Origin of the sequence: Chryseobacterium sp. StRB126 (genome assembly GCF_000829375.1) — a bacterium.
Taxonomy (GTDB): Bacteria; Bacteroidota; Bacteroidia; order Flavobacteriales; family Weeksellaceae; genus Chryseobacterium.
Genome location: NZ_AP014624.1, coordinates 2,246,463 through 2,361,805, shown reverse-complemented (window position 1 = coordinate 2,361,805; position 115,343 = coordinate 2,246,463). Strand labels below are relative to the sequence as shown.

Genomic DNA, 115,343 nt, shown 5'->3' with positions numbered 1-115,343 from the left:
AAAAACAATATCAGGAAGAAACACAAAATAACCACCCTCAAGATAAGAACGTATGTTCAGACCCTCCGTACGTTCGAAAAACCCATCTCGCAGATACTGATTGCCAAAGTGGCTTTGTCTCGCATAGACAATAGTGATCATGGGGTAACGCTTTAGATCTGTGAAATCCAAAGGGTAATACAAAATACCGGTAAGGTCTACTCCTTCAGAATTTTTATAGCTTATCCTCTCACTACGAATCCTTCCAACCTCCATGTCCTTCCGGTTGCTTTTATAAATGATTTTTGCTTTCAAGCCGTTAAATACTTTAATATAGGCCGGAACATTGTAATCTTCAATACAAGCCTCCAGCAGGATGCCATTCTTATGTTCTATTTTATCAATCCGTTCTCTTGTAGGAGCCTGCAGCATTACCTTTTTCCCGGATTGACAAGAATACGAAAGGATGGCTGTTAGATCATTCTTTTTATCATACATTTTTATAATCAGAGGCTCCTTACTATTATATAGATTCTGGCCTCCATTAGGATAACCACTTATACCCTCTCCCTGAATTGGATTTACAATGGTAGAACGGAACCCATCCAGTAAGGAAATTTTCACCAAATCACCAGTATCTGTTTGATACCGCAACAACCTGCCCTCTGTTTCAAACAGGATATATTGATCATCTTCTGAGAAATAGGGATCTCCCGTATCTGCTATTTTTAACTTTTTTTCAGCCAGTGTATACAAATCATAAAGCACCCAATTATTGCCGGGATTAGACAGTATAAACCTTCCTGTAGATCCGTAATAGAGGATATACCCTCCCTTCCCGATATATTGCTGTTTTCCATTCCCTACTTCATACCGGTACAAATCAAACTCAGGGTACTGGTTTACATAATCCTGATTTTTATAATAATTATAACTGATAACATACATGCTGTCTCCAATATTGATTTTCTCCAGCGCTTTATCATCAGTATCCATTCTCAGACTGCGCAGCTTCGGATCCCAGACTGCTATTTCTTCCGACTCCCCACCATGAAACTTCAGTTCAAGTTTACGATCATCCGCATTCCAGATATCAGGATTACCAGGAAGCTTATCTGGATCATCACCATAGGTGAGCCTGACCAGAAAACGCTCTCCGGTTCCCAGCCGGGAAATTGTGGCCGCTTTAAAGTCCCGGCTCGTATCACTGCTCAGATGAAATGCCTCTTGGGTTTTGCTAATATAAACCAGATCCGTTTTTCCATTTTTTTCTGTAATCCATGCACTGCCCCCCTTGTCCGACCATCTGCAATCCAGTATTTTCTGATCAGTTGAGTAGATTGCTTTTTCTGGCATCCGCAGATCATACAGCAGGTTTTTCCCGGCTTCCTTTTTCACAAAAAACACATCACTCCCTTTTACAAAAAAGCTTGTAACATTTTTATATCTGTCCGCCGGATCTCCCTCCTTCCAGATTTCCAGATCAGTCCCTGAAGATGAAGTTCCCCTTAACACCAACCATGTATTCTGAGACTTTACAAATTCTGAACTGACTATCTGATTCCAACTTTTACTCACTCCTGAATTAAGGTTAATCATTTCAGCACTGCCCTTTCTTATTAAAAGAAGATTTGAACGGCCTGTAAAATAAAATTTGGTTACCCCCGCATACTGTTTCACGTTCTCAGCCTTTTTACGGTCTACCAAAACGATGGTGTCCCTGCTTTCCTCATAGGTCTTCCGGAATGCGGTCCACTTTCCGTCGGGTGATGTTTCCGGAAACATTATTGTATAACGGAGATTGTGATACCTAGGATTAAACCTGTCTTTTTTAACCGTCTGGCTGATCGCGTCTATAGAAAAAAGCAGGATCATGATGTATAATAGTTTAATAGCCTTCATTCTGGGGATTTAAATTAGGGTTGAGTAACAGTTCATTAAGGGGTATGGGCCAAAGCCTGTGGTAAGGCTTCCAGTTAGATTTTAGGGCGGTAAGCTGCTGCAGCTTTCCTATTCTTTTCAGGTCAAAGAACCGCTGTCCTTTCTCCGTAAAGAATTCCCGCCGCTTTTCCTCCAGGAGTTCATTAAAGAACATATCCTGCGCTAGACCTGCTGTAACAGCAGCAAGACCTGCTCTTTGTCTTATACGGTTAAGATAAATAGCTGCTTCTGCGATTTTTCCCTGCCGGGCCACCGCTTCAGCCAGGATACAATATCCCTCTTCCAACCTGAAAAGAACCGAATACTCTGTCGTATTGGGGGCGAGGTTTTTATACTTATAGGCCCTGTACCATGTCTTTCCGTTAAAACTCACAGGAAGTGTCCAGAACTGCTTTCTAAGGTCTGCATCAGAGAAAGAAGCCATAAGATCCGCTGAAAGCGCATAGGAAGAAGGTGCAGCATTGGTAAAATAATACTGTAAAGCCTCAGCGGTGCCATCATTTTCATTCTGAGGCTTCATCTGCCAGAGGATATGTTTTCCTGTGTTTAAAAACACTTTCTTTACATCCTCCTCAAAACTATACATTGGGCTGCTGACCACTTCTCTACCCATCTGTTCTGCTTCCGCCCACTTTTGCCGGGACAGATACACTTCAGCCAAAACCAGCTGTGCCACTTTACGGTTAGGATATAACCTTTCTGTTGATGTATACTCATCAGCCAGCATAGCTGCAGATTTCAGAAGGTCCTTTTCAAGGTGATCCAGCACTTGATTTTCCGGCATCCTCTGAAGGCTTTTATTGATTGTAAAATCGGTTGTTTCCGTGTAAGGTACATCCCCAAATAAACGCTGAAGATTAAAATAGATCATTGAACGCACCAAGAGAGCCGTTCCGGCAATACGCTGCCTGGCATTCACCGGTATGGATGATGCCTTTTCCAGCCCTTCTGCAATGGAGTTCGCCATATAAATTTCTTTATAAGCATTGCGCCATATCAGTTCCACACTGATATTCCCTGAAAGCTGCTGGTTATGATAAATATCCTGGGCTGCATTGGTATTACTGATGAAGTAGGCATCCAGTTCATCGGTATAGCTTGATAAAAAGGCTGCGAGGCCGTTACTTCCTCCCGAAAACATGGAATTATCCCTTATTTCTGCCATTAGATTAGCCAATGCGGCCTCTGCTGTGTGGGTATCTTCAAACACCGCAGCAGTATTGATCTGGTCAGTGGGCGGATCAATTTCCACCATCTTTTCACAACCGGGCAGCAGAAACAACATTAGCATCCCCGCTACCAATATTGTATAGGTATTATATTTCATGATCTGATATTTAAAAGTTTAGTTGTATTCCAAAAGCAAAGGTTTTAAGTGGCGGAAGATATCCGGCCACGCTGAACTCAGGATCAAGCCCGAAGTATTGGGTCCATGTCCAGAGATTTTGTCCCTGCACATAGAGTGTTGCATTTTTAAAGAAAGGGTCCCGGCTGTCTATACGGTAATTAAGCTGTATATTTTTAAGTCTGATGAAAGAAGCATCCCCTATCGCTGCAGTACTGTTTCTCAGATTGGCTGTCAATCCGTTCACGGTGGCATTTCCACCCGCTGAATAAGGCATAATCATTCCTCCAGGATTATCTTTGGACCATACATTCAGAAAATCTACAGGCATATTATTCATAGTGCCCGGTACGGCCATTCCCCTGATATAGTTCCAGTTTCTCTGTTTCACGAAATACAAAAGGAACGAAAGGCTTAGATTTTTATAGGAGATCTGGTTCTGCCATCCTCCATAGTACTTCATCCCTATGTTTTCTGTGGCCTGCGCATCTGCCGGGGCTGTTATCTTCCCATCTCCATTAAAGTCTCTGAACCGGTACTGCCCTGTTACCGGATCAATTCCCTCATATTCAAAAACCCGTACCATTGAGGTAGGATATCCTACCTTATAGGTATTAGCATAGGTAGAACCTTCCAGTCCCGGGAATTTGATAAGCTTGTTTTCCGGGATACTCAGGTTAAATCCGGTTTCCCATCTTACAGGAGTTGACCTAAAAACATTGACATTAAGTGACAGCTCCCAACCCCTGTTTTCCACCGTAGCATCAAGGTTGGCCGTCACATTTGAGAAACCTGTTATAGAAGACAGTGGAATTCCTACCAGCTGATCCGTTGAACGGTTTCTGTAGAAAGCTGTGGTCAGCATGATCCTGTCCTTTAGAAAACCTAATTCCAGAGCCGTTTCCAGCTTCCTTGTCTTTTCCCAGCTATAAGCAGGATTATAAAGCCTTGACGGATAAAGCCCTGTTACCCCATCATAATTCGAGTCCCCTATCGTGTAGGTATTCAAAAACTGGTAATCCCCTATAAAATCACTTCCTGTGACCCCATAGCTTGCCCGTACCTTCCCTGAGCTCAGCCATTTCCATGAGCTAAACATCGGTTCTTTTGTAAATAACCAGGCAAGTCCTGCCGCTCCAAAATCCGCGACCCTATTTGAAGGCCCGAACCTGCTTGATGCATCACGCCGTCCGGTTATATTCAGTATATACCGATCTTTCCATTTATAATTGATTCTTGCATAGAGGGCTGCATATTTATAGGGATTCACTACCTGATTGGAGATGATCTTCGTTGAAGCAGCCCCAATATTTCCGATAAGGGCATTGCTTGCAAAACCTACCCCTGTCATGTAGGACAGTTGAGTAGTAGTCTGCTGAAAAGAAGTTCCTATCAGAATATCCAGCTCATGATGTCCCAGCTTCTTCGCCCATGAAAGCTGAGGTTCTATGATGTAGGAGAACATGGTATTGCTGCTCTTGGAAGCTGAGGAATTTGCAGAAGTCATTCCATAGGCAGGATTGTACATGGTACTGGGCTGTAAGGAAAGTTCCTCCAGGTTCTGGTAATTAACCCCGCCATTGGCTTTCAATACAAAGTCTTTCCAAAACCGGTATGATAGGTTCACATTGGAATTCCACTGCAATACTTTATTCGAATAGCTACTTTCCAACGCTGCTAATGGATTGGTAAAGGTATTGTTCTCCCAATTCAGGCTTCCATCAGCTGTATAAAGCACAGGAGCATTGGGACTCATGTTCAGTGCTTTTAACGTAAGATCTGTATTCATCACATTATTGGAAAGTGATGAAAACATATTGGAAGCCTCTATTCTGAATCTTTTATCCTCCGAGCTGTGGCTGAATGAGGAATTCAATATATTGGTCCTATAGTGAAAATCACCGGGAAATACTGTTGTCTGGTCATTATGGGAAAAGCTTACTAAAAAACTGCTGTTTTCTGTCCCTCCACTAAGGCTTGTCTGGGTCATGCTTCCTGTAGCTGTCTTCCCTATCAGTTCCTTCTGCCAATCGGTATACCTGCCCTGATTCCAAACTCCATTGACATCATATGCATTGGCAGGAAACACCGATATTCCATCATTCTTATAAGCTTCTCTGCGCATAGCAAGATACTGCTCGATATCCATCATTTTCATATGGCTTCCGACACTGCTTATGCTGTATGCAGTACTGATCATCCCGCCCAATCTCCCTTTCTTTCCTTTTTTAGTCGTCACCAGCACCACCCCATTAGCTCCCCTTGATCCATAAATAGCCGTTGCATCTGCATCTTTAAGGATTTCAATGCTTTCTATATCATTCGGACTGATGGCATTCAACGGACTGATATTCTTCAGTGGAATTACTCCCACTGAAAAAGCTGAGTTCAGCTGCCCTCCTACCGGAACTCCGTCAATTACATAGAGGGGCTGGTTACCATCCACTACACTATTGGACAGATTCCTTAAACTGTTTCTTCCCCGGATCTGGATATCGTATCCGCCTCCTGCTACTCCCGAGCTTTGGGTAATGCTTACCCCTGTCATCCTTCCCTGTACTGCTGACAGTACATTGGTGACAGGCTGATTTTCTATATCTTTTGCTGAAACTTTGGCAATACTACCGGTTCTTTCCTTATCTTTTACCTTGTAGTAGCCAGCGTTGAGAATAACTTCTTCGATTCCCTTTACTTTTTGTTCTAGGCTGATATTAACGACCTTCTGATTAGTGAGTGTGAATTTTTCTTCTGCATAATCAGGGTGTCTGAACAATAGGATGGTATTTTCTGCTGAAACCTGTAACGTATAGTTTCCGTTGTTGCCGGTCATGGTTACCTGATCACTGCCCTCTTGGGAGATGATAACTCCTGAAAGGGGTTTACCTGATGAGGTGACGGTACCGGAAATGGTACGTACTTGGGCTTTTGTACCAATGCTTACAGCGGTAAACATGAGCCCAAAGAAAATGCCTCCTATATGGTAATAGGAATTTTTCATAGATTTGTAAAGGTTTTTAATTTTCTAAAGATTAATTACTGAACTACGCTCTTTCCCGTTGGTCTGCAAACTCTGGGGGAAAGGGCTTTTTTTATTAGTTTCTGTTTCTTATTTTATTTTTTTGTTATCATTTTTCTGAATTCCTCTTTCCAAGAGGAGATAAGCTGCATCCAGCATCTTTGAAAGATGGATATAAGGTCTTACCAGATTGCTTTCAGGTCCATGTCTGTAAATCTGTTGTGAGAAATAGACAATTCCCGAAATAAAGTACTCAAACTCTTTAATGCTGTATTCCTTAAAGGCTCTTTTGAAAACCAAGAGTGGGTTTTCATATTCTTTATCAGACAGAGAACCTTTCATCATTGGAGAGCTGATGTATGACGCTGCATTTACCTTCCGTTTCTTTGTCTTTTTACTGATCATATAACCTTCACGGATGAATAGGTTCAATGATTGATGAAATTGTAAAATGACAGAAGGATCTTTCTTTAGCCAGTCTTTCCCGTTTACTGCATATTGCATGATGGAACTGAGCATCTGTTTAGCTGTTACCAGATCGTTGGTCTGAAAGAAAGTTTCAATACACTGTAGTTTTCTGTGGTTCTTTCTAGCTGATCCAACAGCTGTTTTTTTGTTTTTCAATGGTTGTTTTACTGTAAATAATAGTTTTTAAAGACCATGTAGGAGAAATCGTAATGCTCCTCCCTACAAGGTCAAATGTGAATATGAATGAATTTGTGTTCCCGTGAAAGCTTATAAAAGCCGCAATAGGTTGTACCCTCCTATTGTATCGTGTAATCTGATACTATTTTGAAAGCGGGCTTAGATTGTAATGTAGATATAAAGCGAACTGCATTGGAAAAAAAACGGCATGGGACTCTACATTATCCGATTCGGGGCACTGGTATACCTTACATGCAGATAAGAGAGCCCACGCCTAGGTCGTGAGCTTCCTGCTTATCGTCTCGCATGTTAAAAATTACCAGTTTTCGAATCGAGATTCTAAGCAATAGCTTCTAATATTTCGTTGAAGTATCGCAAAGTTACATTTTATGAAACTTATTCTACAAATATAATTAAAAAAAATCAAAACGAACTATAAGTCTTCATGAAAAACATTTTTAATTACAAAATTTACTGAATGTATAAATGGAACAGTGAAGAAATAAAAATTCAAATCGGGATAATTTTTAAATTATACCGATTAAGAAAAGGATTATCACAATTCCAACTTGGAAATGAGATTGACCTTTCCAAAGATTACATTGGTAGAATCGAAAGAGGAAAAACAAATTTATCGATTGAAATTATTATTAATATTTGTAATTTTCTTGAGCTTGATATAGTTCAGTTAGTTTCTAGGATGACTCAGAAACAAATTGAATCCGCTATAAATGAAATCAATCTTTTAGAAGTAAAATTTAAAAATCAAAATAAGAGAAAATCCTAACATAAGTTAGGATTTTTTATTTACTAATTTCTTAATAGTTACGGTCAGAATATTGGTGAAATAAATCTCATATAAAGAAATGTATAACATTTGCAAATTAAATGTTATGAAATACCAATAAGAATTCTGTTTCCACAAGAAAATAGATTATCATCTTTTAATAATTACTAACATATGTTTTAGAACTATTAAATTTATTTGCTAAAAATAATATAATGCCTTGTAAACAAAAATATTAATAAAAAAATATTTTTTATATTAGATTTAACTAATAACATATTTATGAAAATAATTACTATTAATGAAAAAGACGACTTTTTTCATTTTTTAAACTATAATATTGATGTAAATGATTATAAATACAAATATCTGAGTAATGTTTTACATTATGCGTTTGTTATTGGCCAGCTGCCAGTAACAGAAAATACAAGAATTTTGAGATTAGATACATATTGGGCTATTTATATTGAAACAGATGGAAAACTATTTATCTATGGCGACACATTAAAAGAATTTACACTTGAATTGCAAAGTATCATAAATTTTGAATCTTTTCAGGGTTTTGAAATAATGGGTGATTATAACCTAGTTTACAGCATTATACGAGGAAAGAACGTAACAAATTTTACAGTTATAAAAGATCGCATTTTTTACCAACTAAATAATAAAGGTTTATTAATTTTAAATAGTGAAACACCATTACTACCAAAATTAGAAGACCATGCAGAATTAACGGAAATGATGCTAGCCTATTACGTTGAAGAATATGAAGGAAAGAGAAATAAAGAGAAAGCTTTTATAAATGCTATGATTATTGAGCATATAAAAGAAAGCTCCATTTATATACTAAAGGAATCACAAACAATTGTAGCGTTTTGTACAATTTCTGATCCTGATATCGGAATAATTTTTGTGAGACCTGATTTCAGAAATAGAAATTTAGGCAAGTTATTATTGTCTCAATGTAGTAAAATTTTATTTGACAAAAATCAAAAAAGTCTTTTAATGACGGATCTAAATAATTATTCTTCTAATAAGATGTGCTTAGATATCGGATACGAAGAAATTTACAAGCATACAAATTTAGAATTAATTTAACCGCATATTTTGAGAAATTGGTCATTCATTATTACTCTTAATTCATACTCTTGGATTTTTTTTTAAAATTCCATTTTTAAAAGTCATTACTGTATGATATATTTTTATAAAATTAAAGAATTGATCATAATCTTTGATTAAATATTAGTAAGAATAATGAGTTTTAATTTTATTGTTACGGGAAGCCGTAATTAAATGTGTAAAAATATTGATACTTTTGAAAGTACCAGTACTTGTAATGGGTTCAAAATTTATTATAATTAAATGTCCAAAAAGGTAAGGAGTAATTTTGATCCTGATGGAAATGTTCTAAATTAATAATTTCACACACAAATATTTAATGTATATATCTAAAGTTTCACTCATTAACTACAGAAATTTCGCGAATGCTATTTTTCAATTTCACAAAGGTATTAATACCATTATTGGAGAAAATGGCTCTGGAAAAACAAATGTTTTTAGAGCCATAAGATTGCTTTTGGAAGACGCTTCAATGCAATTTGCTTACAAACTAAATGAAGGAGATTTTAATAGGCAGTTGGGTAAAAATAAATGGAAAGGACATTGGATAATCATTAGCATAGAATTTGACGAACTTAATAATGAAGAGGCTATACAATCTCTTTTCATTCACGGTGCCGGAATTGCGGAAGAAGATTATGTAAAAAAAGCTACTTACAATTTATTTTTTCGACCAAAAGCAGACGTTAGACAAAAATTATCTGAACTGAAAGAAGGAGATAAAGCTGGTTTACAAACAATCTTGAATGATATTACCATTCAAGATAATTATGAGACTTTCTTTACAGGAAAAAGTACAGCCGATTTTAACGACCTTGAAGTTTACAAGGAGCTTGTGGGTGATTTCGAAAATGTCATTTTTCCTGCATCGATTGATGCTTCTAAATTTGGCTCAAGAATTCCACATCAATTGTCAGTTGCCAAAGAAATATCCTTTACGTTTATTCAAGCTTTGCGAGATGTTGTAAGTGATTTTCATAATAATAGAACCAACCCTTTACTTACACTATTAAAAAATAAAAGTGGAGAAATTAAAGAAGTTGATTATAAGCCAATAAGTGATTTAGTTAATGATTTAAATGAAAATATTGAAGCACTTCCCGATGTACAAAACATAAGAGCAGATATTAAATTTACCATACAAGACGCGGTTGGATTAACTTACTCACCATCGTCTTTATCCATTAAATCCAGTGTCCCAGATGAAGCAGAAAAGCTTCTACAGTCGTTAAAACTTTTTATCGGCGAACCTGAAGAAGATTATGAAGGGGGAATACACGAATTAAGTTTGGGAGGTGCAAATCTTATATTTCTTACCCTAAAACTTTTAGAATTTAAGTATAGAAAATCTAAAGATACTTTTGCAAATTTCCTGATTATAGAGGAGCCAGAAGCCCATATTCATAATCACATTCAAAAGACACTTTTTGACAAGTTAAATTATGTCGACACGCAAATTATTTATTCGACACATTCAACACAAATTTCAGAAGTCAGTAACGTTGAGAACATAAATATTCTTGCCAAGAAACTCAATTATGCTGAAGTTTATCAACCTTCAACAGGTTTATTACCTGAAAACATTAACCAAATACAACGCTATCTAGATGCGGTTAGGACTAATTTACTTTTTGCCAAAGGTGTAATTTTGGTTGAAGGAGATGCGGAAGAAATTTTGATACCGATTATGGTAAAAAAAGTCCTCGGTGTAGGACTTGATGAATTAGGAATAAGTCTAATAAATATTCGAAGCACCGGTTTTGAAAATGTGGCTCAACTTTTCCATAGTGATAGAATTAAGAGAAAATGCGCGATACTTACTGATTTAGATGACGCTATTTGTGATACAACGGAAGTTGAAGGCGATACAGATGAAATTATAAAATATAAGAAGAAAGTTGCCGGATCGCAAAAAAAAGGTTTGGAAAGAAAAGCGAAACTTGATTTGCTTGAAACAGGTAACATATGGGTTATGGCGTTTTACGCCAAACATACTTTTGAGGTTGATTTTGTAACTGAAGGAAATAACTGGGAAGTTCAAAGAATAATAAAACAAGTGTATGTAGATAAGGCTACTCGCGACCAAGCAAAGCTGGATTTGGAAAATACTAACGTAGCTGTATCTGGTAAACGAGTACTTACAATGGCAAAGCAAGAAGGCAAAGGTTGGTTTGCAATAATGCTTGGCAAACATATTTTCTTTAAAACTATTATTCCTGAGTATATTTTGGATGCAATCTTTTTCGCTAAAGACAGGTATTCTTCACATATAATTGCAGACATTATTGAGTTTAGAATAAACGAAAATTTTAAGGATAAAAATACCTTAGATTTTGCTTCTTGCCGTGCTCAATTATTAAAATATCGTAATGCAGAAATACCTTTAGAAGATTTAGTAATCGACTTGGATTTGGTAATTCCCAATGATCAAATATTAACCATCATTGAAAAATTGAAATAATTATGTTTATTTGGGAAAAAGGTAGCATCAACGATGAACAGCAAAATGCAATTTTAGAAGATAAAAGTGTGCTTCTTATAGCCTGTCCAGGAAGTGGAAAAACCCGTACTTTAACTTTTAAAATTGCATATGAACTTAGCAGATTAAAAACAGACAAAGAGTTTGTAATTGCAATAACCTATACAAACAACGCTGCGGAAGAAATTAAAGACCGTGTAGAGCTGTTAGGAGTTGATACTACTCAATTATGGATTGGTACTATCCACTCATTTTGCATGGAGTGGATTTTAAAGCCTTACCATTTGTACTCTGATAGACTAAAAAATGGTTTTAAGGTTTGTAATTCATTTGATACTGAAAAGCTGTTGACTGAGATATGTAACAAATACAGTAATCCAAAAGTTACTTTTTATGACTTTCAGTATTATGCCACTATAAATGGAACATATAAATTTACCTCAAAAAATAGTAATCAGAATAATCATATTAAGGCTATACTTAAAGAGTATTTTTTAATATTAGAAAAAAACAATCAACTTGATTTTGAGCAAATTCTTTTTTATGCTTATGATTTAATGAAGTCAAAACCGGTAATCAGTTCTATTCTTTGCAAATTATTTCCATTTATATTAATCGACGAATATCAGGATACTAAAGAAATACAATATCACATTATTTCAAAGATATTATGTGCCAATAAGGGCTGTTCAAAAACTCTAATTGTTGGTGACCCAAATCAATCTATTTATAATTCTTTAGGTGGTTATCCAATGGCAAAAAAAGAATTAGAAAAACTGTTAGGATTTGAATTGCAGCAATTGAGCTTAGATAAAAATTACAGATCATCGGAAGCTATAATTAATTATTTTGACTATTATAAAACCTTTACAACACCAATTATATCTTTCGGAAATAATAAAGATTACAATAGTTTAATCACTTATAATTTTTCGGTTTCTGTAGGTAATTTGATTGAAGAAATTGCGAAACTAATTTTGTTTAATGTGCAAGAAGTTGGCATTAGTCCTAATGAAATTTGCATTGTAGCACCACAATGGGTACATATTGCAAGCATAACTAGAAAGTTGATGATTAGGCTTCCTGATTACAATTTCGATGGTCCTGGAATGGCACCCTTTTCTCGTGATATTGAAAATTTTTGGTTCAAAATTGCAAGAATAGTTCTAACAGAGCCATCTCCTTTTATGTATGTTCGAAGGCTCCGATGGAGTAAAGAAGTATTATATGAGTTTGAAGCCGTAGGGATTGACATAACAAAAATCTCAAATAAAGAATTTTTAAAAATTTGTAATTCTATAGAAATTGATGAAAATGATGGTTTGACATATTTACGGTTTTTCTTTAACCAAATTTGTAACAAATTAAAAATTGACATTAGTAATTTTCCATTACTGAAAGAGCACCATACTTCATTTTTTGCTAGTTCTGAAAGTCGTATACAAAGGCTTATTGATGAAGGAAATCCTTTTATTGGAGATATTGAAAATTTCAGAAAAGTATTTAGGCAAAAAGATGGCATAACAGTTTCAACTATTCATGGCGTGAAAGGGGAAGAATATGACACTGTAATTGGTTTCGCATTGCTTGATGATTACATACCTCATTTTAACGACACAAATGGTTACGAAAATTCAAAAAAACTACTTTATGTTTTAGCTTCCAGAGCGAGAAAAAATTTGCACCTGATTTCAGAAACATCAAGAGGTATAAACTATTATAATCCGGACGGAAAAAGTCCTACTCCACATTTATTAGAATATGATTATGAATATTCAATTCTTAACATAAACTGATAAAATCATTAGTAAATTAATATTAATGTATCCAATCATCTTGAATATACACTAAATATTACTTTTAAAGCCGTACAATATGTGGAATAGTTGTTATACACTTCACTCATTACTCAAATAATCTGATGAAAAAAAATAATCCTATTGACATTTTAGTAGAAAATTTAGCAAAGCAATTTTCTCAAATAAATAATTTCTCATTAACACAAGATGACCCTCTTGGTAAAAAGATGTTTAATTTTGTTGTTAAACATATTTCAGAAATAAACTCATTTAAGAACTTATTTATTCAATATTATTTACCAGCTTCACTAAGAGCATCGCAGGACTTCCAAAGGAACTTAAAATCCTCAAAATATAAACATTTAATAACTATAACCAATCAGGAACTTAAAGAAAATTATTATGAAACGATAAGATTAGGATATGTGGGCGCTTACCATAAATATGAAAGTTATCTAAAGGATCTTTTACGAGTTTTAAATGAGTTTTTTAAAGAGATTGATTTTGAAAACAATTTTTTAGACTTAAATTCATATTTAAAAAAATTAATAGATAAAGACCTATTCAAAACAATTAACTCATTTAAAATTTCTGAGAAAATAAATTGGATTTCAAATTGTGTTAAACATTATGATGGCTTTCCCGTAAAGGAACCAATTCCAGGTTATTTGCAAGATTTCGATAATTCAAAGAAAATCGAAATTGAATCTTCTGAGTTTAAAGCAGACCTTGATAATTTGGCAGAACAATGTCAGTTCATTTTAAACATTCTATTTATGGTTGGTTTTCATCAATTTTTTAGTCAAGAATTTGTGTTGATAAAAGATCAATTGAAAGAAGAAAATCAACAACCTGAAAAAATAAAAAAAATTGCGGATGATCTTTTATATGTGATTTCTGGCTTTTTTGGATATAAAAATTGAGATAGGAAAGGAACAATTATCCTTTTTGTAAAATTCCGTAGCTATAAAATTTATTTTTAATTAAATCATAAAAAATAAAAAACTATTGGATCAATTAATAAGACAACTAATTACCGAGATTATTCTTGAGAATTCTAAAGTAATCAGTATCGCTGTAAAAAGTAGAAATAAATTTGAAGGCTGGCTTAAGTTTGAATTAGCAAGCAAATTAGAAGAACAAGGATTCACGGATGTCTTTGTTGAAACTTCATATGAAATGCGGAAAGATAGATATGATTTATCATTTTCCAAAGAAAATGATTTCTACTGTGTAGAACTAAAAACACCAAATACAAGTTGGGATATTGCTGGGGTGAAAAGTTGCAAAAAACCTACAACAAAGAATTTTGACTCTATTATTTTAGATACAAAAAAACTTAATTCGAATTTTGGACTTGTAGCATTTATTTTATTTCCTATCCCTAAAGATTGCGATAAGTGGCATTCTTATTTTTACCGAATAAAACAGAGTTGTGATTTACAAATTGATATTGAAAAAAATTGTAATAGAGTTAATATTAACTTTGACAAAACCGATATTAGTTGTGATTTAATTGTATGTAGTTATTTTTCAAAAATTTATAACAATTTATTTTAAATTAGTAAGAGATTTGTGAGCATAAATTTTTAATTTATCTATTCAACTTTATATCTTTTCCTTAGTTTTTCTCTCATTTTATGTCTCTTCAAAAAAATATCTTCATCTACTGTAGTAGATTTCAATACTAATAAATCTATAGAAAAAGCTAAAAATGTTAAAAGCATTGGAATATTATGATATATATATTCCCACATATCATCAATATTTTCGCGAGTACTAAATATAAAATTTAAGTTTTGCTTTTCTGTTGCTGACACTGGATTTCTATCTGTATATAAGTGAATTGCATTATTCGTTATATTAAATAAGCTATCTCCAAACTCTTTATCAAAAATGTACTGATACAAGTCTTCATTATTAAATAAATCCTTAAGCAAATTGTTTGTCTTTGTTATCAAATCTTTTTTTTCATTAGGTGTAGTTTTTATTGGATCAAAGCCTTCAAGGTTGTTGAATTTATCAATAAAATCTGATTCATTTAAAATTCTCATAACAAGAATTAAAATTTCCAAAAAAGGTTTTCTAAGCAATGTAAAACATACTGTCATTCGCATCTTTAATGAGCATAAAAGACTTTCTTGTATAAAGTAACACGTTTCCATTATTAATGAAAGTATTAAGTGTGTTCTTACTACCTTTGTCAATTCATTATTAAATCCTAATTCTGACAGTCTATCAAAGAGATGTTTATCTGAAACGTCTATTTTGTTAATTACATCTTTGGAAAATTCAAATGTCTGTATTTTTAATTCAATAAATCTTTCATCCAAGATAAGTTCTTCGATTTGATTTATAACAAACTCACAATAGTTATGCTTTTTCCAATACTTTTTGGGTAAATAGTAATAATCAACTCTTTTTGTCATACTCTTATATTTTTATAAATGTAAATAACTCTAAGATAAAATAAGTAACTTAGAGTTATTTGCAATTTACATAACTCTATGAAAAAATTTACTAGCCCTGATGGTGTTTTCGAGATAGATATTCCAATAGAATGGGATTATAGAAATGAAATAATGGGTTTAGAAAATTCTCCACCATTCAGTTTTGAACCATTTAGAAACTCAATTGGGTGTTTTCAACTAAGTCATTATAAAAAGGAAAAAAATAAATATCAAAGGTTCAAAAATAAACATGAATATTTTGAAAATAATCTAAAATTCGAAAAAAGACAAATAGATGAGAATGATGGGTTTATAATTATAATATGGGCTACAACAGTAAAAGATTTTTTTTTCATGGCAAAATATGTCTACCAGAAGATCAAGGTGATTAATAATAAATTAGAAAAAGAAATTGAGAAGGTCGAGAACTCCCTGAAATCATTAATCTGTATAGAACCAAACAGTCGCACATTAGCAACTCATCTTTATCGTTACGAAAAGTTTGTAGCATCATTAGGAGCTACTTTTGATTTAAAAGCTAAAGCGATTGAAAATGAGTCAGCAATAGAGCTACTTATTATAAATGCTAATCAGATAGATGCCTATCTTAGATTATCAATTGTTTTAAAATATCAAATTTTAGATAATACCAAACTGTTCAGAATAAAATATATTTTTCAAGATCAAGACGATAAACCAATAAATGAAAAAAATATTTATCGAGAAGCTCAAGAGATGAAAATAATAGATATCAATCTTTACAATAAATTATTTGATCTTTACAATGAAAGAAATAAAATTGTACATAGATATATTATTACAGATATCAAAACTTTTACATTATATAAAATAGCATTTGAATACGAAAAAATGACGGAAAAAATGAGATTAATACTTAGAAAAATAGAAACAGAACAGTTTACTAAAAAAGTAGGATATCATAGCATCAAAAATCCTCATCGTAATAAAGAAGAAAGTCATGTTAGGTTGCTAAAATCGATGATAAATGAAAAACATTTTTTAGATCAATTTCACAGAGATTTAGAATAGATTGATTCAAGACAATCGAATTTTGAATTAATATTATAATTATCTATATTTGTCATAATAAACAATTTAACAGGACATTTTAAAGATGCTAACTTTAAATATTGTCCATAATGGAAAATTGTTTTTTTTGCTCCGGATGGAGACCTGTTTTTGTAAGAGCTTATACTAGAATACGTTTTGGACGTCTAGAATATGTAATTCAACATTGCAGATCGAGACCTGGACAACACAGATTTAAGCAAGGTTTTTAACCTTGCTTATTTTTTATACTCTCTTTCTTATCTTTTAATTTTGGGAATATATTTTTAATTATTACTTCTTATATTTATAAGTAATTAATAATCTATGCAAAAATCTACTTCAAATAACTTGAGAACAGAAGCAATCTACATAGATAGTAAAGACAGAACTGATGAGATAGAATCTTATTCTTTTGAAGGCAGTATATGTGTAGTAATATATAAAAGAAGCGATAAAACCTATTCTTATTCTCAACACAGGATTAAGATCGTTAAATCTGCCATTCAGAGTGAGAGAGCAGGAAATATTTTTTCTTATCTAAAGGCAATTGCAGAAAGTATTGGTTTAAAGGTAGAGGAAGGCAATAATATTCTTGCTAATAGCTATGGGAGTATCCGTTTTATTCCTGAGACTTCTATTCTTTACAATTATCTTAATGGGAAAGAAACCGAAAAGAATTACCACGCCTCTCCTATTGAAATCTTTCCTTTTGGATTTAATCTGAGCCAAAGAACAGGAGTCGATAATGCATTTTCAAATCCGCTAAGTGTTATAGAAGGTCCTCCCGGAACAGGTAAAACACAGACTATTCTTAATATCATTGCCAATGCAGTGATGAATAATCAGAGTGTGGCTGTTGTTTCAAGCAATAATTCGGCGACAAAAAATGTATTTGAGAAACTGGAAAGCAGTGGGGTTTCTTTTATAGCTGCATTGCTAGGGAGCAGCCAGAATAAAAAAGAATTTATCAATGCTCAGACTGAAATCCCGGATCTAACAGGTTTTAGATTAGAGGAAGAACAGGAACAATCCCTTATTCAGTCTACTCCCCTTCTTTTTGCTGAGCTTGCTGAAAAGTTGGAACTAAAAAATGAACTGGCTTTACTCAAACTGGAAATCGATAAGATCAAAACAGAGCATCAGCATTTTACGGATGATGTCGCTTTGGCAACAGAAATCCGTTTTAAAAAGAATGTCAGTTCAGATCAGCTGCTTTCTTTATGGGTTACCTTGGAAGACTATGAGAAAACAGGCAAGAAATTTTACTGGTGGCGTAAACTGATATTTCCTTTTCTGTATGGGGTAAGAGATAAGATTTTTTATACCTTATCGTATGAAGAAATGATCAGAATTGTTCAGTCAAAATACTATGGGGTAAAAATTTCAGAGCTTGACTTAAGAAAGTACGAGCTGCAAAATACGTTACAGCATTTTTCCTTCCATGATAAAATGAAAGAATATACAGAAGGATCAATGCAGCTGTTTAAAAACAAACTCTACCAAAAATATAAAGGAGAAAAACGTTCAGAATATACCGAATGGGATCTCCGTTTTAAATCAGAAGAATTTATTATAGATTATCCTGTCATTATGAGTACGACGTACTCATTAAGAAGAAGTCTTACTGAAAATGTAGTCTATGATTATGTGATTGTTGATGAATCTTCACAGGTGGATCTTGCAACGGGTGTACTCGCATTATCCTGCGCAAAACAGGCCGTCATTGTAGGAGATTTAAAACAGCTTCCCAATGTCGTGGATTTTGAAACAGCAGAAAATACCGATCAGATCTTTAAGAACTATGATATCCCGGAACCTTATCGCTATTCCAATCATAGCTTACTTTCTTCCATTACGGAAGTATTTCCGAAAGTGCCTAAAACACTTTTAAAAGAACATTATCGCTGCCATCCTAAAATTATTGATTTTTGTAACCGTAAGTTTTATAATGATCAGTTGATTATTATCTCAGAAGGACAGACGGAAAGAGAACCTTTATTAGTCTATAAAACAACTGAAGGCAATCATGCCCGGCAAAGAGAGAATCAGCGGCAGATTGATGTGATTATTAAGGAAATCATTCCACAACAAAAGCTGGAAGGTGTGAATCTGGGAATTGTAACGCCTTACCGCAATCAGACCATTGCACTGCAAAGAACATTTCAGGGAACAGATATCAAAGCCGATACGGTGGATAAATTTCAGGGAAGAGAAAATGATGTGATCATTCTTTCCACGGTAGATAATGAAATCTCTGAATTCACAGATAATGCGAACCGTCTAAATGTAGCCATTTCCAGAGCCAAAGATCAGCTGATTCTATTGGTAAACGGAAATGAAAGTGACAATGACACGAATATCTCAGATCTAATCCGCTATATTGATTACAATAACTTCCAAGTAATAAACAGTGAGGTACATTCTATCTTTGATTATCTGTACAAAGGATATGAAGAAAAAAGAAGGGCTCTTTTATCGGATCACAAAAAGAAATCTGTTTTTGACAGTGAGAATCTCATGTATCAATTAATTACAGAGGTTTTATCAAATGATCAATTTTCAAAATATGGCGTTATTATCCATCATCCATTAAGAAATCTATTGTTAGATTTCTCCAGATTAAGTCTAGAAGAAGAACGTTACGCAAAACATCACGCTACGCATCTTGATTTTCTGATCTATAATAAGCTAGGGAAAAATCCTGTGTTAGCTATTGAAGTTGACGGCTATGAATACCATAAAACAGAAAGCCGACAAGCCGCAAGAGATCGTATGAAGAATGAAATCTTGGAGAAGTATAAAATTCCTTTGGTAAGGTTTTCGACGACGGGAAGTGGGGAGAAAGAGAAGCTGATAAGCGTACTAAAAACATTAATAGGCTAATAGTAAACCCTTACAAAAGTTGCAAACGGTTTCTTATTAAGATAAAATTATATAATGCTTAATAGATAAGTGTTTAATAAAAACCATCTCTGTATAACTGATTATAGACCAGCGATATTACTTCTTGAGACCAATACAGCATTTCTTATACTTTTTTCCAAAGCCGCAAGGACATTGGTCATTTCTACCGATTTTTTTATGACGGCTCAAATTATTGTTAATTGGAAAATCCCTAACAGTTAATGTTTCCCGAACCATTTTTTTAGTTTCTAAGAAATTAATGTTTTTATTTGCATCCGAATAATATAAAATATCGTCTTCGAACCAATCCTTTGCGTTAAGCAGAATGAAATCCTCAGAATTGGTTTGAGTAAATTTAGGAGCGTCAATAGCAATCCCTATTATTTTTTCATATTTAGGAAATTTGTTTTTTGTCACACCACAGGCAATCTCAAGCAGCGCTTGTCTTTTAGGTCTATATTCATTATCGTAATCCTTATTTCTGGGATCGTGTAATTGTAAAAAGACATAAACTGTATTTTTATAAAAGGATGGCATAATAGATAAATTACGCATAAGCGTTGTCCCATCTCCAGGAAATCCCTCTATAGCTCGTATCATAAGATCAGACAAGGTTCTTCTAAAAAATCTAGGTTCTTTGGCCATTTCACAAATAGCGCTTTCACCTTTAAAGATGTTACTATTTCCTTTAAGAGTTTGATCTAAGGCATTTTGTGTAGTATATTGAAGTAAATTATCCCACATTTCAGATGTTTTATTTGCTTCTTTTCTCCTTTTGTACAAAGCTGAATTTTCAAAGGAGTTCCACCCACCTTCGGAAATCATAATGCTGGTTGCTTTTTCATCTATTACTCCAACAAAATGCTTTTGCTTTACCGCATCAAAGTTTTGAAAGTAATTAGCTAATAGATCTTCTTCTCCGCAATAAGTAATACTTTCATAGTGCTTTAAAGCCTTCTCTTTCTCTGAAAGATATTCAGAAAAATCGTATACAGTATCTAATTCTTTAAGAATGATTTCTAAATTAAAGGTATCAAAAATATGAATAGGTTTATTACTATCTAGCTCCACGAGAAAAGGAATATCAAGCCCTAATTTTTCCCTTTTACTGTAAGTTACAGCAAGACTTCCGTTAATATTTTCGGGTGAATGCCGCAAACAAGCTTCCGCTGCTCCATGAGCAATAATAATACTATATATAGTTAAATTTTCATGAGGTATGAGTATCGGAAAAGGTGTTGTTTTTTTACTGTCCAAATATATTTTATCGGGATTTTCAAGTACATATCTTCTTGCTCCTTCCGCTGTTCTTATTTGGTTCTCAATTACATTTTTGTGCCAGCGTTTCCATTGCACATCAATATCACCCTCCAAATTATCAAATTTCCTACTTTCACGATCAAAAAATAAAAAAATCTTATTGTCAAAGACAGCCATTAAATCACACAATTCCTTTGTATCTTCTTTGTAAGGATTTGGATAAGACCATAGTTTTAAGAAAGTAGCATCACATAGTTTTGCTAATATTCTTTCTGTTTCAGTATAACCTGTAGATTTTTCAATTGCCATTAGTTTTAATCTTTAAGAGATAATGTAAGGTAGCAAATATTTAGTGAATTTCCCATAGGTTTATTTTTTTTTATTTGTTAATCGAGGCTTTAAACGTTCCTAACGTAAAATTTTTGAGACTACGGAAAACCGTAATTAGTTCCTTTAAAGTTCATTTAGATTTGCATATATAAAATTAACTACAATGAAAAAATCATTACTTTATCTTGTATTACTTCTCTCCGTTATTTCATGTACCAACTATTACACAGTGCACCAAGAGGAAAATAAAGCTGCCATCAAAACTGTTTTGACGAGCTCTTTGCTCATTTGGGTCTCTTAATGATTGTTTGTCAGAATCTTTTGCCCCAAAAGTATTACCAATATCACTCCATCTATCACCGATTAATATTACTGACATTTAAGTTATTCAGAAGCTCTCAGCTTGTCAATGAAATAGGATGGCGTTACACCATGCTCATTCTTAAAAGCGACTACAAAAACCTTGTAAGTAGCGAATCCGCTTGCTTCAACAAGGTAGCTTATCTTGTATTCTCTGTATATGGGTTCGTTGTAGAGCTTATCAACAATAAAATTGATTCGTAAACCATTGATGTAATTTGAAAAGTTTTTACCCCTTTCAAGCTTAATAATTTCGGAAAGGTATTTAGTATTTGTATTGAGGTGGTTGGCAAGCCACGAAAGGCTCACCTCATTTTTCAGATACTTTTCAGAGGCTTCAAACTTTTCAAGTTTCTCAAGCAGTAATTTTGCGGTATCTTCAGGTATAATTGCAGGGTTTTTATTTCCATCGTACTTTGTAGTTTGTATGGGTTGTACCGGTGAGTTTTCTTTTCCGCTGTTTATTTTATAGATTATCTCTTCATATTTCTTCTGGAGATTCCGTTTTTTTCTTCTCCAGAGCAAAATCATGATGATGATAAAGACGAGTATTAAACTTAGAATAATGGTTAGTAATTTATTTGATTTTTCTTTTTGTACATTAACCCCATCTGTAACCATACTTTTCATTACAACATTTGCATTATTCTTTGTGGCAACATGTAAACTGTCTTTAAGATAGGAGTACTTGTCGAGATAGAATTTGGCCTTCTGACTATCACCAATACCGGCATAGGAATCTGCAAGGAATTCATAAGATTCTACTCTATCGCCTGGGCTATGAACTTGCTTTTCCAATTCAAGTGCACGCTGCGAATAGGCAATGGATGTCTTATAGTCCAGTTTTTCTGAATAAAGCCAGCTTACCTGGTTCAGCATCCTTATTTTACTCTCAGGTGCTATATTGTATTTCTTATTTTCGATTATTTTCAAGCCATCCAAAAGATATTTTTCTGCTTCTTTTATATTCTCCTTGGTATCTTCCTTACCAAGATAAAATACCCCAATTGCCATGTTAGTAAAAGCAATCTGGTCATATTTCAGGTTATCTGGTACGATACTGCCATCTCTCACCTGTTTTGCCGCAGCGAGGCTCTTTTTACGAAAGTATAATATTGAATCGGCAAATTTACTATCAAACTGTTTATTCTCATAATAGACAGTCATATTTTCATAGCATATGGACAGGTAGTATAACCTAGTGTCCCTATTTTCAATTGTTTGTATATATTTAATAGCTGTTCTAAAATCTTTAATACTTTCATCATCTAAGCCAAGCTCCCCCAAAGCGAGTGCACTACGACGATATATACTGGAAATGGTACCATAAGTATCTACTTTACCTTGGGCAACTTTCTTGAGTTGTTTTCCTAATGTAATGATATCTTGATTTCTCCCCTGAAATGCATATAACATCATGATAAGCGAACCACTTTGAAAAGTTCCCCTATCATAGTTGAGGTCTTCCGACACTTTTTTTAATTGCAGCAGGCGCATCTCTTGTTGTTTTGGATCGCCTTTGCGTTCATTAATATTTTGGCTAATTTCATTGAGCTCCCTAGTGATAGTTTTTGTCTGCAACTTGGTATCAAATTGTTTATTCTGAGCAAGAGTGAAGAAGAATGGGAAAAAACTGAGTAAAAAAATAAAATAATTCTTCATTGGATAATGTTTCATTATTATGAGTAAATGGTGTATTAGTGTGTTTAATGCTTAGTTACAAAGTTAGCAGAAAAATCTAACCCAATAGATTATTACAGAGAAAATAACATTAACACCCAATGATATCTTCATATAAAAAGAAAACAGGAGCTGGGCCTGCAGAAGAAAGGCAAAAGGAACACCTATATCTCGCTCCTGACGGAAACAACGTAAAGCACTTTAAAATTCTATTTATATATTCTTGATATCCACATTGACAACGAACATAGCTTGGAAGATGTTGTATATTGAGAAAAGGGTACTATAAAAGCTATGGAGAGTCCATTTCCAGATATCACCGGAAATGGACACTTTACTTCTCATTGACCTATAATCCAGACTATAATTGTATTAGTTAGATGTCCTTTCTAAATCCAAATGAAGTACTGAAATCACCTTTTAAAATTAGATAAGCATCAAACTTTTTACCGTTTTTGCTTTTCATATTCTTGATAAGTGATGTTTTTTTTTGAGTTAATAACAAATTAAGATCTTTAATACTGAGTTGTATTCCACATATAGTTCTGAAGAGAATCCAACCGCATTGTTCATCTGGGCATTTTACGATTTTGTCTTTGATGATAAGATTGTGCTGTTGACATTTGGGACATTTGAGTTGTGGGATTTTTTCTTGAGGAATATTGAGTGATAAAAGTTCGTTAGTGATTTCAGTTGTGTAAGCTTGGATGTCGTTTATGAATTGAGTTTTATTGAGTTCACCTTTTTCAATTCTATCCAGTGCTATTTCCCATTCTGCAGTCATTTGGACATTGGCTATTTTTTTGTCTTTGACAAGGTTGTAAACCTGTAAACCTTTATCGGTGGGATGCAGGGTTTTGCTCTTTCTGATGATATAGTTTCTGCTGAGCAGCGTTTCAATAATGGAAGCTCTGGTAGCTGGGGTTCCGATACCGATATTGGATAGCGCTTTCTGTTCATCTTTGTTCTCCATAGATCTGCCAGCATTTTCCATCGCTGATAAGAGGTCAGCTTCTGTATAAAGTTTAGGAGGTTGCGTTACTTTTTCTAATAATTCTGCTTTTGATATTTTCAGCTCATCTCCGATTTTGAATTCCGGAAGCTCAGTAAGGGCTTCGTTAGCGTTATTTGAATTTTCATTGTCAGAAAGAATCCCTTTGATGGCTCGCCAGCCTTGATTGAGTATTGTTGAGCCCTTGATCTGGAATTCGTAATGATGGACTTTTATCTGGATTTGGGTGACTTGTTTTACACAGGTGTGGGATAGGGATTCTAATAAGCGGTAAGCAATCGTATCATAAATAGCTTTTTCCGTAGCGCTAAGTGCAGAAGGTGTTTTGGTTGTTATGAGTAATCCGTGATGGTCGGTAACTTTTAAATCATTGACTATTCTCTTGTTGAAGTTTCCGAATTTTAAAGTAGATATGGCTGGTTTGAAATGATCGGTTGCATTGAGGATTCTGACCAGCTCAGGAATTACAGGCCATACATCCTCAGGAATATACTTGCTGCCGGTTCTGGGGTAAGTAATGAACTGTTTCTCATAGAGGCTTTGGGCTGTTTGTAAAACCTCATCAGCAGAAAGCCCCAGTTTTCTGTTGGCTTCTTTCTGTAATTCTGTGAGGTCGAAAAGTAATGGAGATTGCTCCTGTACTGTTTTAACAGATACATCATCTATAATAGCTCTTCCCTCCCGCTCTATAATCTTTTGGATTTGTTCTGCCTGCTTTTTTTCTTCCCATTGTAATAGCGAAAAACTGGTGAAGTCTGTATATTCTTTTCTGTGGCTCAGCTGGATTTGAAAGTATTTTTGCTTGGTGAAGTTTTGATGCTGAAAAAACCGTTGACAGATTAAAGCCAGGGTTGGCGTCTGCACTCTGCCTAATGAATAAACATCTTGGTTTCCTGCGATGGTTAATGCCTGAGTGGCATTGATTCCTACCAGCCAGTCCGCTTCACTTCTGGCTTTAGCAGCTTGATACAAACCGTCAAAGGCATCGCCAGGCTGAAGGTTTTTAAAACCGTCCTGTATTGCCTTTTCGGTAAGGGAGCTTATCCAGAGTCTTTCAAGAGGTTTGTTGCATTGTAGGTAGTGATAGATATAGCGGAAAATTAACTCTCCTTCCCTTCCTGCATCAGTAGCCACAATAATACTGCTGCATTGATTGATGACTTGTTGTATGGTGTTGAGCTGTTTTAAAGCGGAAGGATCAGGCTCATAGCCTTTTGCTTTCTTTAGTTTTTTGGGAGTTAGAATAAAAGGGTTGGGAAAGATAGGCAAAGAGGTTTTGTTAAAGCCTCTTATACCATAATCTTCCGGCATTCCTAGCGATATCAAATGTCCCAATGCCCAGGTGACACAATAGCCGTTACCGGATAGATAACCATCTTTTTTTTCATGGGCTCCTAATAACTGGGCTATTTCCCTTGCAACGCTGGGTTTTTCTGCGATGATTGCTTTCATATGATGGATTTAGATGTTTATTATAGTTTTCGTCCTCTTGGTTTTCTAACCTTTTTTTGCTGGTCTTCCTGCTGTGTTGATTCTAAAGGCTCCTTCACATTTTTAGTAGCTTCATTGGTTTTACTATGGGTGTTAACCGCAGTTTGGGTTTTATGATCTTCTGTAGGCTTTGCCTGCTCTTTAAGTTTATTAGGATGGGTAAAGGAGAAGTCAGTTTTGGAAGTCTCTTTGTTGAAGGTAATATAGCCCTGATAGGCTTTACCTTTAGCATCGGTAAGGCCGTCAATGTAAATGGTTTGCCCGGCTTTGAATTTTTCATACTGTGAATCATCCAGTTCTTTTCCTCTGAATACTTTGGGTGCTTCTTTATCCGTAGGTTGAGTTTGTTGTTGGTTATGATGATGTTGTTGACTTTGTTGTGGTGTGTGGTTATTGTTGAATATAAACTCTACATACCGCTTATCTGCATTGAATTGTACGATGGCATCGAAAGGTTCTCCTTTTTTAGAGGTCATGCCTTCAAGATACAATGGTCCACCTTCCAGTAAAGTTTGTTTCTGATGTTCATCAAGCCTAATTCCTTTGATTTCATCAGGGATTTTCATGTACTCCGCTCTATAAGCTACGAGTTCATTGGTGAGTCGGTCACGGCTTATAACCGATGGAATAATTTCATCCGTCTTAGGATTGACCAGATCTACTACCCTGCCCATATTCCCGGTTTCCTTAAGATTTTTTTTATCTTCATCCGTGAACTGGTGACCTAAAAATTTATTATTAAGACTGGGCTCTTTTCGGATTCCGTGCAGATGAACGGCAACCTGTCCTGTATCTCCTGTCTGAAGAGATAATCGAACATCCATTTTGCTTACTGCCGTTCCCAGATTAATGGTGATGGGAATTAGTGTATTGGTTTTAAATCCCCTAAGTAATGCATCCATCGCATTCATTTTTTCAAGCTTTTCCTGGTTAAGTCCGAATTTTTCCATCGTTTTCCAGTCGATTTGTTCAGGCTGAAAACGATATTCCTGATTGTCTGTGTTGTTGTCCATTGTATTTTGATTTTTTGGATTGTTGTTATGTTGAGGTAAGATTTCGTAGTCTTTCAGCTTTTCTTTTTCTTCAGGTGATGCCTGATCAACATACTTCTGAAGATCCTTAGCCGTATTAACAGCATCGTATTCCGAAACTTTAAAAAAGTTGAAATGCGTGGGATTTTTGAGCTGCCGGTAAAAATTGGAAAAGAAGTTGGAGAAAATATCGCCATGTTTATCAACGCTGATCAGCTGCTCATTATCCTTTTTTTCTTGTGGAGGAACTTTTTGAAGATTTCCATCTTGATCAATTCCTTTGACCATTTCAACCTGGTTAGTATGAATGTTCAGTACAAGGAGTGTGTCTGTTGAGGGTTTGAGTTCATCGGACTCCTGAGAGTTTATTATTTCTTCTTCCATTTTGTTTTATTTAATGGAACGAAGGTATAGGTTCAATAAGAGACTCGTAAGAATTGGAATGATGATGAATGATTTGGCTGTTAATGTCTTATCATCGTTAAGAGTTTAAGCACTCTCTGATCAATTGATGAACATCAGAAAGCTTATAGTACAGCTTTCCGCTGATGGTATAATACGGCAGCTTTTTATCCGTCCGGTAGCGCTGTAATGATCGCGAACTTATTTTTAACAGCTGTAAAACATCCTGGTTATCCAGAAGCTGTTCTCCATCTATTTCTATAAATCTGGATTGGTTTTTGAGCATTTGCTCTTTCAGGAGGTCAAATCTTTCCATGATTCTCTCCATCCAGGCTATAAATTCTGTTCTTTCGATATTCATAAGTAGTGATTTTTTAGTGTTAAAATGTTGTGAATAGCTGATCAACTTATATTGGGTAAAGTTGAATAGTTCATTTTATATAAAATCACTACTTATTCGTAGTACCGAAAAGATTTATTTTATTATCTGTAAATATTTTCTCTGAAAAATGATGTCTACAATAAAATATAAAAGTATCATGGCCTTAACAGGACAGCTTTCCGAAACTTTAGGTGCACTAAATCCACTGATCTTTTTTATAAGGTATTCATTTTTAGTGATCCATTTTGACTGAACGAGTTGTGTAGGAATATTTTTATGGTTACAAAAACAATTATAATCAGTATCTTTTTTATTGAAATCATTTGTGACTATTAGATACTTCAAATTTAATATAAATCATATGTGACCAAAATATATGAGTGGAAAAGCAGACAATACCAACAATAAACTTACTTCCAACATAAGTTACAAGTATCTTAACCTGATCAATTCAACATCTTAGCTTTGAACAGCTTTTTCCAGCGTGCCTCTGTATTTACTTAAAATGTAACGCTAGCTGAGAATTATTGATTCCTTCTGTTTTAGGTATTTTAGTATTTTTAAAATTGTATAATTAATTACAAGCTCTGTAATTCTGATTGGGGTCATTAAGGGAGCTTTATGATTTCCAAAAATAAGTTTGTGTATATGAAAAATCTTCCTTATTCAGGATAAGAGATCATATTATAACCTGTCCGGAAACTTTCTGAAAATCACCTCCCTATATATTATGTTATAATCAGACTGGTTTACTTGTACTTGCTTACCATTGTAAAGGGTATTTTTAGGAATTTTAAATTCATCAATAATTTGTTTTTTCCCATAGTTTATTAATTACAGTAAAAAAAGATAATTTTCCGGGTATATAAATTTTTACAGAATTGCGATAAAGCACTTTTTTTGTTTTTACCTCCTGAATATAATTTACCAAAACCGGAGGTGAATACAAAATCTGATTTTGGGAATATACCTGAAAAAATGATATTTCAACAATTTATACCATCTTAATAATACTTCGGTGTCTAAGTTTTCCGATTGATACATTTATAAGACTTCTTCTGTAACATTAAAAAAACTGCATATATCAAATACTTTCACCTCCCTTTCAGAAACAGCTTTTTTCAACAATATATCTATATTAGTTTTCTATAAATTCATTACCTCAATACCTCTTTTTTACTAAATCCAAGCCTTAAAAGCATCATTAAATTATTTTATCTGCTCCACTACTTCCTGAAGGCTCGTCATTATTGCTTCTATTTTCCCCAGTTAATTTTGTCAATCTAAGGCTTCCAAAAACTCCAAACAGTACCATTATAAACAGCCAATTGTTTTTTTATAGTATCATATACTATCATTCCCGCAGAAGGACTGATAATATTCAAATGCGGATTGGCAACTTTAGGCAAAACCATTGCTTTATTATCATCAGCCAGAACCAATATTCCTTGTGTAGTATCTGCACCCCCCAATGTCGGGCTGATACAAATCTTTGCTCCTGGGTGCTCTACTCTATCAGTTGCCTGAATATTCAAATCTGCTGTCCCGGTTGCATCAACACTCAGATCAAACCATGTATTTACATCTTTTAAATATTTTACTTTATTGTCTGAAGTGTCAAAAAGTATAGTCCCACTTTCAGTAATTCCTGTTTTATCTGTGACATAAGGGAGAAGAAGTCCTTTATTTTCGTTATCCCCAAACTGCAATGAAACAGAGCCATTGGTTACGCTCTCTCTACTTATTCCTATTTGTGCCTGTAAACAAGCACCTATTAGAAACCCGGTTGTTACTATTATATTTTTAAACATTTTATTTTTATTTTTAATGAAAACTGAGAACCTGAAAATAAAAACATCACTATTCAGATTCTCAAAAAGTATTATTAATCGGGACATGCTTGTGTGTTGATACAGAACCATTCAAATGTACTGCCTCCATTTTGAGTAGTATACATTTTTAAACATTTGTTAGTTGTATCATAAACAAGCATTCCTTCAACAAAATCGACAGCCGGAATTCCCACAGGATTCCCAGAAAAATTAAACGCCATTCTATTAACTACAAAACCCTTCGTTCTTGCTTCTAAAGCTAACCAGGCGCCTGTTCGAACTGCCGGCCAGTTGTCTGAATTCTGAGTTCCTGTTCTTAATAATGATGTGATTCCTACTTTACTTACCAAAGCAGGATTTCCAGCTGTAGCAATAGCTCCGGGCTTATAACAGGCACCATTATTACATACAATAGGAGTGTAACCGTCACCGGGTATTGTTACTACTGACGTCCTGGTGTCAATATAAGCAGAATATACCCTCAATGTCTGGTCTCCCAATGAGACAACACTTCCAATAGAAATCCTGACTTCATCAAACGATAATGTTGTTTGGAAGCCCGGTGTATATATGTTGGGATTGGTACCAAACCATTGTGTGAAGAAAGAAAAATCTATCAAAGCCCCACCACTCCTCTGCTCTCTGAGTACGCCATTTAAATATGTACTTACCATAACATTGGGTAAAAAACCACCGGAAAAAGGAAAGTTCTGCTTATCTACCGTAAATCCTGCAAATGTGCCCGGTGGCAAAGTTACTTTAGGGATAGCTACAGAGATAGAACCCGTAACACCAGCTGATGCAGGTAAATGGATAGTTGCATAATCCGCCGGATCCGGGCTTACTGCATTCCAAACATGATCAATACCATATCCTGCTGTTGCTAAACCCTCATATCCTGTGTTAGCATATTCTATTACCGCAGGAATCGTAGGAGAAACAGTAGTCGTAGGTCCATTTGTCAGCACGTATGTACCATCACACTGTAAAACTAACGGACATGTTGTGGTAGAAGTGGGACTGAAATCTCTTGCTACTACATTGAAGATTCTAATCTCACCAGCGGAGGCACCAGCAAATCGGGTTATCACATACCGTACTTCATCAAATGGAACATGAGCTACTGTTCCTATTATCAAACGTTGAAAGCCTCCAGAAACCGCAGCAGTACTTAATCCGCCTGCAAGCTGGGTTCCTGTACTGGTCTGTACCAGAGTACCGTCTTTGTATAATTCTATTTTATTTGTTTCAAAAGCACTTGCCTGTGCAATATCTAATGTTGCGATGTCAAATCCTACATATGTATCTTTAGGAAAATCACCAAAACCATTTGCCACACTGAAACCTAATCCTGAGCCCGCACTGGCTCCAAGTTGCATCGTTGCGTAACTGTTTGGATCTAAATCTATTGCATTCTGAGAAAGACTGATAGAACTATTTCCATCCACAAAAGCAGTAACCCCTGTCCTTGCTCCGTTCACATACAACGGATACTTAGGAACACTTATATTTTCTATTCCATCACATTTGATGACAGGAGTAGCACAGAATCTCTGAATTACTGCCGAGTAAATTTCTAAAACACCTGCATTTGCACTTAAGGCTTTGTTTATGGTAAGTTTAACACCGGTAAATGGCTGACCAGAAGCAAACCCCAATATCTGACGATTGCTCGTTCCGTTCAGAACAGAAGTATGTAAACCAAAGAAACTGGAATTCATCACTGCTGAGTCTGCAACACTTCCGTCTGCTTTTAATGTTATAATGGTAATTGTGCTTCCCGCCAATTCTGCTGCCGCAAGTGTTGGAAAGGCTACATCAAAACCGGCAAAAGTACCAGCAGGATACAGTTCATAAGTAGCATCTCCTGGAATACCGATGCCTTTGCTACCATCTTGTACAGCTACCGAAGCATTGGTTACAGCTCCTGCCGCCGTATATAATTTAGCAGGCTGTCCAGTGTTGGAAACGATGTTGTTCAAATCTTCAAAATAAGTATTTCCCGTTGCAAGACCTTCTATGCCAGTATTTGCAGCATCTATGAATACAGGATAAACCGGTCTTTTGAGATCTGTTGATGTATTACAAGCCTGTGCTGTTGATAGACAAAACTTTTCAACCACCGCACGGTAGACTTTTGTACTGGAACCTGCCGATGCTCCTGCCAGTAGTTCTACCGTAATTCTTATCTCATCAAAATCTTTAGTAGTCCTCATCCCTATAATGTATTTCCCGTTATTGGGGGTGAATAAACTTCCCGATGCTACATTAAGAGTATTGTAAGTATCCTGAATGATTCCTTCCTTATAAGTACTGATGATAAAATTTTTAGCTGTACTCGCTGTCGCAAAGCTATCGTCCTGAATTTCAAAACCAGCAAAGGTGCCTTTAGGATAACCATATTTAATATGACCTGGGTCACTGGCATCCAATACCTGTCTCGAAATAACCGAAATGCCATAGTTGGAATACAGCGATGCACCTGTGGCAGCACCTATTTCTGCATAATTGTTTAAATCAGTATCGATCACATTTTGAACGTTGTTGATGCCTGGATTTCCGAGAGAAGCAGTAAGTATACTGGTACCAATAGCTTTTGCATAAACGGGATGGTTTTGTGCCCCTCCCGCGGTGAGCTCTCCTGAAATAAGGCTTACCGGCGCACCACAGGTAATGGTCGCATCACAAAAACGCTGTACAATAGGATAATAGATTTCGAGTATACCTAAAGCTGCAGATAAGTTCAAAGAGACTTCAAATTCAATGGAATCAAAAGGAAACAAGGACACAGCTCCTACAGTCAAAAGACTTCCGCTGGCCGATACACTTAGAAACTCCTGACTGACTACGTCCGGACCTTGTTGGACACCATTTAAATAGAACCTGAGTGTTTTTGTTACATTCAGCCCTCCGGATATGGCATTCAGCTGGTAAACACCGCCACCAAAAGTACCGGCAGGATATACCACACCCTCATCTTTTAATCTACCGGAATACACTGCCAGACCAGCACTAATGAAAGGAATTGTACCATGTGTATTAGGCTTCTCATCTTCCAGAGCAGGAGCCAGTCCCGGCCAGAGAGTTGCAGGAACAACAACAGGAACAGGAGAAGGCGGCACAAATACAACAGCCGCACCTGAACCTGTCACCCCTTTACCTGTGAGTGGTATCTGGGCATTGCAGGTGACAACTTTTTCTCCTGTCGTATCAAAACCACCACCTGTACGTGTGTAACGCTGCAGATACACGTAATTAACACCAAGCGTTGCAGTGGCGGTACCACCTACATTGGTTACCCTTCCATTTTGTATTACATGTACTTCATCAAAAGGTTTATGTACATAAAAACCAGCATCCATAGAAGTGGCTCCCAGTGTCCAATTTTGAGCAGGAGAAGTTTCTTGCACAACACCTCCAAGGTATGTTGTAATAATGACATTGTTGGTACCGGTAAGACCAATTGTTGGGGTAAAGCCTCCAGTAATAGCTCTGTTTACTACTACACCAATTCTATAACCTGTAAATGGAGTTGTTCCATAAGTTTTACCATCGCTTAATTTTACTGTCGAGGTTATGTCTGTACCCAAAGTTGAAGAAACAGAATGTGATGAAAAGCCGGAATTGCTTGTGTTTGAATCAGTAATTTGAGAAAGCGTAGTGCCCCAATTACCAACAACTGCGGCAGCGCTTACTGTTCCAAAAATAATGGTTCCACTGCCACCACCTGTACGCCAGGCAACCTTGGTATCGTCATTACTAGGAGTTACCGCAGCATCCTGAGAAAATACGGTTATACTTCCTGCTAAAGCTATCAGCATCATAAGATGTCTGCAAAAGGTATTTCCTTTTTGTTTTATTTGATTGATATTCACCATATTATTTAGTTTTTAATTTTTATCCTTCAGTCAACATTTAACAGATTAATATTTATAATTATAGACAAGCTACCCTGACCCACTACGTAGTTTTTTCTTTATTTTCTGATTTTCTGATAGACAAATCCATTGTTTGTTTAATAAAATAATTTTCTCATTTTGGTAAAATATATTTTGGAAGCCCGTTAAATATTGTAGAAGTTATAGCTTAAATTTTGTGAAAGAAAGAAGAGCACGTGAGAATTACTGAAAAAGACACAATAATATTATCTAAAAATACCATGCGCAAATTTAAAAAAACAACTGATTTTCAATTAGTAATAAAAAAAAGCCTAAAGGATATTTTAAGTATCATAAGTGATAACTAAAAACTAATATCCACACTGTAATGGTATATTTACAAACAGAAATCCCGGTTTACGCCAGGATTTTATACATATTTGAGATAAAAGGCTGATTTTAAAATTAAATTACCCCTAGATTTATTGATAATACTCTTCAATAAGGCTTTTTCCGTTCCTGCGCTTCCAGAGCAATATAATCGAATTTCTTCCCCTGGCAAAACAATCCCATATTCTTATCTCAATTGATAAAACTGTACCCAATAAAAATCTAAAAAAGGGGAAGCAAAAAAATATTTACTTAAAATAAACAGAGACGATAATTTTTTTAAAAATTATTTCTAATAATAAGGAGTTCCTTCATTAATAAATAATGTTATTGAAACACACGAAAGAAATTACTTCGTAGTAGCATATGGTCCTAGAGGATTATCAAATGATGTCTTTTTTTATTAATCTGAATGTAAGGTTAATGCGTTCTTTCATAGGGATTATAGATTTTGCTATCCGATGTTCCCAATTTTCCTGCAAGTCACCTTTCATAATAAGTAAGGAACCATGAGGAAGTGGAAGGCTGTATTTGCTTTGATGATGATCCTTCTTTCTGAAATCAAAGTTTCTGGTTTGTCCAAGACTGATGGATGCAATGACAGGGCGTTTCCCATATCTGCTTTCTTTATCTCGGTGCCAGGCGACGGAGTCATTTTGGTTACGGTATAGATTTAATAAAACACTATTGAACTGACAGTCAAATTCCTTTCGATTCTATCTTTTAAAGAAAGTAATTCGGGAGTCCATGGATTCGTTGGCTTTTTATCTTCTTCTGAATCGTTATATTTTGAATCTCCATACCAGGCCGTTAATCTTGGAGTAAGCACCATCTTATCGTACATCTTCTGTGTACGCTGTTCTCAGGGAACCGTTTCCAATAATTGGCTTTTAAGCAGATCTGCTTCTTCCCTACTCAGAAAACCCTCTCTGTATTCCAAAAGGTCTTTTGGAAACTCATAGAATTCTTCAGTATCAAATAAGCTCAATTGGGTCATTTAACTTTAAATTAAAATATTTATCTTAGTAATATCCCGTTACTTCGGGATTTTTTTTCATCATTTGTGTTTTTACTTCCCTTCGGGGAAGTTTTTTGATTATGCCATGTACTCAAAATGAATTCAATTCTTATCTCCCATCTTTTCTTTGATCTGTCTGATATCAGTTTTAATCTCTGTGATAAAGTTTTGAATATGATGTTCTGAAAATTCATCAGGTTCATATTCTTTGGTATTAATACTACAGGCAAATTCCCAGATTTCTTTAATTTCAGGTAATGGAATTTTATAAGGTTCATAAAATTGATTGTCAGCTTTTACCCAGATACCATCAGCTTCGTGAAACTGGAACCTTTTATAACTGATGCCATCATTAGTGGTAATAAAAACATAAGTTCTGTCCGTTTTCAGGTCAGAAAGATTTTCGACATATTTCCCTACAATGTAAGTTCCGTTTTTATAAGGAGGCATTGAATCCCCATCAGCTGGAAATGCCCTAAACTTACCACCTTTTAAAAAAGGTAATGATATGGTCTCCAGACTTTCAATGTATTCAGGATCTCCATAGCCATTTAAGTAACCCATTGAAGCTTTTTGGGGAATAATCTCAATCTGATTGTTTCCATCCTGATCAACCCTTATAGGCAGAACGATCCTATTCTCAGGAAGCTCCATGAGTTCATCGATAGAAAATTTTCTGACATCTACAGTCAACAATAGATCGATGCTGATGTTATAGAATTTTGAAATTCTAAGCAATATTTCAATAGGTGGTTCTGTTCTGCCATATTCATAGGCGACATATCTGGATCGGGTAAGAATTAATAGATCTGCCAGCTCCTGCTGGGTCATATTTTTCTTTCCTCTCAAAAACACGATGTTATCAGAGAATTTTGACATTGTTACAATTTTAGACAACAAAAATACATAATTTGTTTCAAAACGTAACTAATTTTGTCACATGAAAAGAGCAATTGTACATATGGATCTGGATACGTTCTTTGTCATGATGCTGATGTTTCCGAATTTGTTTCCTTACAGCAAAATCTCCCTGATTTCGGTAAATATCAAACTTCAGTAGAACAATATATAATGGCTTGGGGGTGATGGTCCAGGGGGTAAATACATATTATCTGACAGAAACTGAGCGTTACCTAATCCAGGGGTCTGGTTTTGCCTGGCCTAAAAAGATTAAGTTAGTAACAGCAAAGGATAAAAACAATTACCACCTGATTATCAACATTTAACACATTATCCAAGACATTTCTTTATTAATTCAAAGTAAATGTAAAAAATTGAGTATAGGCGAATAATTAAGTCCTATCCTTAATTTTTTACTTTTTGTATAATCTGCATTGTAAGTTATTTTCAATTCAATAAAATTATATTTTAGTTAAGCTATCGAATTAGAGATAGGAGTCAATAAGAAATTTATGATTTCAAATAAGCTTTAAAAAAATAATGCAAGCTATAATTATAAACTGTCGATAATGACCTCCAATTAATAACGGCATGGACATTCCTTAAATGAAGGTTAAAAAACGTCTACTCAGTTCTACAATAAAGCTTTTCATTTAAACCAAATTCACTTTTTTTGATAAAAAGATCCAACAATAGTAATTGATCTTGTTTGAATGACTTATTATGAAAGTTTATAAACTTTTATATGCTTATCTTCAAATTTTATTATATGTTATTAGAAAATATAAGAAACTGTTAATTAAAAATATTGCAACATCTTAAACTCTTTTTACTTTCAAAATTTTTGTCACTAAAAACTATAGTTATACCCCACCGTACAGGTCATCTCATTTAAACTTGGGTTTTCGATAGCCTGATCGGTTTTTCTAAACATTTGAATAAAGTTAAGATCAAAACTATGTCTCTTCCATGGAATATAATTAGCTCCAAGCCTGAAATTAGTCACATTAATATTCGCAGTAGCACTTCCGGAGTGGTTATAAGATACTCCCACACTGGTTTTCAGCTTATCTTCTTTAAGGAAAGCTTTGGTAACCGTTATGGCAGGTCCCCAGATACTTGAAGTCTGAGAAGCAGCATAGGTATGTGTATAATTAAATGTAGTTGCAATATTCATTTTCTTTTCAGGGAATCCTAAGCTATAATTTACATTAGCATTATGGAATCTCGATAAACCTCCCCTTCTTACAATCCCGTTTTCTCTGTTTACCATATCATTCAGGGAATAATTGATATTAATATTCTGTACTTTTTCTTTGGTACTGGAAATAACATAATTCACATTGATATTGGTATTCTGCGAAATCTGCTTATAGTCAATAGAATCTTTTGGCTGCTGAATCAACATTGGATTGTTATTGATATTATTAAACTGATTTAGCTGCTTATTCGTAAACATGGTAAAGTTGGAATAACTTGCTGTAATCATAAGTTTATCAGAAGCCCTCAGGTTGGCATTGACGGCTCCTACCCAACGGCTGGTCTGTTTAAACTTCTGCCCATCCAGATTATCACGCTGCCTTCCTATGTTTCCGGCAAGTGATAGCTTGTCTTTCCATAAGGTGAAAGCGGTATTCAAAGTAATATTTTCCAGGTCATTATTGAAATAATAGGCTCCCAGCGTTCTGTATCCGGGATCAATTCTTTCATATCTTACCCCAACCATTCCTTTCTTAAGTTTAAGATTAACTCCTCCGTTATAAGCTGAATAACTCTGCATAGAGGAATTAGAAGAGAGAAATTTGGAAGCCACTCCTTTTTTTATTGCCCCTTGGGAGGTAGCTCTCAGATCTTCCACTAATGCCGTATTAGCATATTCTCCATAGACCTCCAGGTTTTTATCAATCATAAAACTTCCGGTCATGGATAAGACAAGATTTTCCTGTGGAAGAACTCCTTTTCCATCCGGAGCAACAGATAGAGAACCTAAATCGTCTTTGGCATAGAACCCTATCAAACCAAGCCTATACCTTTCTTCCTCCCATCTGATATGGGCACCATATCCCATTCTACGATAAGCAGGAATTGTATTTGGATTTCCGTCATCTTCAACGGCTTTATTCAGTCTACCTGTCATCACGGCAACCTTTAGAGGGATATTGGGAGTAAGCTCCAATCCTGCCCCGGTAAACAGTAATCCGTTAAAGGTATAAGGTGTAAAAGTCATATTGGCATCTCCAATATAAGCCTTTATCCATTTGTATTTGGGAGCAATACTCAATCGGTTAAATTTGAACGGAACCTGATATCCTAGCTGGCTTCCCTGATTGGTAAAGCTGTAAGAAATAGGCATACTCCATCTGTAAAGTCCGAGATTAAGATTTCCATTTAAAAAATAGGTAAATGGAGCTCTGCTACTGTAAACGTTAGAACTGTAGAACACAGAATTCGCTGAAATCCCACCACTGATTTTAAAAGGATTTTTCTTCAGTTCTTCCATCGTTCTTTTTCCTATGTTCTCTAAATCTACTTCCTGAGCTTTATTCAACATAAAAATTGAGGTTAAAAGCAACAAAACAGTGCTTTTTGTATAAATTTTCTTCATATCAAAAGCTTTAAGGTTGTTTTTGTACTTTAATATCCACGACTACATAAGAATTGGGTCCATTGGTTACAAAATTCTTGATTTTGATGGCTCCTTTTCTTCCGTCTGCTGTTTGGAACAGAACAACTCTTGGCACTATAGAATTGTTGAATGGAGCTTTCCCGGCATTGGTTTCTGCAACATTGATGGAAGAGAAATTATTTCCGGAATCCAAGGTATCAAAACCTGATGGAGAGAGTTGTACCCCTACAGATTCCTGTGAATTGATGACTTTAGTATGAGAAGCATTAGGAATGGCTATGAAACCTGTATTCTGAACTTCATCCGGTGCTACAAACTGGTTATACAAAAATGTTGAATTCAGACCAAAGAAGGCAAAATCTATTTTGGAACCATTAATCTGGTTTACTTCTCCCTGTTTAATCACTTTTCCTAACTCAGATGAGAAAAAGCATCCCACAGCAGCATGAGCACTGTTAATTCCCAATTGAATATCACTGAATGACAATAAATTGGCATCTGGCAGTACAGTTACCTGTTTTTGCAATGTTTTGGTTTCTTTATCATTGGTAGATTTCAATATAATGGTATAGGTTCCCGCTGCAGGAAGCGTAACATCCGGACTAACTTGGGTTGAGACCGCCGGAACTCCACCTGCAATGGTCCATTCATAGGATGAAGCATTGGTTGACAGATTATTAAGATGAAGCAACACAGGAGCCTGATAATCATTATCAATAGCATCCACAGACCAATTGAAATCTATTGTCATAGCAGGTTTTACATTGACCGTTTTCTGTATAGAATATGTTTCCAGACCATTGGAAACAGTCAGCTTAATCACATGATCTCCAGGGGTTGTAAATACTACATTCGGATTTTCCTCATTTGAAGTAGCTGGATTTCCACTCTCAAATTCCCAAAGATATTGGGTAGCTCCTAAAGATTTATTCACCATTTTTAAGGTAACCGGAGAAATATCGCTTCCCTGCATCTGCCAATCGAAATCAACGATTACTGCTGCATCTGCCTTCACTTCAATCTCTTTGGTATCAACATTTCCATCTTTGTTGGAAGCTTTTAATTTTATTTTATAAACACCCAGATTGGCATACGTTATAGGCTGCGGACTTTTTTCAGCAGAACTAGTGACTGATGCTCCTTCAAATGACCATTCATAAGTATCTGCACCTGTAGATTTATTAGTGATTTCTACTTTTACAGGAACAGAAAAATCATTATTGACCACTTTTATACTAAAATCAGCCTTTACAGGTATGCTTTCTTCTACGGCGCAGGCATTAAACATCCATGCACAGGCAACCATAAGGAGAAGGCAGACTATGTTTAGTTTTTTGTGAGTTCTCATTTGTTTTTATTTTTTGTCATCATGGTTATTATTGTACAAGCATTCTTTTTACCAGCGCCTCACTTCTTGTTTCTAATATGATAAGATAGGTTCCTGCCGGAAGTGAAGTGCTATATGGGATTGTAAAGTAGGTAGATGAAGGCATATCGACTGCAGGATAGGCTTCATGAGAAACCATATCAACAATTCTTACTTTTATAGGTGCTGCTATATCAAGTCCTACCAATACCTTGAATACTCCTTTATTTGGATTAGGAAGAATGGTAAATTCTCTTACATTGGAAGCTTTTACCGGATTGGTATTGATCCCTGATGTATTTTCTTCCACAACAACTTTTTTATAAAATGTTTTTACACATTCACCTTGAAATCCTTTCAATCCGATTTCATAAGAACCTGTTTTAAAGAATTTCAATTCCAGAAATTCATCTGTTTTATTAAGAACCTGGATATCTGGTGTATCAGGAATAATCCATTGTACTTTTTCAGGTTTGGTTGGTGAAGTATTGACAAGCACTACGGTTGACTCAGTATATGCATGGGTTGTCAACATCAACTGCGGATTTAAAACATCCATGGAATTTTTAATAACAACCGTATCCGTTGCAGTACAACCATTAGAATCCGTAATCAAGACAGTGTAGGTTCCTGCTTTGGATAAGGTAACAGACGCATTTGTAGAAATCACTGTTCCACTCTGGTCTTTCCATTGATAGGTTGCTCCAGCTTCATTGATATCAACATTATAAGTCTGAGTATCTCCCAAACATAAGGTAATATCTGCCCCTAAGTCTACTTTAAGCTGAGCAGGATCTGTAAGGGTATAGTTTCTGAAAATACTACAACCATTGGCATCTGTAACGGTCACATTATAAGCTCCCGCCGCAATACCAGTATTATTTAATCCTACTGTTCCATTTGACCAAACAATATTATAAGGAGCCTTCCCTCCTGTTACATTAATTTTAATCTCACCGTTGGCTGCTCCAAAGCAAATTGGGTTTGTTACTGCAAGATCGTTAATCAACAACTGATCCGGGCCTATAATCTGAGTACTGCCACTAACTTTACAATTTTTAGAATCGTTGACCAACACAAAGTAATTCCCTGCTGATAATCCTGTTACCGTAGGAGTTGTGTCATTGGTATTCCATTGATAAGAATATGCTCCTGTACCGCCGGTAGCATTTACAGATACTTGACCACTGCTTTGGTTATAGCATGTAATTGTACTTGCTGATAAGGTAATGGCTAATTCCGCTGGAAATACGAGTGTAAATTGAGCATCTGTCATATTATTGTTTGCATCTTTTACAAGAACCTTGTATGTTCCGGTTGTAAGATTCCCCAATGTAGACTGTGTAGCTCCTGCAATATTCTGGAAAAGACCACCATTCTGAATCTGCCATTGATAAGTATATGTTCCTACTCCTCCAGCAACTACTGCTTTCAGAGTACCATCCTCGGCTTCATCCGGTGTACCGTTTCCATTAAGGTCTGCCTTATATTGATAATCATTGGCAATATTACAGGATATCTGTTTTTGAACTTCAATATTGGAAACTAATGGTAATGGCTGATCGATGATAAACTCCTGAGAAATAATTCCACAATTTCCAAGCTGGCTTGAGGCACTGGAATAGTTTTTATCTTTTACCGTTACATAATATTTCCCTGCCGAAAGTCCATCAAGTTTAATGGTAAAAGGATTATTTACGGCATCTATTGTGATTCCTGTAGTGATCAAAGCTCCATTGGCTGCATCTTTTCGCCATTCAAAATCATAGGAACCATCGGCTTTAGGAGTTCCGCCAATAATTCTTACGGAAATATATCCATTGCTCAATCCATATCCTGTTGGTTGAGAGATCTCAGTTTCAGATGTTGGAATGGCTATTGCCGCTGCAGGCTGAGTGATGGTTATCGTAACTTCTTTTTCATTACCATTTTCTTTTGCTACACAAAGATTAGAATCTCTTATTTTAATTTTATAAACACCTGCTGCCAGATTTTGTATTTGAGTATTTGTGCCGTTACTAAAATTTGTCCAATCAAGATAAGGCTGATTGTCTTTGGTTATTTTATATTGAAACTGATTTTGTCCGCCTCCGGCTGTTAATGCAATTATCCCATCATTTCCCTGAAAGCAATATACATTCGTTTGGGAAGTCATGGAAAAGGTAACTGGAGTTGGCTTTACAATCTCAAAACTAATGGTATGATTAGCTCCATCTGTATAAGTAGCATTAGATTCATAAGTTCCCAGCATATCCAATTTATATTTTCCCGGAGGAAGCCCCTGGAGAGTATATGATGTACTGTTCTGAAGTTCATTCGTAATATCCTGATTCAAAACAGCAGCTCCTGTATCTGTATTTACCAATGATATTTTCAGGGTCTCACCAGATACTAATGCTCTGTCAAAGTTTAAAACAACACTTCCGTCTGTTGAATCAAAACACTTAACAGGAGACACTGTACTTGAAAGAATATGTGGTGCAGATTTATAATAAGAAAATGCTATAATATTGGATGTTGAAGGTGAATTGGTACAATTCTCCATATTCACACGGATGTAAATTGTTTTACCAAAATCATTGTCTGTAAGAAAATCTTTTCCTTTTAGATGAAGCACCGGAACATTATTAAACTGTGTAGGAAACGGGGTGAAATTATTGCTATTTCCTACCGAAAACTCCCAGTTATAATATTGATTATCTATATTATCCGGTAAAGTAATTGTTAAAAACTCTTCTCCCGAGATGTTCACATTATTTCCGGTAGGGGTATTTAACGTTACAAAGGGAACGGATTTTATGATCACATTTCCTGGGAAATGGCGTTCAATCTGTTCAAATTCCGAAAAGTCATAGTTTCTGTTCATGCATTCAGAAATTGGGGGATTCCCTTCATTCTCATAGGATGAACAACTAAGATTACCTCTTCTGTTGGTTGTATGGATACTCAGTCTTGTTATCTTATTCTGTTTGGTGTAAAAAATATTATCATATTGTATAGGCGCATTATAAAATGTTTCCCCTCGAGTACCATAAGAACCGAATATGTTCTGATTGTTTCCATTCTGATAAAATGCAGTAATCCACTGCAGTCCCCTGAATGTACCACAGCTTTCGGATCCTGCAAGCCCTACCTGTCCATTTAATGAAAGCTTGTACTTTGCATCTCCTGAAATGCTTGTTTGGGCAGAAACTAGGGCGCTTGCCACAATTAGCAGTAAAAATAAAATTCTTCTCATTTGTTTTGTGTTTAGTATTCGACGGTTATTTTTTCAGTCTTTGCTACTTGATTATTTTTCAGCATTGGCTTTAGTAAATAAGTGTAAGCATTTCCTACCTGGATTGACCTGTCTTCCAAAAAGTTCTGTCTGCCTGTCAATGTTCCCCAGAGACTTGGTTTTTCAGTCCCTTTCTGACGATAAACAATGATCTCTCCTACATTATCTCCACTGATCTTCCAGTTCAGTTCAATCTGCGCTTTACTTTTGCTGGCAGAACCGGATAGATTGGTAAGGATAGACTGTGGTTCAAAGCTGTTGCTTCTTAAGGTCATTTCTTGGGATTTATCTGACTTTAGCTGGCTTTTGTCTATTGCAAGCATGTAATAGGTGTACTGCTTGTTAACTTCCACATCTTTATCCGTGTACACATAGTCTGGCTTGATCTCTTTAGTTTCATAGATCATCTTCCAGCTTTTATCTTCTGAATCTTTGGCCTGCCTGTATAACTGGTGGGAAGCAACATCGTCACTATGACTCTTCAACCAATGCAGGGTTATTTTTCCATCATCTTCCAATTTATATTCTGTGAAAACAGGGGCTTGTGGTCTCACCTTATCAGGTTTTTCCAGCTCAAGGATGATGGATGGTTTTGATTGATTTTTACGTCGGTCTGTTGCTGTGATATAATAATACACCTTAGAATTCAGGTTCTCCAATACGACTTTATCTTCAAACTTATTTTTGGTGATGGCTTGTGGAGTAAGTCTTACCAATTCATCTCCTTTTTGAATTCCTCTGAAAACATGATAGCCTTCAATATCCTTTTCCGTATTGGCTTTCCATTCCAGATGAGCAACTCCCAAAGAGTCTATTCTTCCTTTAAAACCTATTGGCGTTTCGGGAGGCGTTATATCGTTAGGTTGTGCCAGTACGGAAAAAGATTCACGTTTGTCTCCACCTTTTCCAACAGCCTGTATTTTATAATAATTGGATGGCGCAAGGCTTTTGGTCACCAAATTTCTTGTTGTAACCGGAATTTTATTTTTGATTGTTTTATAACTGTTCTGGGCATCGGTTTCAGAATGTAATAGCTCAAAGGAAGCAATATCCTTTTCAGCTTCTTTAGAAAACTCCCATTCTAAGGCAATACTTTCATCTTCCCTTATACTAAGTTCTGAAATCCTTGGTGTGGCTTCCATGCTCTTTTTACCGGCACCGGAAACAATATCAGAATAAGGCCCATAGTCCCCAAAAATAGTTTTTCCACGAATTCGGTAACTGAATTTTGCATTGTTCTGCTTCAAAGAGTCTACAAAGACCATTCCCTGAGTCTGTCGGCCATCATTATCATTCATATTCATTACCGGAAGGTCTCCCAGTTCTTTAAAAGCAGTTCCTTCCTGAGCTCTCTCCACATAATAAGCGGTATAAGTCTCACGAAGCTGCAGATACTCCCAGGATAATGTTACGGTCTGGTCTTTAAAAATGGCAATAAAGTCTAATGGTTTAGGCAATTCGTTGGTAACAGCAATAGAAGCCAATGCTTCTCCTTTTACCGGCAGGATATTTATGGATTTACCATCCTGAATTGTGCTTACCATGTACAGATACCTTTCATTAGGTTTTACATCGGTATCGGTATAGCCCCATCCGGCAAGTTTAGCAACCTCGAAATCCAGATCGGCAGCCATAAGGGCATAGGCAAAACGCTGCTCAATCTCAGCAGATTTATTGACTACTCCTTCAAGTTTACCTTGCTTCTCTCCCATTTCCACCTCAAAGCTATCCCCGAAAAGTGACTGAGCCACAATGGCTGCATTATCATTTTTCTCTACTACTTTCTTCCACTCATTTTCTGATGCGGCTCTGAAAATTCCAAGGTCTTTTTCTTCAGGTTTTGTAAGGACTTTTCCATTTCTGGCCAGGACATATCTTTTCAAAGAAAATCCAGTTTTATTAGCCCTCTGCCATGCCAAGGGCTCGTCTACCGCCCATCTCAGCGATATCCGGTCTTTCTTTGCATCTGTTTTAAGACGTATATGAGGGGTAACAGGTTTGTCGGCATCTTTTTGCTGTCCCCTTACAATACTGCATAACAGCATTGTAAAAAGCAATAAATATTTCTTCAATGTATATTGTGTTTTTATGTTCATTATTTTGTTTTGGTTATTAGTTTTTTTTGTTTGATTTAGTTTTAAAAATTCTAATTGTCAATCTATTGATTTTATACTTTCAAAATTTAATTGAGCGATTTCTAATTTACTTTCAAAATAGAGAATATTCACTTTCTTGATAAAATACTCTTCTAATTCACCATTTAAACAATCATAAATTATATATTTTATTCTATCATAAAATAAGTTTTTAATTTCTCTGGGATTTCGAAAGAAATCTATATATTTTTTTTGTAAATATAGATGTGCTATTAATCTCGTAATTTGAATATTAGATTTTTTCGTTTTTTTCAAATTTCGCAGTATTAAGTTTATAGCTTCTACTAAATCCAATATGCTATCTTCATAATTAAAAAGACCTAATCTAAAACCTTCTGTTTTTTTACTTGATTTCGATCTATAAAGCCTCTGCAACTGTTTTTCTTTACTACTCATATTATTCCAACGTTCATCAGTATCTATCCCATTAGAGTAAAATTCATTATTTAACCATACAAATTCTTCTTTTAGATTTTTATATGGACCTAAGTAATTTGAATAATTTTCTTTAATATTCTCCCAATCCATTATCTTTCTTCATTCATTATCCTTTGCATTATATAAACCTTTCTTTCTAAGTATAAAATATTTACTTGTTGAGAAAAATAATCTTCAAGGTTAGAGTTTAAGCAATCATAAATAACATTCTTTAATTCCAATAAAAAAAGTTCTTTTATATCTTTTGGATTTCTATAAGCGTTAATTTTCTTTTTCGTTAATAACAAGTAAAGCTTAAGCCTGCACACCCTTAAATCACTATGAGCCATACTATCAATATTTGCTAAAGATTTTTCTATTGCTTCATATAAATCAATTATACCATCTTCATAATTAGAAAAACCTAATGTATAATCTATAGACCTCGAAATAACCTTTAATCTTACTATCCGCTTTATTTGTTTTTCTTTATCAGACAGTTCAATCCAAGATACATTATTATCAAAATTATCTTCCTTAAATTTTTCTTTTAACCATAATACTTCGGATTCATCAACAGAAATGAAATTTTGATAAACAGTTAATATTTTATTCCACTCATTCATAATTAAAGTTCTTTAATTTTATATATTAATACATTTGGTGTTTTTGGATTACTACTAGGCTTTATTTCAATAATTTTATATTTTGTATGTGGTTTAAATAATATTTCCGATTCAGAATTATTTATTGGTTTTAAATCAATACCTGTTTTCGATTCAATCTCCCAGATAACATCTCCTTTACCGAAATTTCTAAAATTATCTGCAACATATTCTTCTGCTGACGTTGATGTAAACCTGCCTTTAAAATCAAACTCTTCTCCAACATTTATTTTTTTTGCAAAATCAGATTCGGCTTTTCCTGCTCCTCTAAAAACAGTACCGTTATACTTAGGTAATTTAGATTGTGCAGATTCCATGAGTTTTTTAATTTCCTTATACTCTGATGTCATAGGGATTTCACCAGCTAATGCTTTATTAAAATCACTATAATAATTATCTTGTATAAATAATTTTAAAGACGCTTCCTCGGCTATTGTTATTTTATCTCCGAATTTTCTTACATGAGATCCATTTTCTAACGGCTCATATATTTGTTTAAATTTGGGATTTTTTAATAAATTACTAAAATCCTCCAAACTACCTGTTCCTTTCCACTTCTTATACCCACCTGCTTTTTCAATTGCACTCAGGTTTTTAGAAACCAGGTTCAGTTCATCTGCATTTTTTCTTAATGCAGGAGCTTCCTCTGCCAGGATCTGCCATGCCTTGAAGCCATCTTCTTCATTAACAATACTTTTAAAGACTGCATTGCCTTGAGACAGATCGTTTACAAAGTCATCAAAATTGCAGGACTGTGCAGAAAAAAGATTAATAAGCAGCAGTCCTATTACCGTTAACAAGTTTCTATACCACATCATTTATGAAGTTTTTATTTTCCAGGCTGTACTCCAGAGTTTGGGCTTCTCCTGTTAGTTTATCTTTGTATAAAAATTTAACGTTATCCCCTTGTCGCCACATTTTTTCAAATTTCAGTTTCTCGAAGGGATATGTTTTTTGCAGCAGCTTTTGCTCTTTCAGATCCACTACCCAAACACTACGCTGTCTTAGGACAAAAAGTTTATCGCTCCAGAAGTTGTTTTCAATAAAAGTATTATTTGTTCCTATCTCTGCATCATACTTTTTCAAGCTAAGATCATGGGTATTCATGGTGATCAGGCCATAAGGGATAAATACAAATGCTCCATCTCCGGATTCAAGTTTAAATTTTTCTAAATCTGCTTCCAGTCCACATCCTTTTCCTTCATAGTCTAAAAGAGGATTCATCAACAAATTATCATCAACATATAACCTGAATCTCCATAAAGTAAATCCATAAAAGGGTTCATCAAATTCTGTTGCAATCAGTTTGATGTTTTTGAATTTAGATTCAAAAGTGTGAGGTTTATCTAATGCTAAGGACATAAAATGTTATAATGTATTTGTGCTTTCAAACGCATAAGTTTCCGTATTAAAAATTAAAGTATCATTCTTATCAAGCTCTTTATCTTTATATAAAAAATATATTTTGTTTTTTATAATCTACATTTTTTCAAATACTAATTTTTGATAAGAATAAATCTCTTCAATAAATCTATTCTTTACCATGTCAACAATACAAATGACTCTTTGGTTTAAGACGATAAGAAAATCATTTAAAAACAGATTAGAAATAAATTTATTATTATAATTCTCAATTGTTTTATCATATTTTTTGAGCTCCTGATTTTCAGTATTTAATACTAAAAGACCATATGGAATGAATACAAACTTTCCATTTGATGATTCTAAAACAAAATTTTCAAGGTTTTCCGGGAGTCCAAAAAACTTATTCTCATAGTTTAAATACTCATGGTGAAATACTACACCATTTATATATAATCTACATTTCCAAATTTCATATCCGTAATGAGGCTCATCCAGCTCCGTTGTTATAAGCTGAATATCATGAAATTTGGATTTAAAAATATGTAATTGATTTAATTGCATTTTAAATAAATTAACTTAACCAAACACCATGTAAATAAATTGACTCAAATGATTTTGTCCCTCCGAGACTATATATAACAACAAAGCCATTCTCTCTAATTATATAAAATCTTTCGGAAAAATGAGATTTTGTAGAACATCTAAGCCCTCTCTCATTATCAATTAATAACAAATTATATCTTTCAGATATTGCTTCTAACTCTTTCGAGTCAAAATTTTGTCCAACTTTTAATTCTTTAGCAGTATCAAATAGTTTTATTTTGTCATGATTAACTATAATAAAAGCTTTTGAATAATCATCATAATTCAAAGATGTTAACCAATTATCATATGTCTTATCAACAACTATTTCTTTTATACCATCATAAAATATGAAGTTTTCTATGCGTTTTGTATCCATAATTTTAATTTTCTTTCTCAAAAACAAATAAGATCTTATCCTGTGTATGAAGATAAATCTTTTCATTTTCTACCTGAATAGTCCCTATAATACAATGTTCTTTGGACAGTCTTTCATACCATAATATTTTCAAACTCACAGCATCTAATGCTCCAAATATTGCTCCTCTACTTCCAGAGTGCATATCTACTTCTCCTGATTGAGTAAAATAAATGATACCATTCTTTATAAACCATCTGGGAAAAAGCAAACGCTTTATTTCTGTAGATTCAAAAATATCGGTTATAGTATAAGTGGCTACTTCTTGGTTTTCTGTATTAAGAATAGAGATGTGGTCAGGGCTTAAAAAATAAAGATTGTCTCCTTCTAAAATCATCTGACCATATAATCCTCGATATTCTTTTACAACATTACCTGTCGAGATATCAACAATACAATTGTTAAAAATATCATTAGATAACGCATTTATAAATAATTTATCTTTATATAATAATATTTCCTGAGAAAAAAAACTGTCAGCTGAATTAAAAAAATCTAAGTTTCTAAGTTTCCAAATAGTAGTATTATTAAAAAAATCATAGCAATCTATTTGATGTTCAGAATAATTAACAAAGTGGTTATTTTTTATAAAAGTTACACTGCTATTATCAAAATAGTTTTGCTTCCATTGTATTTCTTTCATTTGAATATTATATAATAATAAATCATTTCCGGAAAATAAGGTTAATTTATTATTTGATATACTGCTATAATAATATCCTTCCAATTCTCCAATTATAGTAACAACATTATTTCGAGGATCATAATAAAAGTTTTTCCCAGAGAATATTAAATCCTCTACCAAATATATAACACTAGAAGGAAATTCTATTGAAGTTATTTCATCTTTAGTTAGCTCATAATATAGTCTATCATTTGAAATCCAGTATAGTTTTTTATCACTAATAACAAAACTTCTTACATCATCTATTTTATTTAAAAATTTTATCATAAGTACTTTCCTGTTTAAATTTATTTATCAAAAAATCAACAAAGTTGCCCTCATTAATTTGAATTGCGTGTTGAGGAAATAATTTCTTTACTTTTTCAACTCCAAGCTTTTCAATATTACTTCTATTCTCTGTGAGCCAATCTACCAATTTATCTTTAGTAAGATTAGTATTTTTCATTCTCCATTGTATCTCATCTAAAGAATTGGCTTTAAACAAATCCCTTTCTATAAACTGTTTTTTTATCGTACCACTCGTAATACTCCCCGGACCAGATTTGTATTCTATCATAAGATCTGTACCGGCTCTGCTACATCCTTTGCATACCAAATCTATAAAAGAGAAGGTTTCTCTTGCATTTTCTACTGCTACCTCCATCGTAAGGGTTTTGCTGGCGAAGGCACTTTCTTGTCCTAAGTCTTGTATAATCCAGTGTACACCCTGTCTGTAATTACCATTAGCTCCTATAAGAATACTTATGGTAGCATTAAAATTCTCCAGTTTGGTATTGTTTCTTGTTGCTTGGATACTTCTATTTTATTCAAACACATATAAATTATTAAAATGCTTCCCCCTCAGATACAATTTACCTTCGTGATAGACAGGTGTATCAAAAAACTCGTCTTCTTCCTGTGGAAAATCTTGTAATAATTCTACTTGTTGGGTGCTGATATTAAGATAGCCAAATTTTTTATTTAATCCTCTACCACTCACAAACCAAAGTTTATCATCATAGATTTCATTTACATAAGGTTCTAGTTTATGCTCTGCTATCTCAGGTATTTCCTTTTCTAAAACCAATTCTCCGGTTTTAGGGTTAAATATCTGATAGGTGCTATAAAAACCATAATATAGCTGGTCTTTTTCATTAAATGCTGTTGCTTGTATAAATTGGTGCTCACTGGTTATTTTGTAGTGATTTTGCCATAGCACAGCTCCAGTTTCTATGTCCAAACCTGTTAATAATTGATTTTTTTGAAATTCATTATAGCCTGTAAAAAATAGTACATTATCAATTAAATGGGGCTTTCCATCAATATTGAAACCCTCTGGAAGAGAATATGACCAAAGTATGTCTTCATTTTCTAGTGAGCATATTTTAAATTTAGAGAAGTTAAATCCATCATATACCAATCGTATTTTTTCATTTATTAGAAATCCATAAAAATCTGAATATCGATGTAATTCTTGATTATTTTGGTAAATTGAAACATAATCATTTTCGTTCCCATCCTCCCAACGAATAGAATAAATAGCATCACTGAAAATACTCGCTCCAACAACACCTTCTTTTTCTATAGATATTAATTTCACGAAATTCAAATCATAAATATCAACATAATAGGTGCTAATATCACAAATGCATCTATTCGCTAAAACACTATATGGTTTCCCTTTAAAATTAAATTTTAAATCTCCCAAATAAACTGAATTATCAGATTTTTTAATTACAAGCTTACTAAACTCATTAAAATTAAAACTAACAATACCTTTAATCAATTGTACTAACTTCATATTATTTCAGTGTAAAAATATTATCAAAATTATCTTTTAAATGCTTTTTTAGCATTTTTGAAGTGGGGTTATCTATACCTCTTAGAAATTTAGCTGCTAAATCATCTGTCAAAGGCAAATTATCAATAGCATTTATCATATTTGTTCTAAAATTTGGAGGGTTTTTAGCCCCATTAAATATCCACTTGATTTGATCTAGGCTACTAGCATTGGTAAGATCTTTCATAAATTGTTCTGCAAAATGCCCCGGTGGCACATTAGATACTGATTTGAATTCATAAAAGATTTTTTTTGACTGATTGGATATATCTGTTACATCTACAAATCGTCCTCCAAGATCGTTGCTGATATATTCTTCAAATTTAATGGTCTTGTTGGCAAATTCATCAGCATTGTTTCCTATATAATTTACAATCCGCTCCGTCACATTTTTTTATTCCTTTTCATAAATAAATAATGTATTGTCTTGTGTATGAAGATAGATCCTCTCATTTTCTACCTGAATTGTCCCTATAATACCATGTTCTTTAGGTAAGCTTTCGTACCATAATATTTTCAAATTTTCAGTATCTAATGCTCCAAACACTGCTCCTCTAATTCCAGCATGCATATCTGCTCCCCCCGATTGAGTAAAATAAATGATACCATTCTTTACAACCCATCTGGGAAACAACAGACGCTTGATTTCTGTAGTTTCAAAAACATCGGTTATAGCATATGTGGTTACTTCTTGCTTTTCTGTATTAAGAATAGAGATGTGGTCAGGGCTTAAAAAATAAAGATTGGCTCCTTCTAAAATCATCTGACCGTATAATCCTGGATATTCTTTTATCACATTTCCTGTAGGAATATCCAGACAAATACATTTGGTAACTCCTTCTGAATGAACAATAAAATAAAGGTGACTTTTATACTTCACAAGTTCTCTTTGGCATTCTGTGGCAGGGGCATCTAAAAACTCTGTGAATTCTTTTGTCCATATTTCAGCACCAGAATCTAAAGAATAATTTCTTAGAAATTTTTCATCAGGATGAACTTGTATATAATAATCTTGAGAAAAGATCTTCTCACCATACACATATGGAAATGTTATAAGTTTATCTTTTTTGTTAATTACTATTTTCTCCTCATCTTCAGGAATAAAAACTTCATAATTGAAATTGCATGAAAGATAATAATTACTATCTTCTCCCAATTTCACCCCTTCTTCATCATAAATAGTACTCCTATTTCCATCAAAAACTATAATTTTCTTATCATAAGATTTTATAATATGAGTAGTAGATCTATTAGTATTAAGTTTAAATTTTTCCTCAAGGAAATTATTATAAAAAGTAATATTTTCATCTCCAAACTTTATAAATACGCTATCTTTATCAATCAGTAGTATACCCGAATTTCTATATTTAATTTCTTTCATTATTTAAAAATTTTAGAAAAATTGTTATCAACAAAATTATCTATCTGTACATCTGTTACAACATTTGATCTTTCATTTATTTTAAAATAGCCTTTATATTTATTAGAAAGTGAAATATCATTCCCTTGTATGATATCATTAATTGCATTCTTATTATCTTTTAACCAAGATTTCAAATTATCAGGAGATATATTGGTATTCTTTGTTCTCCACTGTATCTCATCTAAGGAATTGGCTTTAAACAAATCCCTTTCTATAAACTGTTTTTTTATCGTACCACTCGTAATACTCCCCGGACCAGATTTGTATTCTATCATAAGATCTGTACCGGCTCTGCTACATCCTTTGCATACCAAATCTATAAAAGAGAAGGTTTCTCTTGCATTTTCTACTGCTACCTCCATCATAAGGGTTTTGCTGGCAAAGGAACTTTCTTGTCCTAAGTCTTGTATAATCCAGTGTACCCCCTGTCTGTAATTACCATTACCTCCTGTAAGAATACTTATGGTAGCATTAAAATTCTCTAGTTTGGTATTGTTTCTTTGTAAAGTAGAACCTAGTTTATCTAAATCGGTTAGGATTTCATCATAGGCTGCAGGATTATAACCATTCACTCTTGCCAATAGTTCATCTGAAAATCCTAGTTCTCGCAATTTATTATTTTTAATGGCATTGCTATATGCCTGCAAAGCTTGTGTATTTTGTCTTAATCCGGATCTGCCAGCCTTATAAAGCTGTTCATACGCATACATGGCATCAGGAGCTGTATTCATAAAGCTTCTGAATTCTGCCGGGTTCTTATCAAAATCCTTTATCAATTCGCTAAACCAACACTGAGAAAATCCTGTCTGGTAAATAGCTAGGCAAAGAATCCATATCAATTTAAATAATATTCTCATCATGTTGTTAATTACAAATTACACCCGTTTTTATTTTGCTTCTATAATTCTTCCATGCACTGAAAAGTTCAGAGTTCGGTTTGCTAAGTTCTATTATGACAGCTTCATCTACTTTTGCAAAATCCTGTAGGAAAGTCTGTTTCAAGTCTCCTAACTGATCTACAAGATTCTTAAGATTTGGATATTTTGCTAAAAGAGCTTCTATCTGTCTAACATCTATAGCTAAAGACTGTAATGCTTTTTCAACCTGTGCTGTCTCTTTACTTGCCACACGGGTAATTTCCGCACCGGTTTCTGCATTTTTCAGGATGGTGTATGCTCCTTCTTCTGCTAATATTACTCCTTTTGCCGCTAATTGGGTTTCCAGTTTTATAATATTGGTTGTTAATGTCTGCGACACTTTTGCCAGTTCTGCTATTTTCCCAACTTTGGTTACCGCCCATTCGCCTCCTGTTATTACTAAAGGAATCACCATTACTGTAATCTGCCCATAACGGTACCAACAAAGATTTCCTACTGAACCATCTTTTAACTGGGTTTTATCACATTCCGTGAAATAATGTTTTATAAACTGATCACCTATTTCTATTCCCTTTTGTATCCCATCAACCTGAGCATTTAAAGGTGGAATCAGAATTACCTTAAGAGCTTCCACAGGAGTTGCGCTTCCTTTCTGAGCTATACTTTTCAGATTATTGTAATAATTGACAGGTGCCATAATCTGTTGCTCTGCTCCGGATTTCACAAGTGAAACAACTCCATTCACAATCTCTGCAACATCCACCGTAGCGATCACTTCATGCAACGCACCACCAATAAACTGATTAGTCTTAGAGCCATTTACAAATTTCTTCTCATCCGTCATACAGTATAATGTTCCAAATAGTCCTCTATAACCAATCACCCCCATCTCCATTACAATCTGCTCAGAACGTAATGCATTTTTATAAAGAGCTGTATTCTGTAATTTCTCAAGCCCAACATTAACGTACTCGTTGGTACAGTTCTCGTCCGGAGCCTTACCAATATCTGGTAACGCATTACTTAACCATTCCGGCAGAGTAAAGCTGCTCTTTATTTTTACTTTACCTTCTTCATCCATTATAGCAACTACATAGTTCGTTTGTTTAATAGCCTCTTCCAATTTTTGCTGGTAATCAGGGGATTTTTCATCCAAAATAGTAAACTTAACTTCTTTTTCAGGATACTTTTCCCTTAATTTAGAGGCTATTAGTTCATTAACCTTCTGTAAAGTTTCTTCTCTTGTTTCTGTACCAGTTCCATTATCATCACCATTTCCACCCATAGGGATCTGTTGGTTATCTGCACATACATTAATAGGCTTATTGTTAGGGGTAAGTATTGGATTACTTAAATCCTGAACTTTTCGATTCACCAGATAGTATATACATTTATTTTTCGTATCCTGAATGACAAGTCTAAAATAATAATCTCGGTTTTTATCTTCATAACGGTTCCTATAAATTCCTTTCTCAGAATTAAATTCTCCATTAGAATATTTATAAGTGATTCCATTTAATTTGAAACTATAAAGCATTCCATTTGGATATCCTCCATTATTATCACTCGCTACTAAAATTACATCTGAACTGTCTTTACCATCTGCTTTATCAAATTTAAATGGTTTATTATTTGGCATTATATAATTGAATTCAGTTGAAATACTCTCTCCACTACTCTGTCCCTGGAACGCATACAGCTTAAATGCCGGATCATTGACCTGCTTCCATTCCAGATGAGAAAGTTCTTCTCCTGAAGTATAATCCATCAATAGATTCGTTCCTTTTTCAGGAGTTCCATAGGCTTTCCAAGGATGTTCCAGCTTGAATACGCCGTGTCCTAATTCGTGGGCTCCTGTTTTGGCAGGGCTATTTCCATACACATAACCGAATTGGCCATTCAGACGCATATATCCACTTTGTCCGGTTGAAGATTTTTTATCTGTTACAAACAGTACATATCTTGCATCAGTTCCTTTGTACAGGCTATTGATCTGTTGCTGCTGAGGGCTGTAAGTACTCATCAATTCAGAATCTTTACTATCAATAGTATCTCTGCTTACTATAGCACTGATATCCAGAACAGGTTCCTGTTTCACATTGAATTTGACTCCAATTTTATTGTAAATCTGATTCAGTTTTGCGCTTTGTGCCTGCAGATTAGATTGTGAAGCGGCATCCAGCGGAACCAAACTCACGTTGATATCTTCAGGGTTCAGGTGTACAAGACGGAAGCTGCTGATTACTTTTTGCTTGGAATTACTGTCTTTTGGCATCAATACCGCAATCACCTCTTCCTCAGCATAATCAAATGTACCGGGAAGTTTTAACTGATAGTTTCTTTCTGTAGCTGTCTTATTAAGCTCTGTAGCTTCAATAGCTTTTCCTGTTCCTAAGGTTTTAAAGATAATTTTACCATCTTTAAGGGAAGGATCGGAAATACTTACTTTCGCATCAAACAGTTCTGTCTGCTTATTAACAGTAGCCTTATAAGGAACATATATGGTATTGTTCTCTGCATCTTTTACAGAAGGATATTTGGATGTCGGAAGCTTCGTTTTTTCCGGCGTATCATATGCAAACATACCAGCAGCATCTTCTTTCCATTCTATTTTGATTCCTTTGGCTGTATATTGATTGACAGCAGCATTACTTCCGCTTCCGGAGACTCCATCTGTATTGGTTGAATTGGACGCTCCTCCTTCAGCAACCTTGCCTGTTTTGGTAACATTCCCATTTTCATCTACCGTCCAGATATTTCCGTCTTTATCCTTAATTTCATAGTCTTTTCCACCCGGATAATCCTGCTGGCTTGGAGACCCACCATTACCAGAATCACCAAACACCGTGATTTTTCCCGGAGGTGGTGTTGCCGTATATTTAATATCTACAATCGTATAATCTACGGTAACCTCTTTTACTCCGGCATCACCAAAAGTTTCTCCCAGCCCGCCGGAAGCATAATGTACAGCTGTTTCAGTCGGATCGTAAGTGGTTTCAACAGTTCCTTCAATCAGTTTTTTATCTGTATTAAGCTTAATATTTGTAAAGCTTACCTTGATTTTTGTATCAGCTAAATAAGGAACTTCAATAAAGCCTGTTCCTGTATAAATACCATTGCTCCCCTGGGCTGATAATACCGTTACCGGAAAATCTCCGGCTGTAAATACTTCATTATTCCCCAGCATACTCTGCAATGGACTCTTATTGGCAATATCCACTGACGGCATGATACCGCACTGATAATTATTATTTGAAGAGCTGCCATCTGTTGTGAAAAACTGAATTCCACTGTAGCTATATGCATTTCCGGCACTATTTCCTGAAGTCGTTGGATTGGTATCTCCAAAGGTTTGAGTGCTTCCACAGACAGTTCCTACGCGATACTCATATTCTGTTTTATCTTCAAGTCCTGTAAGAATGGCTGTTGCCTGATAACTTTGCTGGGTAGCCCATTCTGCACTGCTCCCTTTTTTTCGGTATTGAACATTGTACAAACCACCCGGCTGTCCTGCAAGACTCCATCGGATCTCTGCTCTTCCTTTACCTATATTCTTAGCCATAAGCAAAGTAGGCACCGCACAATTCTCTACATAGTCGAAATAGAAAATTTCAGACAGTCCGTTATTTTTATAAACTCCGTTATCATCTGTAGAATTAGCACCTACTACAGGATTTCCTGATTTTGCCTGTACTTGCCATGCATATCTTTTACCCGGCATAAGCTGGGTTTTATCTATTCCATAATATAAAGTAGGTGCATAAGTTTCTTCTCTCCAAAGTGGAGGAGCTGAAAGGAAACCTGAAATAGGACTCTGCCCCTGATCCCAAAGCTCTTTTAATGTAAAAATATAGCGGGTGTTTGGAGCGATTTGTCTTGGCATCCATTGAAATACCACCCCTCCACCGCCTCCATAAGGAGCTAATGCCTGTATTTTTTCTGCATTTTGCGGAAGGGTAAGCATCGGTGGATCATATTGTACCATAAAAACGGTGGTACATGTTTTTGAAGAAAGATTATTCTTTGTATAATAATCATAAGCCTGGAAACAAAACTGGTATACTCCATCTGCCAGAGGCTTTGAGTATTGAACAGCATTAATGCCAGCAAGGTTTTGTAATTCAAAAAGAGAACGCAGATCTACATTCGTCAGGGTAATATTGTTTCCCGGATAAAGCGTGAAAGGATTCATCCCCACCACAAAATCATTAGATCTTGCAATAGGAACTGCATTGAGCCCTGCCTCCAGAGAAAATTTAATCCCCGTCTGATGCTGCGGTTCCAAAAGGTCGGTCATTAAAACCTGCAGCTGCAGCTTATTATCTGTACTGGTTGCATAATCTGCAAGCCTAAGACTATAAGGCGGAATAACCACAGGAACCAGCTTGACAGGATATTGCTGCCCCATCACTTTCACTGGCATAAGACCTGAAATCAACAGTAAAAATAATGCAATGACTTTTATAGAGTAATGCTGTCTTTTTAGATATGATTTAAAACAATCTTTAATCATGTTCTGTGTTTTTATATTGAGTTATCGGATAAAGCTTCAACTTTATTTGAATTCATAGTTAATTTGTTTTTCAGTTCCCTGTTTGTCTCCCGGTAAGATATATCTGGCTTTCACATTATACTTTACATAAGGAATCGTTCCGAATGTAGATTCCAGTAAAGCATTAATGAGTGGAGATCTTGAAGTTTCAGGAGAGCCTACATATTTGGATGCTGCTTTAGAAACAAGTTCATACCAGTCCGCTTTATAATAACTGAACAGGTCGTATTTGAAAGGGAAAGTCTGTTTCAAAAATGCATTCCCTTTATCATTACCCAGATACTGCATATATGAAGTAAATACCGGGAATGCATTTGTTGGTGGAATTCCTGTAAAGTCATCATCACTTTCTGCTCTATTTAATTCTAATCCGTCAAATGGATAATTATTGTAGATAAGTCCTTTAAACTTACCTGCAAAGGAATCTTCCATTAACGCAGTAAGGTTAATTAATGGCTTATTATCCGTATACTTTGAACCTGAGATCTCAGTAGCATCAAAGTATTCATCAGCATTCATATTATTCTGTAATGTAACTATATCAGAGCTTAACTTGATCCATAACGGATTGAAATTTAAAGCAGATAACTTGTCTGACAATGTATTGTATTTACTGGTTCTGAATACATAAGAAAGCCTTTCAATCTCCCCGTTTTTAGAAAGACTTTGTGCCTTCTTGATTTCCGTAGTAACAGAAACTGCTGATCCGTCATTGCTTTCTTCCGTTTTCTCGGTATTTTCTACGGTATCATTGTCAGAAACACCATTAGATCCATTCTTATTTTTTGCAATCAGTGCTAGTGTATAATCCTTCTGTTTGGTAAGATCCGGCACCTTGAAATTCACAATATTATCCGCCGTATTATAGGAGAAATTACTTTCTACAGGTGAATCTGCGGCAAACATTGTTGAAGTGCTCCAATTCGGATCATCAAACAGATAATCCTGTCCTCTTTTCAGCTTGATGTAGCCGTTATTGCTTTCGCCCTGATAATAATTTTCCTGTTCTGCTACCGGATAAGCATATTTTATATTTGATAAAGGAATAGCTTCCGGTGCTGATCCAGTGGTAAAAATACGCTCCTCTATTTCTATTGCTTTCTGACCATCAACCATTACTACTTCATACATTCCGTTCTTTTTCTCCATGAAACTTACCTGCGCTAAGGCCTTCATTGTTTTATTCGGAGGTAAAATATCATCGGAAATAAAGTTGGCAAAGTCTTTAGAATTGGCATATTCAATAGTTCCTTTAATCTCTTTACCCTGATCATCGATAATGGTCATTTTCTCCACTACTACTTTATAGGTGTGATCACCATCATCTTCAGGAATCACAATAGGTTCATTGACACGAACTCCAAAAGTAGCCTGTGGAATAGCAAAAACATCAACATTCATTTCATCTTTTTTAGGAGTAAGATCTGTAATGATCTTCATGCCACCAAGAACTGATGAATTTTCAAGGACACATTCTTCACCAAACTCCATCTTAAATCTAAAACGTCCTTTTATCAATCCACCAAGCAGATTGTAATATCCGCCAAGATATCCTCTTACCCAATATGGATTTGGCCCTTTAGCCTGTAAAAGTGCAGCCACACCAGCCTTGATGATTGGAATTTTCTTTTTGATGAACCAAAGCTTGATTTTAATCCCAAGTTCACCCTGTAAGTAAACATAAGCCTGGCCATTGGCATACCATCCATTGATTCCTATCTGGTCTCCGCCACGATTTGAACATTTGGCTTCCCCATAGTTCTTAAGCATAATATCTGTTCCCAATCCTGCCTGAAAGCGGGCATACAGGAACAATGCCGTCATATCCCCGGTATCAAACTTAAGGTGCGTCCCGAAGGCAAAACCTTTTCCATCTCCGAGGGCATTAAGATTACTCATATAATCCAGATCCTGTACCTGAAGCCCCAGAATTTCTGCAACTTCAACCGGCGGCGGCGGACTGCCCGGAATACGGGTTCCCACCATAAAGTAGCTGGAAGACTGTAAATAGAAACTATCAAAACCAACCTTAAGACCAATCATGTCACTAGGTGTACCAATGTGCATATACCATTCATCCGGTGCTATATGTACAACGGCCCATCCGGCACGGCCATTAGGGCCAATTCCTTTGATAATTCCTTTGGCAATATCAATAAATACATCTAAGCTTGCATGGAATACACTATTGTTAAAGTCATAGTTCATAGCCAGCTTAGCATAGATGGCTCCATCAATTTTTTCTGTAACAGGATATTGTTCGTCAACCATTTTGGTATCCAGAAAAGTATTGACTGTTTTATTATTTTTCAGATCCGACAGGAACTTGGAATTTCCGGTCATTTCTTTGAATTTCTTCTGGGTTCCGGCTAAAGCGTCTCCTGGAACCAGCTTAGTAAGATCAGCCATCACAACAGCTTCTCCAATAAATCCTATATTGGCCAACCCACCATTAGGATTCGTGGAAATACTGAACCCTGCCATGATATCAATAGTCTTATCCGTTGGAATGGAACCATAAATACCTGCTCTTAAAGCTAATCCAACAGTATTATCAGGTTTCAGAACCAAAGCTCTATTTTCATACGCAGGATTCATGCTCAGTTCCCGGTCAGGAATCATTCGGTAAAATGCACCTCCTGTAAACCCGGTAATCTTCAATGCAGTAGCTTGAATACTTAATCCTTTTACGGACCCTTCAAATCCCCAATACCTGAAAGTACTGTATCCAAAGGCTGCTGCTACTTCAACAGTAATTTTACTTAATGCTGTTATCTCTGCTTTAAGATTAGCTTTAAATCCATTTCCGTATAATGGATCTTTACGCATGATCTCAAGACTTCCTGAGATTTTACCAACACCAATATCTACATTGTTAAGTGCCAGCTTAGTAAGATTGAAACCATCATACTTCCATCGCTGCCTGTTATTCTCGCTTACGATCAAACCATTAATCATCATACCTCCTGTAGCAGAAAAACGCTCTTCCTGTAGACCAACGGTAACATTAAACCCTAAATTGGCCTGTGAACCGTCTGCTACCACAACAATATTGCTGATACTTGCCGGAAAGCCTGCTAATTTTTGTTCTCCTTTCACCCCAAAATACTGAACCGTCACAAACGGAGCTTTGGTCTGTAAGGTAAGCCCCTGGAATTCGATTCCTTTAAAATCGGCATCTTTTTTACTGTTAGGGTCATTATCATCTGCGGAGGAATTAGCGGCAATGGCCATACTTCCGTTAAGGATGGCTTTGGGAAGAAACTCTTTGTTTTTTACACGCATCTCAATAGAAGAACCTGCTGCAATGGTAGCTTTCGCACTCCATATATCAAAGTTAATATCATTGAGGGTTGTTACAGAAATCAGATACTGTTCTTCTGTGATGGCTCCTCTATAGCCCAAATAGTTAGGAATATTTGTAGAACTGTCATTATTTTTCTGAACCGGAAGTTGTATCTTCCCTTCCAGATTAGCCCCTACAATTTTAGAAGCGGCAAGGTCTATTCCAATTTTATCCAAAGAATATCGCCATGCATTTTCTCTATTGGTTACTCCTCGTTCTATCGGAAAAACATTATTGGCAGCAAAGCTTCCGGATACCCCGTAGGAATCAATCAAAAGATTATTGGCCTCAAAAGAAACGCGTGTATCAATATGATCTTCTGTTTTGAATTCCTGTGGAAGGCCAATATTTAGAGTCTGTACATATAAGCCTCTCCAGGATTCTGATCCTCCAATCAAATAGCCATGAGTATTGTAATATAGGGGGAACTGTACGCTGGGATCTGTCCTCAGGTCACTCAGGTCTAAAATAGCATTATTAACAAAGAAAGAAAAATAACCTTTATCCTGACTTTTAACCTGAGAAGTAATGGCAAAAGGACTGATGCTCACTTTCACCAAAATATCATTCCAATCGCTTGCTTTAAGTGCAAAATCACCACGAACTCTGTTGGTTCCGTTATTCCCAATTTCAGGGAGTACAGCTCCTTTAGCATCTAATGGGACAAGGAGATTTCTGGAAATCTGAACATTTCCTTTTAAAGAAAGCTCTTTGATTCCGTCACAATCCATTGTAACGTAAGTTTTATCATTTACGCTTTCACCATTATCTCTATTAATCCTTCCTCCTTCCAGAGTAAGCATCCACTGGTTTTGGTTAAAAGGCATATTGATATCTCCCAGCAACGAAAGTTTTGCATCACCTATGACTTTTCCGCCATAAGACAATTTTATATCTTCAGCTCCAAAAAACAATGTTTTCTTACCGTTTTCAGCTCCCTGCTGTGGTGTAGTAATTCTTGCATATACATTGATCAGAGCATATTCCGGAGTAAATTTAGCTTTGGTAACAACAATACTGTATTCTACATTAGACTTATTCTCTTTAAGCCCGATGGGTAATTCAGTAAGATCGTTAGGATTAATTGTACTTGTAAAATGTCCGCTTTTTTCAAGTTCTTTGAAAGCCCCCATTGCCTTACCAATCTCTTTGTCGTTTTCAGGATCATTTTCTACAAAGCCTGAGAACTGATCAAAAGGAAATTCGTATAAAGAATTGGTTGCAGGTTTGTTAAGGAATGAAAAGTTTTTGTGTAGTTGAAGGGAATCTTTTTTATTATATTCACTAGCCTTTGTGGGAACAAAAAGAAGGCACATAATAAAAATAAAATATATTTTCGTCATGGTTATTGTGTTTCCTGCAAAATTAGGAATTTAATTCTAACTATGATGATAAAATTATAAAAAAAACTATGTGATAGACAAAACCATACGTCTCTACAACTTGTTATTCAAAGAAATTACCACATTATTGGAATATTGAGTTCTGATATCAAGAGACAAAAGTTAAGCCCCCTATAAAGTGCCTGGGGAAATAGTCGATAAAATTCAGATACATTCTTGTTGATGCAGGCATAGAGAAAGTTTTATAGATAAAGCCCATAGTATTTATTCTTACCTTGTAAAAGTGGTAGGCTGAGATAAAGAAAAACAGACTCTTAATAAATGAGAGATAATTTCACATCAAAGACAATGGAAATAATAACTTTTTCAAATATTATACTTTTCTAACTCTTTTTGAAGTTTATCTATTTCTGCTTTCCGCGAGGCAACATAATCTTGAATATTTTTTATAATAGTATATGGGATATTAAAATTTTCAAGTGTATGATTATCTCTCTTTTTTTGAGAAAAGAAATAATCCAGTTTATCCTCATCTTCTATTTCAGATATTTTTTCATCCAAGTCTGGCTCATAAATGTCATCTAAGTTAATCTTTAAAAACAATGCTATCCTTTCTCATTCATCTTTAAAAATTCTAACATCTCCATTTTCTTTTCGCCTATAATTAGATACATCCGTTGATAAAAACATCTGCAATTTCTTTTTGTATATATCCTTTTTCTTTTCTAATTGAACGTAATTTTTCTTTTTTCATAACTTATTAAAATCATTATGTGTATCAACTATTACATTTATTACACCAACCAGAATTTCTTTTTGAAATTGAAAATTATGCAAATTATTTTTTACTTTGTAAAATAACTGTATCAAAGCTCAATAATCTGCTTATTATTATTTTAACAAGAACATTTAGAATTTCAGTTCATCCCACTTTTCAAGAACAAATTATTTTTTGTGTATTTCTTGTTTTTCAATCTTTTAATTCAATCTTTAAACTATCAATTGTTTTATTTTTAGTAGCCATAACTAATTTTGTCCTTATATTTTTGAGAGCAATTAACAAATAGTATAAAACATATTAACTAGGTATTTCATTTTTATGTTATTTATAATTAGTAGAAATTGAAAAAAGCATTTTTGCATTTACTTTGAAAATTCACATGAGACTCTTCATTTTGGGACAGGCACATATAAGTAATATTTATGTTAAAATATACTTTAATAAAGTCACAAAAGATTGTACCGATTATCTTAAGCGTGATCAAAAGAATAAGTATAGAAGCAATATTGCATTCGGATCAACTATATATGTTGGACAAGGCAATGATGCTGGTTTTGCAGAAAGTATAATCAATGGTTCTATTCTTATAGAATGGTTTTATGGCAATCATAATTATTTTGATAAAACTATTGATTCCAATATACATTCTGACGCTGTGGAAATATTAGATACAGATGATTTTTATTTTAAAGATTTCCACAATGAAGATTTTTTTTATCTAAATTTTGGAAAATATCATTTAAATGAAGAAACTTTCAAAAACAATTATCAATAAGTCTTCAGGAATCTACAGGTTTAGAAATAATTAAACGAAATGTCAGATTGATTCGTTCCTTCATTGATGTATTTGATTTTGCAATCCTGTGTTCCCAGTTTTCCTGAAGATCGCCTTTCATAATCAATAACGATCCATGAGGGAGTGGTAGGCTGTATTTGCTTTGATGATGATCCTTCTTTCTGAAATCAAAGTTTCTGGTTTGTCCAAGACTGATGGATGCAATGACAGGTCGCTTTCCATATCGACTTTCCTTATCCCGATGCCAGGCAACGGAATCATTTTGGTTAAGGTATAGATTTAACAAAACCCCATTGAATTGGCAGCCAAATTCATTTTCAATTCTTTGTTTTAATGAAAACAATTCAGGAGTCCATGGATTGGTTGGCTTTTTATCTGCTTCAGAATCATTATACTTTGAATCACCATACCAGGCCGTTAATCTTGGAGTAAGTACCATCTTATCGTACATTTTTTGAGTACGTTGTTCCCAGGGAGCGGTTTCTAATAATTTATTTTTAAGCAGATCGGCTTCTTCCCCGCTCAGGAAATTCTCTCTGTATTCCAAAAGGTCTTTTGGAAACTCATAAAACTCTTCTGCATCAAATAAACTAAGCTGACTCATTGTAGTTTTTTCTTTAAATTATTTAACTTTGTCTTATTCCGTTTCTTCGGAATAATTTTTTTCATCATTTGTGTTTTTTAGCTTCCCTTCGGGGAAGTTTTTTGATTATGCCATGTACTCAAAATGAATTCAATTCTTATCTCCCATTTTTTCTTTGATCTGTCTGATATCAGTTTTAATTTCTGTGATAAAGTTTTGAATATGATGTTCTGAAAATTCATCAGGTTCATATTCTTTGGTATTAATACTACAGGCAAATTCCCAGATTTCTTTAATTTCAGGTAATGCTATCTTATAAGGCTCATAAAATTGATTGTCAGCTTTTACCCAGATACCATCTGCTTCATGAAACTGAAATCTTTTGTAACTGATACCATCATTGGTGGTAATGAAAACATACGTTCTGTCCGTTTTCAAATCCGAAAGATTTTCTACATATTTTCCCACGATATAGGTTCCGTTCTTATAGGGTGGCATTGAATCTCCGTCAGCCGGAAATGCCCTGAACTTACCTCCTTTTAAAAAAGGTAATGAAATGGTCTCCAGACTTTCAATGTATTCCGGATCTCCATAGCCATTCAAGTAGCCCATAGAAGCTTTTTGGGGAATAATCTCAATCTGATTGTTTCCATCTTGATCAACCCTTATAGGCAGAACAATCCTATTCTCAGGAAGCTCCATGAGTTCATCGATAGAAAATTTTCTGACATCTACAGTCAACAATAGGTCGATACTAATGTTATAGAATTTAGAAATTCTAAGCAATATTTCAATAGGAGGTTCTGTTCTGCCATATTCATAGGCGACATATCTGGATCGGGTAAGAATTAATAGATCTGCCAGTTCTTGCTGAGTCATATTTTTCTTTCCCCTCAAAAACACGATGTTATCAGAGAATTTTGACATTGTTACAATTTTAGACAACAAAAATACAAAATATGTTTCAAAACGTAACTAATTTTGTAACATGGAAAGAGCAATTGTACATATGGATTTAGATACGTTCTTTGTTTCCTGTGAAAGGCTGAAAAACGCTGAGTTGGAGAAAAAGCCTGTGATCATCGGAGGTGGAGACCGTGGTGTTGTGGCGTCCTGCTCTTACGAAACCCGTTTTTTTGGAGTAAGGAGTACAATGCCGATCAAAATGGCTTTGCGGCTATGCCCCGAAGCTAAAGTCATTAAGGGAGATATGGAAATGTATTCCAATATGTCCCATATGGTAACGGAGATTATTCAGGAAAAAGTACCTGTTCTTGAAAAGGCAAGCATCGATGAATTTTATTTGGATCTTTCCGGAATGGATCAGTTTTTCGGATGTTACAAATGGACACATGAAATAGCGGAAAGCGTGCAGAAAAATACAGGTTTACCGATAAGTTTTGCTCTATCCACTAATAAGACCGTATCCAAAATCGGAACCGGAGAATCAAAGCCAATCGGAAGATTGGAAGTGAAACAGTCTGACATACAGCCGTTTTTAAACCCGCTTTCGGTAAAGAAGATTCCTATGGTCGGAGATGTAACCTTTCAACTGCTCTCAAGACTGGGGATCAGAACGATACAAACACTTTCTGAAATGCCTGTTGATGTGCTTGGGCAGCTGATTGGTAAAAACGGATATGAACTTTGGAAAAAAGCACATGGAATTGACGAAGCCCCTGTAGTTCCTTACTCTGAACGAAAATCCATCTCTACCGAAGATACTTTTGCTCAGGACACCATCGATATTCAGGGTATCCAAAGTATACTCTCTGGAATGGTTGAAAAACTCTGTTATCAACTTCGTGCAGAGAAATGGCTGGTATCGGTAGTGGTGGTAAAACTCCGCTATGCCAATTTTGATACGGAAACCAAGCAATACAGAATTCCTTACACCTCAGCTGACCATACCCTGCTTAGGTATGTTTTAGAACTCTTTAAAAAAGTATATACCAGGCGTATGAGAATCAGGTTAGTAGGAGTAAAGTTTACCGGACTGGTTCACGGATGCCATCAGATGGATCTCTTTGAAGATACGGAAGAGTTGATATCTCTGTATCAGACAATGGATAAAATCAAGAACAGGTTTGGGGCAACAAGTGTAGGAAGAGCTTCAGGTTTATTAAAATAAGTACAAGATGTTTCTGAATTGTCATTCTTATCACAGCCTTCGGTATGGAACCATTTCTATTAAAGAACTGGTTGATCAGGCTGTACATTTTAATATTAAAACCCTGGCTCTTACAGACATCAATACCATTACCGGGATCTATGATTTTTATAAGCTTTGTCAGGAGTATAATATCAGACCGATCGTCGGAGTGGAAATACGGGTTCAGAATGAACTGTATTATATCTGCCTGGCCCGAAATCAGAAAAGCATTGCAGAAGTCAACAGGCTTTTAACAGCTTATAATTGTGATGGCATTGAAATTTCTAAAGCCAATCCTGATTTTAAAGATACTTTTGTTATTTACCCTCTGGAGAATATTCCGGAACAATTATCAGATCATGAATTTATAGGTATCAGACAGAACCAGCTCAACCTTTTGATTCAACCGGAATTGAAACCGTTCATCCATAAAATGGTCATCCTGCATCCGGTTACCTTTACCACTCATGAAGAATATGAGCTTCATAAAATACTAAGGGCTATCGATCACAATACATTGATCAGTAAACTTACAGAAGCTCATTACTGTAAAGACAATGAAATGTTTACGGATAAAAAAGAGCTTCTGGCTCAATTTTACCATAAGCCACAAATTATTGAGAACACAAAATATATTGTCAATACCTGCCATTTTGATTTTGATTTTTCAACCCCTAAAAACAAAAAAAATTTTACGGATAGCAGGGAAAATGATTTTGAGCTTTTAAAAAAGTTAGCGTATGAGGGACTTTCAAAAAGATACTCCGAAGATAATCTACAGGCAAAAGCAAGAGTGGACAAAGAATTAATGGTTATTAAGCAGCTTAATTTCTGTGCCTATTTCCTGATCACTTGGGACATTCTCCAATACAGCAACCGGATGGGATTTATGCATGTAGGAAGAGGCAGTGGTGCCAATTCCATTGTCAGTTACTGCATCGGAATTACTGATATATGTCCTCTGGAACTGGACCTATATTTTGAGAGGTTTTTAAACCTCAACCGTAAAACACCTCCTGACTTTGACATTGACTGGAGCTGGCAGACCAGGGATATCATCCTGGAATATATTTTTGATAAATACGGAAAAGATCATGTTGCCTTCTGTGGAACCAATGTTGAATTTAAATACCGTTCTATTTTCCGAGAAGTAGGAAAAGTTTTCGGTCTTCCGAAAGAGGAACTGGATACGCTCGCAACAAAACCGATCCACGAACATGATAACAATTCGGTATCCAGACAGGTTCATTACTACGGAAAATTGTTGGAAAAGTTTCCTAATCAGAGAAGCATGCACTCCTGTGGGATTCTTATATCAGAAGAACCCATAACCAATTATTCTGCACTGGAAATGCCTCCCAAAGGTTTTCCGATTGTACAGTTCGATATGTACACTGCTGAAGAAATTGGTCTTGAAAAGTTTGACATTCTTTCACAGAGGGGTTTAGGTACCATTAACGACACAGTAAAACTGGTGAAGGAAAAAAAAGGTATTGATATCGATATCCGGGATATATCTCTCTCAAAAGATGAAGCCCAATGCAATGAATTCTTAAGTTCCGGAAAAACCATCGGCTGTTTTTATATTGAATCTCCAGCCATGAGGGGGTTGCTCAGAAGGCTTAAATGTGACAATTACAAAGTCCTGGTAGCTGCCTCGTCTATCATACGTCCCGGTGTTGCCCAAAGCGGGATGATGCGGGAATATATTTTCAGGCATAACAATCCCTCAAAATTTGAATACTTCCATGATGTTTTTGAAAAAGAACTGGGAGAAACCTATGGCATTATGGTGTATCAAGAAGATGTTATTAAAATTGCCCTGCACTTCGGAGGATTATCCGCCCCTGATGGTGACGTCCTGAGACGGGCCATGAGCGGTAAAGGCAGGTCTTTATCTGCATTACAGAAAGTAAAAGATAACTTCTTTGAGTCCTGTAAAAGATTAGGACACCCCGAAAAGTTATCTATGGAAGTATACCGTCAGATCGAATCTTTTGCAGGATACTCATTCTGTAAAGCACATTCTGCTTCCTATGCTGTGGAAAGCTATCAGAGCTTATACCTCAAGGTCTATTATCCTATCGAATTCATGGTCTCCGCTATTAATAACGGCGGAGGTTTCTACAGAACGGAAGTCTATATTCATGAGGCTAAGATGTCGGGAGCTACTATCCATAATCCCTGTGTCAATTTAAGTGAATACCAGACAACGGTTTATGGCTTGGATGTGTATTTGGGATTGATGCATTTTGAAAAACTGGAAACAAGGTTAGCACAGCTGATTCCTGAAGAAAGAACCCAAAATGGAGAGTATACTTCCTTGGAAAACTTTGTGAAAAGAATTCCTATTGGCATCGAAACACTACAAATTTTAATCTTTATCGGAGCATTCCGCTTTACCGGAAAACAGAAGCATGAGTTGCTGATTGAATCAAGATTTCTCCTGGGACATAATAAGGTTCCTTTCAGACATTTGACTTTACTGGAAGAACCTCAAAAGGATTATAAGTTACCTAGTATAGAAAGAAATAAGTTTGAAGATGCTTTTGATGAAATAGAAATATTAGGATTTCCTATTTCATTCAGTCCTTTTGATTTATTACAAACCCGCTACAGAGGTTCTGTTTTGGTAAAAGATTTATTGAAGTTTCATAAATGTCAGGTTAAAATGCTGGCATATCTTATTTCAAGAAAGCATGTACCCACCAAAAAAGGATCGATGTATTTCGGTACCTGGATTGATGCTGAAGGAGAATATTTTGATACCGCTCATTTTCCAAATTGTCTTGAAGAGTATCCTTTTCAGGGAGGAGGCTGCTATCTCTTATTAGGAACGGTAGAGGTCGATTTTCACTTCCCCACTGTTACCATCCATAAAATGGCCAAAATGCCTTTTATTCCGGATCCAAGATATTCAATGGATAAAGAAAAATCATTGGAAGCTCAGCGTAATTTGCATGAGGATGTTAGTATGACTTTTAGAAAACCGTATCCCCAGGAACATGAAATTGGATTGCCAAGGCGGAAAACACATAAGCTATTATCAATTACTCATGTTAACAACACATTAATAATAATTATTCCTATTTTTTCGGAATATTTTTTTGCAGTTATTTGATAAAATAAATATCATAGCAGATCAAATTCAAAATTGGTAGACTTCACTGTTTTTGAAAACCTATCCTTTAAAAAATTATAAAACTTGAAATTTGTATAGTTATTTAATTATGATGGAAATTAATAAATAGAAATTAAAATAGTAAAAATAACTATTGCAAATACGTTGTATTTTCTTTTTTTAGTTGCCCTATAAAATAAGAAGGAGTCATTCCCGTTTCTTTTTTAAAAATAACCGCAAAAACTTCTCTGGATGTGAAGCCACATTGTTCTGCTAAATAACTGACCTTATATTCTCTATATATAGGATTTTTATAAAGTTTATTAGTGATATAGCCAATTCTTAAACCATTAATATAATTATTGTAGCTTTTTCCTTTATGTTGTTTTATAATTTCAGATAAATATCTGGGGTTTGTATTCAGTTCACTAGCAAGAAATGTAAGGGTAAAGTCTTTTCTTATAAATTTCTGTGAGTCTTCAATTTTATTCAGCTTCAACAGAATATTATTTATAGTATCATTTTTAATAATAAGACCTGATGTTTTTTCATTGGGATAAGTGGTACCTCCATTATTTTCTATGACCAGAACTTCAGCTGATATCTTATTTTCTTCAGCAGATTCTGATTTTTTTAAGTTTTCAATGATCTTCTCATATTTTAGATGTAAGTTATGGTTTCTTTTTTTCCAATAAAGCCACCCTCCTGACATTGAAAGCACAAGTAAACCAGCACCCGTTATCATCATTCTATTCATCAGGCTTCGGTTATCGTTCTCTTTTTCAGACAAAATATGTTTCACAGGGGTATTGATCGTTTTCTTTTCTGCATTTACAATACTATCATTCAACTTGGTAAATTTCTCCATGTATTCGGAAGATTTTCCTTTATTTCCCTTCTCTACATAGGATTTGAACATAACTTCATATATATCTCTACGGATATATGGGAAACTGAACTGTTTTTCCATGATAGCAGCTTCCTTAGCGTACTGTATGGCATTGTCATAGTTTTTCTGATCAAAATACAGCCATGCAAATTCATTTAAAACCAATACCTCGGTTTGTATATTTATTGAGTAATTCTTATTTCTGCAAATTTCTAAAGCTTTGGTAAAATGATTTTCCGCTTTTTTAAGGTTTCCTTTTGCCACACTGGTCATCCCAAGATTCATATAAGCTCTTGAAATTAAGTAATACTTTCTGTTTAGATTTTTTTTATCGGAGGTCATTTTTAATGCTTCATTTAAACTTTTTTGTTGATAAAAAATTACAGAGTCTATAGGTGTGTTAATATGGGCCATATAGGTTGCCATCCCAGTATAAATAAGAGATCTATAATAAAACCTGGAATCAGAAGATTTAATTTTTTCAGATATTTCTAAAGCTTTATTAAAATTTTTTAAACTTTCGTCATTGAAACCCAATTCAGTATATGCAGAGGCTCTGAGTCTAAATGTATTTGATAAATTTTCCATATCTTCCATGCTTTTTGATAGAAGTTCTGCTTCTTTGCTAATTTCAATTACTTTCTTGAAATTTCCCACATCAAAATACTTTGTCAGTTGAATCATAATACTGCCAAGCATTCCTTTTTTATAATCAATTTTTTTAGCTGAATTATAGCATTCTATTGAAAGCTCAATCGTTTTTTTAGGATTTGTACTATTTAGTTCCTTTAGCGCATTAATTTTTTTATCCAACTCCTTTTCAGATAAAGATTGCGAATTGATAGCTATAAAAAAAAAGCACAGGATGGAGAAGATAAAATTTTTCATAGTTACTAATTTTATAACATACAATATAAACATTAATTTAAAAATATTAGTTTAAATTTTATGTTACATTTTCGTAAGTTATCACACAACAAAATACAATTGACCTTCTCAATTACAAGTAGATAAAATGGCAAAACTCCGTTTTGATTCATTATAATTTCTGAATAGAAATAAACCGAATACCAAGATTATCTTTGCATAAAATAATGTAAATTAAGTATAAAAAAGAACAATAGATGTGGATGATACAATTGCTGCAATAAGATTATTTTTATATTGATTCTAATCTCAAAATCAACACTTTTGGCTCAAGTATCATGACACCGGAAAAAATCATTTCCCATATTAATGAAGGTCTTTGAAATTATAATAATTCCTAATTTCTTTTACGCTATGCCAATCAAAATTTCAATTAAAACTCAATAGAAACTTATTGTGCTTAAGGTTTGTCTTTTTAATTGTTAAATATAGGAAACCTCGCTTATTTTATTATTGGCCAACTGCTCAATCCTAAAACTATAACTTCTAAAACCATATAGAAATTAAACTATATGTGTTGTTTAAAATATTCTATATTTCAGCAAAAGAATATTATTGTTCAACATTTAGTCTATCATTTGTATTCTTCTCTCTATTCATTATACTTATTCAGCCATTTGTAAAGGGTTGTTTTGGGTATCCGGTATTTACTGATGACCTCTCCCCTGGTCATTTCACCTTTATTGATTCTATTGATAATAAATTCTATAATTTCTTTTGTATAAATATTTTTACGAAACTGAAGTTCTTGAATCTCAACCTTTTTTTTGGTTCCTGTCTGGCTATATACATTAGCCGCTGGAGGAGCATATAAAACCAAATGCTGGGAATACAATCTGAAAAAATCATATTGTAATAGCTGAGACCATTTGATTAAAATATCCGTACTTACAGTATCTGAACCATACATTTCCTCAATATTCTTAGCCTCACAATTAAAAAAATTACACAGACGTTCTATTTCTATATGATTTTCTTTTACACTGTTCTCAAGTAATTGCCCAATTTTAATTTGTTTTAAATCCATCATAAGTTCATTTGTTTTATCATTTGTCCATTGATTCTGTTGGCTAAATATTTTATATCTAAAATGTATATCACTGGATCTATTTAAAGTACAACAATATGACTTTAGAGTAATACAGAAAAAAGAACCTGGTAATAAATTCTGAATACATCACGATAAGTGATTAAAGTCTTTCTTTCAGACTCCATCAATTAATCATAATAACATAATATTATTATTTGTCAAAACATTAGAATTAATCTAATGAAAGACCATCCTGCATAAACTTATCATTTAAACTGCTGATAAAGTATGAAGGAGTAATTCCTGTGTCTTTTTTGAAAGTAACAGCAAAAACTTCTCTTGATGAAAACCCACATTCATCAGCCAGATAACTTATTTTATACTCTCTATAAATAGGATCTTCAATAAGTTTCGTTTTAATATAAGCTATTCTTAGGCCGTTAATATAACTACTATAACTCTTTTTTTTATGCTCCTTTATAATAGCTGAGAGATATCGCGTATTGGTATCAAGGTCGCTGGCCAGAGAGCTGAGACTTATGTCTTTTTTTATAAATTTCTGAGATTTTTCGAATTTAGCAAGCTTATCCAAGATCGACCTCGTTGTATAGTCAGGTATATGTATATTTTTTTCATGGGAAACTTTCAAAGGTTCATTTGGCTCTGCCGTACTATTTCCTGCGTCTGCAATATCAGGTTTATATAACTTTTTCCATACAACGATACAGATTATAAGAAGAAGAATAGCAAGAAGAATAGCAAGAATAATCCAGATTACAATATTATCCTGTTTCCTTTCCGTGTTATCCTCTTGTTTTCCGATTATAGATTTTTCCCCATTGATATCCGCTACATTCTTCTCTACATTTACAAGGCTGTCATTGAGCTGAATGTAAAGATTGGTGTATTTTCTTGCGAGTGCTTTCTTTTTTAATGATGAATATGTTTTAAAAGCAATTTCAAAAACGTCTCTGCGGACATAAGGCATACCTACCTTTTTTTCTTCTCTTTCTGCCTGAGCTGCATAGTGTGCAGCTTTATCATAGTTTTTCTGGTCATAATATGTCCATGCTAATTCATTGAGTATACTTACTTCAAGGTCTTTATGAATATGATACTTTTCATACTTACAAATCCCCAGCGCTTTTGACAATTTATTGATAGCTTCTTTAGTATTTCCTAAAGCTATATTCATCATTCCCAAATTCATATAAGCAACAGCCAAAGTTTGGTATTTTTTATCCTGAAAATCTTTATGGTCATCAATACTCATAGCGCTTTCCAGGCATTCATTCTGATAATACATTACTGAATCAATGGATGCATTCACATGAGAGAAATAGGCTACAAAACCCTTATATACAAGAGCTTTCATGTAATTTTTATCATTTTGAGATTCTAGATTATCTGCAGTCTTAAGGGCTTTTTTTAATTCTCGAAAGCTTTCATTATCAGCATTCAGTTCAAGATAAGCAGATGCTTTAAGTCTATGAGAATTAACCAGTATTGTATCATTTTTACCAGCCAATTTTTCAATCTCATTACATATTTCAATTGCTTTTTTAAAGTTTCCAATCTCGCAATATTTATTAATAAGCAAGCTGCTAATTGTAAGTATTCCTTTTTTGTCCCTACTATTCCTCGCGATTCGATATATATCCGTAGAGATAGCAATTATTTTATGGGGATTATTATCAGGAAGGTTTTGAATCTTTTTAATTTCTTCTTCAATTTGGGATTCATTTATTGACTTTAAGCTTGTAAAAGAGAGTATACAAAACAAAAAAATCAATTTTTTTTTTCTATCATTGGTCGTGTTTGTGTTAACAAATTAAATCATAACCTATTGATCTATACAAAAGAACAATGTGAGTTTTTCATAATTCAACTCGTATTTAATCAATGTTAAATATTTAGTATTCAAATAATTAAATACAATATTATTCCTATTGGATTGATTTATTCTTATTAAAAATATTTTCCGAAAAAAATAGGACATATTCATAAATCATCTTGTGTTAAATTTTCTATAGCAGAGATAAACACGTAGGTTTGCAGACCTGTTAATCACAGGCAGGTTAAACACCGAACTAAAAAACAACATAAAATGAACAAAAAATTATTGACTGCTTTTGCTGTCTCATTATGCTTTTCACTTTACGCTCAATCCAATAGTGTAGGTGTCAGCACTTCCACTCCCACCGAAACTTTAGACATAAACGGTACAGAAAGAATAAGAGAGCTTCCGGTAGACGGAACTTCAAATGTTATCTATACTAAACCGGATGGAACAAAATCCGTTAATAAAGACCAGTCTTTCAAAGCTCTTAAAACTCTTGTAGCTGATGCTAATGGTGTACTAGGTTCCGTAAACTGGATGCCTGCACAGCCTTTCAAAGTTATTAGCGGAGCCGATGGTTTGGATGCCGTACCAAATACCAGTACAATATCTGCCGTAAACGGGGAGCTAACTACAACACCAGTTTTAGCAACAAAAACCTTTACTCTGTCTAAAAAATCAATGGTTACATTTTCCTATAACATTTCCGCTTCTGATATACTAAAAGCCAATGGAGGCACTCTTTTGGACGGTACTTCAAAAAAAGTGGGTGCTAAATTGATTTTAAACTCAAAGGACATTATCGATTCCGGAATTCCTTTTACCAATAGCGGTGAGAAATATGCCTTTGGTTTTTTTTACCTGAACGGAAACAGAAGCATTATATTAAACGAAGGCACCTATACTGTTAATCTGGTTGGTAACGTATTTGCCTACATTGGTGATACTGTAGGAATAAGGGCCACCTTTGGAGCTACTTCTACAGATCAGTTTGATATTATTGCAATACCTGTTCAATAATTTATCCTGCCTAATCGAAAATTATATTTCTTTAGAAAACAAAATACAATATAACATTCATTATTAACATTCATTATTAACATTTTAAAAATCATTTACGATGAAAAAAACATTATTCGCAGGATTATTACTTGCAACATTAGGAACCTCAAATATCAGTGCAAAAACACTAAATATTAAAGAGACTGAAACAGCACAATGCTATAGACAAGTATGCACACTAATTACAGTAAAAGAAGGAAATTGTAACGTTACTTATAAAGTGACAAAAACTTATTTCCTTTGCTTTGTTGTTTGTGAAAACAGAACTGAAGTAAAAAGAGACTGTTCAGGAGGTGGAAATGGCAAAGTTACAAAGTAATTTTTAAGTAATCATCAACAAACAAATTTTGTATAAGAAAGGAGACTCAAAAGGTCTCCTTTTTCTGTATAAAACGTTGTTTATTTAACATTTTTTTGATATCCGTCTATATTACCTATTTTTCCATTTGGTTATTGTATTTCTGATCAGCTTAAAGTGATAGGCAAGCTGCACCTTATTCAGGTTATTATTTTTCTGATATTCCAATATTTCGAGGATATCATTGCTGCTGTGGGATCTGTATCTTTGATTAAAGGTTTCTATTAATTTATCTGCCTATCCAAAAAATTTTTAAATTCATTTATTCTCTCTGAATATTTATCAGAAAGGATATCGTGATATATCCTTTTAGAACTAGGCATTAATTGTTGTATTTTTTCACCCATTTGTATAGTGTTGTTTTAGGTATTCCATAATCATTTATAGCTTCACTACAGGTTTTTTCTCCTTTATTGATCTTTTCAAGGATAAAATCTCTCATCTCCTTAGTATAAATGTTCTTACGGAATTGAGGTAATTGAGTGTTTACATTTTTATTTTGTTCTTTTTTAAACGGACAATAAAGTATTAAATGCTGGGAATAAATTCTGAAGAAATCATACTCTAATAACTTACTCCAACGCAATAATGTATTGGTATCCAAGTTTTTCTCATTATACATGCTGATAACCTCTTCTTCAGAACATTTGAGAAAACTACAGATACGAGACATATTTATCCCGCTCTGCGCAACCGTTTCTTTAATTAATACCCCAATATTTATATTTTCTAAATTCAAATCAAGTGTTTTTTAAGTATTGTTATAAATAGCATTTCTACATCTGGAAAATGACCACAGCATTTGATTTTTTCAAAACCGTGGTCATATCAAATCAATATAATTTGCTGAATAAATATTCTTTGCTATTTTCAGCTTTTAGAATACGCTTACAAATCAATTTGTCTTTTGCTTTCCGCAAGGATATTAATTGAATTAATGAGGAATTTAAAGCTATCATTAAGCTCTCCGCTGGCCGCTGCGTTAGTTGTTTGCTGTGCATAAAACGGAAAACGGTAATGGGAAACAATTTTAAATTGAACATCCGTATTGGCTGGTATATCCACCCCGCCGGCCAATGTTATTCTTAAAGGAACCCCTTTAATATATCGATTATTGCATGTGATTCCTGAGTGTGACCACGTAGATCCGCTATCTGTAGAATAAATTACTTCATAGAACACCATAGCCCCCCCCTGGTCATAACCATCCACATCACTTCCGTTTTGATAGAGACGATCTTTTTTTCCGGAATAAGATAATGTACCACCATGATTCTCCCAATCCGCAGTTAATGAACCTGAATTTAGCCATTCTCTGTTATAATTTGAATTCAATGCAGCAGCTGTAGTATATCCGTAATTGGGAGTAGCAACTGATAAAGTTCCATTAAGATAAGTAGGGATAACATGTCCGAAAATAAAAGCATGAATGAATACTTTCTGATTAAAATTAACTCTTAGATTAAAATCTGTGTTGGGAACAGTTGCATACCCGGACATTTTGGTGTTTCCATTGGGTAGATCACTACAATTGGTTACTGCACTACCTGAGGCCACCAAAGGAATTGTTTTGCTACCGCTATGCATACATCCTGTAAGATTGGTTGTAATGGCATTATATGCAGCATTAGGCTTACCTCCGAAAGGCGGTAAAATAGTATAAACTCCAGCCTGCAAATCATTATAATCCGTTACGTTCCACTTTTTAAAAAGTACATCTGATATCGTAGCTTTTGCAATATTAAGCTTCTTTACCTTTCCTTCCGCATCAATTATTAAAGGCCTGCTTCCTGGAGTAGGCTCATTCTTAAAGGGAAAGTTTGTGATCTTTAAAGGAAGAGCTCCAGTTTTAGGGTCAATTTCCAACCCGAAATTTGTTGACGGATTGCTATTCATCCTAATCGGATCGTTTGACATTAACACCTGAGCTCCTAATGTTGAACACACAGCTGATATTAACACAGCCATAGTTATATTGATTTTTTTTAATAGTTTCATTTCAGTGTTTTTTAAAAAATTAATTAAGGTTTTGCCCATCCTGATAAAGACATCAACATTAATCTAGGCGTCCAGGAATGGTTTCCCGAATTAAAATTACTATAAGAATAAGTATTAAGATCTCTGGGAGCATTATTCATCAGTTTATATTTTAGCGTAAGGACATGTTCTCCCGGTGCAGAAACCATAACAGCTCCCGACAGATAAGTTTGCCAGTCCAGGGATTTAAATACCTTATCTGTAACAACAATCCCCGTTGCAATGCCATCCAGAAAAACTTCCGCTGTTACAAACTGAAAATTTCGTATTAAAACAAAATCGCTTGCTGTTAATCTCCCGTCTCTTTCCTGTTCATTGGTATTGGGATCTACTCCTAATGGGATATCCAGAGCAGAAAGAGAATAAACAAAAGGAACATTTTTATTGGGTATAGCAGTTGTAAATACAATCTTACTTACATTATCTATATTTATATCCTGAAGAGTTCCATTGATATTTTCTTTATAGCTAACCGAAGGAAAGTCCTGATAAACTGAAGTGGGAGAACTCAGTAGCTTCGCAGGCCTCTGCACACCAGATGTGCCATAATCTATCCCATTAATACCATTTGAAAACCAAGAAATTGTAGACACCTGTTGGTTAGCAGTTTTAAATCCCTGAGAGGCATAAACATGACCTTCAGGATCTATATAAAGCTGAGCAACAGAGGAACCTGCAGTTCGGGGAACATCGTCCAGCTTCAAAATGTTTGTATCGGGTGTATTTTTTTTTACCTCCAGTATTTCCTGAGGATTTGTAACTCCTATCCCTATCTGAGCAAAAGCAGCCGAACCAAGAGAAAGCAATACTATTGAAATATTTTTTTTCATAATTTATTTTTTCATTGTATTTTTATTCATGATATATTCCTAAGCTATAAGACCATGCATGGGTGTCAGCACGCATCCCATCCCATCCCATCTCTACATTGGGAGCTCCAGTCCCCAACCAATTCTCATCTGAACAATCCATCCTTTCCATTTGAACAATAGTATAATAACCAGGATCTACATTTCTGATAACACCAGATATGAAATAATTCCCAGAATGCACTCTGGGCATAGTAGCGTTATATGTTTTAAGTGAAATATAAGGTTCATTAGATGATGCTGTATTTACAAGAGTACCTGTACTTGAATTATAACTGGGACTGCTGAGCTTTACCAGACCTAATGATTTTGCACGACAAGTCTGTAAACCGGTTCGTGATGCTGCCGGAGATTCTCTGATAGCCTCATCTGAAAGTGTACTGGTTACAAATACATCCACAGGAGAATCACCCTCTATGATGAATATTTCTGACCATTGCCCCTGCCAACTCTGTACAGGAGCTCCCCTACTGTCTGAAAATGAATTTAGATTATTGATGGTTATATTAAAGTTTTCTGAAACACTGGAAATGGTAGCTCCTGAAGTATTCTGATAAGGTAAAATCCATCTCCCGCTATTGGTTTCCAATCCTGTGTTTATTCCCTGCGAACCATAACCACTATAACCTACTCCATCTGCGTACCACCATCCAAAATGCGGGTTAAGTTTATTCGTGCCTGTAACATTTCCATTGGTAATTGAAGTTTTGGGATCATCATACAAATGATTACCATAAGTTCTGTAACCCAGAGAAAGCTTGGTTGCAATAACTTTAGAATCTTGATTCACTCCAAGAACATTATAAGATTCTCCTTCTGCAAAAGAAACTTCTTCAAGATCATTCAGTTTCATAATATAAGATGCATCAGTTTTACCGGGGCCCCTTATTTCTAACATTACTGTAGGATCCGGTGATGCTGTATTAATACCGACTTGGGCATAACTACAAAGGGAAAAAAAAGTTATCCCTAAAGCATAATAGTTTCTTTTCATTGTGTATAAATTTTAATTTGTATACGATTTCTTTAAGAAATGTGTCATAATCCCCCGTGAGAGGGCTGGGAAAATAATATTCCCAGCTATATATTAAGACATTTGTGTTTTGTTTCAGAAAATACAATTATATCTGATTTTCTAGATGAGTGCAATATTAAATTAAAAAGAGCATCCAATGCTAAAAAGGTTCTTTTCATATCTACTTTCAAACCTACCCACTTATACTCAAAATTTATAAAAGACTGAATATCAATAAGTTTCAAAAATAGTTTATGATATACAAATTCAGATCAGCTTCTGAAGGAAGATCAATTTTTTTTCGGATTCTATGTTTTTTGTTTTCCACGGCACGGATAGTTGCATTAGTTGCAATGGCAATTTCCTTTGTAGTCAGGTTCAGTTTTAACAAAGCACATATTTCCAGTTCTGATGAAATGAGATTTGGGCAAACTTTTAAAATCTTTTCAAAAAATTCAGGAAATTCAGATTTAAAATAGGTAATAAAAAGTGAGTTTTTACTCATCGCTAATTCATATAATTCGTTGGAAGAGCTTATCTTGTCCGTTTTCTTTATAAAATCATTAAGCTTTTCCTTCTCTATATAATATTTTATGATCATCTTTTCTTTCCTATGTATGATATACATCCCAACAAAAGTACAAAAGGAAATCTCCATCGCCTTATAGACCCTTATATACCAAAGCTTTACAGGAGATAAATTTTGATGAAGAGGTGAAAATATAGAATAGTCTGTAATGATATTGATTAAAAAAAATATGATATAAGTGGCTACCAATATAAAAATAATATACTTGTCCTTATCATAATCAAAAAAAAACGCAACTGCTATGGTAAGAGAAATATATGACAAATAATTCATAGCTCCGTTTCCGCTTATTATATCGCAATAAAAAATAATCAATCCCAAAAACCAGAAAAGAAGCATCAAAAGATACCGGTTAAACCTTATCTTATCTGGCCACAACAGTGTGCACAACATAAAAAGAGCCATTCCGAAGAATATACCACTATACACTGGCTGATCTAAAAAGAAAAAATTAAGTATAACATTGCAGAAAAGAATAAATACAAGGACAAGAGTATAAATATCAAAATAAAGACTTTTTTCATATTCAATCTCATCAGTGGCCAATTGCCTTTTCTCTTTTATATAATTTAACATAATAATTTATAAAAATCTAAAATAAGATAATTATTCACCAAAATATTGCTCAATTATTTACCTTAATTCAAACTAACAAGGACACAATCACAATACAATAAATACCAACAACTTACACCCTATAACTAGTTGTAATAATTTCCGAAAACAACAGATTTTCTGATCAAAAATCATAATTTTAATTTAGAGTAAAGACTTTTGAACAGCTGTAATAAGATAAAGTATAAAATTTTCCTTAAAAAGTAATTTACTTTTCATGTTATTATTTTAAGCTTCTGTTTCTAGATACTTAAAATTTGTTTCATTCTTCTTTCAATAGTTTTTAATATAAATTTCAATAACATTCTCAGAAATTATACTATGGGAAGATCAAAACCATTATCATCACAGTTGATGCCTATAACTGAACAAACATTATATTTAATCCACCCTACGTTTGATATAAATGTCTTTGGTCGGTTGGCACTGACAACAGGATTTATCAAAAAATGGATAGCTTATCAAGTCGTGAAATATTTTCAAAACAATGGGTTAATCGGCTGTGTAAAAATGTCTCTATCAATAAAAACCCAACAAATAAACAGAATAATCCGAGAATGAGTCCTTTGTAATATTCTTTTACAGTAAATAAAAAAATAAGCACAGAAAGAATAAGCAAAGTACTCCAAACAATTTTTAGAATAATGTAGATCTTATGGTCGTTTTGAGCTTTACCCAAAGCCATTTTTACTGTTTCTTTTGGGTTATTCACGTATTGTTCTGTAAGCGTTTTGAGATGTTTTGTTCTGGAATAGGTAATAAAACTTCCATACCCCAGAGAAGCAGCTGTTAGCAGGCAAATAGGAATGAACATCCCATTTAACAAAGGATTTTCATATTTGAAGCCCAATAGCAGGCACAGTACTAAAACAAGTCCTATGCCTACCATTATTTTGCCTTGCAGCTCATCTCCTTTTGTCCATATACTGAGTTCTTGCAAAATTTCCATATTATAACCCCATACTTTGTTTTATCATGGCTAAATAACTCTCGTCATTCAGCTGCTTACGGGCTTCTATAATTTTCTCTGCATCCGCCCCTGCAATGTAACGAAGCTGTTTTTTACCATCTGTGGCTGCTTCATAGATTTTTTCAGCTACTACAATAGGCTCCGAATTCTGGCTTCCTGCCTGCTGCATTCCTTTCATTACCTTTTCCAGGAATGGAGCATACTCAGTCTGGGTAGGATCCACATTCATATTCTGCATTACCGTTTCCTCAAAATTCGTATTGATCATTCCTGGCTCAATCATTTTTACCTGGATACCAATGGCTTCCAATTCAAACGAAAGGGCTTCACTCAACCCTTCCACTGCAAATTTAGAACCGTGGTACAACGTCCCTAATGGGAAAGAAATTTTACCTCCCATTGAAGAAATATTGATAATCATCCCTTCACCTTGCTTTCTCATGATGGGAATGATATTTTTAGCTACCAGCAGGGTACCGATTACATTGACATCAAACTGCATTCTGATAGCCTGTTCAGGGGTTGCCTCCAGGATACCATAAGAACCATACCCTGCATTGTTGAGGAGTACATCAATTTTTCCGAACCGTTCAACGGCTTGTTGTACGGCAAATTGAATGGTATCTTCTTTGGTAACATCCAGTGCTATGACCTGTACATTATCCAGGCTGTTAAGTTCTGTGTCTTGTTCCGGATTAGAGCGAACAGTGGCTGCCACATTCCATCCTTTTTGTTGGAAATATTTGGCAGTCATACGTCCGATACCGCTGCCACATCCTGTAATTAAAATTGTTTTTCTCATTGTAGGTATTGAGGTGCTAAATTAAAAATCTTTCTTTCTTAAGCCGTCTATCATTGCTATTCCTGCCATTTTTGTTAAGTTTCTCCAGGTAGGTTCCATGGAATAGCTTGCCATATTTTTTGCAAGATGGTCAAATGCTTTCTGGTTGGTACGAAGCATATGTCCAGGAGATACAAATTTGTCGTAAACAATTGATTTTTCAATATTTTCAAAGCCCAGCAGATTTCCGAAATTACCGGAACCGGATACCATTTCTTTACCTTGCTCATTTCCACCCCAAGTCAGATAAGGGCTTAAAAATACAATTACAGGAATAGTGTTTACGGCTATTCCACCATATTTCAGATGGGTTACTGTGGTGTCTAATTCATCCTGATAAGCCTTTTTGGTGTCTTCATCTATAAGAAGCATACATCCCAATGAACCCAATAGTTTATCATTACAGAATGCAGTAGCTTTTGGTAAAAAATCTTTGGCATTGGCTGGTACGTCTAATGCGACTTCATCCATAATTTGGCAGAATGCTTCGTTTTGTGTGGCGTAGCTGTCCTCTTCACAGTCTGTAATAAGCATAAAATTGGCATGTTTGAATCTGCCGTTTTCAGGTTTTAAGATTTCTGCATTCGGATAGGCTTTTTTGAAACCTTCCTCTGCTTTGTCTGTTCCCGGATAATAGGCCCCAGCAGCCGGAGTATCTTCAGAAAGAGCTTTTCTCAGAGCATTTAAAAATTCATTTCTCTGCTCCCAATGTCTGGAAGTTACCAGAGTTTGCGGGCGGCCACATACAGCACCGCCATTGAGCTTGGCAACGGTAGCAATCTGATTAGCCTGGTGTTCCATTTCTTTTTTCGTCCAGGGTCTGTCGCCAGGAACTATAATGCAAGGGTTATTGCCACCACACTCTGCTACCATAGGGGTATTGGTATTGCTCATAATTGCTTTGGCAGTTCCTGTTCCACCTGTGAAATAAATGGCAGTTAAACCATCAATTGTTGTAAGTTCACGTCCTTGGTCTGCCGAAACAAAGCGTAAGGCTCCAAAATCAATAATAGGCTTGAAAATCTTTTCCCAGATCGCATCAGTTTCTTCGTTCAGATGATGTGGTTTGTGGATGACAGCTTTGTTATCGTAAAAAAGGGCTTTTACCATTTCAAGTGATGAACTGTAATTTCCAGCTCCCAAAATGGCAGTTACCCCGGCTGGCTTTTCTAAGGGATTTGCCTGCTTTGGAATACCTTTTATACGTAAGTGCCCGCTTTGTGTTCCACTGAGTACTTTGTCCTTGGCATCCATTGGGAATACATGTACATCATAGGTATCATCATCTACTTTGGTAACATTCAACGGTTTTGGCATTTCACCTTTCGCGATGGATTCGTAAAGCTGGATGCAGGCTGAAACATTTCCTGCCAATGGAACTGCTGTGGCAAATACTGATTCGGCATGCGTATAAATGTCTTCACCCATGATGGTGTTTTTCATTTTTTGATCAGAGGTGCCCAAATCGTCTGCATACTTTTTCAGATTATTCTGTACTTCTTCCAGTAGATGAAGTTTTTCCACTACTGAAGTTTCTGCCCATTTCTTAGGGTCTAATTGATTAAAAGCTTCTTGCGCTGTCATTTTAAATAATTTTTTTAAATCATTAATAATTAATGATATTCATTTATAAATGAATATTCATTCGGTTTTTATGTTAATTTTTTTTTTACTTAATAGCTTTCCATATTCTTTCTATATTTTGGTCTATCATATGTTCTGTAACTTCAACATTATCTTTAAGCTGTACCTGAACCAGTGCAATCACAGCATTATAAATAAATCGGATTAGCAACACAATATTAATAGGCTGAAATGATCCGTTCTCAAGTCCCTCAGCCATAAGGTCTACAGACTGCTGATAATATGTTCTTCCCAATTCTGTAATTTCTTTTGATATATATGGCGAATAATTAAGTGTATTCACAACGAAAAAATGGGCAGGATTGTTTACATAGTAATGGTGTACTTTTCGGCCTAAAATAAAAAAACGATCCTTGTAAGAAGCTTTCATTTCTGAGTCAGAAAGATCAATCGCTTTACCAAATGCTTCTTGAATATGCAAAAATAACCCTTCAACCAATTCATCCTTACTTTTAAAATGTAAATACATTGTTCCTACTGCAACTCCCGACTCTTTTGAAAGTTGCGCCATTGAAGTCTGTTGCAGACCCTGTTCTGAAAATAACCGTAATGCAGTCTTTACAATCTGAGTTTTTTTATCTAATTTTTCCCCTTGCATAGTTTATCTAACTGAATGTTCATTCATGAACAAATATAATAATCTTGCTTGAATACTCAAAGATATTTATTTATTTTAAAATTAGGCTGAAAGACTATTGCCTTAATATTATCGGTAGGACTATAGCCTCCATATAGCAGCAGTTTATTATTTTTCGGAATATTCACACTTACGCCAGCTACCAGAAATGAGCTTTTCGCATCAATATCCTGAGCAGTTAATTGGGTGCTCATATAAGACATTCCCATAATTAATATCATAAATTTAAGGACCGTCTTGGAATATAGACCGATTCCTGATTGGGAGTTTTTTTTATGATATGTGTTTTTTTCGTTAGCAGGTTTAATCTTAACGCTAATAGCTGAGGTAATCATTTTTTTTCATTTGTGTGTTAGTTGTCTTGAGTGGCTTTCTGAAGGAAAGAGTAATAAACCTTTAAACGGGAGTGAAAATGGGTATCAACAACCAACAGACCGAAAAACATCAGGATAAAACCAAGTGACAACCCTTTCAGGTAATCTTTGCCGGATAGAAAGTACAATACAACCGAAATGATAACAAAAGAAGCCCAGATACGGGTAAAAACAAGGTAGCTTTTATCGTCTTTTTCTTTGTCGTGAAGCTCCTTTTCCAGCGTTTGTTGGTCATTTTTATCATATAATCTTTGGGTCTCCTGAACATTTTTTGTTCTTGTTAACAGCAGGTAACCTCCATAGGCCAGGTTGAGCACCAACAAAAGGCTTAAGGGGATAAGCATTCCTTTTAAAAGGACATTATGACTCGGGATAGAAAGAATAATTACAGGAAATAAAAAAAACATTACAAACCCTATCATTAGTTGCCCTTGAGCGATATCCCCTTTTGCCCAGTTATTTGATTGCTGAATAAAATCCATTGTTATTGAAACTTAAAATTTGATTAATTGCCGATTAGACTTCGGAAGTCGTAATACCATATTTCTGTTTAAAAGAATAATAAAAATGGGATAGGTTTTCAAATCCCAGGTTCATGTAAATGTCAACCGGCTTTCTATTTTTATATTTGATAAGATAATACGCTTCTTTAAGCCTTCTGTCGCGAAACCATTGTGTAGGTTTCACATTGAAAATTTTGCTAAAATCACGTTTAAATCCGGAAAGACTTCGCCCGGTAAGTGTAGCAAAAGATTTCAGAGGTACATTAAACATAAAATGATGATCCATAAACTCTTCTAAATCTATTTTATAGGGCTTTGAAAAATCAAAAAGCAGGTTTTTAAAATCCGGATTACTTTGCAGCAAAAGTTCTATTGATTCTCTGATCTTCAGGTCTTCAAGCCGGGCAGGAACCATTTTTCTTTTGTCAATATAGGGCTTAAGTGAAACAAAATAAGAAGAGAAAAAATCATCCGACTTAAAGAAAAGTTTTCGTTGATCAGTAAATGGCCCGTCTGGCGCAATCCCGTTTTCTAAAGCATGTTTCTTTAATATTTCACTGTCTAAAGTAATGGAAATAAACTGATATTTTTCTTTTTTGGAGGGATACCTGATCGTTCTGACCAATTGATTCTTCCGGACGAATACCGTTGTATTTTCTTTGATGACTGTCGTATCCCGATCATGAAACAGATGGGTCTCTCCTGACACCTGAAAACCTAAAACGTGATCAGAAATAAATTCTTCATCAATTCTCTTTTTTTCAAATGTCCATAAGTATACCAGCTTATCAAATATTATTTCCATAAACTTTCCCTATTTAAATCTCTTCAATCTAAGAAATCACACTTGCCCCTGTACCGGCAATTTCTTTATCCTGATCGGTTGTTCCTCCGGAAGAGGCTATGGCTCCGATGATGTTTCCTTCCTGATTTCTGATCACCACTCCACCAGCAATAGTCAGCAGTCCTTCATTCGAATTCAGCATTCCGTATCCATGCACATCTGCACCAGAAATAATGGTTCCCATAATATCACTGTCTATTCCGAACATTACTGTTGTTCTTGCTTTTTTAATCGCAAAATCTATTACTCCATAAACACTGTCTAAACGGGCAAAAGCCACAAGATGACCTCCTGTATCTACTACAGCAAGGCTTACAGGGATATTGAATGCTTTTGCTTTTTCAATGGAGGCCTGTAAAGCCTTTGTGGCCTCATTATATGTGATATTCATTTTATTTTTTTATTTAATTTTTAGTAAAAAGAGATGCGCAAAAATTACTTTAATAATTGCGCATCTCTGTAATATTTAATATCTTAACTTTTAGCAACCCAAGCTTCTGCCTGCAATTGTTTTACAAAATCTTCCGTTTCTTTTGGATGTACATTTCTGAAATTAGGATTATCATCTAATGTTACATCTACAATACAGTCTGCCATTGACTGCGGATCCAGCTGATGAGCTAATGATTCTGCAGTACCATCGAAAACTGAAGGTGGTGTAAAATTAGTTTCAGGGTTGTACCAACGGGAAATAGTATCTACCCCACGGTCGTTAAATCCTGTTCCAAAAACACCCGGATTACAGGTCGCAATTTTAATATTAAACTGAGCCAATTCTGTTTTTAAACCTTCAGCTATAGATCCCATCGCATGCTTTGATGCACAATAAGCAGCTACATAAGGAACAGTCCATAGTTCTCCCATAGAAGTTGTAAATACAATTTTCCCCGGTTTCTTTTGGCCTATCCATTTTTTGATGAATCCCTGCGCCAATTCCAACCCGCCAAAGACGTTTACATCAAACATAGAACGGATTAAATCGATTGGCTGCTCGGCAATAGGCCCGCCTTCCATTATTCCTGCATTGCTGATTAAAATATCGATATCATATTTTCCATAAATATAAGCGATATCACGAGGATTGGTAACATCAAGTTTGTCTACTGTAAGTTCTACTCCCTGTTCTTTTGCTTCTCTTATAAGGTCGCTCATCTGCGGGTAAACCTGTGCAGTAGCAATTACCTTGTGTCCTTTTTTCGCTAAATCAAATGCTGCGATTTTTCCAAATCCGCTTGCTGCACCTGTAATCAAAATTGTCTTACTCATTTTTTGTTTTTTAAATGTGATTACTATTGTTGTAAAGTTCAAGTATCTTCAATTACTATATATTGGTAGAAAGTCCAATATCGCATTGTTCAAAAGGCCATAACATCAATCTATAGATTGAAACATTCGATCTTTATACTATTTATACTAGAAAATTCTTTTTCAATTTTACCAAAGTATTTCTGTCGGATTTGGCGTATTAATCCCAACATTTCCAGATTGAGCCGATGTAGCAACAGATAATGAAACCGCAAAAGCAGACAACCTTTTTTTTCATAATTTATGTTTTTTTATTAGGACATCAGTCTTTATTGGACTATGTGGTTACAATATTATATCTTTATTAGGGTACTAAAAAAAATATGCTGTAATAATTTCGGAAATAATTAAATTTTTAAATACTTATTTATAATTTTTTCTTCTCAATAGACGATAAAATATAAAATACTAATATACAGTTAATTAAACACAGGAAAGATGATAAGAAATACCCTATTTTTAAAGATGATAAAATAAGTTCGACACATTATGGGATAGAATTTAGCATAATAAAAAACAAAGCATCAAATTGTAATTTATAATTTTCCAATGATTCTAGTGAAGACAAAAAATTCCCTCTTTTAAAATGTAACATTTTACAAATAAATAATACTGATGATCAAATTATTAATCATTATTTAAAGTTATCAAATTTGGAAATAATTAATAATAAATATCAGAAAATATGAACTCAAGTTTATAAACATATATATTTGCATCGAAAATAATGAAAAACTTTTGTTATACTTCTAAGTTCACACTAACAAAAAGGATCAAAACTAACTAAATAAAATTTTAGGATTTATCTTCCAAAATCTCTCAAAAAGGAATTTTAAAATAATCATACGCTATAATTATAAAAACACAACAATGAAAAAACTATTATTATTTTCATTTTGTCTTATATTTTTTGCCTGCAAACAACAAACCTCAGAAGCAAAAAAAAAAGAAATCGACAAGATGATCATCCTGGCCACAAAACTGTCTTCACCAGCCAACCCGGCCATGGATTTGGATAAGGGAATAGCTCTTTATATAGAAGCTGAAAAAAGATCAGAAGCCATAGGATATAAAGAGGGATTGATGGCCAGTTGTAAATATCTGATGAAAAAACTTATTGATGGCAATGGAGATAATGAGAAATCCCTTACCTACGGAGAAAAAACAGAAAAATTGGCTCAGGAACTTAATGATGATGAGGTTCTTGCAGAGGTGCATGAATTTAGGGGTTCAGCTTACCGAAATTTAGGGCTGAATAGCGAAGCTTATAATGAATTTCAAATAGCGCTTTCCTATTACATAAAAAATCATCAACATCTCCGATCATCAAGTACTTATTTGAAGTTAGCAAGCTATGCCGAGGCTACCAAAGCCCCGCAGGATACACTTCTCTCTTATTTCAAGAAGAGTTTATACGAAATAGAACAGCTACCTGAGAATGATAAAAATATCCTTAGTATAGATGAAAAATATTATATGCTTTCTTTTATCCATATCCAGATAGGTATGTTTTATACTGGCATTTATAAACCACAGCAGCCTGAATTGGCAGAAAAATACCTTCTCGAAGCTTTACATATTCTGGAAACTAAAAAAATTAAAACATTACCTAGCAAAATAATTCTCCTAAATGCATTAGGAAGCTTTTATGAGTATACACAACAGCCCCAAAAAGCAATCCCCTATTCCACTGAGGTACTGAAACTGGAAAAGAAAAGCAAGCATATCAATGAAAGGCTAACTGCTTATATGGTACTGGCCAATTCCTATGATGCCCTTAAGAGCAAAGATTCTACTTTACAATATACCCAGCTGTATTCAGACCTTTCCGACAGTATTTCGATCACCCAGAAAAGAATAACAGATAACACTCTCAAAGGTATCAATACACAAAAGGACATTTCTTACAATAACAGTATTTTCAAAATTCTTACCAGCGCCATACTAGCAATTATTGCAATCATTTTTATCGGAGGATTATATCTGAGGCAAAAAAACAGAAAGGTCAGGAAGAATTATGAAAAACTGGTTGAAAAGCTCAATGTAAATACTTCTAATACTCAGAACACTAGTAAAGTAGAGAAAAAACCACCTGCATTTACGCCTATTTCAGACGAAACAATGGCTTCTATACTTTCCAAACTAAATAAGTTTGAAAGTTCTGACAAATACCTAAAGAAAAATATAAATCTCAGCTCCCTCGCCCATTCATTGAATACCAATCAGAGATACCTTACCGAAATCATAAAAATTCAAAAAGGGAAATCATTCAGTAATTATATTAACGGATTGAAAATTGAATATATAACCCAAAAACTGTATGATGACCCTCATTACCTGGAATATAAAATAAGCTATCTTGCAGAAGAATGCGGTTTTGCATCCCATCAGGTATTTATAACGGTATTCAAGAAAGAAACCGGGGTCACTCCTTCCTATTTTATAGGAAATCTAAAAAAGAACAAACAAACTCAATTATAAAATTCGGAAAGCCTTCAGAAAGCAATATAAATAAAACTTAAACTCTTGTTTACAATGAGTTCTTGACAATTAAAATAAAAACCAGAGCCGAAATTTTCGGCTCTGGTTTTTATTGATGTTTTTATTTTTTGTAATTTTTAGGACTTGTTTGTGTTTATTTTGAATGATAAGAAAATGATAGAACGAATACAGATGAAAAATCTTAAATCATCTTATCCTATTGATTGATATTAAACATCTTCTTCCACTTCGTTACCGAATTTCGGCTCAGCATAAAGTAATTTGCCAGTTCTGTATTATTTAGATTATTTTTTATTTGATAATCTAAGATTTCCCGAATTGTAGATGTGTCGTAAGAACGATGCTTTTGATTGAAGGTATTTTTTTCCTTGTTTTCCTTTTCAAATAATAGTTTATTTAATTTTATAATATCGAACGTTGATAACTTTTCTTTTCCTAAAATGTTTTGGCATATTTTTTTTTTGTGAGGAAATTGTTCGGTAATGATATCAGTGAAGATCATTTTGTAATCAGGGCTTGTTTCTTCCATATTTTGTTAATTGTGCTTTTCAGACTAGGTTGTGGTAATTATTTTTCTTCTGATTCCTAATATTAATGATCCATTCATAGAGGGTTGTCTTATGAATTCTATATTCCGTTACGATCTGTTGCTTCATTTTTCTACTGTTTTATTACTAATTCTAATATAAAATCAAAAAATTTTATGTATATTTTTTTCTGAAAACAAACAGAGAAGCCATATTTTAGTTTTTACTTTTAGCATTAATCGATGAAGAGGATGAACAGAGAATATAATCTGAAAAAATCATACTCCAAGAGTTTCGACCACTTCATAAGAACATCTGCAAACATAGCTTTTATCTCTTCATCTTGACATTTAAAAAATTTAGATGTCTTCCACCCGTTCTTTCCATTTTTTCTATTGGTCATCCTATGTTAATCTCTTTTCAGGTCTATCATTTAAAATATTTTTCAGTCTTTTAGTGTTTAAAAACAGTATAGCATCTCGTAACAGTTATTCTACAAAAAAAGGTATTGATACTTTTGATCTATAAACGAATTTTACCATTATTTCTAAAAGTTCTTTTTTACTTTCTCCAACAATCCTGTTATATTTTATCCATGGCATAAAGCTTCGGCCAAAGCAGAGTATTTCCTATCACAACTACCTGGCCGAAGATGGTATCAATTAAAATCTATGGTTTCCAAAATGTCCATACTTTGCCATTATAAACCGCCAATTGTTTTTTAACAGTATCATAAGCCATCATTCCCGCACTTGGGTTGATAATATTCAGATGAGGGCTGGCAACTTTGGGCAATATCATTGCCTTATCTGTATCTCCCAGCACAAGAATTCCCTGCAAAGCATCATCTGCACTTGCTGTGGAATAAATAGTTACTTTAGCCCCTGGCTGTTCTATTTTATCACTTCCCTGGATGCTTAGATCAGCCGTTCCCGTGGGATCCACGCTTAAGTCAAACCAGGTGTTGGTGTCTTTGAGGTATTTAATTTTAAAATCTGAAGCATCATAAATTATTGTCCCGTTTTCTGTAATCCCGCTTTTGGAGGTAACATAAGGAAGAATTATTCCCTTGTTCTCCGTATCACCAAACTCGAGAGAAACAGAACCATTCGCTATGTTCGGTTTATCTATGGCGACCTGTGACTGTACAGCTATCGCGGCGAACAGAATGATTGTTGTTATTGTTTTTTTCATTGTTGCTTTATAGTTACACAATTAGTTTTTCAGCAATCTCATCGACAGCATATTAATTCCGGCCATACTCTTCAGGTCCTTATCATCAGCAGTAGTCCCGATACTTAATATATCACCCTTTTTTAGCTCTTTTTGAAAAGACAGAACTCCTGTAGGAGGTGAAGGAACTTCATAGCCTTTCATCACTTCCGTACCGTTGATATATACAACATATTCTTCTTTTTGCTCAAAATTGTCATTTTCCCGCATATTGCCAGAAAAAGAAATCTGATATAATCCGCTTTCCCCGACTACTATTCCTTTATCATTAAGGGAAGCTCTTTTGTTATCAGTACGTTGCAATGAGGCCCCTGAAAGTCTCAACATTTTTGTTCCGGGATGAAAGCCCGTTCCTTCAAAATTTAAAACGCTGTTCGTTAAAGGACTTTTTTCCTGTGCAGAGATAACCGAAAGGCACCCTGCTAAAAATGTCACTATTAAAAATATGACATATTGATGTGTGTATTTCATTTTTTGTTTTTTTAACAGTTAAAATCCATTCCGGAATGGCAATCCAATTTCTGGATTCCGGAATGAATATTTATTATTAATTAATCAGGACATGTCTGTGTGTTCATACATTGCCAGCTGAATGTAGTTCCACCATCTGTTGAGGTATACACTTTCAGGCATTTATTTGTTGTATCATACACCATCATCCCTTCTACGAAATTAGCAGCAGGAATTCCCACAGGGTTACCTGAAGCATCAAAAGGCAATCGGTTAGGTACAAAACCTTTGGTTTTAGCTTCCAATACAAGCCATGCTCCGCTACGTATTGCAGGCCAGTTATCAGCTTGTGCCATTGATCTGTCTAACGAGGTGATTCCTACCTTGCTAATTAATGTTGCTCCACCAGTCGTAGCACCTGGTTTATAGCATGGTACTCCTGTACAATCATTTATAATAACATCTACCGAAGGTGAGGTTGTACTTCCATTATCATCTGCAATCACTACGTAGTAATAATTTGTTACCGGAACAGAAGATGCTGGCGGTGTATAACTTGCAGATGTAGCCCCAGCTATTATTGTTCCTCCAGTATTGGTGTTAGTTGTGTTACTGTACCATTGATAATTCAATGTTCCTGTTCCTGTTGCAGAAACTGCAATCGCTGCAGGTGTTGTATTTGTACATACCGTTTGGTCATCAGGAGTAAGTTGCTTAATAACAGGCGGCTGCGGCGTAATACTTGCCGAACACATTGCTATTAAGGTACCATTGGCACCGCCTCCACCATTGATCGTTAATGTTGTAAAAGCATTTGGCGCACTGATTTTGAAAACACCACCACCTCCAGTACCCGGAGGCGAACCCTGACCAGAGATTATTTTATTTCCATTAATTGTTGAATAACAAGAATTATTAGAGAAGAGAGATACTGCTCCCCCATTGGAATTGAAAATAAAATCTTCATTATAGGTATTTCCTGAACCTGATAATAGAATTACCAAATCATTAACGGGCTTATCAAAGGTAAAGGTAACAGACCATGCAGAAGCTGGCGTAGCAGTAGTCTGCGAGTTATTACCCACCCATAATGATCCCGGGCTAATAGTATCTCCGCTACAACTTCCGTAAGCAGGAGTATAATAAGTCACATTACCTGAAGATGAAGAAGTTACCTGAATCCCATTAACTGTTATTGTTCCATTAGCAGGTATATTGGCAGTACCTGAACATGCAATTGGAGAAGTAACATGAAGTCTGTAATCTTCAATCTCTCCACGATATGCATTGGCTGCATAAGCTCCTGTAGTCTGGCCGTCGCCAACAGCTCTTTCGTCATATAAAGCAGTAACCGTATTATCAGTAAGGGTTCCGTCTGATAATCTCAGGCGCAGATACACATTTGAAGTCGCTATATCAGCAGTATTTGCTGCTGTCCATGTAAGCGTAACGGTTCCATTTACAGTATTATTAGGAACTGAAACAGAGGTCGCTTCCTTGCTTTCAAATACTCCGTTATTATTTATATCGATCCAGCCATATAATACTTTTGCTAATCCTATAACGTTCGTTACTTTTACAGGTAAAGAAAATGCTGTTCCTCTTATTACTTCATTTGCACTAGGGTTTACTCCATCTTCGTCCAGTCCATCACCATTCGTTGTGTTGTTATCAGTATCTGCAACTACACTTTGTGCAGAAGGTTCTATGTCCGGAGTTGTTCCTATCTGTAATGCTGCACTTGAAATTTGTCTGGCAGGAATCAAGACTGCACCTGGTTTTTCATAACTCACAGGAACATCACCATAATCTAAATCAGTGGCTACCGGAATAGTATAGTCTTCAATCTCACCATTGTATATTACAGGACTGGCAGCATATTCTCCTGTACTAAGGCCATCAGCAAGTGCACGTTCATCTACTACAAGTCCCGGAGCACCAGTTATAAAATCAGTCAATACACCTTCCGATATACGTAAACGCATATATAGTTGGCTTGGATTTCCAACAATACTAGTGGCAGTTGTTGCCCAGTTCAAAACTATATTTCCTTGACTAACTCCTGCAGGAACTGAAGCCATAGTTGCTTCTGAGGCTTCAAAGCTGCCATTGTTATTAAAATCAATCCAGCCATATAGTGTTTTGGCAGCACTTGTACTATTTGTTGCCGTAACATTTAAGCTATAACCACCACCAGACACTACAGGTCCCGGTACTGTTCCATCTTCATCGTCTTCCCCATCAGTATCATCTCCTAAAGCATTCCCCGTTTGTATTTGTTTTACCACTTCATAATCGGCCGGATTATTACCAAGATATAATCCCTGACTGGATGCCTGTCTTGCAGGAGCTACCGTATTAGTTCGGCTTGTTTCATAAGAAGCATGAGCAGTATCTCCATAATCTAAATCAGTAATTACAGGTAAAAGATAATCTTCCACCTCACCACCATAGGCTATATTATAAAGACCTGTATTAAGCCCATCTCCTATAGAGCGTTCATCCACTAATGCACCTGGTACACCTGTCACAAAATCACTCATAGAAAGATTTTCAGATACACGCAGACGCATATACACCTTAGTGGTACCTGTAGGAATAGTATTGGTACTGGTTCCTGTCCATAAAAGTGTTGCTGTTTGTTGAGATGCAGAAGTTGGTACTGAAACTGAAGCTAACTCAGAAGCTTCAAATCTTCCATTATTATTAATATCAATCCATCCATATAGTGTTTTTGCGGCACCTGTATTATTCAGTACACTCACTTTAGAATAGTAATTAATTCCTTTATAAACGGGCATTACTGAAGTAATACCATCTTCATCCGTTCCATCTCCATTGGTTCCGTTATTATCAGCATTAGCTGCCACGGCATTTGGAGCAGATTCAATATCTACTGTGTTACCCAATCTTAAGGTAGAAGAAGAAGCCTGACGTGCGGGCTGGTATACAGGCACTGCGTCTTTGGTATATTCGTACAAATTAGCAGGTACATCACCATAGTCATATAAGTTACTCACTTGAAACTGATAATCTTCAATTTCTCCTTCATCAACACCCTGTCCAAAGCTTCGTGTATCTATCAATACAACATTAGCGCTGTTGCTATTGGTAAGAGCGGTTCCTGAAAGACGTAGTCTCACATAGGTTTTTCCTGCTGAAATTACAGAAGGTGATGCATTTGTGGAATTCCAGGTTAGAGTAAAGTTACTGGTAGTACCTGCAGTTACTGATACAGAAACTGCTGAAGCTTCATTTCCGTTAAATACGCCATCTCCGTTAAAATCAATCCATGCATACAGATTCTTCGTCCCGGTAACGGTTGTATTAACGGGTACAGTCAGTGTAAACGGAGCACCGCTTGTAATAGTTTGAGGTGTAATCACTCCATCTTCATCTGCACCGTCTCCATTGGTCCCGTTATTATCATCTCCTGAAGCTACCGCATTGTTAATAAGCTCATAGTCTACTGTCGTCCCAATAATAAGTTCAGGAATTATACTGTTGGTATGAGATGCAGGAATTCCATTTTCGTAACTGTCGGGTACATCTCCGTAATCTTTTGTGATGATCAGCTGATAATCCTCTATTTCCCCTAGAGAAGCAGAAGTATACAATCCTGTACTAAGCCCATCTGCAATAGCTCTTTCATCCACTACCATTGCATTAGTGCCTGTAGTAAGATCTGCTATCGTTAATTCGGCATTGGGCTGTACCAATCTTAATCTCATGTATACTTTTCCGGTGGAAGCTGCAATAGTATTCACCTGAGCCGCTGTGAAGCTGACATTCGCAGATACGGCATTATTGGCAACCGGTGCTGTAGCAAACTCACTTGCTTCAAATCTTCCATTATTATTAAAATCTATCCAGGCATACAGTGTAGCCGCAGCTCCTGTAGTATTATTTACTCCTACAGTATATGTATTTACAGCATTGGTACGGATACGCAGTTGATCCAGGGAAAGGCCGTCATCAGAAGGTCCATCGCCATTAGGATTATTATTATCCGTTCCAGAAGCAACAGAAGATGGACCTGGTTCCAGCGTGTAAGACATTCCTAAAAACAAAGCATCTGTTGCAGAATTCCTTGCAGGTTTAAAGTTCGCAGGATTTCCCAAACCGTCCTTATCCATTTCATAGCTTTCCGGAGCATCTCCAAAGTCTAGATTTCGGATTACCGTAAAACGATAATCTTCCACTTCTCCATTAACCGGAATCGTATAGATCCCCGTATTAGCACCATCACTTATGGAACGCTCATCCACAGCTGTTGTAACAGTGTTATCTGTACCTGCAGTCTGCGTAAGCCTGATCCTTACATACAGATTATTGATTCCGTCCGGTATCGTATTCGTCTGTGTTCCTCTAAACCAAAATGTTTTTACAGAAGTACCAACAGAAGCCGACTGATAACCTGTAACAGAACCAGTTGCCAATGTGTAAGAAGCTTCACTGGCTTCAAACTTTCCGTTATTGTTAAAATCTATCCATGCAATAACCGATGATGCAGTCTGAACTGTAACCGGTACTGAAAAACTAAATGGAGCCGCTTTTGTAATAACAGGAAGGGTTCCAGAAAAGCCGTCTTCATCAATACCGTCACCATTGGTTCCATTATTATCATTACCAACTGTTACACTCTGCACAGCACCCTCGCTATCTATAACAGAGCCAATCTTATACTGAGGAGTAGCAATCTGTCTTGCAGGGTTTGAAACACCTGCATTATTGATCTCATAAGAAGCAGGAACATCCCCGAAATCATATAAATCCACAGGCAGCTGATAGTCTTCCACTTCTCCAAAAGCAGTAATAAGAGCATTAGCAGCATTATTACTGGCCGTAGCTCCATTTCCTATACTTCTTTCATCAATGACAGCACTATTACTCCCTGAATTAAAGTCAAGAAGCGACAAATTGGAAAGCCTCAGCCTTGCGTATACTTTGGAAGTTCCTGCTGGAATCAAAGCTGTTTGAGCCGCTGTCCATGTTAGTGTGGCATTTGTAGCACCCGTTACAGCTATGGTGGTAGTGGTAAATTCTCCTATCTGGAATCGTCCGTCTCCGTTTATATCCAACCATCCATATACGTATTTGGTTCCTGTCAGGGTTCCCGGAACATTCACAGGAACAGTGATACTGTAAGCCACATTACGGCTTACACTCGTTAACGATGTAATACCATCTTCATCTGCTCCGTCTCCATTGGTTCCATTATTATCAGCTCCTGCAGCAACACTGTTTGGAGAAATTTCTGTATCCAGAAGAGTTCCCATAGTAAATCCTGAAAGCGGAGCATGCAATGCCGGCAAAGGATTTCCATCCTTATCATTCTCAAAGGCAGCAGGTACGTCTCCGTAGTCGAATGTATTGGTTACTTCTATCTGATAGTCTTCCACTTCTCCTCCAGCTACTATACCGTTGTCCGCTGCATTACCTGTAGAAACAGCACCGTTTCCAATGCTTCTCTCATCAATAACAGCACCCCCACTCGCCGCTGTCGTAAAATCCTGCAATACCCTGTCAGAAGTTCGAAGCCTCATATAAAGCTTAGTAGCTCCTGCTGCAATGGTAGAGGTCTGTGCTGGAAGCCAGGTAAGAACCTGGATACTGCTTCCTGTAGTACTGAAAGCAACCGTTGCAAATTCTCCGGCTTCAAACTTTCCATTATTGTTGAAATCGATCCAGCCATATAGATATTTTGTTCCGGATGCATTACTAACCGGTACGTTTAAAGTATAAGGTATTCCTTTCCTGATTTGATTGGTTGCAATATTGATAGCGTCCTCATCAGCACCATCTCCGTTTGCTCCATTGTTATCTGCCCCTGAGGAAACACTGTTAGGAGTCAGCTCAGAATCCGGAAGCACACTTCCTAATGAAAAATTAGGAACAAGGGAATGTACGGCAGGTGCATAAACTCCGTCCTTGGTGAAATCATAAGAGGAAGGAACATCACCATAATCATAAATAGCTGAAGTAACACTTGCCCATGTTGTACCTACTGTGATCCCATCAACTTCAAGGGTCGGAGCATTAGCCGCCGTTCCCTGCATTAACGCAATATATGAAACTGAGGTCATATCTGCAGCTGTCCCGGTGTGGGAAATATCAGCTGTAGAAGGTTCTGTTCCTGATGCGGGATCTGCATATAGCTTAACGATATCATTGGATGCTCCTGTTACCTGTTCATACTTTAAAACCACCCTGATATTAGTATTGAAAGGTCTTACAGTTGATTCATAAGCAACAGTTCCTGGGGATCTCATCACTCCAAAACTGAACCCTGTGCCATTGGACCGGATATATAACCGGGCAATATCATTCAGGGAAATCACGTAATCTCCGGCAGCCTGTGCAGCAGATACATTCACCACAGCACTGGCATATACCGCCGGTGTTGTGGTATTAAGTGCTACTGCTGTAAAGCTACGGTACAAATCCTGCCCGCTGCTTGCCAAAGATACTTTATTCCCAAAATTATTGACAATAGTACCTGTGCTGGGGAGGTTTCCATTGGATACGGCTATCGTAGGTGTTCCTGCCGCAAACTGTAACCAATTGGCATTCGTAAGCAATGTACCGGAAACATAATTGAAACTCTCCGTCAGCAAATTTTGAGACTTTACAGCAGTAAAACTACTGAAAGTCATCAAAATAATCCATGCCGACCGAAAAGTATATTTTCGGACATCATAATAGGTTGGTTTTAATTTCATAGAAAATAAATATTAAATAATTTTTTTAGTCTGAATTTCAAACAAAGACTACAAGAAACAACTCGCTAATAATGAATATCTTACAAGCTGAAATCTAATTTTGTTATTTTGAAATTTAGATCTGCGTTTTTCAATCATTATATAATCAAATCCGGAAATGTCTGTATATTGAATAGACCTCCATTTTTGAGATATACATTTTGCAGGCACTTGTTCTTTGTAGGCCTGTAGTTGATTTTATAGACTTTTTGTATGAATGCTGTCTATCCGGATGTTAGTTGAGAAATTACAATAGGTATATTTTCATTTTCTTTTGTGTTTTTGTATTTTTTAATATGTCTAAAAATTCCAGAGATATCTCTCAGAATTATCAGTAGCAGTGATAGGCGAAAATGTGATCATATCAATATATTCAAAACTACACTTGGATTCTAAAGGGATGATCAGGGATATTCGAAAACAATAATTTTTAGGCGAAGGTACATTGAGCAGTACTAAAATCATAAATCTATACTGAATGATTTCTGAAATAATAACATACTCATTTTATTACAATAGACTGATTATATTTACGAATATGTTATTAATTTCTTTCCCTCTTATTACATCAATTAGGTTTTTATATAATTACTTTTTAATACTTGATTGTAATAAAGAATGGCCAAGTAAAATTGATTTACAAAATATATTTATTCAAAGATCAGATTTCATTAAAGACAAAAAATATTGGAGGCATTCCAAAATATCATTAACATTTTCCAGATTCTACCCTATTTCTTTTTTCAATTTTATATTATCAGGGTTTTCTTGTGTTAAAATGGCGTCATAAAAAGTATTAAATGGATTAATACAATTTAATATATTCCGAATTTCTTACCCTATTTAATGATTTTTTCTATTTAAAATATCCGCATCAATATTGATATTTCAAGAAACATTAATATTAAATTTCAACTTTTTGTGAAATAAAATACAATTATAACACAATACGATTGTATATTAGTATAAAACAAAACCAATAATCATCACAATATGAATACTGAAAATTTTAGTACCCTTGAACTCCTTCGAAAACAGTTCAGGTATCCGTTCCCCACATTAAAAAACCCCAATGCCGAACAATTACAACAGCTCACTGAAAATCAATGGATTGATGGAGAATATCTCTGGCTGTATGAACAGAACCCCGATCTTCGAAAAAAGTACAAAAAAACCAAAACAGCGCATATTGCGGCGCAATGGTTTCCAACAGCATCACCTGAACGGTTCAAACCCATCTGCAGACTGATGTTGTGGACCTTGTACAATGATGATCTGTATGAAGAAAGTGAACCTGAAGATATAGGATATGTACACGCCAAATCTATTGCCATACTGAATGGCGAGATCAATGCTGAGGACTCAGGAATACCCTTAGGTTCTATGCTGGCTTCATTAAGAGCAGAATTGCTGGAGTTTATCCCGCAAGAATCAGTGGTCCGTTTCACGAAAATGATCAGCAGGTATTTTATAGGACTAGAAACTGAATTAAGATTTAAGAAAAATAAAGCCTATCCCAGTGTGAGCGAATGCATTGCTTTGCGTGAAAATTCAATCTGCCTTTATCCTTTTCTGCAGCTTACGGAATTGGAGACAGGAATCGTACTCCCACAAGAAATCCACGAGCATCCCGTGATCATCCGTTTACAAACTCTGGCATGCCATCTGGTTACTTTTTTCAATGAAGTACAATCTGTATTGAAAGATGAAGCAACCGACAGTATTTATTACAATATTGTAAAGGTGATTCAGCATGAGCGGCAGATGTCTCTGCAGGAGGCCTGTCTTGAGGATTTGCGCCTTCACAACGAAGACTTGAAAGAATTTGTAGAATTACAGGCTTCTCTTCCTGATTTTGGAATGTGGCAGGATGCAGTGGTTAACTGGGTTCATTATATGAGCATGGTGCTTAGTGGATGGAAAAATGTATCTACAAAACTGGATCGTTATAATGCCATGGAGTTTCCAGAAGCAAGAGAACTAAAAGATAAGTTGAATCAGATTCGATAACACTTTAAACAAGAATATTTTGTAACCTAAAATATATAATAATGAAACAATCGGATATCCCGGTTTTACAATATTCCTGGGCCTATAAAGTTGCACCTTTTGCAGAATCATTCTATAACGAACAGAATGATTGGATTGATACAGACTACCAGTTTATATCTGAAACAACGAGAACTAAATACAAAAGAACTAATCTGGTACAGGCGGCCTCATATATGTTTCCCGCCACCAAAACCATGGAACAGATGCGACCCATTGCAAGATTTATGGTCTGGCTGACCTTATATGAGGATTATTATGAGCTTTGCCCTGTAAAAGAATTAGCTTCTGTCAGAGATGACATCATGAATGTAATGCTGGGCGAAGATCCCAGACCAGGTGACATCGGGTTACTGAGACAGGTTGCATTGAGCAGGGATGAGTTCCGTCCTTACGTTAATGATAATTGGTTTCAACGTTGGGCAGATTCTTTCCATGACTACACCACTTATGGAATTATGGAGGAAACTCCCTATAAATTAAAGCATGAGTTTCCAACATTAAGCCATCTGCTCCTCATGAGTGAATATTCAATCTCTATCTATCCTTATGCTGACCCCGTTGAACCTTCTATGGGCTTTATTGCACCGAATTTTGTTTCGAAACACCCTGTTATTAAGCGGCTGAAGACACTGATGTCCCGTATTATGGTTATCCAGAATAGCTTTGCATCTATAGAGAATAAATTGGCAATGAAACCGGATGTGCTCAATATAATACTTGTCTTAAAAAATCAATATAGAATTTCATTGGAGGAAGCCTGTATGGAAGCTATGCAAATGCATGATGACTACGTAAGGGAATTTGTAGAACTAAAGGCCAATCTCCCAGAATTTGGTTCTATTCAAAAGGATGTAGAAAACTTTGTACATCATATGACGTTGATGATCTCAGGATTGGGAGCCTGGTACCATTCGGGAAAATTACCTCATTACGAAATCCCGGGAGAATATCCCAGACCGGAATATACTCAGCAGGGATAACTCCAGAAAAACAAATCAACAATACCAGAATAATATACCGGCACTGAATTGAATAAAATTTGAACCCGAGTTGATAGGATACTCAACAAGAATAAATTTTTAATTATAATAAATATGAAACAATCAGATGTTCCTGTTTTACAATATCCATGGGACTATAAAATTGCTCCTTTTGCAGAATCATTTTATGAGGAGCAGAATGACTGGATTGATAAAGACTACCTGTTTATGTCCGAAGCCACAAGAACCAAATACAAAAAGCATGGCTTGGTACAGGCTGCATCGTATATGTTTCCTGCCACCAAAACAATGGAACAGATGAGACCCATTGCAAGGTTTATGGTTTGGCTAACGCTATATGATGACTATTATGAAGTTTGTCCTGTAAAAGAATTAGCTCCCATCAGAGATCGTATTATGGATATAATGCTGGGAGAAAACCCGAGACCTGAAGACATCGGGTTACTGAGACAGGTTGCATTGAGCAGGGATGAGTTCCGTCCTTATATTAATGATAATTGGCTTCAACGTTGGACAGCGTCTTTCTATGATTACACTACATATGGAATTATGGAGGAAACTCCTTATAAATTAAAACAGGAATTTCCGACACTAAACAATCTTCTACTCATCCGTGAATATTCAATCTCTATGTATCCTTATGGTGACCCTGTTGAACCATCTATGGGTTTTATTGCGCCGAGCGCTGTTTCAAGACATCCTGTTATCAAAAGGCTGAAGATGCTGATGTGCCGTATCATGGCTATCCAGAATGATTTTGCATCCATAGAAAAAGAATTGGCAGTGGACACTGAAGTACTCAACATCATACTCGTCATGAAATACCAATACAAAATCTCATTGGAAGAAGCCTGTATTGAGGCTATGCGTATGCATGATGATTATATCAGAGAATTTGTGGAGTTACAGGCCAATCTCCCTGAATTTGGCCCTATTCAAAAGGATGTAGAAAATTTTGTACATCATATGACATTGATGATCTCAGGACTGGGTGCCTGGTATCATAAAGGCAGTTCAACCCGCTATAAAGTACCGGGAGAATATCCAAGACCCGAATATGGGCATCAAGTATAGTATCAGAAAAATAAGTCTGTAATACTGAAATACTATACCAATGCTGAGTTGAATGGAAATCAAAAAAAATCCTAACTCAAGTAATATAATCAAACAATAAGTCCAAAACTTAAAACCGAAAACTTGATCATGCAAAACATCGTTCACATCCCGAAGCCTACTTATCCCTGGCCTACAGTATACAGTCCGATCAGTGAAACTTTTTATAAAGAAGAAAGCACCTGGTATGACACGGATTATGGTTTCATGACCCCGGAATCTATAAAAAGATACAAAAAACAAAGACTTGTTCAGGTAGGGGCTTTTATGTCCCCTACCACTTCCGACCGGGATATTTTTCGCCCCATTGGCAGATTTGCAGTCTATGTAACTACTTTCGATGATTACGTTGAACTTATGCCGCTGGAAGAGTTAAAAGTTTTCAGAGACCGGATTTTTGAAGTAATGACCAGGGAAGATCCCCAGCCTGAAGAAAGGGGGATACTCCGCCAGATGGCAGCAGCAAGAAAGGAATTTATGGACAACGGAATGCCACAGTTCTGGATCGACCGGATTGCCACCAATTTTCATCGTTTCATTACGTATGGTATCATGGAAGAAACTCCTTTTAAATTCAACAAAACCGATCCATCACTTGCCCGCTATCTGATGATCCGTGCCTATTCTATAGGTATGGTAACCTATGGTGACCTGATAGAGCCGGCTACCGGATTTGCACTCCCTGTCGACATTTATAATCATCCGGTTATTCAGCGCCTGGTAATGCTTCTTGCCACTATTATTGCCATTCAGAATGATTACGCGTCGATAAGAAAGGAAATGACTATAGAATCGGAAAGATTCAATATCATATTTATCTTACAAAATGAGCAGAACATATCATTTGAAGAAGCTTGCATTGAGGGGCTGAGAATACATGATGAATTTGTAAAGGAAATGGAATCTTTATCTATAGGCCTACCCGATTTCAGCCCTTATCAGAAAGAAGTGGAAAATTATGTCTATCACATGAAGCTGATGGTAACTGGTTGCAATGCCTGGTACTATGAAGGAGGGACGCAAAGGTATTTCCCGGATGGCTTTGCAGTAACCCCTGACGGGCAAGACCCAATACCTTTGGATTTTGAAGTAAAACATATCTCCCGGGAATAGAAATGCTATAAGATTTCTTATAACAAGTAATTAAAACACACCATAATACTATAATTAAGTTTTTAATAATATAAAATAATAGATATGAAAGAAGAATTAATCCTTCCACAATGCCATTATCCGTGGCCAACTATTCCCAGTCCAATTGCCAATGCTTTTGATGATGAAGAAAAAGCATGGTACGATAATGACTATACCTTTATTTCTGAAGAGGGAATAAAAAGATGTAAACCCCAGTTTCTATCGAGGGTCGCTACTTATATGAACCCAACATGCGACAGCATGGACCGCATGCGTCCCTGTGCAAGATTAATGATCTATATCACAATATTTGATGATTTTTTTGGAATGACCCCTGCAAATGAATTGAAAATAATGGCAGACCGTGTATATGAAGTAATGATGGGTCAAGATCCACACGAGGATGAAATTGGCATTTTGCGCCAAATGGCGACGGCAAGAAAGGAATGGCTGGCTAACGGCATGCCACAGTACTGGATAGACCGTGTCTCCATTAACTTTTATGAATTTATCATGTATGGTATGATGGAAGAAATCCCCTTCAAACAAGCTGAAAATAGAAAATATCCCTTACTTGCCCACTATCTTAGTTTCCGGAAATATTCTATAGGGATGTGGCCTTATGGAGATCTGATAGATCCTTCAGTTAATTATGCATTACCTGTTCATATTTACAATCATCCCATTATACAGCGTTGCAGAGAGCTTTTATCTCTGATTATTGTGATTCAGAATGACTTTGCCTCTCTCAAAAAAGAGCTTGAAATAGAAAGTGAATCTTTGAATATTATTTTTATTCTAAGACATCAATATAAAATTTCTTATCAGGAAGCCTGTACAGAGGCCATGAAACTACATGACGCGTATGCTCAGGAGCTGGATGATTTGCATCAATCTCTTCCAGACTTTGGTCCTTTTCAAGAAGATGCATATAATCATGTTTATCATATTAAATTGCAAATAAGTGGTTGTGCAGACTGGTATTATAATTCAGGCACCAGCAGATATGAACATAGGGCATTTATTGTACCTCAGTACGGTAGAGAAGGTGATGATATTGTTATTCCACACAGTATTTTTATAAAGGAATAGCAAAAAAAATGATTCTCTTATACAATCCGTTAAATTGATAAAGACCTTAAGTTTATACAAATGCAAGCCTCTCTTCCTGATTTTGGTATTTGGCAAGAAGCTGTGGTTAATTGGGTATATTATATGTATATGATGCTAAGTGATCGGAAGAATATTTTCACCAAACTTGATCATTATAATACCAAGTTTCCCAACCTTTCAGAATTAAAAGAAACTTTCGGGCATAATCACCTTTGATAATCAATTAAATACGATTATTAATAATAGAATAACCAAAAATAAAACTAATTAAATGGAATCTGAAGTTAGACATTTCGAACAACCTTACGCATTAATTTTTGAATATCCATGGCCAGATTTGGTAAATCCTCATTTTGATCAAATGAAGGAAGATTTAGAAAGCTGGTTGGATACTGACTTTACCTTTTTATCTGCGAAAACCCGTGAAAGTTATAAACGCATGGGCCTACACGGGGCCACCGCCAGGATGCTTGCTATAGCACCAACTTATGAGCATGCAAGTGCCTGCAATCGCTTCATGATCTGGATTACCACTTTTGATGATTATTGCGGATTATGTACTGTTGAAGAGGTAGATGATATACATAAAAGAATAATTGGTATCCTCAAAGGTAATCAGCCACTGCCTGATGCGCATCCTCATGATAAAATAATGGCACAGATCAGGGATGAATATCTTGCAGTTACATCTCCCGAATGGCTGGAAACATTCACCTTTTTTATGGATCGTTATATAAAATACGGAATGCGTGCTGAAGCCCCTTATAAGACAACAGGAACATTTCCTCCGCGGAACTATTATATGATATTCCGGGAATATAGCATTGCCATGTATGCCTATGAACCCTGGGCTGAACTTGGGCTTGGATTTGTTTTGCCTAAAGAGATTTCTGCTCATCCTGTAATCCAGCGAATTCAGGCATTAACGAGTAGAATAATGAGCTGGCAAAATGATGTGTATTCATTGAAAAAAGAAATTGCTAGAAAAGGAGAAGTGATTAATTTGGTACTTATTATACAGCATGAAGAAAATATCTCATTGGAGGAGGCGACACAAAAAGTAGTATCCATTCATAATGAAGATATAGCTGAATTTGTTGCTCTGCACAAAAACCTGCCAGATTTTGGTGAGTGGAACGACAAAGTATATCAATATGTACTTTATCAGGGAATGATGATTCAAGGATTGAATACCTGGTACATAAAGGATACTTTGCGTTATCATTCCAGTGATCAATATGCTGAAAAGGAATACACTCGGCTGAACAAATAGTCTTATGGAAGTACTAACGGGCAAGACACAATACCTTTGGATTTTGAGGTAAAATTGAGGTAAAACATATTTCCAGGGAGTGGAAATGCCATAAAATCTCTTGGAACAAATAATTAAAACACACGATCTACTATAATTTAATTTTTAATAATATAATACGATAACGATGAGAGAAGAATTAATTGTTCCTAAATGCCATTACCCCTGGCCTACAGTGAATAGCCCTATTGCCAATGCTTTTGATGATGAAGAAAAAGACTGGTATGATAATGATTATACTTTTATTTCCGAAGAAGGGATAAGAAGATGTAAGCCCCAGTTTCTATCGAGAGTTGCCACCTATATGAATCCTACCTGCGACAGCATAGAACGTATGCGTCCCTGCGCCAGAATGATGATCTATATCACCCTTTTTGATGACTATTTCGGGATGACTCCTGCAAAAGAACTGGAAGTCATTGCAGATCGGGTGTATGAAGTGATGATGGGTGAAGATCCTCGTGAAGATGAAATCGGCATTTTGCGCCAAATGGCAGCGGCAAGAAAGGAATGGCTTGCTAATGGCATGCCACAGTTTTGGATAGAGCGTATTTCTATCAATTTTTATGAATTCATTATGTATGGTATCGCAGAAGAAATACCTTTTAAGCAAGCTGAAAACAGAACATATCCTTTGCTTGCCCACTATCTAAGTTTCCGAAGATACTCAATCGGCATGATGCCTTATGGTGACCTGACAGATCCTGCTATTAATTACGCACTACCCGTTCATATTTATAATCATCCCATTATGCAGCGTTGCAGGGAACTTCTATGTTTGCTTATTGCCGTTCAGAACGACTTTGTCTCTCTGAAAAAAGAAATTGAAATAGATCATGAATGTCTGAATATTATCTTCGTTCTAAGAAATCAATATAAACTTTCTTACCAGGAAGCATGTACAGAAGCAATGAGAATACATAACGCCCATGCTCAGGAACTCGATCACCTGCATAATAATCTTCCTGATTTTGGTGAATTTCAAGAGGCGGCATACGATCATGTTTATCATATTAAACTGCATGTTAGCGGCTGTGCCAACTGGTATTATAACTCGGGAACCAGCCGATATGAACATAAAGCATTTATTATCCCGCAATATGGTAAAGAGGGTGATGATCTTATTATTCCACACAGCATTTTTGTAAAGGAATAATAAAACACTTCAACCGGTTATACAATACAGGATACAGGAAGCTGTAGGACCTATTGTGAGCAATGAGGATCTGCAGGCTTTATTCAATATAAATGATCATACACCATGATAACCCGTTTGACAAATTTATTTTAAAAAAATCTATTCATCAAACCTATGAAAACAGAGAGAAAATTAACAATTAACCCCAAGGACTTTTTCCCTCCGGGATACTATCCCTGGGCCGATGGTATTTCAGCCCCTACAGAGCTTATGAAAAAAGCTGCTGATGACTGGTATGATAACGCTTACACTTTTTTGACTGAAGAGGTAAGAGCAAAATACAAACTGCAGATGCTGCATATGGCGGCTGCAAGAATGACTCCTGAAGCATTATCAATTCCCAACGAACATATTATACCCTGCAATCGATGGATGATATGGATCGCCGTCTTTGATGACACCTATGGACTTTGTCCTATAAAAGAGTTGGAAAAAATAAGAATACAAATGCTTTCTGTACTACAGGGAAGAAATCCGTCTGCCCATGAGAACGGACTGTTTCATGAGACGGCTATTATGCGGAATGAATTTATGTCTTTTCTTCCTGATGAATGGATACAACGATTCGTAAAGCGTATGAGTACTTACATGAAGTATGGCCTTATGGAGGAATGCCAGTATTCAAGACTCGGGAAAACACCTCCTCCTTACTTATTTTAATTTCATTCGCACAATATCTATTATAGTATGTATATGAGCACGATTCACAGAATAGCTTTATTTAGAAAAGTTTGAGAATCAAACAGCTTAAGGCTTTGTATCAGACATAAAATCCAATACAACATATTTTAGTAATATTTTTATGTCTGCAATAAATTAAGAATGATGAAAACTAAAAGGTGCCATTTTAGTAATGGTACCTTTATTTTCTAACTTGTAACAAATATCTATCTTTGTTACCATAAGATATATTATATTTTGCTATACTTTATTGCTCAACTATGGTGAGCGCATTATAGCCTCCACTTCCTGAAATATCAAACTGGCTTATTGTTCCATCAAACCCTACCGTAATCCAAGTAAAAGGTCTTAATTTATCTCCTTTATTCAGATATACACTTACCGTACATGCCGAACCTACGGGTACAACATTAGGACTGGCACCAGTATCCGAAGCATAGCCGTTATTTGTTTTTACCCTTTGAGTAATTATCCCTGCGGGGCTTCTAACTTCCCAGATAGCCTCCGTCTGGTTATTACCACCCGTATTTACCTGGCTGGGTTGTAATGCAAATGTAAAGGTTGCAAAATACACACCATCACGTGGGGCGATGAACTCACCTGTTGCAGGTGTAAAGTTCGTGGTTGGAACCCCAGAATCAGAGTCCAATACTTCTGTCCAATTAGTCAAATAGGATGAACGTCGTTGAACAATCCCTGATTTAGTTCCTATTTCGGAGGGTGTGGCACTTTCAAATACATAGGTATCCTGTGTTATTTTCTTAGCCATTACCACAATGCGAGGTTTCCCTTTAGGATAAAAACTAACCCAATTGGTACCATCCGAAAATTCTAAATAGCCCTTCACACCAATTGCCGGGCTTGCAACATAACGAAGGGCACCCGCACCTGCCTGGCTGGCTGTTTTATCGGTATTTCCTATCGCCACCGAACCATTGGAGCCGCCACGCAGGTCTATAGCTACCTTTGGATTGGCAAGCAACACGCCTACCTTTCCTGTTTTATCAATGATTACTTTACCTGCATCAGTTTTAATTTCAACAGGATTAGTAGGATTTTGTACCCCTAATCCAATTTGGGCATTAACCTCTGTTACAATGAACAACAGAGGTATGAAAGCGGTTACTACGCTTTTAATTTTATAGTGTCTTATAGTCATTGGTATACTTTTTACAGCTCGCTAATGCTTAAATTATTTAATTTACTGTCATTTAAAGTATTTCTTGCACTGCCTAAAGTGTGTTTAATACTAAACTTTACAGTATCATTCTTTTTAAGATTAAAAATGGCATTGCAATTACCACTTATATAATTATTTACTGCACCAGCCTGAAATGCCGGATAAGAATTGACTGTTTTAAATATGGAAATATTATCTGTGCTCTGGCTGCTTTCTATTGCTGTTTCTAAAAATGTATTTTTAGGGATATTGCCATTGGATAAAGTAATATTGAAAGAAACCAAATAAAACCCATCCCGTGGCGCTTTAAAAATACCATTGACGGGATCAAAATCTCCATCCGGTCCAGTACCTAAATCTACCGTTTCCACCCATCCATCAATGTAGGTAACAGCGTTGCTCTGTATATTTTTTGCAGAACTTTTATTGGCATTCACAAGCGCCTTAGTCGGTGCCGTCAGTGGCAAGGCAATCCATTGTTCACCATCAGAATATTCTAAAAAACCACCTGTGTTATAGCGTATAGCACCACCTCCTGCCTCGGAAGGAGTTTGTATGTTAGTACCAACACCGATAAGCCCCTTATTATCTACCGACCTCAGATCTACTTTAGTTATGGGATGTAAAACCCCAATTCCTAACTTACCCTCTGATGTCATAACTACATCATTAGATAGCTGTGCTGCATCTGGTGCTGCACCATTGTCTTTTGCAGCATCTATCTGTAAGGAATGTACAGGATTCAGAGTAAAAAAACCTACCTGTGCCGTCATTTTACTTGCTGAAAGAATTAAAATACAAAGCAGCCAATTATATACAATATTAAATTTCTTTTTCATAATCTATCTTTTAATGTTCTATAATGGTTAAATTATTAAATCCATCATCAGGATTTGCAGGATCTGAAGAATTACTGGTGACCCTAAGCGAAACAGCACCTGAGGTAAGGTTATGATATAATCTAGCCACCACTTTTGTGCCAGCAGTTAAGGTAAGCGTAACCGTACTTGAACCTCCGGCTTGTGTTGAACGAACAGAATTTGCATCGTCGGGAGTCCCCGTCATCGATTGACCGAAAGTTTTATAGACGCTAGCCAGAATTGTATTGCTTACAGGATTATAAAACTGAGACTCAACTCTGGATCCATCATTAATAATGACTCCATTAAAATTAAAGGTTAATAAAAAAGTATAAGTACCATTACGAGGAGCTGTAAACTCACCTGTAGCCGGAATAAAACTGTTACTCATATCACGTACCACATTCCAATTTCCAATAGTAGTGGCTATCCCCTGTTGTATTGACTGACTTGTAATTTTACGCACAACTACCACCGCTTTTTGAGGAGCTACATAGGCTTTATTCCATACGGATCCATCCGAAACTTCAATTTTTGCTCCTACAGGTATATCAGCAACATCATATCGCACAGTACCTGCACCCGCTTCGTTCGCTGTCATGGTAGTAGTACCCAGCCCTAAAGCATTTTCAGTACCTACCGACCTCGCATCTAATTTTACCTGAGGATTGAGAGTGCCTACTCCAATAAATGCGGTTGTTTTATTAATTACAATATCATTAATAACCTGTGTATCAGTTGGACTACCTGTAGTAACATTATCCTTAGCCCCATCTACATGTAAAATTCCTTGCGGATTTTCGGTTCCTATCCCAATTTGTGCAAAAGTAAAGCTGATATTCAAATAGAGTATTGCCATTAATAACACCTTATACATTATCTTACTTATTTCTCTCATTTTAGTTTTTTTAGATTATTCTAGAGGGTTTCTTTATGTCTTCATTTGTACAATAGGGGGAAGATCCTATAAAATAATTGGGTTAAATAGAGTATATAAAATCATTGAAACTCCTTATTAAAAATGACTTTTCCATTTTGTCACTGTATTTCTGCTTAATTTAAAGTGTTTGGCAAGTTGAGAATTATTCAATTTATTCTTTTTCTGATATTCTAATATGTGGATAATGGTTGAAGGATCATAGGAACGATGTCTTTGATTAAATCTTGCGCTTTCTTCAAAACCTCCGCTAAAAAGTACTTTGTTTATTTCAATAATGTCAAGTGCTGAAAAATCAGATTTAGATAATAATTGTTGAAATTCTTCTTTTCTTTCTGGATGTTTTATAATTAACATATCATCGTAAATTTTTTTATAATCAGGTGTGTTTTTCATATTTTCTTACTTTTCTTTTTTTAAGTTATTATATTTGTTAATCCATTTATACAAAGTACTTTTCGGTATCCTATATTCTTCTATAATTTGTAATTTTGTCTTAATGCCATTTTCTAACTGCTCTAAGATAAAATCTACAATTTCCTTTGTATAAATATTTTTTCTGTAATAGGGTAATGAGGACTTTTTATCTCCGGCTTTATTATAGTTTGAACCCTGAGGAGCATATAAAATCAGATACTGAGAATAAAGCCTGAAAAAATCATACTCAAGCAATGTGCTTAATCTTAAAAGAATATTGGTATCCAAAGACTTTTGGGATTGTATTACTTCCCATTCCTTGTCAGTACATTTTAAAAAATTACAGACACGGACTGAATCAAATGCCTTTTCCTCAACACGTTTGCTTATTAAATCTCCAATATGAATATTTTTAAAATCGAAAATCATGAATGTTGTTTGTATGTTAGAATTTGTGTTTTTATGAGAATTATAAAATTGGATTTACTATTATATATGTACAGCATATTCTATTGTATACCCAATATAATTATCCATTTTAGAATACATATGTTGTCATTGAATCAAGCTATTTTTTCTGTGTGTTAATTTAAGATTGCTGAATGGTCATTTATATTTTTAGAATTTTATGAGGGATATTAACTCATTTCAACGACAACTAATATTCTAATTACAAGGTTACATACTTTAATCAGATATTCAAAGTATTATAAGTAATATTTTCGGAAATATTAACAAAAAAAAGAGGGGGAAATCACTTTATTATCAGTAAATTCTACAATAAATAAAATTCTTTTAATTCTTCAGTTTGATGGAAAGCAAATGATTAATAACTTCCGATTTAATGAAAATATTTCAAAAAAAATAAACAAAAATAACATACCACCTTATTCCTTAGTTAAAACAAATACAGTACTACATTTATAATTTTATCATATATTATTGATGTGAGTATCGTATATATAAAACTAACAATGGTGACAACAAAAAAAGAAGTTGTTTTTAAAAGAGCTTTCCTTACATTGTTTTTCTGTAAGTAATTCATATCAATAATTATGGTAGAAGCTACAGTCAACTGTTGGCTGACTTTCGTTATCTCTGCGTATCAATCTGTTTAAGATATTTTTTCCAAATCATCAGTATAAATTTAATTCGATTGCAATAGTACTAAAGCATTGGTAAGGTAAGAATTAGTTTTAATATTAGTATTTATAGAAAAATAGTTTTTTTGATCATTAAGATACATGAAATATTATCATGTAGTTAATATTTTCTTTGACAAACCTATACACAAAAAAAATTCACTTTCATTTATTAAAAAATGAATGTTATATATTCAGAAAAAGACACCATAAAAAAGACAACCTCTTCTCATATACCTACTTCAATATACTTACAGAAATACACAGTAAGATATCCCATTTACAACAATTCAAAACTTTAACACTTATATATTACACAAAGTAAAATACCAACATATTTCCAAAAACAGAATCAATAATACAACATTAATAACATATTATTATTCTCTACACCATACTGTCTTATGATTCAAAAATTCTAAAATAAGCACCAAAGAAAAATTACTTTTTTTCAGAAATTATAACACAATACCCATATAGCTATAGCAGTAAATTTATAATTTCGCAGAGATCTTACCACAGATAATCAACTTTCGATGATGTATTAAAATAAAATTTAATTCCAAATAACAATCCCTCTTTAAAACACAAACAAATGACAAAAATTAACCCACTAATTTTCCAATACTTCCCGTTAGATAAATCAGGAGATATAGCAATCTTTTCTAGATAGAAAAATCAAAATCAGATTAATCATTTACATACTCTGACTTTAAAATTAAGGTCAGGAGTGATAATATATACTCTATGAATACATCAAGGAATATCATTAAAAATTTATTGTTATATAATAATGAAAACCAAATCCTCTATGATCTTAACAGCCTATCGGGAAAAGAAATAGCCGAAAAAATAATAACCGTTGCCACCAGCCTAAGATCTACAGGAAAATTTGGTTGTGGAGATAGGGTGATTCTGATTATGAATGATTCACCGGAATTTATTTATTCATTCTTATCTTTAATATCCATCGGGTGCATTCCCGTTCCCCTTAACCCTTTAATTCAGGATTCGGAATTAGAATATATCTTACTGGACTCTAAAGCAACAGGGGTTATTATAGATAATCACCAATATCTTAGGCTTTATCATACTATACATAGCTCATACCACATTATAAATGATTGCATCATAGTAAATAATCCTTCAGTAAAAGAATATGGTTCAATAAATTATTTGCAGAAATTTTTATCTCCTCAAAATTTCCCTGCCGCTTCTTTGGAATTGGAATTTGAATATGCAGAAAATAATCCGGTTGCTTTCTGGCAATATACTTCCGGAACTACCGGTAATCCAAAGGCAGTACAGCACAGGCACCATACTATGCTTACAAATACAGAGCTATTTGCACAAAAGACATTGGAAATTGCTAAAGAAGACATCATATTATCCGTTTCCAAGATGTTTTTCGGTTACGGATTAGGAAACAGTCTGTTTTTTCCGTTGCTCACAGGAGCTTCTGTGATAATTGATGAAAAATGGTTCACAGTTGATTATCTGAAAAAAAACATAAGGCTTTATAAACCCAC

At 35.1% G+C, this 115,343-nt stretch carries 84 protein-coding genes and 1 pseudogene (2 of these 85 cut by a window edge); 23 read left to right on the top strand and 62 right to left on the bottom strand.

What is annotated here, in order from left to right:
* The 4 genes from CHSO_RS10570 to CHSO_RS10555 all read right to left on the bottom strand — a co-directional run.
* Positions 1-1,881, bottom strand: partial view of an alpha/beta hydrolase family protein gene (locus tag CHSO_RS10570; protein WP_045495698.1) — the 5' portion only. Its footprint begins 594 nt before the window's first position; only the first 1,881 of its 2,475 coding nucleotides appear in the window; the start codon lies at positions 1,879-1,881; its stop codon lies beyond the left edge, outside the window.
* On the bottom strand, positions 1,868-3,247 hold the full coding sequence (locus tag CHSO_RS10565; protein ID WP_045495696.1) for a RagB/SusD family nutrient uptake outer membrane protein: 1,380 nt from the start codon (positions 3,245-3,247) through the stop codon (positions 1,868-1,870). Before CHSO_RS10565 ends, CHSO_RS10570 begins: the two co-directional genes overlap by 14 nt.
* A 10-nt stretch (positions 3,248-3,257) precedes the next feature.
* Positions 3,258-6,263 carry a SusC/RagA family TonB-linked outer membrane protein gene (locus tag CHSO_RS10560; RefSeq protein WP_045495692.1) on the bottom strand — a complete coding sequence of 1,002 codons (3,006 nt, stop codon included), beginning with the start codon at positions 6,261-6,263 and terminating at the stop codon, positions 3,258-3,260.
* A 108-nt stretch (positions 6,264-6,371) separates the two neighbouring features.
* Positions 6,372-6,905, bottom strand: coding sequence for a hypothetical protein (locus CHSO_RS10555; RefSeq protein ID WP_045495689.1), 534 nt, complete (start codon positions 6,903-6,905; stop codon positions 6,372-6,374).
* A gap of 499 nt (positions 6,906-7,404) precedes the next feature.
* Here CHSO_RS10555 and CHSO_RS24995 point away from each other — a divergent pair, with 499 nt between their 5' ends.
* From CHSO_RS24995 to CHSO_RS10525, 6 genes are all read left to right on the top strand, one after another.
* Positions 7,405-7,713: a helix-turn-helix domain-containing protein gene (locus tag CHSO_RS24995; protein WP_052480558.1), complete on the top strand. Its 309-nt coding sequence runs from the start codon at positions 7,405-7,407 to the stop codon at positions 7,711-7,713.
* A 282-nt stretch (positions 7,714-7,995) separates the two neighbouring features.
* The gene (locus tag CHSO_RS10545) at positions 7,996-8,811 is read left to right on the top strand and encodes a GNAT family N-acetyltransferase (protein WP_045495687.1); all 816 of its coding nucleotides are present in this window, start codon (positions 7,996-7,998) and stop codon (positions 8,809-8,811) included.
* A 340-nt stretch (positions 8,812-9,151) separates the two neighbouring features.
* Complete coding sequence (locus tag CHSO_RS10540) at positions 9,152-11,293, top strand: ATP-dependent nuclease (protein WP_045495686.1); 2,142 nt, start codon at positions 9,152-9,154, stop codon at positions 11,291-11,293.
* A gap of 2 nt (positions 11,294-11,295) precedes the next feature.
* On the top strand, positions 11,296-13,107 hold the full coding sequence (locus CHSO_RS10535; protein WP_045495684.1) for a UvrD-helicase domain-containing protein: 1,812 nt from the start codon (positions 11,296-11,298) through the stop codon (positions 13,105-13,107).
* Positions 13,108-13,232: 125 nt separating this feature from the next.
* On the top strand, positions 13,233-14,033 hold the full coding sequence (locus CHSO_RS10530) for a hypothetical protein (RefSeq protein WP_052480557.1): 801 nt from the start codon (positions 13,233-13,235) through the stop codon (positions 14,031-14,033).
* An 85-nt stretch (positions 14,034-14,118) separates the two neighbouring features.
* Positions 14,119-14,670: a hypothetical protein gene (locus CHSO_RS10525; protein WP_052480556.1), complete on the top strand. Its 552-nt coding sequence runs from the start codon at positions 14,119-14,121 to the stop codon at positions 14,668-14,670.
* A gap of 38 nt (positions 14,671-14,708) precedes the next feature.
* Here the strand turns inward: CHSO_RS10525 and CHSO_RS10520 are convergent, their stop codons facing one another.
* Positions 14,709-15,539 carry a hypothetical protein gene (locus CHSO_RS10520; protein WP_045495680.1) on the bottom strand — a complete coding sequence of 277 codons (831 nt, stop codon included), beginning with the start codon at positions 15,537-15,539 and terminating at the stop codon, positions 14,709-14,711.
* Between the two features lie 78 nt (positions 15,540-15,617).
* On the opposite strand from CHSO_RS10520, the gene CHSO_RS10515 reads away from it, so the two are divergent.
* Positions 15,618-16,610 carry a hypothetical protein gene (locus CHSO_RS10515; protein WP_045495679.1) on the top strand — a complete coding sequence of 331 codons (993 nt, stop codon included), beginning with the start codon at positions 15,618-15,620 and terminating at the stop codon, positions 16,608-16,610.
* A gap of 369 nt (positions 16,611-16,979) precedes the next feature.
* On the top strand, positions 16,980-19,514 hold the full coding sequence (locus CHSO_RS10510; protein ID WP_171817634.1) for an AAA domain-containing protein: 2,535 nt from the start codon (positions 16,980-16,982) through the stop codon (positions 19,512-19,514).
* Between the two features lie 117 nt (positions 19,515-19,631).
* On the opposite strand, the gene CHSO_RS10505 is transcribed toward CHSO_RS10510, so the two are convergent.
* The 29 genes and pseudogenes from CHSO_RS10505 to CHSO_RS10365 all read right to left on the bottom strand — a co-directional run bounded on the left by CHSO_RS10505 (position 19,632) and on the right by CHSO_RS10365 (position 63,022).
* The gene (locus CHSO_RS10505) at positions 19,632-21,104 is read right to left on the bottom strand and encodes an SEC-C metal-binding domain-containing protein (protein ID WP_045495671.1); all 1,473 of its coding nucleotides are present in this window, start codon (positions 21,102-21,104) and stop codon (positions 19,632-19,634) included.
* Between the two features lie 405 nt (positions 21,105-21,509).
* On the bottom strand, positions 21,510-23,147 hold the full coding sequence (locus tag CHSO_RS24990) for a helix-turn-helix domain-containing protein (RefSeq protein WP_052480555.1): 1,638 nt from the start codon (positions 23,145-23,147) through the stop codon (positions 21,510-21,512).
* Positions 23,148-23,541: 394 nt separating this feature from the next.
* On the bottom strand, positions 23,542-25,629 hold the full coding sequence (locus CHSO_RS10495; RefSeq protein WP_045495669.1) for a type IA DNA topoisomerase: 2,088 nt from the start codon (positions 25,627-25,629) through the stop codon (positions 23,542-23,544).
* 20 nt (positions 25,630-25,649) lie between these two features.
* On the bottom strand, positions 25,650-27,083 hold the full coding sequence (locus tag CHSO_RS10490) for a DUF3945 domain-containing protein (protein WP_045495667.1): 1,434 nt from the start codon (positions 27,081-27,083) through the stop codon (positions 25,650-25,652).
* A 97-nt stretch (positions 27,084-27,180) separates the two neighbouring features.
* On the bottom strand, positions 27,181-27,462 hold the full coding sequence (locus CHSO_RS10485; RefSeq protein WP_007845572.1) for a helix-turn-helix domain-containing protein: 282 nt from the start codon (positions 27,460-27,462) through the stop codon (positions 27,181-27,183).
* 1,304 nt (positions 27,463-28,766) lie between these two features.
* Positions 28,767-29,294 (bottom strand): hypothetical protein, encoded by a 528-nt coding sequence (locus tag CHSO_RS10475; RefSeq protein ID WP_045502254.1) that lies wholly within the window; start codon positions 29,292-29,294, stop codon positions 28,767-28,769.
* A 74-nt stretch (positions 29,295-29,368) separates the two neighbouring features.
* Complete coding sequence (locus CHSO_RS10470; protein ID WP_144428899.1) at positions 29,369-33,193, bottom strand: hypothetical protein; 3,825 nt, start codon at positions 33,191-33,193, stop codon at positions 29,369-29,371.
* Between the two features lie 773 nt (positions 33,194-33,966).
* A pseudogene (locus tag CHSO_RS26245) lies at positions 33,967-34,221 on the bottom strand (alpha-ketoglutarate-dependent dioxygenase AlkB); the annotation flags it as partial.
* 224 nt (positions 34,222-34,445) lie between these two features.
* Positions 34,446-34,580: a hypothetical protein gene (locus CHSO_RS26410; RefSeq protein WP_262483769.1), complete on the bottom strand. Its 135-nt coding sequence runs from the start codon at positions 34,578-34,580 to the stop codon at positions 34,446-34,448.
* A gap of 123 nt (positions 34,581-34,703) precedes the next feature.
* On the bottom strand, positions 34,704-35,480 hold the full coding sequence (locus CHSO_RS10460; RefSeq protein ID WP_045495664.1) for an XRE family transcriptional regulator: 777 nt from the start codon (positions 35,478-35,480) through the stop codon (positions 34,704-34,706).
* 871 nt (positions 35,481-36,351) lie between these two features.
* Entirely contained in the window at positions 36,352-38,106 is a 1,755-nt protein-coding gene (locus CHSO_RS10455) for a hypothetical protein (RefSeq protein ID WP_045495662.1), read from the bottom strand.
* Between the two features lie 10 nt (positions 38,107-38,116).
* The gene (locus CHSO_RS10450) at positions 38,117-39,475 is read right to left on the bottom strand and encodes a PKD domain-containing protein (protein ID WP_052480554.1); all 1,359 of its coding nucleotides are present in this window, start codon (positions 39,473-39,475) and stop codon (positions 38,117-38,119) included.
* Positions 39,476-39,503: 28 nt separating this feature from the next.
* A complete protein-coding gene (locus CHSO_RS10445; protein WP_045495658.1) occupies positions 39,504-42,731 on the bottom strand; it encodes a hypothetical protein in 3,228 nt (1,075 codons plus the stop codon).
* A gap of 11 nt (positions 42,732-42,742) precedes the next feature.
* A complete protein-coding gene (locus CHSO_RS10440; protein WP_144428898.1) occupies positions 42,743-44,866 on the bottom strand; it encodes a hypothetical protein in 2,124 nt (707 codons plus the stop codon).
* 57 nt (positions 44,867-44,923) lie between these two features.
* Positions 44,924-45,454, bottom strand: a complete 531-nt coding sequence (locus tag CHSO_RS10435; protein WP_045495654.1) for a hypothetical protein — start codon at positions 45,452-45,454, stop codon at positions 44,924-44,926.
* Positions 45,454-45,969 (bottom strand): hypothetical protein, encoded by a 516-nt coding sequence (locus tag CHSO_RS10430; protein WP_045495648.1) that lies wholly within the window; start codon positions 45,967-45,969, stop codon positions 45,454-45,456. Before CHSO_RS10430 ends, CHSO_RS10435 begins: the two co-directional genes overlap by 1 nt.
* 2 nt (positions 45,970-45,971) lie before the next feature.
* On the bottom strand, positions 45,972-46,826 hold the full coding sequence (locus CHSO_RS10425) for an ADP-ribosyltransferase domain-containing protein (RefSeq protein ID WP_144428897.1): 855 nt from the start codon (positions 46,824-46,826) through the stop codon (positions 45,972-45,974).
* Positions 46,813-47,370, bottom strand: coding sequence for a hypothetical protein (locus CHSO_RS10420; protein WP_045495645.1), 558 nt, complete (start codon positions 47,368-47,370; stop codon positions 46,813-46,815). Before CHSO_RS10420 ends, CHSO_RS10425 begins: the two co-directional genes overlap by 14 nt.
* A gap of 117 nt (positions 47,371-47,487) precedes the next feature.
* Positions 47,488-47,934, bottom strand: a complete 447-nt coding sequence (locus tag CHSO_RS10415; RefSeq protein WP_045495643.1) for a hypothetical protein — start codon at positions 47,932-47,934, stop codon at positions 47,488-47,490.
* Between the two features lie 10 nt (positions 47,935-47,944).
* Positions 47,945-48,334, bottom strand: a complete 390-nt coding sequence (locus CHSO_RS10410; RefSeq protein ID WP_144428896.1) for a hypothetical protein — start codon at positions 48,332-48,334, stop codon at positions 47,945-47,947.
* A 4-nt stretch (positions 48,335-48,338) separates the two neighbouring features.
* Complete coding sequence (locus CHSO_RS10405; RefSeq protein WP_045495639.1) at positions 48,339-49,325, bottom strand: hypothetical protein; 987 nt, start codon at positions 49,323-49,325, stop codon at positions 48,339-48,341.
* Positions 49,306-49,701 (bottom strand): hypothetical protein, encoded by a 396-nt coding sequence (locus tag CHSO_RS10400; RefSeq protein WP_045495637.1) that lies wholly within the window; start codon positions 49,699-49,701, stop codon positions 49,306-49,308. Before CHSO_RS10400 ends, CHSO_RS10405 begins: the two co-directional genes overlap by 20 nt.
* A gap of 159 nt (positions 49,702-49,860) precedes the next feature.
* Positions 49,861-50,838, bottom strand: a complete 978-nt coding sequence (locus CHSO_RS10395; RefSeq protein ID WP_045495635.1) for a hypothetical protein — start codon at positions 50,836-50,838, stop codon at positions 49,861-49,863.
* Between the two features lies 1 nt (position 50,839).
* On the bottom strand, positions 50,840-51,265 hold the full coding sequence (locus tag CHSO_RS26240) for a hypothetical protein (RefSeq protein WP_232509177.1): 426 nt from the start codon (positions 51,263-51,265) through the stop codon (positions 50,840-50,842).
* A 6-nt stretch (positions 51,266-51,271) separates the two neighbouring features.
* Positions 51,272-52,258 (bottom strand): hypothetical protein, encoded by a 987-nt coding sequence (locus CHSO_RS10385; protein ID WP_045495633.1) that lies wholly within the window; start codon positions 52,256-52,258, stop codon positions 51,272-51,274.
* Complete coding sequence (locus CHSO_RS10380) at positions 52,258-53,160, bottom strand: hypothetical protein (protein ID WP_144428895.1); 903 nt, start codon at positions 53,158-53,160, stop codon at positions 52,258-52,260. The genes CHSO_RS10385 and CHSO_RS10380 overlap by 1 nt, the downstream gene beginning before the upstream one ends.
* Positions 53,161-53,164: 4 nt before the next feature.
* On the bottom strand, positions 53,165-57,691 hold the full coding sequence (locus CHSO_RS10375; protein WP_084220963.1) for a fibronectin type III domain-containing protein: 4,527 nt from the start codon (positions 57,689-57,691) through the stop codon (positions 53,165-53,167).
* A 42-nt stretch (positions 57,692-57,733) separates the two neighbouring features.
* Positions 57,734-62,419, bottom strand: a complete 4,686-nt coding sequence (locus CHSO_RS10370) for a hypothetical protein (protein WP_052480553.1) — start codon at positions 62,417-62,419, stop codon at positions 57,734-57,736.
* Between the two features lie 366 nt (positions 62,420-62,785).
* Positions 62,786-63,022 carry a hypothetical protein gene (locus CHSO_RS10365; RefSeq protein ID WP_045495627.1) on the bottom strand — a complete coding sequence of 79 codons (237 nt, stop codon included), beginning with the start codon at positions 63,020-63,022 and terminating at the stop codon, positions 62,786-62,788.
* Between the two features lie 557 nt (positions 63,023-63,579).
* On the opposite strand from CHSO_RS10365, the gene CHSO_RS10360 reads away from it, so the two are divergent.
* The gene (locus tag CHSO_RS10360; RefSeq protein ID WP_045495626.1) at positions 63,580-63,975 is read left to right on the top strand and encodes a hypothetical protein; all 396 of its coding nucleotides are present in this window, start codon (positions 63,580-63,582) and stop codon (positions 63,973-63,975) included.
* Positions 63,976-63,979: 4 nt separating this feature from the next.
* Here CHSO_RS10360 and CHSO_RS10355 read toward each other — a convergent pair whose 3' ends face one another.
* Entirely contained in the window at positions 63,980-64,600 is a 621-nt protein-coding gene (locus CHSO_RS10355) for an alpha-ketoglutarate-dependent dioxygenase AlkB family protein (RefSeq protein WP_045495624.1), read from the bottom strand.
* 129 nt (positions 64,601-64,729) lie between these two features.
* Positions 64,730-65,506, bottom strand: coding sequence for an XRE family transcriptional regulator (locus tag CHSO_RS10350; RefSeq protein WP_045495622.1), 777 nt, complete (start codon positions 65,504-65,506; stop codon positions 64,730-64,732).
* A 61-nt stretch (positions 65,507-65,567) separates the two neighbouring features.
* On the opposite strand from CHSO_RS10350, the gene dinB reads away from it, so the two are divergent.
* Both dinB and CHSO_RS10340 read left to right on the top strand, forming a co-directional pair.
* Positions 65,568-66,710, top strand: coding sequence for a DNA polymerase IV (gene dinB, locus CHSO_RS10345; RefSeq protein ID WP_045495620.1), 1,143 nt, complete (start codon positions 65,568-65,570; stop codon positions 66,708-66,710).
* Positions 66,711-66,717: 7 nt separating this feature from the next.
* The gene (locus tag CHSO_RS10340; RefSeq protein WP_232509176.1) at positions 66,718-69,852 is read left to right on the top strand and encodes a DNA polymerase III subunit alpha; all 3,135 of its coding nucleotides are present in this window, start codon (positions 66,718-66,720) and stop codon (positions 69,850-69,852) included.
* Positions 69,853-70,003: 151 nt separating this feature from the next.
* On the opposite strand, the gene CHSO_RS10335 is transcribed toward CHSO_RS10340, so the two are convergent.
* The 3 genes from CHSO_RS10335 to CHSO_RS24985 form a co-directional block, all read right to left on the bottom strand.
* Positions 70,004-71,629 carry a tetratricopeptide repeat protein gene (locus tag CHSO_RS10335; protein ID WP_045495618.1) on the bottom strand — a complete coding sequence of 542 codons (1,626 nt, stop codon included), beginning with the start codon at positions 71,627-71,629 and terminating at the stop codon, positions 70,004-70,006.
* A 631-nt stretch (positions 71,630-72,260) separates the two neighbouring features.
* Positions 72,261-72,698 (bottom strand): helix-turn-helix domain-containing protein, encoded by a 438-nt coding sequence (locus tag CHSO_RS10330; RefSeq protein WP_316932465.1) that lies wholly within the window; start codon positions 72,696-72,698, stop codon positions 72,261-72,263.
* A 232-nt stretch (positions 72,699-72,930) separates the two neighbouring features.
* Positions 72,931-74,298, bottom strand: coding sequence for a tetratricopeptide repeat protein (locus CHSO_RS24985; protein WP_052480552.1), 1,368 nt, complete (start codon positions 74,296-74,298; stop codon positions 72,931-72,933).
* Between the two features lie 507 nt (positions 74,299-74,805).
* Between CHSO_RS24985 and CHSO_RS10320 the strand changes: the two genes are divergently transcribed.
* Together CHSO_RS10320 and CHSO_RS10315 are read left to right on the top strand one after the other, a co-directional pair.
* Positions 74,806-75,558: a hypothetical protein gene (locus tag CHSO_RS10320; RefSeq protein ID WP_045495610.1), complete on the top strand. Its 753-nt coding sequence runs from the start codon at positions 74,806-74,808 to the stop codon at positions 75,556-75,558.
* A gap of 100 nt (positions 75,559-75,658) precedes the next feature.
* A complete protein-coding gene (locus tag CHSO_RS10315; RefSeq protein ID WP_045495608.1) occupies positions 75,659-75,919 on the top strand; it encodes a hypothetical protein in 261 nt (86 codons plus the stop codon).
* 361 nt (positions 75,920-76,280) lie between these two features.
* Here CHSO_RS10315 and CHSO_RS10310 read toward each other — a convergent pair whose 3' ends face one another.
* From CHSO_RS10310 to CHSO_RS10240, 14 genes are all read right to left on the bottom strand, one after another.
* Positions 76,281-76,697 carry a transposase gene (locus CHSO_RS10310; protein ID WP_045495606.1) on the bottom strand — a complete coding sequence of 139 codons (417 nt, stop codon included), beginning with the start codon at positions 76,695-76,697 and terminating at the stop codon, positions 76,281-76,283.
* A 149-nt stretch (positions 76,698-76,846) separates the two neighbouring features.
* Positions 76,847-77,956 carry a hypothetical protein gene (locus tag CHSO_RS10305; protein ID WP_144428894.1) on the bottom strand — a complete coding sequence of 370 codons (1,110 nt, stop codon included), beginning with the start codon at positions 77,954-77,956 and terminating at the stop codon, positions 76,847-76,849.
* A gap of 23 nt (positions 77,957-77,979) precedes the next feature.
* A complete protein-coding gene (locus tag CHSO_RS10300; protein ID WP_045495602.1) occupies positions 77,980-78,825 on the bottom strand; it encodes a hypothetical protein in 846 nt (281 codons plus the stop codon).
* A gap of 22 nt (positions 78,826-78,847) precedes the next feature.
* Entirely contained in the window at positions 78,848-79,858 is a 1,011-nt protein-coding gene (locus tag CHSO_RS10295) for a hypothetical protein (protein ID WP_045495600.1), read from the bottom strand.
* 262 nt (positions 79,859-80,120) lie between these two features.
* Positions 80,121-81,044 carry a helix-turn-helix transcriptional regulator gene (locus CHSO_RS10285; RefSeq protein WP_045495596.1) on the bottom strand — a complete coding sequence of 308 codons (924 nt, stop codon included), beginning with the start codon at positions 81,042-81,044 and terminating at the stop codon, positions 80,121-80,123.
* Positions 81,045-81,525: 481 nt separating this feature from the next.
* The gene (locus tag CHSO_RS10280) at positions 81,526-82,032 is read right to left on the bottom strand and encodes a hypothetical protein (protein ID WP_045495594.1); all 507 of its coding nucleotides are present in this window, start codon (positions 82,030-82,032) and stop codon (positions 81,526-81,528) included.
* A gap of 1 nt (position 82,033) precedes the next feature.
* Complete coding sequence (locus tag CHSO_RS10275; RefSeq protein ID WP_045495592.1) at positions 82,034-82,855, bottom strand: SDR family oxidoreductase; 822 nt, start codon at positions 82,853-82,855, stop codon at positions 82,034-82,036.
* A gap of 21 nt (positions 82,856-82,876) precedes the next feature.
* The gene (locus CHSO_RS10270) at positions 82,877-84,478 is read right to left on the bottom strand and encodes an aldehyde dehydrogenase family protein (protein ID WP_045495590.1); all 1,602 of its coding nucleotides are present in this window, start codon (positions 84,476-84,478) and stop codon (positions 82,877-82,879) included.
* A gap of 85 nt (positions 84,479-84,563) precedes the next feature.
* On the bottom strand, positions 84,564-85,136 hold the full coding sequence (locus CHSO_RS10265) for a TetR/AcrR family transcriptional regulator (protein WP_045495588.1): 573 nt from the start codon (positions 85,134-85,136) through the stop codon (positions 84,564-84,566).
* A gap of 56 nt (positions 85,137-85,192) precedes the next feature.
* A complete protein-coding gene (locus CHSO_RS25590; protein ID WP_144428893.1) occupies positions 85,193-85,396 on the bottom strand; it encodes a hypothetical protein in 204 nt (67 codons plus the stop codon).
* Between the two features lie 131 nt (positions 85,397-85,527).
* Complete coding sequence (locus CHSO_RS10255; RefSeq protein WP_045495584.1) at positions 85,528-86,031, bottom strand: hypothetical protein; 504 nt, start codon at positions 86,029-86,031, stop codon at positions 85,528-85,530.
* Positions 86,032-86,065: 34 nt separating this feature from the next.
* Positions 86,066-86,857: a helix-turn-helix domain-containing protein gene (locus tag CHSO_RS10250; protein WP_045495582.1), complete on the bottom strand. Its 792-nt coding sequence runs from the start codon at positions 86,855-86,857 to the stop codon at positions 86,066-86,068.
* Positions 86,858-86,885: 28 nt separating this feature from the next.
* Positions 86,886-87,287 carry a GlcG/HbpS family heme-binding protein gene (locus CHSO_RS10245; protein ID WP_045495580.1) on the bottom strand — a complete coding sequence of 134 codons (402 nt, stop codon included), beginning with the start codon at positions 87,285-87,287 and terminating at the stop codon, positions 86,886-86,888.
* A gap of 83 nt (positions 87,288-87,370) precedes the next feature.
* A complete protein-coding gene (locus tag CHSO_RS10240) occupies positions 87,371-88,162 on the bottom strand; it encodes an SDR family oxidoreductase (protein WP_045495578.1) in 792 nt (263 codons plus the stop codon).
* A 909-nt stretch (positions 88,163-89,071) separates the two neighbouring features.
* Between CHSO_RS10240 and CHSO_RS10235 the strand changes: the two genes are divergently transcribed.
* Complete coding sequence (locus CHSO_RS10235) at positions 89,072-90,682, top strand: helix-turn-helix transcriptional regulator (protein WP_045495576.1); 1,611 nt, start codon at positions 89,072-89,074, stop codon at positions 90,680-90,682.
* Positions 90,683-90,899: 217 nt separating this feature from the next.
* On the opposite strand, the gene CHSO_RS10230 is transcribed toward CHSO_RS10235, so the two are convergent.
* From CHSO_RS10230 to CHSO_RS10215, 4 genes are all read right to left on the bottom strand, one after another.
* Positions 90,900-91,232: a hypothetical protein gene (locus tag CHSO_RS10230; RefSeq protein ID WP_045495574.1), complete on the bottom strand. Its 333-nt coding sequence runs from the start codon at positions 91,230-91,232 to the stop codon at positions 90,900-90,902.
* A gap of 667 nt (positions 91,233-91,899) precedes the next feature.
* On the bottom strand, positions 91,900-92,424 hold the full coding sequence (locus CHSO_RS10225; protein WP_045495572.1) for a hypothetical protein: 525 nt from the start codon (positions 92,422-92,424) through the stop codon (positions 91,900-91,902).
* A gap of 21 nt (positions 92,425-92,445) precedes the next feature.
* Positions 92,446-92,934, bottom strand: a complete 489-nt coding sequence (locus CHSO_RS10220; RefSeq protein ID WP_144428892.1) for a hypothetical protein — start codon at positions 92,932-92,934, stop codon at positions 92,446-92,448.
* A gap of 80 nt (positions 92,935-93,014) precedes the next feature.
* On the bottom strand, positions 93,015-99,635 hold the full coding sequence (locus tag CHSO_RS10215; protein WP_144428891.1) for a beta strand repeat-containing protein: 6,621 nt from the start codon (positions 99,633-99,635) through the stop codon (positions 93,015-93,017).
* Between the two features lie 1,032 nt (positions 99,636-100,667).
* On the opposite strand from CHSO_RS10215, the gene CHSO_RS10210 reads away from it, so the two are divergent.
* The 8 genes from CHSO_RS10210 (at position 100,668) to CHSO_RS10175 (ending at position 109,257) form a co-directional block, all read left to right on the top strand.
* Positions 100,668-101,684 (top strand): terpene synthase family protein, encoded by a 1,017-nt coding sequence (locus CHSO_RS10210; protein ID WP_045495566.1) that lies wholly within the window; start codon positions 100,668-100,670, stop codon positions 101,682-101,684.
* Positions 101,685-101,725: 41 nt separating this feature from the next.
* Complete coding sequence (locus tag CHSO_RS10205) at positions 101,726-102,706, top strand: terpene synthase family protein (protein ID WP_045495564.1); 981 nt, start codon at positions 101,726-101,728, stop codon at positions 102,704-102,706.
* Positions 102,707-102,820: 114 nt separating this feature from the next.
* Positions 102,821-103,801 carry a terpene synthase family protein gene (locus tag CHSO_RS10200; protein ID WP_045495562.1) on the top strand — a complete coding sequence of 327 codons (981 nt, stop codon included), beginning with the start codon at positions 102,821-102,823 and terminating at the stop codon, positions 103,799-103,801.
* A gap of 129 nt (positions 103,802-103,930) precedes the next feature.
* Positions 103,931-104,953: a terpene synthase family protein gene (locus tag CHSO_RS10195; protein WP_045495561.1), complete on the top strand. Its 1,023-nt coding sequence runs from the start codon at positions 103,931-103,933 to the stop codon at positions 104,951-104,953.
* Positions 104,954-105,037: 84 nt separating this feature from the next.
* Positions 105,038-106,066, top strand: a complete 1,029-nt coding sequence (locus tag CHSO_RS10190) for a terpene synthase family protein (protein WP_045495560.1) — start codon at positions 105,038-105,040, stop codon at positions 106,064-106,066.
* A gap of 292 nt (positions 106,067-106,358) precedes the next feature.
* Positions 106,359-107,360, top strand: coding sequence for a terpene synthase family protein (locus CHSO_RS10185; protein ID WP_045495558.1), 1,002 nt, complete (start codon positions 106,359-106,361; stop codon positions 107,358-107,360).
* Positions 107,361-107,526: 166 nt separating this feature from the next.
* On the top strand, positions 107,527-108,555 hold the full coding sequence (locus CHSO_RS10180; RefSeq protein ID WP_045495557.1) for a terpene synthase family protein: 1,029 nt from the start codon (positions 107,527-107,529) through the stop codon (positions 108,553-108,555).
* A gap of 156 nt (positions 108,556-108,711) precedes the next feature.
* On the top strand, positions 108,712-109,257 hold the full coding sequence (locus CHSO_RS10175) for a terpene synthase family protein (RefSeq protein ID WP_045495555.1): 546 nt from the start codon (positions 108,712-108,714) through the stop codon (positions 109,255-109,257).
* 268 nt (positions 109,258-109,525) lie between these two features.
* Here CHSO_RS10175 and CHSO_RS10170 read toward each other — a convergent pair whose 3' ends face one another.
* From CHSO_RS10170 to CHSO_RS10150, 5 genes are all read right to left on the bottom strand, one after another.
* Positions 109,526-110,437: a hypothetical protein gene (locus tag CHSO_RS10170; protein ID WP_045495553.1), complete on the bottom strand. Its 912-nt coding sequence runs from the start codon at positions 110,435-110,437 to the stop codon at positions 109,526-109,528.
* A gap of 11 nt (positions 110,438-110,448) precedes the next feature.
* Positions 110,449-111,297 (bottom strand): hypothetical protein, encoded by an 849-nt coding sequence (locus CHSO_RS10165; RefSeq protein WP_045495552.1) that lies wholly within the window; start codon positions 111,295-111,297, stop codon positions 110,449-110,451.
* Positions 111,298-111,307: 10 nt separating this feature from the next.
* A complete protein-coding gene (locus CHSO_RS10160) occupies positions 111,308-112,216 on the bottom strand; it encodes a hypothetical protein (protein ID WP_045495551.1) in 909 nt (302 codons plus the stop codon).
* Between the two features lie 117 nt (positions 112,217-112,333).
* Entirely contained in the window at positions 112,334-112,651 is a 318-nt protein-coding gene (locus CHSO_RS10155; protein WP_045495550.1) for a hypothetical protein, read from the bottom strand.
* 6 nt (positions 112,652-112,657) lie between these two features.
* Positions 112,658-113,101, bottom strand: coding sequence for a helix-turn-helix domain-containing protein (locus CHSO_RS10150; protein ID WP_045495549.1), 444 nt, complete (start codon positions 113,099-113,101; stop codon positions 112,658-112,660).
* A 1,460-nt stretch (positions 113,102-114,561) separates the two neighbouring features.
* On the opposite strand from CHSO_RS10150, the gene CHSO_RS10145 reads away from it, so the two are divergent.
* Positions 114,562-115,343 carry the start of an AMP-binding protein gene (locus CHSO_RS10145; RefSeq protein ID WP_045495548.1) on the top strand. It continues 793 nt past the right edge of the window, so only the first 782 of its 1,575 coding nucleotides appear in the window; its start codon is at positions 114,562-114,564; its stop codon lies off the right edge, out of view.

Excerpts from the sequence above, each read along its gene's own strand:
- CHSO_RS10565 (WP_045495696.1), bottom strand. The coding sequence starts at position 3,247 with ATGAAATATAATACCTATACAATATTGGTAGCGGGGATGCTAATGTTG.
- CHSO_RS10560 (WP_045495692.1), bottom strand. The coding sequence starts at position 6,263 with ATGAAAAATTCCTATTACCATATAGGAGGCATTTTCTTTGGGCTCATG.
- CHSO_RS24995 (WP_052480558.1), top strand. The coding sequence starts at position 7,405 with ATGTATAAATGGAACAGTGAAGAAATAAAAATTCAAATCGGGATAATT.
- CHSO_RS10545 (WP_045495687.1), top strand. The coding sequence starts at position 7,996 with ATGAAAATAATTACTATTAATGAAAAAGACGACTTTTTTCATTTTTTA.
- CHSO_RS10540 (WP_045495686.1), top strand. The coding sequence starts at position 9,152 with ATGTATATATCTAAAGTTTCACTCATTAACTACAGAAATTTCGCGAAT.
- CHSO_RS10535 (WP_045495684.1), top strand. The coding sequence starts at position 11,296 with ATGTTTATTTGGGAAAAAGGTAGCATCAACGATGAACAGCAAAATGCA.
- CHSO_RS10530 (WP_052480557.1), top strand. The coding sequence starts at position 13,233 with ATGAAAAAAAATAATCCTATTGACATTTTAGTAGAAAATTTAGCAAAG.
- CHSO_RS10520 (WP_045495680.1), bottom strand. The coding sequence starts at position 15,539 with ATGACAAAAAGAGTTGATTATTACTATTTACCCAAAAAGTATTGGAAA.
- CHSO_RS10515 (WP_045495679.1), top strand. The coding sequence starts at position 15,618 with ATGAAAAAATTTACTAGCCCTGATGGTGTTTTCGAGATAGATATTCCA.
- CHSO_RS10505 (WP_045495671.1), bottom strand. The coding sequence starts at position 21,104 with ATGGCAATTGAAAAATCTACAGGTTATACTGAAACAGAAAGAATATTA.
- CHSO_RS24990 (WP_052480555.1), bottom strand. The coding sequence starts at position 23,147 with ATGAAGAATTATTTTATTTTTTTACTCAGTTTTTTCCCATTCTTCTTC.
- CHSO_RS10495 (WP_045495669.1), bottom strand. The coding sequence starts at position 25,629 with ATGAAAGCAATCATCGCAGAAAAACCCAGCGTTGCAAGGGAAATAGCC.
- CHSO_RS10490 (WP_045495667.1), bottom strand. The coding sequence starts at position 27,083 with ATGGAAGAAGAAATAATAAACTCTCAGGAGTCCGATGAACTCAAACCC.
- CHSO_RS10485 (WP_007845572.1), bottom strand. The coding sequence starts at position 27,462 with ATGAATATCGAAAGAACAGAATTTATAGCCTGGATGGAGAGAATCATG.
- CHSO_RS10475 (WP_045502254.1), bottom strand. The coding sequence starts at position 29,294 with ATGTTTAAAAATATAATAGTAACAACCGGGTTTCTAATAGGTGCTTGT.
- CHSO_RS10470 (WP_144428899.1), bottom strand. The coding sequence starts at position 33,193 with ATGGTGAATATCAATCAAATAAAACAAAAAGGAAATACCTTTTGCAGA.
- CHSO_RS26410 (WP_262483769.1), bottom strand. The coding sequence starts at position 34,580 with ATGACCCAATTGAGCTTATTTGATACTGAAGAATTCTATGAGTTTCCA.
- CHSO_RS10460 (WP_045495664.1), bottom strand. The coding sequence starts at position 35,480 with ATGTCAAAATTCTCTGATAACATCGTGTTTTTGAGAGGAAAGAAAAAT.
- CHSO_RS10455 (WP_045495662.1), bottom strand. The coding sequence starts at position 38,106 with ATGAAGAAAATTTATACAAAAAGCACTGTTTTGTTGCTTTTAACCTCA.
- CHSO_RS10450 (WP_052480554.1), bottom strand. The coding sequence starts at position 39,475 with ATGAGAACTCACAAAAAACTAAACATAGTCTGCCTTCTCCTTATGGTT.
- CHSO_RS10445 (WP_045495658.1), bottom strand. The coding sequence starts at position 42,731 with ATGAGAAGAATTTTATTTTTACTGCTAATTGTGGCAAGCGCCCTAGTT.
- CHSO_RS10440 (WP_144428898.1), bottom strand. The coding sequence starts at position 44,866 with ATGAACATAAAAACACAATATACATTGAAGAAATATTTATTGCTTTTT.
- CHSO_RS10435 (WP_045495654.1), bottom strand. The coding sequence starts at position 45,454 with ATGGATTGGGAGAATATTAAAGAAAATTATTCAAATTACTTAGGTCCA.
- CHSO_RS10430 (WP_045495648.1), bottom strand. The coding sequence starts at position 45,969 with ATGAATGAGTGGAATAAAATATTAACTGTTTATCAAAATTTCATTTCT.
- CHSO_RS10425 (WP_144428897.1), bottom strand. The coding sequence starts at position 46,826 with ATGATGTGGTATAGAAACTTGTTAACGGTAATAGGACTGCTGCTTATT.
- CHSO_RS10420 (WP_045495645.1), bottom strand. The coding sequence starts at position 47,370 with ATGTCCTTAGCATTAGATAAACCTCACACTTTTGAATCTAAATTCAAA.
- CHSO_RS10415 (WP_045495643.1), bottom strand. The coding sequence starts at position 47,934 with ATGCAATTAAATCAATTACATATTTTTAAATCCAAATTTCATGATATT.
- CHSO_RS10410 (WP_144428896.1), bottom strand. The coding sequence starts at position 48,334 with ATGGATACAAAACGCATAGAAAACTTCATATTTTATGATGGTATAAAA.
- CHSO_RS10405 (WP_045495639.1), bottom strand. The coding sequence starts at position 49,325 with ATGATAAAATTTTTAAATAAAATAGATGATGTAAGAAGTTTTGTTATT.
- CHSO_RS10400 (WP_045495637.1), bottom strand. The coding sequence starts at position 49,701 with ATGGAGGTAGCAGTAGAAAATGCAAGAGAAACCTTCTCTTTTATAGAT.
- CHSO_RS10395 (WP_045495635.1), bottom strand. The coding sequence starts at position 50,838 with ATGAAGTTAGTACAATTGATTAAAGGTATTGTTAGTTTTAATTTTAAT.
- CHSO_RS10385 (WP_045495633.1), bottom strand. The coding sequence starts at position 52,258 with ATGAAAGAAATTAAATATAGAAATTCGGGTATACTACTGATTGATAAA.
- CHSO_RS10380 (WP_144428895.1), bottom strand. The coding sequence starts at position 53,160 with ATGATGAGAATATTATTTAAATTGATATGGATTCTTTGCCTAGCTATT.
- CHSO_RS10375 (WP_084220963.1), bottom strand. The coding sequence starts at position 57,691 with ATGATTAAAGATTGTTTTAAATCATATCTAAAAAGACAGCATTACTCT.
- CHSO_RS10370 (WP_052480553.1), bottom strand. The coding sequence starts at position 62,419 with ATGACGAAAATATATTTTATTTTTATTATGTGCCTTCTTTTTGTTCCC.
- CHSO_RS10360 (WP_045495626.1), top strand. The coding sequence starts at position 63,580 with ATGAGACTCTTCATTTTGGGACAGGCACATATAAGTAATATTTATGTT.
- CHSO_RS10355 (WP_045495624.1), bottom strand. The coding sequence starts at position 64,600 with ATGAGTCAGCTTAGTTTATTTGATGCAGAAGAGTTTTATGAGTTTCCA.
- CHSO_RS10350 (WP_045495622.1), bottom strand. The coding sequence starts at position 65,506 with ATGTCAAAATTCTCTGATAACATCGTGTTTTTGAGGGGAAAGAAAAAT.
- dinB (WP_045495620.1), top strand. The coding sequence starts at position 65,568 with ATGGAAAGAGCAATTGTACATATGGATTTAGATACGTTCTTTGTTTCC.
- CHSO_RS10340 (WP_232509176.1), top strand. The coding sequence starts at position 66,718 with ATGTTTCTGAATTGTCATTCTTATCACAGCCTTCGGTATGGAACCATT.
- CHSO_RS10335 (WP_045495618.1), bottom strand. The coding sequence starts at position 71,629 with ATGAAAAATTTTATCTTCTCCATCCTGTGCTTTTTTTTTATAGCTATC.
- CHSO_RS10330 (WP_316932465.1), bottom strand. The coding sequence starts at position 72,698 with ATGATGGATTTAAAACAAATTAAAATTGGGCAATTACTTGAGAACAGT.
- CHSO_RS10320 (WP_045495610.1), top strand. The coding sequence starts at position 74,806 with ATGAACAAAAAATTATTGACTGCTTTTGCTGTCTCATTATGCTTTTCA.
- CHSO_RS10315 (WP_045495608.1), top strand. The coding sequence starts at position 75,659 with ATGAAAAAAACATTATTCGCAGGATTATTACTTGCAACATTAGGAACC.
- CHSO_RS10305 (WP_144428894.1), bottom strand. The coding sequence starts at position 77,956 with ATGAAACTATTAAAAAAAATCAATATAACTATGGCTGTGTTAATATCA.
- CHSO_RS10300 (WP_045495602.1), bottom strand. The coding sequence starts at position 78,825 with ATGAAAAAAAATATTTCAATAGTATTGCTTTCTCTTGGTTCGGCTGCT.
- CHSO_RS10295 (WP_045495600.1), bottom strand. The coding sequence starts at position 79,858 with ATGAAAAGAAACTATTATGCTTTAGGGATAACTTTTTTTTCCCTTTGT.
- CHSO_RS10285 (WP_045495596.1), bottom strand. The coding sequence starts at position 81,044 with ATGTTAAATTATATAAAAGAGAAAAGGCAATTGGCCACTGATGAGATT.
- CHSO_RS10280 (WP_045495594.1), bottom strand. The coding sequence starts at position 82,032 with ATGGAAATTTTGCAAGAACTCAGTATATGGACAAAAGGAGATGAGCTG.
- CHSO_RS10275 (WP_045495592.1), bottom strand. The coding sequence starts at position 82,855 with ATGAGAAAAACAATTTTAATTACAGGATGTGGCAGCGGTATCGGACGT.
- CHSO_RS10270 (WP_045495590.1), bottom strand. The coding sequence starts at position 84,478 with ATGACAGCGCAAGAAGCTTTTAATCAATTAGACCCTAAGAAATGGGCA.
- CHSO_RS10265 (WP_045495588.1), bottom strand. The coding sequence starts at position 85,136 with ATGCAAGGGGAAAAATTAGATAAAAAAACTCAGATTGTAAAGACTGCA.
- CHSO_RS25590 (WP_144428893.1), bottom strand. The coding sequence starts at position 85,396 with ATGATATTAATTATGGGAATGTCTTATATGAGCACCCAATTAACTGCT.
- CHSO_RS10255 (WP_045495584.1), bottom strand. The coding sequence starts at position 86,031 with ATGGATTTTATTCAGCAATCAAATAACTGGGCAAAAGGGGATATCGCT.
- CHSO_RS10250 (WP_045495582.1), bottom strand. The coding sequence starts at position 86,857 with ATGGAAATAATATTTGATAAGCTGGTATACTTATGGACATTTGAAAAA.
- CHSO_RS10245 (WP_045495580.1), bottom strand. The coding sequence starts at position 87,287 with ATGAATATCACATATAATGAGGCCACAAAGGCTTTACAGGCCTCCATT.
- CHSO_RS10240 (WP_045495578.1), bottom strand. The coding sequence starts at position 88,162 with ATGAGTAAGACAATTTTGATTACAGGTGCAGCAAGCGGATTTGGAAAA.
- CHSO_RS10235 (WP_045495576.1), top strand. The coding sequence starts at position 89,072 with ATGAAAAAACTATTATTATTTTCATTTTGTCTTATATTTTTTGCCTGC.
- CHSO_RS10230 (WP_045495574.1), bottom strand. The coding sequence starts at position 91,232 with ATGGAAGAAACAAGCCCTGATTACAAAATGATCTTCACTGATATCATT.
- CHSO_RS10225 (WP_045495572.1), bottom strand. The coding sequence starts at position 92,424 with ATGAAAAAAACAATAACAACAATCATTCTGTTCGCCGCGATAGCTGTA.
- CHSO_RS10220 (WP_144428892.1), bottom strand. The coding sequence starts at position 92,934 with ATGAAATACACACATCAATATGTCATATTTTTAATAGTGACATTTTTA.
- CHSO_RS10215 (WP_144428891.1), bottom strand. The coding sequence starts at position 99,635 with ATGAAATTAAAACCAACCTATTATGATGTCCGAAAATATACTTTTCGG.
- CHSO_RS10210 (WP_045495566.1), top strand. The coding sequence starts at position 100,668 with ATGAATACTGAAAATTTTAGTACCCTTGAACTCCTTCGAAAACAGTTC.
- CHSO_RS10205 (WP_045495564.1), top strand. The coding sequence starts at position 101,726 with ATGAAACAATCGGATATCCCGGTTTTACAATATTCCTGGGCCTATAAA.
- CHSO_RS10200 (WP_045495562.1), top strand. The coding sequence starts at position 102,821 with ATGAAACAATCAGATGTTCCTGTTTTACAATATCCATGGGACTATAAA.
- CHSO_RS10195 (WP_045495561.1), top strand. The coding sequence starts at position 103,931 with ATGCAAAACATCGTTCACATCCCGAAGCCTACTTATCCCTGGCCTACA.
- CHSO_RS10190 (WP_045495560.1), top strand. The coding sequence starts at position 105,038 with ATGAAAGAAGAATTAATCCTTCCACAATGCCATTATCCGTGGCCAACT.
- CHSO_RS10185 (WP_045495558.1), top strand. The coding sequence starts at position 106,359 with ATGGAATCTGAAGTTAGACATTTCGAACAACCTTACGCATTAATTTTT.
- CHSO_RS10180 (WP_045495557.1), top strand. The coding sequence starts at position 107,527 with ATGAGAGAAGAATTAATTGTTCCTAAATGCCATTACCCCTGGCCTACA.
- CHSO_RS10175 (WP_045495555.1), top strand. The coding sequence starts at position 108,712 with ATGAAAACAGAGAGAAAATTAACAATTAACCCCAAGGACTTTTTCCCT.
- CHSO_RS10170 (WP_045495553.1), bottom strand. The coding sequence starts at position 110,437 with ATGACTATAAGACACTATAAAATTAAAAGCGTAGTAACCGCTTTCATA.
- CHSO_RS10165 (WP_045495552.1), bottom strand. The coding sequence starts at position 111,297 with ATGAAAAAGAAATTTAATATTGTATATAATTGGCTGCTTTGTATTTTA.
- CHSO_RS10160 (WP_045495551.1), bottom strand. The coding sequence starts at position 112,216 with ATGAGAGAAATAAGTAAGATAATGTATAAGGTGTTATTAATGGCAATA.
- CHSO_RS10155 (WP_045495550.1), bottom strand. The coding sequence starts at position 112,651 with ATGAAAAACACACCTGATTATAAAAAAATTTACGATGATATGTTAATT.
- CHSO_RS10150 (WP_045495549.1), bottom strand. The coding sequence starts at position 113,101 with ATGATTTTCGATTTTAAAAATATTCATATTGGAGATTTAATAAGCAAA.